At 50.6% G+C, this 115343-nt stretch carries 92 protein-coding genes, 2 tRNA genes and 7 pseudogenes (1 of these 101 running past the window's edge); 48 read left to right on the top strand and 53 right to left on the bottom strand.

The window, feature by feature from the left end:
• The 3 genes in view from O1V65_RS03120 to O1V65_RS03130 are tightly spaced (at most 16 nt apart) and all read left to right on the top strand, a layout consistent with a single transcriptional unit that may run on beyond the window.
• Nucleotides 1-543, top strand: partial view of a glycosyltransferase gene (locus O1V65_RS03120; RefSeq protein WP_026110628.1) — the 3' portion only. Its footprint begins 405 nt before the window's first position; 543 of the gene's 948 nt are visible here — the last part of the coding sequence; the start codon falls outside the window, past its left edge; its stop codon occupies nucleotides 541-543.
• Nucleotides 540-941, top strand: a complete 402-nt coding sequence (locus O1V65_RS03125; RefSeq protein WP_017492579.1) for a GtrA family protein — start codon at nucleotides 540-542, stop codon at nucleotides 939-941. Before O1V65_RS03120 ends, O1V65_RS03125 begins: the two co-directional genes overlap by 4 nt.
• 16 nt (nucleotides 942-957) lie before the next feature.
• A complete protein-coding gene (locus O1V65_RS03130; protein WP_084912278.1) occupies nucleotides 958-2364 on the top strand; it encodes a DUF2142 domain-containing protein in 1407 nt (468 codons plus the stop codon).
• 92 nt (nucleotides 2365-2456) lie between these two features.
• On the opposite strand, the gene O1V65_RS03135 is transcribed toward O1V65_RS03130, so the two are convergent.
• The 5 genes from O1V65_RS03135 to yncE all read right to left on the bottom strand — a co-directional run bounded on the left by O1V65_RS03135 (nucleotide 2457) and on the right by yncE (nucleotide 8760).
• Nucleotides 2457-3527, bottom strand: coding sequence for an ABC transporter ATP-binding protein (locus O1V65_RS03135; protein WP_017492581.1), 1071 nt, complete (start codon nucleotides 3525-3527; stop codon nucleotides 2457-2459).
• On the bottom strand, nucleotides 3520-5289 hold the full coding sequence (locus O1V65_RS03140; protein ID WP_017492582.1) for an ABC transporter permease: 1770 nt from the start codon (nucleotides 5287-5289) through the stop codon (nucleotides 3520-3522). Before O1V65_RS03140 ends, O1V65_RS03135 begins: the two co-directional genes overlap by 8 nt.
• An 87-nt stretch (nucleotides 5290-5376) precedes the next feature.
• Nucleotides 5377-6465, bottom strand: coding sequence for an ABC transporter substrate-binding protein (locus O1V65_RS03145; RefSeq protein ID WP_017492583.1), 1089 nt, complete (start codon nucleotides 6463-6465; stop codon nucleotides 5377-5379).
• A 128-nt stretch (nucleotides 6466-6593) separates the two neighbouring features.
• Entirely contained in the window at nucleotides 6594-7481 is an 888-nt protein-coding gene (yghX, locus tag O1V65_RS03150; RefSeq protein ID WP_227977963.1) for a YghX family hydrolase, read from the bottom strand.
• A 217-nt stretch (nucleotides 7482-7698) separates the two neighbouring features.
• Nucleotides 7699-8760 carry a 7-bladed beta-propeller protein YncE gene (yncE, locus tag O1V65_RS03155; protein WP_026110629.1) on the bottom strand — a complete coding sequence of 354 codons (1062 nt, stop codon included), beginning with the start codon at nucleotides 8758-8760 and terminating at the stop codon, nucleotides 7699-7701.
• Nucleotides 8761-9165: 405 nt separating this feature from the next.
• On the opposite strand from yncE, the gene O1V65_RS03160 reads away from it, so the two are divergent.
• From O1V65_RS03160 to O1V65_RS03185, 6 genes are all read left to right on the top strand, one after another.
• Nucleotides 9166-10008, top strand: a complete 843-nt coding sequence (locus O1V65_RS03160) for a MetQ/NlpA family ABC transporter substrate-binding protein (RefSeq protein WP_017492586.1) — start codon at nucleotides 9166-9168, stop codon at nucleotides 10006-10008.
• Between the two features lie 12 nt (nucleotides 10009-10020).
• Nucleotides 10021-11175, top strand: coding sequence for a methionine ABC transporter ATP-binding protein (locus tag O1V65_RS03165; RefSeq protein WP_084912277.1), 1155 nt, complete (start codon nucleotides 10021-10023; stop codon nucleotides 11173-11175).
• The gene (locus O1V65_RS03170; RefSeq protein ID WP_084912276.1) at nucleotides 11156-11812 is read left to right on the top strand and encodes a methionine ABC transporter permease; all 657 of its coding nucleotides are present in this window, start codon (nucleotides 11156-11158) and stop codon (nucleotides 11810-11812) included. Before O1V65_RS03165 ends, O1V65_RS03170 begins: the two co-directional genes overlap by 20 nt.
• Before the next feature lie 109 nt (nucleotides 11813-11921).
• Nucleotides 11922-14234: a molybdopterin-dependent oxidoreductase gene (locus O1V65_RS03175; RefSeq protein WP_227977964.1), complete on the top strand. Its 2313-nt coding sequence runs from the start codon at nucleotides 11922-11924 to the stop codon at nucleotides 14232-14234.
• A 12-nt stretch (nucleotides 14235-14246) separates the two neighbouring features.
• Nucleotides 14247-14993, top strand: coding sequence for a 4'-phosphopantetheinyl transferase family protein (locus tag O1V65_RS03180; RefSeq protein WP_017492590.1), 747 nt, complete (start codon nucleotides 14247-14249; stop codon nucleotides 14991-14993).
• Between the two features lie 275 nt (nucleotides 14994-15268).
• On the top strand, nucleotides 15269-16048 hold the full coding sequence (locus tag O1V65_RS03185; RefSeq protein WP_017492591.1) for a LuxR family transcriptional regulator: 780 nt from the start codon (nucleotides 15269-15271) through the stop codon (nucleotides 16046-16048).
• Between the two features lie 5 nt (nucleotides 16049-16053).
• Here the strand turns inward: O1V65_RS03185 and O1V65_RS03190 are convergent, their stop codons facing one another.
• The 15 genes from O1V65_RS03190 to O1V65_RS03260 all read right to left on the bottom strand — a co-directional run bounded on the left by O1V65_RS03190 (nucleotide 16054) and on the right by O1V65_RS03260 (nucleotide 33895).
• Nucleotides 16054-16404 carry a DUF4260 domain-containing protein gene (locus O1V65_RS03190; RefSeq protein WP_017492592.1) on the bottom strand — a complete coding sequence of 117 codons (351 nt, stop codon included), beginning with the start codon at nucleotides 16402-16404 and terminating at the stop codon, nucleotides 16054-16056.
• A gap of 14 nt (nucleotides 16405-16418) precedes the next feature.
• A complete protein-coding gene (locus O1V65_RS03195; RefSeq protein WP_269130153.1) occupies nucleotides 16419-17192 on the bottom strand; it encodes a thioesterase II family protein in 774 nt (257 codons plus the stop codon).
• Complete coding sequence (locus tag O1V65_RS03200) at nucleotides 17192-18346, bottom strand: alpha/beta fold hydrolase (RefSeq protein WP_269130154.1); 1155 nt, start codon at nucleotides 18344-18346, stop codon at nucleotides 17192-17194. The genes O1V65_RS03195 and O1V65_RS03200 overlap by 1 nt, the downstream gene beginning before the upstream one ends.
• Nucleotides 18347-18348: 2 nt before the next feature.
• Nucleotides 18349-19563: an FAD-dependent monooxygenase gene (locus tag O1V65_RS03205; RefSeq protein ID WP_017492595.1), complete on the bottom strand. Its 1215-nt coding sequence runs from the start codon at nucleotides 19561-19563 to the stop codon at nucleotides 18349-18351.
• Between the two features lie 22 nt (nucleotides 19564-19585).
• Nucleotides 19586-20374 (bottom strand): 2-oxo acid dehydrogenase subunit E2, encoded by a 789-nt coding sequence (locus O1V65_RS03210; protein WP_017492596.1) that lies wholly within the window; start codon nucleotides 20372-20374, stop codon nucleotides 19586-19588.
• Entirely contained in the window at nucleotides 20371-20604 is a 234-nt protein-coding gene (locus O1V65_RS03215) for an acyl carrier protein (protein ID WP_017492597.1), read from the bottom strand. The genes O1V65_RS03210 and O1V65_RS03215 overlap by 4 nt, the downstream gene beginning before the upstream one ends.
• On the bottom strand, nucleotides 20601-22478 hold the full coding sequence (locus tag O1V65_RS03220; RefSeq protein ID WP_165429334.1) for an HAD-IIIC family phosphatase: 1878 nt from the start codon (nucleotides 22476-22478) through the stop codon (nucleotides 20601-20603). Before O1V65_RS03220 ends, O1V65_RS03215 begins: the two co-directional genes overlap by 4 nt.
• Nucleotides 22475-23491 carry a 3-oxoacyl-[acyl-carrier-protein] synthase III C-terminal domain-containing protein gene (locus O1V65_RS03225; RefSeq protein WP_017492599.1) on the bottom strand — a complete coding sequence of 339 codons (1017 nt, stop codon included), beginning with the start codon at nucleotides 23489-23491 and terminating at the stop codon, nucleotides 22475-22477. The genes O1V65_RS03220 and O1V65_RS03225 overlap by 4 nt, the downstream gene beginning before the upstream one ends.
• Entirely contained in the window at nucleotides 23488-26178 is a 2691-nt protein-coding gene (locus O1V65_RS03230) for a type I polyketide synthase (protein WP_269130155.1), read from the bottom strand. Before O1V65_RS03230 ends, O1V65_RS03225 begins: the two co-directional genes overlap by 4 nt.
• Before the next feature lie 20 nt (nucleotides 26179-26198).
• A complete protein-coding gene (locus O1V65_RS03235) occupies nucleotides 26199-26462 on the bottom strand; it encodes an acyl carrier protein (RefSeq protein ID WP_017492601.1) in 264 nt (87 codons plus the stop codon).
• Nucleotides 26463-26506: 44 nt separating this feature from the next.
• On the bottom strand, nucleotides 26507-28168 hold the full coding sequence (locus tag O1V65_RS03240) for an acyl-CoA dehydrogenase family protein (protein ID WP_017492602.1): 1662 nt from the start codon (nucleotides 28166-28168) through the stop codon (nucleotides 26507-26509).
• Between the two features lie 12 nt (nucleotides 28169-28180).
• Nucleotides 28181-29884, bottom strand: coding sequence for an acyl-CoA dehydrogenase family protein (locus O1V65_RS03245; RefSeq protein WP_165429337.1), 1704 nt, complete (start codon nucleotides 29882-29884; stop codon nucleotides 28181-28183).
• Nucleotides 29885-29950: 66 nt separating this feature from the next.
• Nucleotides 29951-31678 (bottom strand): fatty acyl-AMP ligase, encoded by a 1728-nt coding sequence (locus O1V65_RS03250; protein ID WP_269130156.1) that lies wholly within the window; start codon nucleotides 31676-31678, stop codon nucleotides 29951-29953.
• 415 nt (nucleotides 31679-32093) lie between these two features.
• Complete coding sequence (locus O1V65_RS03255; protein ID WP_017494447.1) at nucleotides 32094-33005, bottom strand: ribokinase; 912 nt, start codon at nucleotides 33003-33005, stop codon at nucleotides 32094-32096.
• A 20-nt stretch (nucleotides 33006-33025) separates the two neighbouring features.
• Entirely contained in the window at nucleotides 33026-33895 is an 870-nt protein-coding gene (locus O1V65_RS03260; RefSeq protein ID WP_269130157.1) for an SIS domain-containing protein, read from the bottom strand.
• Nucleotides 33896-34194: 299 nt separating this feature from the next.
• Between O1V65_RS03260 and O1V65_RS03265 the strand changes: the two genes are divergently transcribed.
• From O1V65_RS03265 to O1V65_RS03275, 3 genes are all read left to right on the top strand, one after another.
• A complete protein-coding gene (locus O1V65_RS03265) occupies nucleotides 34195-35151 on the top strand; it encodes a sugar phosphate isomerase/epimerase family protein (RefSeq protein ID WP_017493951.1) in 957 nt (318 codons plus the stop codon).
• Between the two features lie 105 nt (nucleotides 35152-35256).
• The gene (locus O1V65_RS03270; protein WP_084912269.1) at nucleotides 35257-36492 is read left to right on the top strand and encodes an MFS transporter; all 1236 of its coding nucleotides are present in this window, start codon (nucleotides 35257-35259) and stop codon (nucleotides 36490-36492) included.
• A 522-nt stretch (nucleotides 36493-37014) separates the two neighbouring features.
• A complete protein-coding gene (locus O1V65_RS03275; RefSeq protein ID WP_038328371.1) occupies nucleotides 37015-38157 on the top strand; it encodes a lactonase family protein in 1143 nt (380 codons plus the stop codon).
• Nucleotides 38158-38236: 79 nt separating this feature from the next.
• Here the strand turns inward: O1V65_RS03275 and O1V65_RS03280 are convergent.
• Nucleotides 38237-38312, bottom strand: a tRNA-Asn gene (locus O1V65_RS03280).
• Between the two features lie 156 nt (nucleotides 38313-38468).
• On the bottom strand, nucleotides 38469-39548 hold the full coding sequence (locus O1V65_RS03285; protein WP_017493955.1) for an Ldh family oxidoreductase: 1080 nt from the start codon (nucleotides 39546-39548) through the stop codon (nucleotides 38469-38471).
• A gap of 108 nt (nucleotides 39549-39656) precedes the next feature.
• On the opposite strand from O1V65_RS03285, the gene O1V65_RS03290 reads away from it, so the two are divergent.
• A complete protein-coding gene (locus tag O1V65_RS03290; RefSeq protein ID WP_165429341.1) occupies nucleotides 39657-40550 on the top strand; it encodes a LysR family transcriptional regulator in 894 nt (297 codons plus the stop codon).
• A 10-nt stretch (nucleotides 40551-40560) separates the two neighbouring features.
• On the opposite strand, the gene O1V65_RS03295 is transcribed toward O1V65_RS03290, so the two are convergent.
• A complete protein-coding gene (locus O1V65_RS03295; protein ID WP_269130158.1) occupies nucleotides 40561-41577 on the bottom strand; it encodes an amidohydrolase family protein in 1017 nt (338 codons plus the stop codon).
• Between the two features lie 459 nt (nucleotides 41578-42036).
• On the opposite strand from O1V65_RS03295, the gene O1V65_RS03300 reads away from it, so the two are divergent.
• A complete protein-coding gene (locus tag O1V65_RS03300) occupies nucleotides 42037-43443 on the top strand; it encodes an MFS transporter (RefSeq protein ID WP_227953531.1) in 1407 nt (468 codons plus the stop codon).
• Between the two features lie 252 nt (nucleotides 43444-43695).
• The gene (locus O1V65_RS03305; protein ID WP_227953532.1) at nucleotides 43696-44235 is read left to right on the top strand and encodes a DUF2058 domain-containing protein; all 540 of its coding nucleotides are present in this window, start codon (nucleotides 43696-43698) and stop codon (nucleotides 44233-44235) included.
• 213 nt (nucleotides 44236-44448) lie between these two features.
• On the opposite strand, the gene O1V65_RS03310 is transcribed toward O1V65_RS03305, so the two are convergent.
• A tRNA-Asn gene (locus tag O1V65_RS03310) sits at nucleotides 44449-44524 on the bottom strand.
• Between the two features lie 215 nt (nucleotides 44525-44739).
• A complete protein-coding gene (locus O1V65_RS03315; RefSeq protein WP_269130159.1) occupies nucleotides 44740-45981 on the bottom strand; it encodes an alpha/beta hydrolase-fold protein in 1242 nt (413 codons plus the stop codon).
• 747 nt (nucleotides 45982-46728) lie between these two features.
• Here O1V65_RS03315 and O1V65_RS03320 point away from each other — a divergent pair.
• Entirely contained in the window at nucleotides 46729-47844 is a 1116-nt protein-coding gene (locus tag O1V65_RS03320) for a glycosyltransferase (protein WP_269130160.1), read from the top strand.
• A gap of 59 nt (nucleotides 47845-47903) precedes the next feature.
• A complete protein-coding gene (gene iroC / locus O1V65_RS03325; RefSeq protein WP_269130161.1) occupies nucleotides 47904-51602 on the top strand; it encodes a salmochelin/enterobactin export ABC transporter IroC in 3699 nt (1232 codons plus the stop codon).
• A 58-nt stretch (nucleotides 51603-51660) separates the two neighbouring features.
• On the opposite strand, the gene O1V65_RS03330 is transcribed toward iroC, so the two are convergent.
• The 4 genes from O1V65_RS03330 to O1V65_RS03345 all read right to left on the bottom strand — a co-directional run bounded on the left by O1V65_RS03330 (nucleotide 51661) and on the right by O1V65_RS03345 (nucleotide 57055).
• On the bottom strand, nucleotides 51661-52605 hold the full coding sequence (locus tag O1V65_RS03330; RefSeq protein WP_084913285.1) for an alpha/beta hydrolase: 945 nt from the start codon (nucleotides 52603-52605) through the stop codon (nucleotides 51661-51663).
• 151 nt (nucleotides 52606-52756) lie between these two features.
• Nucleotides 52757-54985, bottom strand: a complete 2229-nt coding sequence (locus O1V65_RS03335) for a TonB-dependent siderophore receptor (protein ID WP_269130162.1) — start codon at nucleotides 54983-54985, stop codon at nucleotides 52757-52759.
• A gap of 343 nt (nucleotides 54986-55328) precedes the next feature.
• Nucleotides 55329-56078, bottom strand: coding sequence for a class I SAM-dependent methyltransferase (locus tag O1V65_RS03340; RefSeq protein WP_269130163.1), 750 nt, complete (start codon nucleotides 56076-56078; stop codon nucleotides 55329-55331).
• 92 nt (nucleotides 56079-56170) lie between these two features.
• Nucleotides 56171-57055, bottom strand: a complete 885-nt coding sequence (locus tag O1V65_RS03345; RefSeq protein ID WP_017493946.1) for a LysR family transcriptional regulator — start codon at nucleotides 57053-57055, stop codon at nucleotides 56171-56173.
• 231 nt (nucleotides 57056-57286) lie between these two features.
• Between O1V65_RS03345 and O1V65_RS03350 the strand changes: the two genes are divergently transcribed.
• A complete protein-coding gene (locus tag O1V65_RS03350; RefSeq protein ID WP_165429345.1) occupies nucleotides 57287-58483 on the top strand; it encodes an MFS transporter in 1197 nt (398 codons plus the stop codon).
• Nucleotides 58484-58658: 175 nt separating this feature from the next.
• The gene (locus O1V65_RS03355) at nucleotides 58659-59129 is read left to right on the top strand and encodes a universal stress protein (RefSeq protein WP_017493944.1); all 471 of its coding nucleotides are present in this window, start codon (nucleotides 58659-58661) and stop codon (nucleotides 59127-59129) included.
• Between the two features lie 94 nt (nucleotides 59130-59223).
• Here O1V65_RS03355 and O1V65_RS03360 read toward each other — a convergent pair whose 3' ends face one another.
• Nucleotides 59224-59994 (bottom strand): siderophore-interacting protein, encoded by a 771-nt coding sequence (locus O1V65_RS03360; RefSeq protein ID WP_269130164.1) that lies wholly within the window; start codon nucleotides 59992-59994, stop codon nucleotides 59224-59226.
• Between the two features lie 251 nt (nucleotides 59995-60245).
• Here O1V65_RS03360 and O1V65_RS03365 point away from each other — a divergent pair, with 251 nt between their 5' ends.
• From O1V65_RS03365 to O1V65_RS03375, 3 genes and pseudogenes are all read left to right on the top strand, one after another.
• Complete coding sequence (locus O1V65_RS03365; RefSeq protein ID WP_165429348.1) at nucleotides 60246-60638, top strand: cell envelope integrity TolA C-terminal domain-containing protein; 393 nt, start codon at nucleotides 60246-60248, stop codon at nucleotides 60636-60638.
• A gap of 116 nt (nucleotides 60639-60754) precedes the next feature.
• Nucleotides 60755-60886 (top strand): annotated as a pseudogene (locus O1V65_RS23120) (DUF6434 domain-containing protein); the annotation flags it as partial.
• 444 nt (nucleotides 60887-61330) lie between these two features.
• A complete protein-coding gene (locus tag O1V65_RS03375; RefSeq protein WP_084913291.1) occupies nucleotides 61331-61519 on the top strand; it encodes a hypothetical protein in 189 nt (62 codons plus the stop codon).
• Nucleotides 61520-61873: 354 nt separating this feature from the next.
• On the opposite strand, the gene O1V65_RS03380 is transcribed toward O1V65_RS03375, so the two are convergent.
• Together O1V65_RS03380 and O1V65_RS03385 are read right to left on the bottom strand one after the other, a co-directional pair.
• Nucleotides 61874-63976, bottom strand: a complete 2103-nt coding sequence (locus O1V65_RS03380) for a peptidase domain-containing ABC transporter (RefSeq protein WP_269130165.1) — start codon at nucleotides 63974-63976, stop codon at nucleotides 61874-61876.
• Nucleotides 63973-65100 carry an HlyD family secretion protein gene (locus tag O1V65_RS03385; RefSeq protein WP_337251913.1) on the bottom strand — a complete coding sequence of 376 codons (1128 nt, stop codon included), beginning with the start codon at nucleotides 65098-65100 and terminating at the stop codon, nucleotides 63973-63975. The genes O1V65_RS03380 and O1V65_RS03385 overlap by 4 nt, the downstream gene beginning before the upstream one ends.
• A 1361-nt stretch (nucleotides 65101-66461) precedes the next feature.
• Between O1V65_RS03385 and O1V65_RS03390 the strand changes: the two genes are divergently transcribed.
• Nucleotides 66462-66632 (top strand): hypothetical protein, encoded by a 171-nt coding sequence (locus O1V65_RS03390; protein WP_017494463.1) that lies wholly within the window; start codon nucleotides 66462-66464, stop codon nucleotides 66630-66632.
• Nucleotides 66633-67028: 396 nt separating this feature from the next.
• On the opposite strand, the gene O1V65_RS03395 is transcribed toward O1V65_RS03390, so the two are convergent.
• Both O1V65_RS03395 and O1V65_RS03400 read right to left on the bottom strand, forming a co-directional pair.
• The gene (locus O1V65_RS03395; protein WP_269130505.1) at nucleotides 67029-67766 is read right to left on the bottom strand and encodes a GyrI-like domain-containing protein; all 738 of its coding nucleotides are present in this window, start codon (nucleotides 67764-67766) and stop codon (nucleotides 67029-67031) included.
• A gap of 166 nt (nucleotides 67767-67932) precedes the next feature.
• The gene (locus tag O1V65_RS03400; RefSeq protein ID WP_165429351.1) at nucleotides 67933-68622 is read right to left on the bottom strand and encodes a helix-turn-helix domain-containing protein; all 690 of its coding nucleotides are present in this window, start codon (nucleotides 68620-68622) and stop codon (nucleotides 67933-67935) included.
• 363 nt (nucleotides 68623-68985) lie between these two features.
• Between O1V65_RS03400 and O1V65_RS03405 the strand changes: the two genes are divergently transcribed.
• The 3 genes from O1V65_RS03405 (at nucleotide 68986) to O1V65_RS03415 (ending at nucleotide 72787) form a co-directional block, all read left to right on the top strand.
• Entirely contained in the window at nucleotides 68986-69903 is a 918-nt protein-coding gene (locus O1V65_RS03405; protein WP_227959268.1) for an efflux RND transporter periplasmic adaptor subunit, read from the top strand.
• 23 nt (nucleotides 69904-69926) lie between these two features.
• The gene (locus tag O1V65_RS03410) at nucleotides 69927-71927 is read left to right on the top strand and encodes an FUSC family protein (RefSeq protein ID WP_165429352.1); all 2001 of its coding nucleotides are present in this window, start codon (nucleotides 69927-69929) and stop codon (nucleotides 71925-71927) included.
• A 104-nt stretch (nucleotides 71928-72031) separates the two neighbouring features.
• A complete protein-coding gene (locus tag O1V65_RS03415) occupies nucleotides 72032-72787 on the top strand; it encodes an IclR family transcriptional regulator (RefSeq protein ID WP_165429353.1) in 756 nt (251 codons plus the stop codon).
• Between the two features lie 345 nt (nucleotides 72788-73132).
• Here the strand turns inward: O1V65_RS03415 and O1V65_RS03420 are convergent, their stop codons facing one another.
• Together O1V65_RS03420 and O1V65_RS03425 are read right to left on the bottom strand one after the other, a co-directional pair.
• Nucleotides 73133-73726, bottom strand: coding sequence for a DUF4142 domain-containing protein (locus O1V65_RS03420; RefSeq protein WP_017493330.1), 594 nt, complete (start codon nucleotides 73724-73726; stop codon nucleotides 73133-73135).
• A gap of 310 nt (nucleotides 73727-74036) precedes the next feature.
• The gene (locus tag O1V65_RS03425; RefSeq protein WP_017493331.1) at nucleotides 74037-74285 is read right to left on the bottom strand and encodes a glycine zipper domain-containing protein; all 249 of its coding nucleotides are present in this window, start codon (nucleotides 74283-74285) and stop codon (nucleotides 74037-74039) included.
• Between the two features lie 231 nt (nucleotides 74286-74516).
• On the opposite strand from O1V65_RS03425, the pseudogene O1V65_RS03430 reads away from it, so the two are divergent.
• Nucleotides 74517-74621: pseudogene (locus O1V65_RS03430) on the top strand (short-chain dehydrogenase/reductase); the annotation flags it as partial.
• Nucleotides 74622-74680: 59 nt separating this feature from the next.
• Here O1V65_RS03430 and O1V65_RS03435 read toward each other — a convergent pair.
• Nucleotides 74681-75074: pseudogene (locus O1V65_RS03435) on the bottom strand (DDE-type integrase/transposase/recombinase); the annotation flags it as partial.
• Nucleotides 75075-75136: 62 nt separating this feature from the next.
• Complete coding sequence (locus O1V65_RS03440; RefSeq protein WP_165429355.1) at nucleotides 75137-76684, bottom strand: lytic polysaccharide monooxygenase; 1548 nt, start codon at nucleotides 76682-76684, stop codon at nucleotides 75137-75139.
• 272 nt (nucleotides 76685-76956) lie between these two features.
• Here O1V65_RS03440 and O1V65_RS03445 point away from each other — a divergent pair.
• From O1V65_RS03445 to O1V65_RS03455, 3 genes and pseudogenes are all read left to right on the top strand, one after another.
• A pseudogene (locus O1V65_RS03445) lies at nucleotides 76957-77220 on the top strand (DDE-type integrase/transposase/recombinase); the annotation flags it as partial.
• 605 nt (nucleotides 77221-77825) lie between these two features.
• Entirely contained in the window at nucleotides 77826-78038 is a 213-nt protein-coding gene (locus O1V65_RS03450; protein WP_051040091.1) for a hypothetical protein, read from the top strand.
• Nucleotides 78004-78551 (top strand): annotated as a pseudogene (locus tag O1V65_RS03455) (transposase); the annotation flags it as partial. The gene O1V65_RS03450 and the pseudogene O1V65_RS03455, both read left to right, overlap by 35 nt.
• A 52-nt stretch (nucleotides 78552-78603) precedes the next feature.
• Here the strand turns inward: O1V65_RS03455 and O1V65_RS03460 are convergent.
• Complete coding sequence (locus O1V65_RS03460; RefSeq protein ID WP_269130167.1) at nucleotides 78604-79497, bottom strand: LysR family transcriptional regulator; 894 nt, start codon at nucleotides 79495-79497, stop codon at nucleotides 78604-78606.
• A 147-nt stretch (nucleotides 79498-79644) separates the two neighbouring features.
• On the opposite strand from O1V65_RS03460, the gene O1V65_RS03465 reads away from it, so the two are divergent.
• Nucleotides 79645-80667 (top strand): aldo/keto reductase, encoded by a 1023-nt coding sequence (locus tag O1V65_RS03465; protein WP_165429357.1) that lies wholly within the window; start codon nucleotides 79645-79647, stop codon nucleotides 80665-80667.
• Between the two features lie 279 nt (nucleotides 80668-80946).
• On the opposite strand, the gene O1V65_RS03470 is transcribed toward O1V65_RS03465, so the two are convergent.
• Nucleotides 80947-81897, bottom strand: a complete 951-nt coding sequence (locus O1V65_RS03470; protein ID WP_165429358.1) for a bifunctional helix-turn-helix transcriptional regulator/GNAT family N-acetyltransferase — start codon at nucleotides 81895-81897, stop codon at nucleotides 80947-80949.
• 194 nt (nucleotides 81898-82091) lie between these two features.
• Complete coding sequence (locus O1V65_RS03475; protein WP_017493342.1) at nucleotides 82092-83057, bottom strand: GlxA family transcriptional regulator; 966 nt, start codon at nucleotides 83055-83057, stop codon at nucleotides 82092-82094.
• Nucleotides 83058-83255: 198 nt separating this feature from the next.
• Between O1V65_RS03475 and O1V65_RS03480 the strand changes: the two genes are divergently transcribed.
• The 4 genes from O1V65_RS03480 to O1V65_RS03495 all read left to right on the top strand — a co-directional run bounded on the left by O1V65_RS03480 (nucleotide 83256) and on the right by O1V65_RS03495 (nucleotide 86744).
• Nucleotides 83256-83933 (top strand): alpha/beta fold hydrolase, encoded by a 678-nt coding sequence (locus O1V65_RS03480; protein ID WP_017493343.1) that lies wholly within the window; start codon nucleotides 83256-83258, stop codon nucleotides 83931-83933.
• Between the two features lie 67 nt (nucleotides 83934-84000).
• Nucleotides 84001-84762 carry an MBL fold metallo-hydrolase gene (locus O1V65_RS03485; RefSeq protein ID WP_017493344.1) on the top strand — a complete coding sequence of 254 codons (762 nt, stop codon included), beginning with the start codon at nucleotides 84001-84003 and terminating at the stop codon, nucleotides 84760-84762.
• A gap of 486 nt (nucleotides 84763-85248) precedes the next feature.
• Nucleotides 85249-85554: a cupin domain-containing protein gene (locus O1V65_RS03490; RefSeq protein WP_026110730.1), complete on the top strand. Its 306-nt coding sequence runs from the start codon at nucleotides 85249-85251 to the stop codon at nucleotides 85552-85554.
• 314 nt (nucleotides 85555-85868) lie between these two features.
• Nucleotides 85869-86744 (top strand): bacteriophage abortive infection AbiH family protein, encoded by an 876-nt coding sequence (locus tag O1V65_RS03495; protein ID WP_269130168.1) that lies wholly within the window; start codon nucleotides 85869-85871, stop codon nucleotides 86742-86744.
• 179 nt (nucleotides 86745-86923) lie between these two features.
• Here the strand turns inward: O1V65_RS03495 and O1V65_RS03500 are convergent, their stop codons facing one another.
• Nucleotides 86924-87844 (bottom strand): LysR substrate-binding domain-containing protein, encoded by a 921-nt coding sequence (locus O1V65_RS03500; protein ID WP_269130169.1) that lies wholly within the window; start codon nucleotides 87842-87844, stop codon nucleotides 86924-86926.
• 101 nt (nucleotides 87845-87945) lie between these two features.
• On the opposite strand from O1V65_RS03500, the gene O1V65_RS03505 reads away from it, so the two are divergent.
• Together O1V65_RS03505 and O1V65_RS03510 are read left to right on the top strand one after the other, a co-directional pair.
• Nucleotides 87946-88854 (top strand): SDR family NAD(P)-dependent oxidoreductase, encoded by a 909-nt coding sequence (locus tag O1V65_RS03505; RefSeq protein ID WP_269130170.1) that lies wholly within the window; start codon nucleotides 87946-87948, stop codon nucleotides 88852-88854.
• On the top strand, nucleotides 88851-89699 hold the full coding sequence (locus tag O1V65_RS03510; protein WP_269130171.1) for an SMP-30/gluconolactonase/LRE family protein: 849 nt from the start codon (nucleotides 88851-88853) through the stop codon (nucleotides 89697-89699). Before O1V65_RS03505 ends, O1V65_RS03510 begins: the two co-directional genes overlap by 4 nt.
• Before the next feature lie 490 nt (nucleotides 89700-90189).
• On the opposite strand, the gene O1V65_RS03515 is transcribed toward O1V65_RS03510, so the two are convergent.
• The 3 genes from O1V65_RS03515 to O1V65_RS03525 all read right to left on the bottom strand — a co-directional run bounded on the left by O1V65_RS03515 (nucleotide 90190) and on the right by O1V65_RS03525 (nucleotide 93725).
• The gene (locus O1V65_RS03515; protein ID WP_017494481.1) at nucleotides 90190-90465 is read right to left on the bottom strand and encodes a hypothetical protein; all 276 of its coding nucleotides are present in this window, start codon (nucleotides 90463-90465) and stop codon (nucleotides 90190-90192) included.
• On the bottom strand, nucleotides 90462-92471 hold the full coding sequence (locus O1V65_RS03520) for an S-type pyocin domain-containing protein (protein WP_240905268.1): 2010 nt from the start codon (nucleotides 92469-92471) through the stop codon (nucleotides 90462-90464). The genes O1V65_RS03515 and O1V65_RS03520 overlap by 4 nt, the downstream gene beginning before the upstream one ends.
• A gap of 120 nt (nucleotides 92472-92591) precedes the next feature.
• Entirely contained in the window at nucleotides 92592-93725 is a 1134-nt protein-coding gene (locus O1V65_RS03525) for a tail fiber domain-containing protein (protein WP_017490095.1), read from the bottom strand.
• A 775-nt stretch (nucleotides 93726-94500) separates the two neighbouring features.
• Between O1V65_RS03525 and O1V65_RS03530 the strand changes: the two genes are divergently transcribed.
• From O1V65_RS03530 to O1V65_RS03545, 4 genes and pseudogenes are all read left to right on the top strand, one after another.
• Nucleotides 94501-95364: an arginase family protein gene (locus O1V65_RS03530; protein ID WP_017490096.1), complete on the top strand. Its 864-nt coding sequence runs from the start codon at nucleotides 94501-94503 to the stop codon at nucleotides 95362-95364.
• Between the two features lie 86 nt (nucleotides 95365-95450).
• Nucleotides 95451-96023 carry a TetR/AcrR family transcriptional regulator gene (locus tag O1V65_RS03535; protein ID WP_017490097.1) on the top strand — a complete coding sequence of 191 codons (573 nt, stop codon included), beginning with the start codon at nucleotides 95451-95453 and terminating at the stop codon, nucleotides 96021-96023.
• 175 nt (nucleotides 96024-96198) lie between these two features.
• Nucleotides 96199-97202: pseudogene (locus O1V65_RS03540) on the top strand (IS110 family RNA-guided transposase).
• Nucleotides 97203-97446: 244 nt separating this feature from the next.
• A pseudogene (locus tag O1V65_RS03545) lies at nucleotides 97447-98147 on the top strand (IS6 family transposase).
• Nucleotides 98148-98394: 247 nt separating this feature from the next.
• Here O1V65_RS03545 and O1V65_RS03550 read toward each other — a convergent pair.
• Nucleotides 98395-98754 carry a hypothetical protein gene (locus O1V65_RS03550; protein ID WP_165429365.1) on the bottom strand — a complete coding sequence of 120 codons (360 nt, stop codon included), beginning with the start codon at nucleotides 98752-98754 and terminating at the stop codon, nucleotides 98395-98397.
• 169 nt (nucleotides 98755-98923) lie between these two features.
• The gene (locus tag O1V65_RS03555) at nucleotides 98924-99712 is read right to left on the bottom strand and encodes a MipA/OmpV family protein (protein ID WP_017490101.1); all 789 of its coding nucleotides are present in this window, start codon (nucleotides 99710-99712) and stop codon (nucleotides 98924-98926) included.
• A 127-nt stretch (nucleotides 99713-99839) separates the two neighbouring features.
• Here O1V65_RS03555 and O1V65_RS03560 point away from each other — a divergent pair, with 127 nt between their 5' ends.
• From O1V65_RS03560 to O1V65_RS03580, 5 genes are all read left to right on the top strand, one after another.
• On the top strand, nucleotides 99840-100541 hold the full coding sequence (locus O1V65_RS03560; RefSeq protein WP_017490102.1) for a response regulator: 702 nt from the start codon (nucleotides 99840-99842) through the stop codon (nucleotides 100539-100541).
• Entirely contained in the window at nucleotides 100538-101710 is a 1173-nt protein-coding gene (locus O1V65_RS03565; protein ID WP_026110286.1) for a sensor histidine kinase, read from the top strand. Before O1V65_RS03560 ends, O1V65_RS03565 begins: the two co-directional genes overlap by 4 nt.
• Nucleotides 101711-101809: 99 nt before the next feature.
• Entirely contained in the window at nucleotides 101810-102952 is a 1143-nt protein-coding gene (locus O1V65_RS03570; protein ID WP_165429367.1) for an efflux RND transporter periplasmic adaptor subunit, read from the top strand.
• Nucleotides 102949-106023 carry an efflux RND transporter permease subunit gene (locus O1V65_RS03575; protein WP_269130172.1) on the top strand — a complete coding sequence of 1025 codons (3075 nt, stop codon included), beginning with the start codon at nucleotides 102949-102951 and terminating at the stop codon, nucleotides 106021-106023. The genes O1V65_RS03570 and O1V65_RS03575 overlap by 4 nt, the downstream gene beginning before the upstream one ends.
• Nucleotides 106024-106389: 366 nt before the next feature.
• On the top strand, nucleotides 106390-106881 hold the full coding sequence (locus O1V65_RS03580; RefSeq protein ID WP_084913049.1) for a hypothetical protein: 492 nt from the start codon (nucleotides 106390-106392) through the stop codon (nucleotides 106879-106881).
• A 184-nt stretch (nucleotides 106882-107065) separates the two neighbouring features.
• On the opposite strand, the gene O1V65_RS03585 is transcribed toward O1V65_RS03580, so the two are convergent.
• The 5 genes from O1V65_RS03585 to pdxR all read right to left on the bottom strand — a co-directional run bounded on the left by O1V65_RS03585 (nucleotide 107066) and on the right by pdxR (nucleotide 112026).
• Nucleotides 107066-107701, bottom strand: a complete 636-nt coding sequence (locus O1V65_RS03585) for a DUF421 domain-containing protein (protein WP_017490107.1) — start codon at nucleotides 107699-107701, stop codon at nucleotides 107066-107068.
• 11 nt (nucleotides 107702-107712) lie between these two features.
• A complete protein-coding gene (locus tag O1V65_RS03590; protein WP_017490108.1) occupies nucleotides 107713-108156 on the bottom strand; it encodes a DUF3290 domain-containing protein in 444 nt (147 codons plus the stop codon).
• 242 nt (nucleotides 108157-108398) lie between these two features.
• Nucleotides 108399-109397: a trans-3-hydroxy-L-proline dehydratase gene (lhpH, locus tag O1V65_RS03595; protein WP_017490109.1), complete on the bottom strand. Its 999-nt coding sequence runs from the start codon at nucleotides 109395-109397 to the stop codon at nucleotides 108399-108401.
• 173 nt (nucleotides 109398-109570) lie between these two features.
• The gene (locus O1V65_RS03600) at nucleotides 109571-110269 is read right to left on the bottom strand and encodes an RluA family pseudouridine synthase (protein WP_017490110.1); all 699 of its coding nucleotides are present in this window, start codon (nucleotides 110267-110269) and stop codon (nucleotides 109571-109573) included.
• Nucleotides 110270-110511: 242 nt separating this feature from the next.
• On the bottom strand, nucleotides 110512-112026 hold the full coding sequence (pdxR, locus tag O1V65_RS03605; protein WP_026110287.1) for a MocR-like pyridoxine biosynthesis transcription factor PdxR: 1515 nt from the start codon (nucleotides 112024-112026) through the stop codon (nucleotides 110512-110514).
• A gap of 109 nt (nucleotides 112027-112135) precedes the next feature.
• Here pdxR and gabT point away from each other — a divergent pair, with 109 nt between their 5' ends.
• A complete protein-coding gene (gabT, locus tag O1V65_RS03610) occupies nucleotides 112136-113398 on the top strand; it encodes a 4-aminobutyrate--2-oxoglutarate transaminase (protein ID WP_165429371.1) in 1263 nt (420 codons plus the stop codon).
• A gap of 95 nt (nucleotides 113399-113493) precedes the next feature.
• A complete protein-coding gene (gabP, locus tag O1V65_RS03615; protein WP_026110288.1) occupies nucleotides 113494-114894 on the top strand; it encodes a GABA permease in 1401 nt (466 codons plus the stop codon).
• 183 nt (nucleotides 114895-115077) lie between these two features.
• On the opposite strand, the gene O1V65_RS23095 is transcribed toward gabP, so the two are convergent.
• Nucleotides 115078-115263: a hypothetical protein gene (locus tag O1V65_RS23095; RefSeq protein WP_337251915.1), complete on the bottom strand. Its 186-nt coding sequence runs from the start codon at nucleotides 115261-115263 to the stop codon at nucleotides 115078-115080.
• Nucleotides 115264-115343: the final 80 nt, after the last annotated feature.

Consider the following 115343-nt stretch of genomic DNA (forward strand, 5'->3'; position numbering starts at 1 on the left):
AAGGTTCTGACACAGAGCGTCACTAAAATCTTCGGCGGTAAATTTACCGACATGCTCTCCGGCTATCGCGCCTTTACCCGCCGTTACGCCAAATCCTTCCCGGCGCTTTCACAGGGCTTTGAAACCGAAACTGAACTTACCGTACATGCCCTTGAACTGCGCATGCCCTACGGTGAGGTGTCTACCGCCTACGGCGAGCGCCCTGAAGGTTCCGAGAGTAAGCTTTCGACCTATCGCGACGGTTTTAGAATACTTGGCACCATCGTCAGGCTGTTTATGCGCGAGAAGCCGCTTATCTTCTTCGGACTGATTGCAGCCTGCTTCTTTGTGGTTTCTATTCTGCTTTCTCTTCCCGTTTTCTACGTCTACATGCAGACAGGACTGGTACCAAGACTGCCTACCGCCTTGCTTTCTGCCATGCTGATGCTGGCCTCTTTCCTGTCGTTAGCCTGCGGCTTAATCCTTGATAACGTCACCATCGGAAGACAAGAGAGCAAGCGTCTGTTCTATTTATCCACCACTAATACCCATGAACCGCGATGAAAAGCACGATTTTAGAAATCTTTAAATTCGGGGTGATCGGCGGTATCGGGTTTCTCGTCGACGCCGGCGTGCTCTATTTGTTGAAGGACTCACTCGGTCTTTATTTTGCGCGGGTGATTTCTTTCATCTGTGCAGTGATTGCTACGTGGTTACTGAATAGAAGCATTACCTTCGCGAAATCAAAGGTCACCCACAGGAGAAGCAAAGAGTTTGCTCTCTATTTTCTGGTGATGCTGGTGGGGGGCTGTATCAATATTGGCTGTTATGTGCTGATGGTGAACTCGAGCATTCTTGTGCGCGAGTATCCTATTCTGGGCGTCGCTGTAGGAAGTTTGGCCGGGATGATTACCAACTTCACTTTTTCGAAAAAACTGATTTATAAGAAACAGCACTCTTAAGGTAAAGGATTGATAAATGAAGAGAGAAAGTAAGCTACTTATTTTTCCACTCGCGCTGCTGATTATATATTCATCATTTTTTTTGGTATTTAACAAAAAGCCGCCGCTGACCTCACCGGATGAGGTAAATCACTTCTCGCGCAGCGCCGCGCTGGCAAATGGATATTTCACTTTAGTCGGACAGCCTAATTCGGGCGGCGAGATAGATAATGCCATCATCGAGGCTGGTGCGGCTGAGAAAGCCATCGAAAACTCGTTTAATCCGCAAGACTTTTCAAACTACGTCAATAAGCTTCAGGATCTGACCTTTACGGGCAGCAACGCGTTTTATGCAATGCCTAACGTTGCCTATTATTTCCCCGCGGTTTATACGCCGCAGGCGGTGACGATAGCAATTGCAGAAAAGGCCGGACTGACGTTTTATCAGACCTATTTCTTTGCCTCGACGGTGACCTTTACGGTTTCGTTGTTGATTATACTGTTGGCCTGGAGAATCTACCCAATACCGCCTTTGGCATTGGCAACGCTTATTTTGCCGATGTCGCTGTATCAACTTTTCTCGCCGACGATAGACGGACTTAGCATTAGCTTCGCTATCCTGGCGATGTCGATTTTCATGAATCTGGTGAAAAATCCTGTCTCGGAAAAATACAACTCGCTCGTGACGTTAATGAGCATTTTTATATTCTTCCTGGCGGGATCGCGCGCTAACCTGCTGCCATTTGTGCTGTTGCCGCTCTGGCTTTTCGGCCTCAACAAACGAAAAATCAATCTGGTCTGGTTTGTGGTTACCACGGTTGCGGTGTTGGGCTGGACGGTGTTTGCCTTAAAGACCACGCACAATACGGTGGTCACGCTGCATCCCGGCGTCGAGGCCACGGACGTTATCAAGTACTACATTTCTCATCCGCTGGAAGTGATTAAGGTATTAGTCCATACGCTGACCGATGCGAAGCTGGTCGCCACCTATTTCATCACCTTTATTGGTTTACTGGGGGTGCTGGACTCGACCATCAGAATTGAATTCACGGTTATTTTCGCCGTTTTCATTATTTTCATGATTCTGAAAACCTTCGTGAAGGACAGAGTGGTCAGCGAGAAATGGACGGCGTGGTTTATTATCCTGATCACCATCGCCGCCGTGTTCCTAATTTTCCTCGCACTGCTGGCACAGTGGTCACCGTTCCCGGCGGTTGAAGTTGCAGGCGTGCAGGGGCGTTACTTCCTTATCCCACTGGCGATGCTGGCCTACGCATTCAAATTTAACTATTCGAACCCTAAGGCCTATTTCTGGCCATTGGCGATTGCCTTTGTTCTTTCCGTTGCGGCGATTTATGTCTCAATGGCGGACAGATACGCGAGCAATATCACCGAGAGCAGCCGGATTATTTATCATTCGCAAAACCGCTATTTCCTTTGGTAAGGCGGGGGGGATAAACAGCTCGCGGTAAAAGCTGAGTTGATGTGACGGTTAATAAAAGGCATGAGACCCTTCCGGGCTCATGCCTTTATCATTTAGGCTTTGGGGAATATCCAGACATCGTTAGCCGGCAGGGTCAGGCGACAAAGCGCGGCTTCTCGGGTATCCGAACCATAGGCTCGAATGACAAAATCGTCGGCCTGGGTACGGAACAGATATTCCCAACGATCGCCAAGATACATGCTGGTCAGGAGAGCGAGCTCGAGCTGATTATCCTGCTGCTGGTCGGTTATTCGCACTCGCTCGACGCGGATAACCGCGGTTCCTTCCGCTCCCGCCTGGAGGCTCTGCGCCGCTTTACCCCATAATGTCCAGTCTTTGCCTTCAATCCTGGCCATGCCGTCGCGGATCTCGGTGACTTTACCGTGCAGCCGATTATTGCTGCCCATAAACTCGGCGGTAAACAGGGTAGCGGGGGAGCCATACATCTCCTGAGGCGTGCCCTCTTGCTCTATCTTGCCGTTGTTGAGCAGCAAAATGCGGTCGGAGATGGCCATCGCCTCATTCTGATCGTGCGTCACCATCAGCGCCGACAGGCCGAGTTTAATAATCAGTTCGCGCAGAAATACCCTGGCCTCCTCGCGTAGTTTGGCATCGAGATTCGACAGCGGTTCATCGAGCAGAATAACCGGCGGGTTATAGACCAGCGCGCGACCAATCGCTACCCGCTGTTGCTGCCCACCGGAAAGCTGATGCGGATGCCGATTGCCAAGATGACCGAGCCCAAGCTGGTCAAGCACCGCCTGCACCCGCTGTTTACACTCCGCCGACGCCGTATTGCGCAGTTTCAGCGGATAAGCAACATTCTCGAACACCGTCTTGTGCGGCCACAGCGCGTAGGACTGAAATACCAGACCGAGATTGCGCTCCTCGGCCGGGATTTCGCTACGCGGCGTCCCGGCATAAACGGTATTCTGGCCAATGACTATTTTCCCCTGAGTCGGCTTTTCAAGTCCGGCGACGGCCCGCAGCAGCGTTGTTTTTCCGCTGCCGGAAGGGCCCAACAGGGAGACCACCTCACCGCGACGCAGCGTCATTGACACGCCTTTCAACACCGGATTGTCGCCATAGGTTAAATGCAGATCTTCGACCGTCAGTTCAATCATGTAATTTAACTCCAAATCGCAGGGCAATCCCCAAACCGAGCACCACCAGCAGAATATTGATAAAAGACAGCGCGGCAACAATATCGATTGCCCCCGCCGCCCACAGCGATACCAGCATCGAACCGATAGTCTCGGTACCCGGCGAAAGCAGGTAAACACCGGTGGAATATTCGCGTTCGAAAATCAGGAACATCAGTAGCCAGGAACCGATCAACCCATAGCGTGAAAGGGGGATAGTCACGTGGCGGGTTATCTGTCCGCGCGTCGCGCCCGTGCTGCGTGCGGCCTCTTCCAGCTCCGGCGCAACCTGTAGCAGGGTGGAGGAGATTAACCGCAGTCCGTAGGCCATCCATACCACCGTGTAGGCTAACCACACGCTGAAGATGGTGCTGCGCAGTTGCCGCAGCCAGACAATGAAATGCTCGCGCAACCCATCGGCGAACGGCAAAACCGACAGCCAGCCGTCTTTAAGCGACCTGTCCAGCCACATCGGCAGGAACAGGAAGACCCACAGAAACGCTAACCCCGCCAGCAGCCCCGGCACCGCCCGTGGGACTAGCACGCTGTAGTCAAGAAAGCGGGTCGCCCCGTCCGGTTTACGGTGCATCGCAATTCCGATAAACAGATAACACACCACCGCCAGCGCGCCGCCGATAACGCCGATGGCCATCGAGTTGACAATCGCCCGCAGCAGGTTGGGCTGCTGCCAGATAGTGCGGAAGGTGTTGAGTGACATCTCGTCCCAAATCGACACGCCGACGCCCCAGTTGGAAATAAACGCGCGCAGCACCACGCCGACCAAAGGAACGCCGATGGTGATAGTGAGCCAGAAAACGACCACCGCGCCTGCGACCCAGCGCCATTTTCCCAGCGGCAGGGCGCGTGCCTGCGAGGCTTTGCCTTTCATGGTCACAAAGCGGTTAGCGGTGCGCATCAGGCGGCGTTGCAGCATCACCAGGGGAATCGTGATGCCAATAAGCACCACCGCGACGGCGGCCATCAGATGATACGAAGGCGTGCCCAGCTTATTGGTGAGCTGATACAGGTAGGTTGCCAGCACCAGATTACCCTCGGGGTCTCCCAGGACCAGCATCAGCCCAAAGACCTCCAGCCCGAGGAAAAATAGCAGCACGCAGGCGTAGAGAATTGACGGACGTACCATCGGCAGGCTTACAGCAGTCATGACCTGGAGCGGGGAAGCACCGGCGATCCGCGCTGCCTCCTCGACGTCAGACCCGACGCTGCGCAGCGCCGAGGAAATATAGAGGTAGGCGTGAGGAACGTGGGTGAGTCCGGCAATCACCACGATGCTCGACATCGCATAGATATTCCACGGTACGAAGCCAAACAGCGACTCGGCCCACAGCGAGAAGAATCCGACCGGGCCTGCCGCTACCACATACCCGAATCCCAGCACCATCGGTGAAACAAAGATAGGCACCAGAATCAGCGGCTCGATAAATCGTCGGCCCGGTAGGTCGGTTCTGACCATCAAAAACGCCAGGATCCCGCCGAGCGGGATGGCGATAACCACCAGGCCGAAGGCCAGAATAAATCCGCTTTTCAGCGCCTTGTAAAAATCGGGATCGGTAAAAATAAATTCGAACGATTCCAGGCTGAAGACTTTGGAGGGGGAGAAGAACGGTGCCGAGAGGAAACTCTGAATCACGATAAACGACAGCGGCACATAGATAACCAACGCGGTTATGACCACGACGACGCTGCGGGGCAGGCTCTGCCACTTCCGAAGATAACTACGCATGCAGGAGTCCCTATCATTTTTATAAGTCAGCGAGTTAAGGCTCTCTCCTGCTTGAGAAGAAAGCCTGGGTCATCGGTGTAAACGCCCTTATTTTGCCGCGGCTTCACGCCACTGTTTGATGTAGTCCAGACGTTTTTTCTGTTGCAGATATTCGAGCAGCGATTCATCGACGGGGATGGGTTTCAGGGCATTGCCCAGCATTTTGGTCATGCCATCGATGTCGTTTTTACCGTCGATATCGTGGCGAATGGACGGGATATCGGCCTGATTTGCCAAAATGTTCTGACCTTTCTCGGACAGCACGTAGTCGAGCCACAGTTTCGCCGCGTTGGCGTTGGCCGTGTCTTTGGTGATGAAACTCACCCTTGAGAGCACCAGGGTATAGTCTTTGGGATAGGCGATGCCGAGCGTAGGATCCGTTTTGGCGCGTGCTTCGGCGTAAGAGCCGAGGATGTTAAAGCCAATCAGGTTTTCACCCGATGAGACCCTTTCCATCATAGTGCCGGTAGAGGACTGGACCGTCAGACCGCCTTTGGCAATGTCCGCCAGGCGTTTGAAATAGTCAGCGTCGGCCTTGAAGTCCTGCACCGAAAGCATAAAGCCCAGCCCCGATTTTTCGATGTCATAGGTGGTGACTTTCTTCTTGAATTTGTCGGGCTGGCCTGCAATCAGCTTCGCCAATGCAGCATGGGAATCGGGTACATCACCCGCTGGGATCAGCCGCTTGTTATAGATAAACACCACCGGTTCGTAGGTGGTGCCGTAGGCCTTATTCTTCCAGACCGCCCACTTTGGAAGCTGGCTTTGTTCCGGCGAAGCATATTCTGCAGCGTAGTCGGTGGCCAGCTTCAGCGCGGTGTCCATTGAGGAGCTCCACACCACGTCTCCGCTGGTGCCGCCCGCAGCCTGCTCGCTGATGTAGCGGTTATAGAGTTCGGTGCTGTTCATGTCGTTGTATTCGACTTTTACCCCCGGATAGGCGGCCTCAAAGCCTTGTATCAACGGCCCGGCCGCTTTGGTATCGGTGGTCGAATAGACCACCACTTTTCCCTCTTTCTTTGCTCCCTCTACCGTTTTCTGATAATCCGCAGGATAACCCTGCGGCAGGTCGGCCAAGGCCTGAGTTGAAACGATAACTAACAGCGCCACCAGAGATATTTTGAATTTAATTAACATAAGTTTTAACCCTTGGTTACATATCGGAAACATAAAGTTAAACTTATAGGGGATGTGCAGTAGGGCGCAACGATGTTGATTCTTTATCTTCTCGTTTTGTGAGGCTGGGCGATTTTCGTCTGTTTCAATCAGACCAGATATTGCCTGAACCATTTAATCGTGCGGTCCCAGGCCAGATCGGCGGCGGTTTTGTCGTAGCGCGGCGTTGAATCATTGTGGAAACCGTGGTTCGCACCTTTATAAACGTAGCCTTTATAGGTTTTTCCCGCCGCCTTTAGCGCGGCCTCGTAGGCAGGCCATCCGTCGGTGATGCCTTTATCCCGTTCGGCGTAGTGCAGCAATAAAGGCGCATTGATGCGCGGAACGTCTTCGGCTTTGGGCTGCCGACCGTAGAAAGGCACTGCCGCGGCAAGCTCAGGAAAGGCCACTGCGGCCGCGTTCGCGACGCCGCCACCATAGCAAAAACCGGTAATACCGACTTTGCCGTTAGTCTGCTGGTGGTGCATCATAAAATCGACCGCGGCAAAGAAGTCGTTCATCAGCTTGGTGGGATCCACTGTCTGCTGAAGTTCTTTGCCTTTCTCGTCATTGCCCGGATAACCCCCAACCGACGTCAGCCCATCGGGGGCCAGCGCAATAAATCCGGCCTTCGCTACGCGCCGCGCCACGTCTTCAATGTAGGGATTCAATCCGCGGTTTTCATGCACCACCACCACGGCGGGTGTCTTACCGGTCGCCCCGGCGGGTTTAACCTGATAGGCCCGCACCTCGCCATTGCCCTGCGGCGATGAGTAGTGGATGTATTCCGGCACAATTGCCGGATCGGTGAATTCGACCTGCTGCGCCAGCGCATAGTCAGGGCTCATGGCGCTGAGCAACGTCATACCGGCCATGCCACCCATAGTGTATTTGGCCGCCATTGACAGAAATTCGCGTTTAGTGATTTTACCGTGGGCGTAGTAGTCATAGAGTTCAAGCAGTTCAGGGGGGAAATCTTTGGCGGTCAGACGTGTCATGGCAACTCCCGATGTTAAGAGGCAAGGATTAGCGCGCTGCTAAAAATATAGCCGCTGTATCAAAATTAGCCTCAGGCCGGTCGGGGAAGACTTAGTTCACTTTGCCTGCGGGGTGCGGTTGCCGGAAGAGAGTCAATGAGTAGAGGGGGTAAAAGAGCGGGGAGTAACAAGACCCTCGTCATTGGCGCTGACTTGCCGGTGACGAGGGACGTCGGACTTACTTGAAGGTGATACGCACCACTTCGTCAGGCGAGGTGGCTTCTTGCTGACGGGTAGACTGCTGTTTCACGCTGACGTAAAGCGTCTGACCGTCGGCTGATACGGCCAGGCTCTGCGGATGCGTTGGGACATCCAGCGTTTCAAGCACTTTATAGCTGTCGGCATCGATGATGCTGACCTTACCAGCGTCACGGTGGGTCACATAAACTTCATTACGCGCCGGGTTAAACAGCACGGCCAGCGAGGCTGGAACGGCAATCTTTTGCAGCACTTTGCCGTTCTCGGTGTCCAATACCAGCAGGCTGGCCTCTTTGGAATCAGTCACAAAGGCGCGATGCCTGGCGGTATCCAGGCTGATATTCAGGTAGAAATGCTCACCCGGATTATCGATTTTAACGCGCGACAGGATCTTGTCTGTTTTAGTATCGATGGTCAGGAATTCGTTATCACCGTTGGTGATGTAAAGGCGAGAGGCCTTGGCATCAATCGCCAGACCGGTCGCCATCTTACCCACGCCTTCAATGGTGTGGCGCAGCGTCAGGTTTGCGCCATCTACCACCCAAATCACACTCTCTTTGCCCAGACCGGCGACGTAAAGCGTATTGGTGGCTTCATCCACGGCCAGCTCGCGTGGCGCTAAGGGACGCTCTTTCTCGGTGCGCGGGCGGCTGTCCAACACCCGCTCTTTCAGCACTTTATTGGTTTTAGCGTCTACCGAGGTAATCGCGCTGCTGGTGGTATTGCCCAGGAATACGGTATCGGTCTTATTGTTAAAAGCCACGCCAAACGGCTTGAGATTAGTCATGATTGACTGGCTCACGGCAAGGCTGGTTGGGTCCAGACGATAAAGCACGCCGTTCTTTTCCTGACGTCCCTGTGAAGAGGCAACAAACAGCGCTTTCTGATCTGCGCTGTAAGCCAGCTCGTACACGCCTTTGCCGACCGCTTTTCTCTCCATCGACACGTGGGTGTCGGCGAACAGAGAAGAAGAGAACAGTACTGAGGTCAGCAGCAGCGCTGAGGTCATTGCAGATTTCGCCGGTGTAAAACGAGATGACATCATTTTCTCCATAAATTAATCATTGTCCCTTTCCTGCCGCGAGCCTCGCAGTGGGCGCATCGCGCTGTCCTGGTTATCTTTTAAAGAAAGAGAGGGAGGTTTTTTCGCGGGTAATAATTATCATTATCTGCTGCAAATGAAAAGCATTATCATTAATTTGTGGCGATATGTTACGGAGTTTGCCGCCTGATGCGGAGAATTTAACACTCCGATTTTTCAGGTTTTTTAACGATTTCTGGCCATCTTCTTTACTGCATTTAAAGGGCCGCAGCTGCGCTATTCTTTATATGCAAAAAGGATATAGATATCTAATTAAATAAATTATAAAGCTATATGCCCGTGAGTATACTTCCCCCATTCCGGCACAAAAAACCAACCGGATCCTCTCATTTATAAGGGTAGCTCATGCGCAAATTGCTCAATAAAACCAAAACTAACGTTAATGGCGCTTTCCTGCTGGCCGCCGTAGCCGCGACCATGTTGACCGGTGGTGTTCTGGCACCTCTTTCGGTAGCGCACGCGGCGGATAAGTCTTCCATTAAGGTCGGCATTATGAGCGGCGAAGATGAAGACGTATGGCGTGAAGTCGTCAAGCAGGCAGCGGCCAAGGGGCTGACAGTTAAAACTGTCGTATTTAACGACTACAACCAGCCCAACGAAGCATTGCAGGAAGGAGAGGTGGATGCCAATGCCTTCCAGCATCAGCCTTTCCTGAACAACCAAATCAAAGTGAATCACTACGATATCGTGCGCGTGGGTGACACGGCGGTATGGCCGATTGGCCTCTATTCAAAGAAAGTGAAATTAGTGAAGGACTTTAAAGACGGCGCGGTGATAGGGGTGCCAAATGACCCTTCTAACGAGGCGCGTGCGCTGGTGCTGCTACAGGAGCAGGGGCTGCTTAAGCTCAAGCCGGGCGCAGGGATTGCCGCGACCACCGCCGACATTGTCGCCAATCCGAAGCATCTTAAAATCAAGGAGCTGGACTCCGGCGTTATTGGTCGTTCTGTGCCAGACCTCGACGCTGCCGTCGTCAACACCGACTGGGCGCTGAAAAGTGGGTTGACTCCCGAGGACCGCATCGCGCAGGAACCGATTAAAAATAACCCTTACACCAACTTTATTGCCGTAAAGAAAGAGAACGTCAACGCAACGTGGGTCAAGACGTTGGTGAGTTCTTATCAAAACGAACCGGTGAAAACGGTGTTTAACGAGGTTTATAAAGGGACAGGCGTAACAACCTGGTAAGGAATTGAAAGTATGACAGCAATCTCTGAGACCGAGGCACATTTTACCGCCAATACGCCGGACGGGAAACACGCCAAAGCGTCGGCGGTGAGTACTTCCTCGCAGACGGCACGCAACCCTTTCGCCGAAGATGTTGAAGACGTGGTGCGTCTGCATCGCGTTAATCGCCGATTCGGCAATACGCAGGCACTCAAGGATGTGTCATTAACCGTTAAACGTGGGGAGATCCTCGGGATCATCGGTCGCAGCGGGGCGGGCAAGTCGACCCTGATCCGCTGTCTTAACGGACTGGAGCAGCCCGACGACGGTACGATCGAAATCGAAGGCCATGCGATAACCGGCCTGAGTGAGAAACAGCTGCAATCGGTGCGAAGCCGCGTGGGCATGGTGTTTCAGCACTTTAATCTGCTGTCGGCCAAGACCGTCGAGCAAAACGTGGCGCTGCCGCTGAAGATTGCGGGTTACGACAAGGCCAAACGCCGTGAACGTGTGGCGGAACTGTTGGCGTTGGTGGGGCTGGAGGATAAAGCCAGGCAGTATCCGGCCGGACTTTCTGGTGGGCAAAAGCAGCGTGTGGGGATTGCCCGCGCGCTGGCCGCCAATCCGGCCCTCCTGCTTTGCGATGAGGCGACCTCTGCGCTGGATCCAGAAACCACGCGTTCGATTCTTGCGCTGCTGCAATCGTTGAATCAGAAACTCGGTATCACCGTGCTGCTGATTACCCACGAGATGGAGGTTATCAAGAAGGTTGCGCATCGGGTGGCGGTAATCAACGCCGGGGAGATAATCGAGCAGGGGCCGGTGTGGCAGGTGTTTGCGCATCCCAAGACTGCGCTAACGCGTACCTTGCTCAGCGGACTGCTGCCGCAGCTGCCCGAGGCGCTCAGCGAACGCTTGACGCAGACGCGGCAGGGCGAGGCGATTTACAGCGTGCACTATGCAGGACAGGACCGACAGGGCGAAATTCTTACCCTGATGTCCTCCGAGCTGGCGGGGCAGTTCCGCCTGATTCAGGGCGGCGTCGAGCACATTCAGCATTACGCCGTCGTCCGTTTCTTCTTCTCGGTACCGGTTGCCAATACCGACGCCGAACAGACAATTTTACACTGGCTGCAGCAGCACCAGGCACAAGTGGAGCTCGTTGGCTATGTCACCCGTGATGCTTGATTTACTGATCAACGCGATTGAAGACACGCTGTTGATGACCGCCATTTCTGGCCTTATCTCTCTGGTCGCCGGTCTGCCGCTGGGCCTGATTCTGGTGATGACCAGCCCCGGCGGCATCGCCGAGAATCGCTGGGTCAACCGTTCGCTGGGCCTGGTGATTAACGGTTTTCGTTCACTGCCGTTTATCATCCTGCTGGTGGCGCTTATTCCCGTGACCCGTTTTCTGATTGGCACCTCGCTCGGCGTATGGGCTGCGATGGTGCCGCTCTCGGTCACCGCAACGCCGTATTTTGCCCGCGTGGCAGAGGTTTCGCTACGTGACGTCGATCGCGGGCTGATCGATGCAGTGCGCGCGATGGGCGCCAGCAAGCTGCGCATCGTCTGGGACGTGCTGATTCCCGAGGCGCTGCCGGGCATTCTCTCCGGTTTCGTGGTTACGCTGGTGGCGCTGATTGGTGCGTCGGCGATGGCCGGGGCTATTGGTGCCGGTGGTCTGGGCGACCTCGCCATTCGCTATGGGTATCAACGGTTTGAAACCACCGTCATGGTTGAGGTGATTGTGGTGCTCATCGTGATGGTCTGCGGTATTCAGTGGCTCGGTGACCGTATTGTCGCTAAGGTTGATAAACGCCACTAGAGCCTGAGCGTTGCTTGCGTCAATCATTTGTGCCGCAGTCGGAATACTTAATTAATCCCGCCGACTGCGGTAAACTCCCCCTTTACGCCACACTTCAGAATCGATATCTATGACAACCGAACACAATCTCGCCGTTATGCACTGGGGCACCTATCGCGTCACGACCTCTGAAGGCACGCTGACGGCGATTGAACCGGTTGAATGGGACCGCAATCCCTCGGCCATTGGTCAATCGCTGGTCGATGCGGTGCACGGGCCAAGCCGTATTCGCCGTCCGGCGGTGCGCCTAGGTTACCTGAAGCAGGGGCGCGATTCTCGCCACGGGCGCGGCAAAGAGCCTTTTGTCGACGTCAGCTGGGAGACTGCGTTAGCGCTAGTGGCCGACGAGCTGAGCCGGGTAAAAAATACCTACGGCAACGGGGCGTTTTACGCCGGATCCTACGGCTGGTCAAGCGCAGGGCGTTTTCATCATGCCCAGAGTCAGCTGCATCGCTTTTTCAACCAGTTGGGCGGCTATACCGGCAGCACCAACACCTACAGTCTGGCGGCCGCAGAGCGCCTTTTGCCGCACATTATCGGCGACCTCGACGTATTGCAGAAACAGCACACCCACTGGTCTTCGCTGGCGGAGCACTGCGAGATGTTTGTGGCGTTCGGTGGTCTGCCGCTGCGCAATGCACAGGTCAACGGCGGCGGAGCGAACGATCACTCCCTGAAGCACTGGCTCGGACAGATGCAGCAAAACGGCACCCATTTTATCAACGTCAGTCCGGTCAAAAATGACCTTTCCGGCGTCACCAACGCCGAGTGGCTGTCGTTGAAACCCGGCACTGATACGGCACTGTTGTTGGCGTTGACCCACGTCTTGATTGAAGAATCTCTGTATAACGCCGAGTTTGTCGCCAGCCACACGGTGGGCTTCGCACAGTATAAAGCCTATCTGCTGGGCGAAAAGGACGGGCAGGCCAAATCACCAGAATGGGCGGCACCGCTTACCGGAATTGCCGCAGAGAAAATCCGCAGTCTGGCGCGACAGATGGTGGCCAAACGCACGATGATTAATATCGCCTGGTCGTTGCAGCGCGCGCGTCAGGGCGAACAGACGTTCTGGGCTACGGTGGCGCTGGCCGCGCTCATCGGCCAAATAGGGACCCTTGGCGGCGGACTGGGCTTTGCTTATGCCAGTACTAATCTGGCCGGTGCCGATCGTCGTACCTTCTCGGGCCCGCGTTTCCCGGCGGGGCAGAATGCGGTGAGCGACAAGATACCGGTTGCGCGCCTCTCCGACATGTTGCTCAATCCTGGGGGCAACTACCAGTTCGACGGCAAAGACTGTCAATATCCCGATATTCGCGTGGTGTATTGGGCGGGTGGTAACGCCTTCCACCATCATCAGGACCTGAATCGACTGGTCGAGGCCTGGCGTCAGCCTGACACGGTGGTGGTGCACGAGCAGTACTGGACTGCGCAGGCCAAGTTCGCCGATATCGTCTTCCCGGCGACCACCTCTCTCGAACGCAGCGATATTGGCAGCTCGAGCAATGACGGATTTATGATTGCGATGCGCCAGCATATTCCTGCGCAGGGTGAAGCACGGGACGACTACGCGATTTTTCACGCGCTGGCCGAGCGTCTGGGCTTTGGCGAAAGCTTTAGCGAAGGGCGTGACGCCGAGGCGTGGATCCGCTTTATGTATGAAAGTTCGATCCCACGGGCACAGGCCGACGGCATTGAGTTACCGCCGTTCGACGAGTTTTGGCAGCGCGGGAAACTGGAATATGCGCGTCCTGACGCGCCGCAAATCTTCCTCAAAGCGTTTCGCGAAAACCCGCAGGCGTCGCCGCTGGAAACGCCGTCCGGTAAAATCGAACTGTTCTCCCAGACGGTGGCAGATTTTGGCTATGAAGAGTGTCCGGGACATCCGTTCTGGTATGAGCCGGACGCGCAGGCGCAGCGTGAAATGGCCGCCCGCTGGCCGCTGCATTTGTTGTCCAGCCAGCCGAGAACGCGTCTGCATAGCCAGTACGATCAGGGCAGCGAGAGTCGCCGTACCAAGGTTCAGGGGCGTGAACCGCTGTGGCTGCATCCTGAAGATGCCGCCGCGCGGGGCGTGACAGAGGGCAGCGTGGTGAAGGTATTCAACTCGCGCGGAGCCATCTTGGCCGGGGTACATCTGAGCGAAGACATTCGGCCCGGCGTGGTGCAGATGTCGACCGGCGCCTGGTACGACCCGCAGGACTCGAGCCAGCCAAACTCGCTCGACAAGCACGGGAATCCGAACGTACTTACCGAAGACATTGGCAGCTCGCGCCTGGGGCAGGGATGCAGTGCGCAGAGCTGCTGGGTTGAGATAGCGCCTTGGCAGGGGCCGCTGCCCGACGTGACGGCCTTCGAACCGCCGCCGTTTGTCCGCGCAGACTAAGAGACCGCTGAGATGATGACGCCGCAAAAGCACGCCACGCTTGATGATTTTATCGTTGAGACGGAATACGGCGTTATCGGTGATGATGCGGACGTGCGCTATCTCAAGGTGAGCTTCTGCACCGAGGCTTATCGCGAAGAGGATTTTGCCAGATACGCCATCAACAAGCCTGACAGCCTGACGCGCGCAGTGCCAAAACGTAAAGCGGAATACCTGGCGGGCCGTTACTGCTGCGCTGCGCTGTTGCGGGGGTTCTCGGTCTCCTCAGAGGTGACAACCCATCAAGACCGCTCACCTTGCTGGCCTCAGGGGATGCGTGGCACAATATCTCACGGCACGGTGTCGGACGGATACAGTCAGGCGATGGCTATCGTGACCTCTCGCCCACAGCTGTGTCTCGGGGCAGATATCGAGGTGCTTAACCGGGAGGTTTTACGCGAAATCTGTGAAACCTTTACCCAGCCTGCCGAGCGAGAGTATCTGCAAACGCTGGCGATAGATCTGGACTTTAGCCTGTTGCTGGCATTCTCGGCAAAAGAAAGTTTATTTAAGGCCTTATATCCTCAGGTAAAGACTTTCTTTGGATTTGAATATGCTTCTGTCGATTCAATTAATACGCTAAATAAAACCTTTGTCTTAAGATTTAACAGGGATTTAAATGAGGTATTTACAGCCGGTGTTAAAATAAAGGGAAGCTATGCGTTTGACGGTAAAATTATTATTACGATTGTGGTTATAGATTCGCTTTCGCCTTTCTAGGTTAAATCTTACTCGGCACCTTTTACCAGGCGCTAGCGCATTATTCATGGTAACATTATGTATTATTTTTTTACTTCTCTCATATAAGAAATTGGACCATAGTATTTGTTCCTTTACGACTCCCTTGCACAAATTCCCTTCAAAGAATGGGCTTCCCATTCAAATTGAAAGCAGAAAAAGTCTTTTATTATCAATTAGGTAATAAAATTCCCACGGTGACAAGAATTATAAAACCATAACAAAACGTTAGCCTCGATGTCAAAACAGGAGAGGAAATGGATAGCAATTTACTGTTTCAGGCACTGGATAATACTCTACAGAAAATTCAGCGTGCCGATAGCAAAGAAATGCTGCAAGCCATCTGCGGCAATTTTTTTAAACAGGCCGGGATCGACTATTTTATGTTCGCTCTCTGTCACTCAAGCTCTCTGGCTGACCCTGATATTCTGATCATCGAAAACCTGCCGGCAGACTGGTGCGATTTCTATTTTCGACGCGGGTTTCAGCGCATCGATCCGATAACCGCTTACTGTTTCTCTAACACGGTGCCTATCCACTGGCATAAGCTTATCCAGTTGCCTGAATACCGCGATTCGCAGTTTCAGGTCATGATGCATAACGCGAAAAGTTTTGGATTAACGTCGGGTCTGAGTATTCCACTGCGTACCGTCACCGGTGGGTCGGGAATGTTGAGTCTGATTAGCCGCCAGACGGCCGACAAGAGTGAAAACAGCTTCAATATCCTCACGCCTTACGCCATGCTGTTAACCAGCCATTTGCTCGAAAGCGTCAACCGCAATAACTGGATGAACAAAGAACAGTCGCTGGACAAGGTGAAACTGACGGGGCGGGAATATGACTGCCTGTTCTGGGCCTGTGAAGGAAAGACCTCATGGGAAATATCGAAGATATTATGTATCAGCGAAAGAACGGTGATGTTTCACCTTAATAATGCGACCGAGAAATTTGGCGCAAAAAATCGCCAGCACGCGGTTGCCAAGGGTATCCTCGGCAATATCATCCGGCCGAAAATTTATCCGGATGATACGCCGTAACGCATTTATTCAGAGAGAAGATGGGTCTTCTTGAAGCCCTGTGGACTCTTGAGGCCATAGCCCAGCGCGCGGTCAAAACCGATATGCACAATCCAGATTAACGCTAGCATTAACACCTGTGGGTAGAGGGGATAGAATGCTAACAATATAATCGGCAACACATAGTTATGCGTCAGATTATATAAAAATGCACCGGCGCGATTGTTAAATAAATAGCCCACCATTGCCAGGTCAGGCACCAGAATGAAATAACAGAAATAGAGCCAGCTGAAGTGAAAGTGCCAATACAACGTCAGGCCCGAGAGCAGTAAGAGCAGATTTTCACAGCGTACAATGACCAGATGCTGTAATTGCATGATAATTCCTCTTTTTATCGCGATAGCGGTAATTGTTCCAATACGGAACCTAGCTTTTTAAGAAAATCACTGGCATGAGTGCGAATAAAAAAATGTCCGCCTTCATGCAGTGATGTAGAAAATTGCCCCGTCGTACTGTTTTTCCACGGCCGCTGAGCTGAAATATCCACCAGCGGATCGGTGTCATTGGCAAATAAATGCACCGGGCAGGGCAGCGTTATCTCAGGCCTTACGGGGGCATGCGATTCGCACAGCGATAAATCGGCCCGCACTATTTCCAGCATCCAGCTCACCCAGGCTTTATTCGCCAGCAGCTCTGCGTCCACCCCCCCAAACGAGCTGATAAACTTCAGCAGCGTGGTGTCGTCCATCTCGCGGTTGGCGTTAAACGGATAGGCAAACTGCGGCGCACGCTGGCCACTGACCAGTAGCGCACGCGGTGCAAACCCACGCTGACTCGCCCGCAACGCCAAATCGTGTGCGAACCAGGCACCCATGCTGTGACCATAAATCGCAAAATTTACCTCAGGCAGCTGCGGTAACAAAGCCTCGGCGACCTTCTCCGCCAAGGTCCGAAAGTCGGTTTCCTTCGGCCGCCTGTGCTGTCCCTCGCGTCCTGGAAATACCAGCGGGCAGACGTTTATCCACGCTGGCAGCGCCAGCCGCCAGCGGGTGAAAATCGCACTGCTTCCCCCAGCGTAGGGGAAACAGAGCAGATTCAAGCGGCCGTCGTGCGCCAACGTATGCGCCAGCCAGTTATCCTGTTCGAGCGTTGCGGCATCGTTCATCAGTCGCTCCCGACTTTCCCGTTCAGCACCGGAGCAATAACCTCTGCTTTCTTCGGCGGAGCGATATTTCGGCGACGGCTCAGCAACGCTTTGGCTTTCCATAATGTTCTGAATATCAGCGCCTGCTTCTTACGCGACGGGAAGCTTGCCATGATGGACGCCAGCACCCACGGGGCGACCAGATGCATGTTATTGGGTGAGCCGTGCACGTCTGCCAGGCAATACACCCGTGCGTCCGCCGCAATCTTCTTCAGTGACTGAATTTCCGATGACGGGATGATTTCGTCATACTCGCTTTGCAAATAATGCACCGGGATAGCCAGCTTCGGCGCGTCGTTAAGGGTAATCTGCCAGTCGGGCATCTGGATGAACAGCGATTCCCGCGTCAAACCTGTTAGATGCGACAGGGTGCGACGGGTCGCCAGCGGTACCGCCGTCGAGTTGTATTGACGGAAGAAGCTGGCAACCGGTGCGCCGACCGTAGTAATGCCGCGAATGCGGCTGTCCTTTGCCGCGGCGAGCAGGGCAAGGTGACCGCTAAAGCTCAGCGCCATCAAATGACACTGCTGGGTATCGGCACGGCCCTGCACCGCGTCCAGAATCTGCGAGAAAAGCGTCCAGGTTTCCGGCGTATAGCGCAGAGTGTTTTCACCGACGCCCGGCATCTCGGTCACCACGACGCACAGCTTGAGCCGCTTAGCCATCAGCAGAAAGCGCGCCCACTGTTCCTTGATAGAGATTATGCCGCCGCACACCACCACCACCGGCCAGTTTTTGTCCAATCCGGTGGCGTAGGCTTTAAAGGCTCCTTCGGCGAGTACCAGCGTCTCAAACTTGACCTTGGCCTGCGCCATCGATTTCTCGAAGTTTTCGATGCAGGCGTCGTGCGCCGTTTGCTGCATCTCGTTTTCGACAAACGGAAAACGTGCCAGGTTGTAAAGCTTGGCGGCATCAGACCAGTTTTGCAGCTGTTCCATCTGGAGCGCGACCCTGCACCATTCTGCGGTCCAGCTGCCCGCTTCGCTGCCTTCGGCGTGGGTTATCCGCTTAAGGATCTCCTTGACGCCGCCGGGTTTGAGCTGCTGAGCCTCACAGTGCAGCAGGACAAAATTTTTCAGTTCTTCGAGATATTCTGCTTCTTCTTGTCGATGCATGCTTAGCCTCCTTCCTGAAAGAGTTGCAGCTGGAGCTGTCTGCGGTAGGCGATACGGTTATTAATCTTGCGCTGTATGAAAGTGAATTGGTTAAGGGCGCAATAATTGACGCGCCTTAAAAACTGCTGCATTGGCGTATGTGCGCCGAGGAGTTTTTCCTGACGCTGCTGCAAATTGACCACGAAATCGACGTCGGCCTGGCGCTTGGCCTGAAACGCCTTGAACAGCGAGATATCGACACTGTTTTTCTCCAGCCCACTGACCAGCATCGGGGCCAGCGTGATGGCATCCTGAATCGCCAAATTAACGCCCTGACCGAGCAGCGGCGTCACGGTGTGCGCCGCATCGCCTATCAGCAACAGGCCTTCACGTCCCCACTGCGGCGCGGTAGTGGTAAAAATATCCAGCAGGTGAATGTCGTTCCAGTTGCGGACATGCTCGCGCACGTGCTTGCCAAAGCCCGCGTCGATGCCATCAACCAACTGATAAAATGACTCGATTCCCTCACGACGCAGCGCCATAAACCCGCCTTTAGGGATATTGACACCGGCGCGGTAGTAGTCGGGGAAAGTGGGCAGCAGGATCAGGTGGTTAGCGCCATCTATCATAATGCGAGCGGTATTCTCGGGCGCATCGGCGGGCAGTGGCACCTTGAACCACAGTACGTCACGCGCCGCCTGATGCTTCTTCCATTCAATCTTGCCGAGGTCGCGAATCTTGCTGTAGCGACCATCGGCACCGACCACAACGCGTGCCCGCAGGACGCGAGGTTCCTTCTCGTCGTGCAAACGATAGCTCACGCCGCTGACGGTGTTATCCGACCACAGCAGCTCGTCGCAGGTCGCGCCGCGAATAATTTTACAGTTGGCGTAGGTTTCCAGACGCTTAAGCAGCGCGCTCAGTAGCACCGGCTGCGGAATATCCATCACGTACTTGTGGCGGTAGGGAACCTTGGTGTAGTTAATGGTGAGCAGCGACTTTCCGCGCTCGGTCAGCATCATCCGGTGCGTCTCGAGACAGCCGTGCTCAAGCAGGTCATCTAGAATGCCCAGCTCTTTGAAAATACTTACGGTATCCGGCTGCATGGATTCACCGCGAAACGAACGTTTGTAGCTCAGTGAACTCTCAAGCAGAGTGATATCCACTCCCGCTCTGGCCAGTTGTAAAGCCAGTACTAATCCTGCAGGCCCTGCGCCAACAATACAGATATCAGTCATCACTCATTCCTCTTTGGGAAACTTAGGCAGCGGGCAGTTGCGCCACGTTTTCATTGTTGTCGAAGGCGAACTTTTCCAGCTTGTTTTTGATTTTTGACAGGATCTCGGCGGAAACTGCGCCGTCGAGAATGCGGTGGTCAAACACCAGTGTCAGCGTAGTAGCATGGGCCACCGTCAGTTGGCTGTTCTTGACCCACGCACGTTCGGTGATATCGCCCACGCCCAGCGTCAGCGTCGATCCCGGCAGCGGGACAAAGCGCGTGACGGCGCGGCCGCCGAGCGAGGTCACCGTAAACGAACCCTGCACGCGGCTTTTTACCTCCGGGCGGCGCATGGCCAACCGAAACAGCAGCCTGCCGAGCAGAAGTGGCGCTTTCTGGATCTTACGGATTGGCGCGAAGACTTCGGCGCTGGCAATTTCCTGCGTCTTGAAGTAGTCGATACGCGCCTGAATGGCGGTAAGCGACAGCTGGTCGGCGCCCTCAACCACGGCAGAGGCAACGACGCGCTGTTCGTCAACGGTTTTATCCAACGTAAACTTGGCGTTCACCTCACCGAGCGTCACCAAGCGCGGAAACAGCTGGCCGATGAGCATGCTGTTCGCCGCCGGGTACTCCGCCACCACCTGCGCCATCGCCTGAATAAAGTAGGCGAGATAGCTGTAACGCTTGCCGCTCTGCTGGCGATGCCGCACCACTTCCGTCATCTCGACGTCGGTGTCGATAGACACGGGACGATAGGCATGCGACTGCTCCAGAAACAGCAGCGTATGCTGGCGCTGTTTCGGAAAAGGCTGCTGAGTATGGCTCATGCTGCGCTCCTGCGGGTCAGGTCAAACAGCTGGCGCAGCGTGTTGGCCTGCAGATAATCCGCCACCGGCAGACGCACATTCAGCTCCTTCTCCAGGCGGCTCATCAGGCGGACGGCGTTGATAGAATCCCAGTTCTCCAGATTGACGAGCGGCACATCCAGCTCCTCTTCGGTTGCATCGGTCGCCATGTAGCCGTTAATGAAAGACAAAAATTCAGAGGGCGTATTCATAAAGGTGTCTCCTGATATGAGGCAATCAATTCAATGTGGTTAGGGACAACGGCAGGAGCCTCGAGCGCATGGCAGTATTCACTGAACTGCGCGTTGCCCTCGCTGAGCGTGAAGCCGTGCCGGGTATAAAAATCGGCAACCTGCTGGTTTTTCTGCGTCGGAAGATAGCGTGCACGGATCTCCTCGCAGCCCTGACGCTGCGCCCAGCTCAGGAAATGGTTGAGCGCGGCGGTTTCCAACTGTCGTGAGAACACGCGGCAGCTGAGCAAGAAGTTGTCTATCCACAGGCTGTTGTGCTCGCGGTGATAGAACAGGCAGCCGATGACGCCGTATTCGCCGAAACGATCGCTGCTTTGCAAAGCGATGATGCCGTGCTGCGGCTGGGCCAGATAAGCCTGAACCTCGCTTTCGCTCATGCGACGGGTGGTCATGTTGAACTGATTGGTGCGCAGGCTCAGTTGGGCGACGCGAGCCAGCTCTTGTCCCTGCGGCGTGAAGAGCCGCAGTTTGAGCTGTAACTCTGCGAGAAACGCCTCAAGCGAGGTGGACGCATTGCGCAGCGATTTGCGTTTGGCCTCGGTCTGATACAGCTTGCTGCGCTGGTAGTCTTCCGGATTCAGTTCCAGCTGGCAGAAGTGGTTGCCTTTGACCAGCGCGGCGGCGTATTCGGCAGGGTCACTGCCGGGATCGACCACGCTAATCTGCGGATGCTGATTCCTGACCTCTTCGCGTTCGAACGCGCTGTCATCGACGAACACCAAACTGTCGCTGCCGATATTGAGCAGCTCGCTGATGGTTTGCAGGGCATCGCTTTTTGGCTGCCAGTTGGCGACGATGGCCGAGAAATCATCTATTTTCAGCACCATATCTTCACGTTGTTGCAGAAGGTTGATGACGTTTTCGCGTTCGTTTTTACTGCTGATTGCCAGCAGGACGCCCTGTGCTGAGAGGCGTTTGATCACCTGCTGGAAGCTCACGAACGCCTCGCCGGTGGCGCTGTTGCTGAGCTGGATACCCTCGATACCGTCATCGCCCAGAATGCCTCCCCACAGGGTGTTGTCGAGATCCAGCACCAGGCATTTCTTCGCCATGCCGCGGCTGGCAAACACCATGGCCGCGACTTCACCGGCGAGGGCGTCCAGCAGTTCGTTGCTCATCAGCGTGCGGGCATAGAATCCTAGGCGGTCATCGCGCAGCGGGAAGTCGGCGCTCAGCAGGCTTTGAGTATCGATGACGAAAACGTGGCGATAGGTTTCCGCCAGCGCCAGCAGGTCGGCGTTAAACTGGGCCCACCAACGGCTGATGCGCGCGCGTCCGCGATAGTCCAGGCACTGCTGTAGCGTCTTGCCGCTGAGCGGCAGCGTATTGAAGACCAGTAGGCCGCTGGCCTGCTGGTGGTACTGTTCGGCAAACTGTGTCAGCTGGTGGAGCTTGTTGCGCAGCCCTTGTTCAATATCCTCTGGACGCCAGTTCGGGCCTAGTTCGTCCAGCACCGAGTGTCCGTCGAGCAGGCAAAGCGTCAGCTCGGGCGACGAACGATAGAGGCTGCTGTCGGCGTTGAGCAACTCATAGTGATACTGGTTGTAGTCCGACAGGTAAAATTCAGGCAGCATGCCGCGCGCCAGCAGACGACTGCGCAGAGTATCGGCGATCGTCTGGTAGGAGAAATTACTGACGACGGCGAGACGGAAGGTGCTGCCACCCTGCTCGCGATAGGCCTCTGCCGCTAGCGTGCGCAGGTTAACCCCGGCGTGTAATCGGTCATCGGCGCTGCTAATGGCCCCGAGATGGCGCTGGAGTGAGGGCAGCGCGTCGGTCGGAAATCCCGCCTTGCGCAGGGCGGTTATCGCGCTTAAAGGGGTTTGTGTCATCATTTCACTCCGTGATGCTGTAGCGCCAGACCGCCGCTCAGCCAGCGTGAAGACTCGACCGTCAGAGCAATCGCGCGCTGACCCGGCTGAAAGGTCTCCAGCAGGTGGCTGAGCTGGAACAGCAACAGGGCGTTACCGTTGTTGCCGGTTTGCGCCACGCAGTTGATGGTTTTTTCCGTCGGCAAGCGCAGGGCGTCGATGAGCCGTGTGGTCATGCGGCCCGACAGCTGCGGCACCAGGAACCAGTCAATTTCGTCCGGCGTGGCCTCAAGCGCTGACAGCATGCGCCCCAGCTGCTCTTCGGCGATGAGCGGCACGTGAGTTTCAATGTTCTTGTAATCTTCGCGCAGCATCTCCTGCTCGATGATGCGGCTGCCTTGCCAGTTGACGATTTGCCCGGCGGGCAGGGTAGATTCGGTCATCCGATACTGCAAATGGGTGATGGCGAGCGGGCTTTCGTCGGCGTTGGCGGTCAGCACCACCGCCCCGGCACCGTCACCGAACAGCGCGAAGTTAATGATTTCCGAAGCCAGCGAATCGCTGTAATCCTTCAGGGGATCGATGAACTTGTTGCAGATGTCTGCGCCGATCACCAACCCGTAGCGATAACGACCGACGGACAGCAGATCGTTGGCCAGGTTGAGCGCCTGCATAGCTCCACAGCAGCCAGACTGCAGCTGATAGGTCGGAATATTGAACATTTCAAGGTCATGCGCGACCTCGTTGACCGTGGCCGGCATCAGCTTGTCCGGCGTTGCCGTCGCCAGAATAATGAAATCGATTTTGCTTTTATCGATCTGCGCGTTGTCGATGGCGGCAATCGCCGCCTGACGGGCGATATCCATCAGCGAATAGTGCTGAACGCCGCTGTTCAGGTCGGTGGCGAAATAGCGCGATTGGTTGCCCAGATAGAGTGAAATCCACTCTTCATTGAGGGCAAAGCGCTGCGCCAGCGCTGCATTACTGACCGGTTTACCGGGCGTGCAGAGTCCGAGGCCCTTGATATACATGGTCATACTTTCTCCTCAGCAACGGCTTTGCCGTTTTCCATCAACGTGGTGACGCGATTGATTAAGTCATCGACGGTGACGATGGTCAGAGTGTCGGTAAACGCCAGTTTCTGTTTCTCTGGCAGGTCTTTATTCAGGATGTCGATCAGTTCGATGACGATGATGGAGTCCAGCCCAAGGTCTTCACTCAGACGCAGATTGCCCTTGATGGCCTGTTGCTCACAGGCGAGGATCCTCGCCAGCGTCGTCACCACAAACTCACCCCCAGCGTGGTCTTGCTGGCGTAGGGCAACGCTTTCGGGCGTTGAAGCGGGTGCGCGAGTCACGCTGGCCTGGGTGACCGGCTCCAGCCAGAAGCTGGAAGGCTGGAAGGCGTAGGCCGGTAGCCTGCTGCGGCACTGGCCTCGCTTGCCCCGATTCAGGTTGAGCAGGACGCCGTGGTCGTAAAGCTGAGCCACCGCCTGCAAATGCTGGCGCAGCGCGTCTTTCGCGGTGTCACTTTCACTTACCCACTGAATCTCGCCGCGTTCCGCCGGAGCTGCGACGGTGGAAAGCACCAGACGACTGCCGCAGGCCTGTAGCGCAGCCTGACGTCCTTCAGCGCCTGCGTGGCCTTCGTCGAACAGTTGCAGCCATTCGTTAAGCGGCGGCAGCAGCGAAACCGATTGACCCTGGTAGCAGGAGATAAACGGCGTGTGCGGCTCTTGCTCTGGAATGCGGTGAAAATACTGCTGATACTTTTCAAACGGCGCGGTGGATTCCAGCTGGAAGTCATCGCAGGTCAGCACTTGCTGCAAATGCAGTATTTCGGCGTGCTGTGCGACCAGATAGACCGCATCTTCCAACGTGAGGAGCCCAGACAGGCAGGCCGCGACGTATTCGCTGACGCCTTCGCCAATCACGCTTACCGGTGCAATACCTTCGCTGGCCCACAGTTGGGACAACGCGTAGTTCCACGAGAACACCGCGGGGAGCCAATAGCTTTGCTGACCCGGAGAGAGCGGCGCATCGTTGGCGAACATTTGCGAGATAACCGAATGCCCCAGCAGCGGATAAAACAGGCTGTCGCAGCGCTCGATGGCTTGTCGAAACGACGGCGCATGATTAAACAACGACGGGCAGAAGGAGAGCGCTGCCGAAGACGGACTCGCGAGATACAGCGCCGTTAAGGCGTGCGGTTTTTTCGACGTATTCGGGCTGAGCGAGAACTGGCGCAGCTGTTTTTGCAGTTCGTCGGCGGTTGATGCCACCCAAGCCTTTTTCGCCCGTAACAGGCTTTTCACCTCACGCGACTCGGTCGCCAGCGCGGCAAGGTCACAGTCTGGATGCGTATCGAGATAGCTCGACAAGGCGCGTGCCTGATCCGCCAGCGTATCGGCAGTCGGCGCAGACAGGGTAAAAAGCTGCGGCTGGCGAGGCTCGGAACGCGGCTGAACGCGGGCGTCGGCGCGCTGCAGGACCAGGTGACCATTGGTGCCGCCAAGCCCGAAGCTGCTCAGACCGACCAGCGTGCGGCTGTCTTGCTCAAGCGTGAAGCCGAGCGGCGGCAGCTTGAGCGCTATGTTTTTCTCAAGAATGGCGTTCGGCGTGTCGGCATAGAGGCTGGCCGGAACATAGCCATGATGCAGCATCAGGGCGAGCTTGATGACGCCCGCGATACCCGCTGCCGCCTCGGTGTGGCCAATCAGACCTTTCACCGAGCCGATGTGGCAAGGACGCTGGCGCTCTGGGACATTAAGCACGTTGTTCAGTGCCTGAAGCTCAATTCTGTCGCCCAGCTCTGTGCCGGTGCCGTGGCACTCGACGTAATCGATCTCTGCCGGGGAAATCCCCCATTGCTCATAGGTCTGCGACAGCAGCGCCTGCTGTGCAAAACGGTTCGGTGCCGACAGGCCGTTGCTTTGCCCGTTATGATTGACCGTGCAGCCCGCCAGCGTGGCGTAGGTGCCCGTGTCTTGCGCCACGCGCTGCAACAGCACCACGCCGACGCCTTCGCCGCGCACAATGCCGTCGCTGTAGCGGCTGAACGGGTGACATTCGCCTTTAACCGAGGCAATACCGGCGCGCTGATAAAACTTTTGCAGCATCGGTGTCGCAATCACGTTAACGCCTGCCACCAGCGCATACTCACAGTCGCCGTTGCGCAGGCTTTGTACGGCATAGTGCATCGCTAAAATCGAAGACGAGCAGGCGCTGTCCAGACTCAGGCTTGGCCCTTTAAAATCATAATGATACGACACGCGGTTGGCGATAATCGCCAGACCGTTGCCGGTAATCATATGGCTGTTGATGTTGTCGTCATCGGCAATCGAGCGCGCCGCCCAGTCGTTGGCCATCGCGCCGACGAAAACGCCGGTTTTACTGCCGCGCAGCGACTGTGGCGCGATCCCCGCATCCTCAATGGCGTGCCAGACGTTTTGCAACAACAGGCGCTGCTGCGGGTCCATCAGTTGGGCTTCGCGATTGGAAATTCCAAAAAATTCGGCGTCGAAATGATCCACGCCTCGGATAAATCCTCCCGCCAGCTGGCGGCGGCAATAGTCGGCAGGCTGGGCGTTGACCGAGCTACGGCGGGTCGAAATTTTGTTGTTTTTAACCACCTGCCAGTAAGCGTCCAGGTTCTCTGCACCGGGAAATTGACAGGCCATCCCGGTGATGGCGATTTTGTCGGCGTTCATTCCAGACTCTTTCATTCCAGCTTCTCCTCTCGGCATTAACGTGACGCGGCAGTAACCTCGGATTCGAGGAACTCCGCCATCTGCGCAATCGTCGGGTAGTCCCAGGCAATCGTGGGTTCGATTTCGATGTTCAGCCACTCTTCCAGCTCTGCGCACAGGCTTAAGGCGTGAATTGAATCGACGCCGTAATTTGCCAGCGGTAACTGGATGTCGATGTTCTCTTTAGGCTGGTGCGTCTGGGCCGAAAGGCGGTCTAAGATAAAGTCGGTGATACGCACTTGGGTCATTTTGTCTGACATGATCAATCCTGTTTAAAAGTTAAGAATTTGGAGTCGTACGGCGGTTAGCCGCCACGTGCTTCACTGCGCGATTGCAGGTAAGCAAGGATGTTGCCCTCAACCTTTGGGTCGGGATAAAAAGGACAGTGACGTAATTGTGAAAACACAAAATCCAGGCAGGTGACAAGGTAGTTAACGTCACCGGCAAACGGGCTCGTGGAGTCGAGACACCAGCGGCCCACGGTTGCCAGCGCGGACTGGATCCAGGCATAGCGCTGAACAGTCTCGAAGGCCTGATACTCGTCGGCGGCGAAGGTGGTTTCGCTCAACTGCACGCAGTGACTGTGCAGCATGCCGAGACGCTGAAGCAGCAGATCGCCGTCCGGCTGGCTGATGCTCTGCGAACGCATGAGCGCGCCTACGTGCTCCGGCCAGTAGTGAATGCTGTGCAACAGCAGGTCTTTGCCCGACGAAGTCAGCTTGAGTGCGCCCGTCGTGAAGGCGTGCTTGACCTGTGGGGAAAACAGCAGGATCAGGCTCTGCTGGAGATCTTCACGCGGCGTGTTGAAGCGTTTGAAGATCAGCGGCAACTGGGGAATAAGCGACGCCTGACAGGTAAAGCTGCTGGCATGCCCAAGACTGACCACCGGATAATCGCGCATAATTTTTTCAAACAGCGCCGCCTCGCCTTCGCGCAGGTAGTAGCGCGAGCCCAGCACCAGCGCGAGCTTTTTCAGCACCGTGCGCATGCGCAGCGGCACCTGCGCCTTGCACAGCGAACCCAGCACGCTCATCTCCGCCGGAACCGTATGCAGCCCGCGTGCGGCCACGTAACTGAGGTTGTCGCACAGCGCATAGTCGAGCCAGGCGAGCGTCAGTTCTGCACGAACGTTCGGGATGGTCAGCAGATTGTTGCCATACAGCGTGCGTTGGCTGGCATAACGCGCCGTGATAGCCAGCGCACTGTCGATAGTGCCAAGACTAATGCCGGGCAGCAGCGCGCGGGTAATCTGGAAGGCCGTGAGTGCATAGCTAAAGGCAAACCCCTCTTTGCCGAGCAGGCAGGCGTCGGGAATAAAGCACGCCTCAAATTCGATTCCGCTAATCTGGCAGCCGCGAACACCCTGAGTCGCAAAACGCGGCAGCTTATGATGCTGTTCACTGGCCAGCAGCTGGGTATCAACCAGAAACAGCGAGTGCGTGCGCATTCCCTGCTCGGGGCTGGTTCGCGCCTGCAACACCACGGCACCGGCACGGCCAATATTGTTGATAACCTGCTTGCGGCCCTGAAGCAGGTATCCGCCCGGCACGGGCTGCGCCGTCAACTCGTTTGCAGCAAAGTCATTGCCGTGTTCGAGCTCGTGATAGGCGATAGAAATTTTCTTTCCGGCCGCCAGCAGGGCGTTGCACTGGGCTTTTTGCTCGGACGAACCTGCAACCCAGACGTTAGTCGCGGCCATAAAGGTGGTCAGGATATAGCCCAACCCAAGCCCCAGGTCTCGTTCACACAGCGTGCGCAGCAGCCTCATCAGCTCCGGCATGGCAACGGCGGGTTGCCCACTTTCGTCGGTGGCCAGCAGTGAAGGAATGCCGATAGCGTCTAGTCCGGCTTCGGCCGCCTGATTAAGCTCTGCCGCCTCGTCGAGCGCCAGAATAAAGGCCGGACGCAGGCTAGGGGAGCGTGCCTGCAAATCACGGAGTTGATGCATTGCTTCAGTGATATTCATCCTGTAAGCCCTCTAGCCTGCCAACGGCAATGGAAAGAAAGAGATCAGCTGATGCTGCTCGATGCTGGTCTGTACTTGCTGCATCAGCGGCTCGGCATACTCGGCAGGCGTCCCTACTAGCCTGGCCAGGCAGGCACAGAGCGCCTTGCCGTCTTTCCAATGCGCGGCCAGATGCCGATGGGAGCTGATGAATGCCTGAATACAGCAGGCACCGGCAAAGATCCGGGTATAGTTTTCCGCCATCGCAAAGCTCTGCGCGCTGATTTGCTTGCTCGGCGTCTGAGACAGGAAGAAATCGTCAAGCAGTGCAAGCTGAATCAACAGTTCGCTCACCTGCGCGCTCAGTTTTTGCTGCACGGTCGCTGAGAGGCCTTCGACGTCGGTCAGCTGTCTTTGTACGTCAAACAGACCCTGCACAATGAAGTCATGACCTTTGCCGGAGAGTTTCAACTGCTCGGGCTTGAGCGCCTCCAGCGGGGCGTCAATGCTGAACAGCACATCGAGCAGAGCGGGCATTTCCTGCTGTGAGATAGGGCGACGACGCTGGCGGGCCAGCACCGGCAGCTGCACCACCAAAGCTTGCAGGTTGACGACCGTATTGCCGTCAAACAGGCTCACCAGACGACAGTCGCGCTGGAGTTTACTGAAGTGGCCGAATTCGCCGTCGTCTTCCAGATAGGCACGTGCACCGAGAACATCGACCAGCCCGTCAACCATGGTCTCGATGCTGGCAGGTACATAGGCCTTGGCGGCCGCCGAGATGGTGCTCATTTGCTGCGGCAAGACGTTGATGGCGCGGCTGCTGAACAGGCCGACCAGGTCGGCAATCAGCAGATCGGCGGCCGAATCACTGAGGCGGCGGCGAATATTGGCCAGCTGCGACAGCGAGGAATGATAAACGCGGCGCTGTTCGGCATAGCGATAGGCGAGGCGCAGCGCGCTTTCACCGGCACCGCATGAGAGGGCGGTGCACAGCGTGCGGCTGATTTGGAATCCGCAGAGCATGATTTCCAGACCCTGACCGATTTGGCCTACCAGCGAAGAGGCGGGGAGCGGGGCATTGTGAAAACGCACACCGCTGATGTCTGCGCCTTTGATGCCGTGAGTCAGCAGCTTGGGCTCATAGCTCAGCGCATTCTCCGGCAGGCACGCCTTTTCGACCATAAACAGGCTAAAATCGCGGGCGTTATTTTTGGCCGAAGTACGGGCAAAAACCGTCAGTGACGCAGAGCGACGCGCGTTGTTAATCAGGTATTTCTCACCGTTGAGCAGATAACCGTCTTCGGTCTCGCTGCACAGCGTGTCGGTGGCAGAGATGTCGCTGCCGTGAGGGTGTTCGGTCAACGCCAGCGACACCTGATCCTGACGCAGGATGGACTCGGCCAGTCGTGCACGCTGGGTATCCGAACCGCCCACCCAGACGCAAATTGCACCCAGCATGGTTTTACCGTGGCCGATGGCGGCCGTTAAATCTCGGCGTGAGGTCAGACGTATTAAATTAAAAAGTTCATCGTAGCCTTTTAAATTACCGCCGAACGCTTCAGGCACATAATATTCACTCAGGCCCCAGGCGTTTAGTTCGCGAATAAACTCTTCAGGAAATGTCGAGTTAATATCGTATTGCCTGGCTCGTTTAAAAGAGAATGTATTTTTCTCATCAGCGGGATCGCCGAAGAACCGCTCATAGTCGAGCGTTAAATCATAGAGAGATTTCATAATTATCCTTACTGCAAATAATAAAGTTATTTAGCTGGCGTTAATACTTACGCGACTTATCTGGCTTTATTCTTTGCTTGCGACAGGCAATTCATCGAATCCAAATACTGAAGGTAATTCGCCCTTGAGCCACATTTCTTTTGTACGTCGGCGTTGCACTTTGCCGCTGGTGGTGCGTGGCAGCGTGCCGCGGGCAATCAGCGTAATGACCGCAACCGGAACCTCGAAATAACGGCCGATTTCAAAGCGCAGTCGGGTGATGAGCTGCGTCAGCTGCTCCGGCTCCAGTCCGTGGCGTTTATCGATTTCCTGCACCACCACCACACGTTCGCCTCTTTCGCTTTCCAGCCCGAACGCCGCCGAGAGACCGCTGGCAAACAGCGGCTCAGACTCTTTGATGCGCTGCTCGATGTCCTGCGGATAGATATTGCGGCCATTGACGATCACCAGATCTTTCTGACGACCGGTGATGTAAAGCTCATTTTGCTGCTGGAATCCCATATCTCCGGTGCGCAGGTAGTGCTTGCCGTTGGAAGGAGACAGCTCGGCGTGGAAAATCTCCCGCGTCTGCTCGGGTTTACCCCAGTATCCCTGGGCGACACTCTCGCCGTGGATCCACACTTCACCCACTTCGCCGTCGGCGAGTCGTTGGTGAGAGACCGGGTCAACGATGACGACTTCGAGGTCGTAGGCCTGGCCCGAACTGACCAGTGTGACCGCTGAGCTGGAGTCAGGCGTCTGGAAGATAATCTTGTTGGCCGCCAACGCTTCGCGGTCAACGGTCAGGGTTTCATGTGCGACGTGCGGGGTGCCACCGGTAACAAACAGAGTGGTTTCCGCCATGCCGTAGCAGGGATAAAACAGGTTACGGCTAAAGCCAAAGCGGGCAAAACGTTCCGAGAAGGCGTCAATGGTCTGCGACTTAATCGGTTCTGAACCGTTGAAACAGGCGTGCCAGTGCGACAGATCAATCCCTTCCAGCTTCTGGTCATTGGCCTTTTCAATACTGTGCTCAAAGCAGAAATTCGGACCGCCTGAGGTGTTAATCTTGTAGTCGCTGATCGCTTTCAGCCAGTTCATCGGGTGTTTGACGAAGGCCACCGGTGACATCAAGACCAGCGTGGAGCCGAGATACAGCGACTGAAGAATTAACCCGATCAGGCCCATGTCGTGGTAGAACGGCAGCCAACCGCCCATGACAGTGTTGTTGTCATGCTGATATTTATGCTTGATTAACAAACTGTTGTGAATCAAATTGCCGTGGCTGACCATCACCCCTTTAGGGTTACCCGTCGAGCCGGAGGTATATTGCAGGAAGGCCAAATCCTCAGGCTGCACGTCAGCAGAGGTCCATGGGCGGTTGCCGACCAGCACGTCTGAAGGCAGGCACGGCGTGGCGGCATACGGGGTTTCGGCCAGCCATTCCAGGACTTCGCCATGCAGTTTTTCAGTGGTCAAAATTAAATTAACCGCGGCGTCCTGCATAATATGTTCGATGCGGTGAAAATGCGGCGACTTTTTGGCATATAAAGACATCGGTACGGCAATAATACCGCAAAATTCACAGGCCATAAAAGCGACAATAAATTCAACGCCGGTACGATAAAGTAATAAAGCGCGATCGCCTTTATTAAAGTTTTGCTGTAAATATCCCGCCAGTGTCAAAATTTTTTGGTTAATTTCACTGTAGGTCAGGCGCTCAGCTTCTTCACCTTTGTCATTAAGCATAATAACGGCGTGTTTCTTTGCATAATGCTCGGCATTGTAATTAAGATAATCAACAATTGTTTTCATTCTTCTCAATCCCATAAGAAATATTAAAATTATTTACCGTTGAAAGTGTGACGCAGGCTGGCTGTGGGGTCATGGTCGTTGAGTATAATGATGCGCAATTGCATGAAAAAGCACGTTGCTCGTTCACCCTGTCATATTCGACAGGTTATGAAGAGATTAAGAGTTGTAGTCTGTACGCATTCAATAAATAGCTGGTATGTTTGAGGGTTACCGCAGGGTTGCCCTCTGCGTTTTGGCGCTGGGGTCGAGGCGTGTAGGACGAAGTTTAGCTGTTGATGGGCGTCTGGAATCAAAGTTTTGAAAGAAAAAGCATTCCATGCAAAGTGAAGGGGTAATGGTCATCGGGTCTGTAACGCGTTGAGCGCCGGATGCGGTGCACCGGCGCTCAAGCTGTGACGGGGGGTAGAGCGTCGTTTTACGAATAGGCGTGGCAGGGTTGAACGTTATTCAGCGTCGGGAAGGAGCCCTGGCCGCCGTAATTCTGTACCGAAAATGCGCTCACTTCGGAGGCAAAGCGAATTGAGTCCGCCAGCGGCAGCTGTTTGATGATGCCGTAAGACAGCGCGCCAATGTATGAGTCTCCCGCGCCGGTGGTATCGACCACCGTGTCACATTTCACCGCCGCGAAGTGGCCGTTTTCATCATCTGATACCACCACCGAACCTTTCTCACCCAGGGTGACAATCACCGCTTTTCTTACCTGCGTGCGCAGTACTCTTGCTGCTTTAAGGGCGTCTTCAGGGTGAGCAACCGGGTAACCGAGCATGAAGGCCGCCTCGGTTTCATTCACCACCAAATAATCGACCTTGCTCAGCGTTGCCCGGTCGATATCGCGCGCTGGAGCGTTGTTCAGAAGAACAGGGCAATGGAATTGACGCGCCTTTTCGATGGCCAGCGTGACGACCTCGGGGGCGATTTCAGACTGTAGGATAACCAACGGTGAATCCGCGAAGAAGCTGTCCTTAATATCACCGACCTCAAGCGCGTAGTTAGCGCCTTTGATAATTGTGCTGCAGTAGTCGCCGCTTTTGAGTATTTGTACCAGCCCAAGGCCTGAGGCGCCAAACTGTTTGATGTCCGAGCAGGCGACGTCATTATCCTTGAGCGATTTGATGAGCTCCTCGCCAAACAGGTCATCACCCACGCAGCCGACCATTTTTACCCTCAGACCAAGGCGCGCGCACTGGACGGCCTGATTACCGCCTTTTCCGCCCGGCATTTGCAGCAGGCCTTCGCCGGTAAAGGTTTCGCCGACCAAAGGGAGTCTTTCCTGTTTCACCAGAATGTCGAAGTTCAAACTCCCGATTACCAGAACGTCAGTTTTCATCAAATTTCCCCAATCAAAGGTTAAACGCGCTTCGCCAATACCGAATCACGTGTTTTATGTAAGTTGGTCTGGCTCTTTTGTCCGCGCTCATTGGCGAGGATAGTGAAGAGGGCATCCAGAATGTTCAGGTGCACGATGCGGGTTGAGGCGTTTTCACCGGTGATCGGATTATTTTTAACCGATGAGACAATCGCGTGATCGGACACCACCGTGACCGGACTGTTTAAATAGTTGGTAATCGATACCGTGCTCGCGCCGTTGGCTCGTGCGGTTTTCAGCATGTGGAATACGTCAGAGGTTTTCCCCGAATGCGAAATACCGATAGCGATGTCACCGGGCTGCATTAATGAAGCCGACATTTGCTGCATATGCGAGTCGTAATAAACGTTCGAGAAAATACCAATCTTGAGCAGCTTGTGGTGAAAGTCATAACAAAGGGCACTCGACCCGCCGCAGCCCACCAGAACCAGCTTCTTTTTCTCGTCAAAGTTGATTAACAGCTGCGCAACCTGATTGAAGACCGTGGAATTAATCAGGGTCAGCGATTCCTGTAACGCCAGAATGGAGTTCATCACCGTACGTTCCAATACCTCCTGATGACTTTCAGGATCGTAGAATTCCTGCTGGAGTTGCTCATCCTCAAGATAATTTATTTGGCTAATGGAATTTTTCAGTTCATGAAAACCATGACAGCCCAGTTTCTTGGAAACTTTAGTAATACTCGCAACGCTAACTTTAAGAAAATTAGAGACGTCATTAATACGCATTGAGGAAATAACGTCAGGATTATTCTCTATAAATTGAGCAATAGATCTTTCTTTTTTACCTAATGTTGGGGCAAGCGTCTTAGCGTAAAGTAATATCTCTCTACCTTTTAATGTCTGTTGCATTGTAATTATTATCCTGTAGTGCTCAGCGCGTCTTTAACTGTTTGTATTTTACTCGGAGAGCGGCGCAGTAAGATAAGCAATAAGTTATCATGTTTATTGAGAGTAAAAGTGTTACCTAAATCACGCTTATGGTGTTTAAGGTGCGTTTTTTTACTCAATCATTTTACTAAGAGTGAAATTTTTACTGCTTAAAAACACTCGAAAAAAAACTTTAAGTGTTCAACGTTTTTCTATTTTGCGTTGAGGCTTCGTTGCTTTATAAGTAGCGGCGTTGTTTAAAATGCTTAAGGAGTTTTATTATGAAGTTCTCTTCACGAATTAATTCATTCAAATCCCGACCAGAACTATTTTTCGATAAAGATAAAATTGATACCGTTGATTTGATAACCCGTATGGCGTCGGTAAAAGGGCTGACTCACGTCGAACTGAATTACCCGGAACATTTCCAGCTTAATACCCTGGGTGAAATCAAAGATGCAATTGCCTCCTCTCCTCTGGCGTTAGGCGGGATTGCTCTGCGTTATCAGAAGCATTTCAACGAAGGCGAGTTCAGCAACCCAGACCCCAAAATTCGTGAAAAAGCCATCGAAATCACCATGGAAGCCGTTAACGTCTGCCGTGAGCTCGGCGGTAACACCGTGACCCTGTGGTTTGCCAACGACGGCTTTGATTATCCATTCCAGCTTGATTATGAACGTGCTTACAAAGACACCGTGGATGCTATCAAACAGGTGGTGTCTGCCAATCCGGATATTACGTTCAGCTTTGAATACAAACCTTACGAGCCACGCACCTTCTCCTTGATCGGTGACGTTTGCGCCACATTGATGTTAATTGATGATGTCGGTGAGGATAACCTGGGTATTACCCTCGATTTCTGCCACATGATTATGAAAAAAGAGAATCCGGCTTATTCTCTGTTCCTGTCGGCACAGCGTAATCGTCTGGTGGGGTTCCATTTAAATGATGGCTACGGTCATTTTGACGATGGATTAATGTTAGGTACCGTTCACCTGCTTCAGACGCTCGAATATATCTATTACGCGAAAAAGTATAAGTTTGACGGTCTGGTCTATTTCGATACTTTCCCAAGCCGCGAAGACCCGGTCAGAGAATGTGAGCAGAATATCAAAATGTACAATGCATTGGCTGATTATATTGATTCGGTATCTCTGGAAGAGATAGATGCGATTATTAAATCCCAGGACGCGATTAAAATTCAAAGCCTGCTGCTGTCACTCATCACAAGAAACTAAGTTATAAATCTCAGTTTATAACAATAATAACGAGTGAATTAGCAGATAATCCATATTTTTCATGTTCTCTTGTGAGGCATTACTGACGTAATGTCTGGAGGCCATATGTTAGATAGAATAGGTTTACCCTCAAATCTACTGTGGGGCTATATCGGCCTCACGCTTTTTATGGTGGGTGATGGATTAGAACAGGCGTGGATCTCTCTTTACCTGGTAGGGAGAGGTTTGCAGGTTTCTGATGCGTCATTCCTTCTGACCTTTTACGGTATCACGGTCACGCTGGCGGCGTGGCTTTCGGGCGTGCTGGTGCAGACGCTGGGGCCAAGAAAGGTGATGCTCTACGGGCTGCTGGCCTTTGTGGTGGGCAGTATCGGCTTCATCGGACTGGGCATGCCGACGCTGAACATGGAAGTGATGATCCCGTTCTATGCGATACGTGGATTGGGTTATCCGCTGTTTGCGTATTCGTTTCTGATCTGGATTAACTACAGTTCGCCGCTCGAGAAACGCGCCACCGCCGTCGGCTGGTTCTGGTTTACTTTCTCGCTCGGTCTGAGTGTGATGGGGCCGTATTTCTCCTCGCTGGCGCTGCCGGTGATGGGGCAGATAAACGTGCTGTGGATGGGCTGCGGGTTCGTGATTATCGGCTCGGTATTGGCCATCTATGTTAATAAAGACAAGGTGCCTGCCGATGAGATTCATCCGTTCTCTATGGCCGAGCTGCTGACCTGTATCACTATCCTTAAGCGCCCACGTATCGCCACCGGGCTGGTGGTTAAATCGATCAACGGTATTGCGCAGTACGGCCTGGCGGTGTTCCTGCCTATCTACCTGGCGAAGTTTGGTTACAGCCAGACCGAATGGCTGCACATGTGGTCGGCGGTGTTCGTGGTGGCCATTTTCGCCAACCTGTTCTTCGGTTTCTTTGGCGACAAGTTCGGCTGGCGCAACACCATCATGTGGATTGGCGGCGTCTGCTACGCGATTGTGCTGATGCTGGTTTGGCTCACGCCGCAGTACGCGGGACACAACGTCTATCTGATGACCTTTGTGCTTTGCCTGTGCGGTGTCACGATGGCGGGCTATGTGCCACTGTCCGCGCTGTTCCCTCTGCTGGCACCCGATAATAAAGGGGCAGCGATGTCGGTGCTAAATCTCGGCGCAGGTCTGGGCGCCTTCCTGGCACCTGCTATTGCTGGCCTGTTCTATGCTCCGCTCGGCGCGGGCGGCGTGCTGGCAATCTATGCCGGGCTCTATATTCTGAGCGCCATCCTTACCCCGTTCCTCAAAACCCCAGACGAGATAGAAGGGCAGGTGGTTCTGAAAGGTAAAACGGTTTAACCCAAAGCCATCATAAAAACCCTCAACGCCGGAGCAAGTTATGCTGCTCCGGCGTTTTTTTTCGCTCTTAGCTATCAGTGCCGCCAACCCGGCTTTGCTCGGCAACGCGCATTGTTAGCTACAATACTCTTCAAGGAGGAGCCGAGTCAGTTTGCCAGAGATGATTATTTCGAGCATTTGACGCGCCCGAAAAGCCCGTTGATTCATATCGCATACGCTAATGTGACCTTGTACAAAGTGTACGCAGAACGTTGCGAAGCGGGCGGCGTACCCTTTGTTGATTTCGCTGTTGATGCTGATTTCAATCATTGCAAAGGCCGAGCTCTGTGGGTCGATGTTAGCAGATTAAAAATTTCACGTTATAAACGTTATATAGAGGTCAACAAGAAGGAGTAAATGTTATATAACATTCGCCGTCATCATTAATTTAATGAGGTTTTCATGTCCCTAATAAAATCTAAACGTACCCTACTGGTTCATGCCTTAAAAATTGCCTTAATTCCCTTATTTTTCGGTGCCAATATGTCTTATGCAGATGAAAGCGCTCCATTAGCACCCGCGGCAAAAAATTTGCCGGCTCAAACATTACTGGTGGGATCGTGGACCGGCCAAACCACCGGTGAAGGCGTTCAGAAAGCTATTTATCCCAGTCAGGGGATTTATCGTCTGCGCCTAAACTCGGACGGCACTCTGCTGCCTCTGGACGTATTAAAGTTATCCAGCCCGTCGTGGATTGTCTTTAGCCATGACCATAAGTTTGCCTATACCACCAATGAAAACGAAACGGGTTCCGTGACGGCATTGAAAGTGGATAAAGACGGCAAGCTGCACATTATCAATGAAGTCGATAGCCAAGGCGCGCACCCAACGCATGCCACCATTACCACTGACGGAAAATATTTACTCGCCGCGAACTACTCGGTGAATCCGGGGCATGCAGGGGTGACGATTTTCCCTATCGAAAGCAATGGCGCCTTAGGTAAGGCGGTCCAGCACGTACCCTTTATCGAAGGATCTCACGCGGTTGCTGACCGACAGGCGAGCGGTCACGCACACTCTGTGAACATCAGCCCTGATGGAAAAATGTTATTCGTTGCTGACCTCGGCGCAGATACCGTGCATGCCTTCAGCTACCACGCCGGTAATAAAGAACCTTTTAGCGCCGAGCCTAAACTGGACCTGCACTTCAAACCGGGCGAAGGCCCACGCCACATGACCTTCTCCGCCGACGGCAAATTCGCCTACGTCAGCACCGAGATGTCGGCTCAGGTCCACGTTTACCGTATTGAGCAGGATAAACTGACCGAGATTCAGGTGATTAATCTCACCGATAGTCAGGACCCGAATAATAAGGGGGGAGCGGGTATTCTGTTCAGCCCTGACCACAAGTTCCTGTATGTTGGGAACCGCCGTCGCGACAACGTGATTGTGGTTTATAAAGCCGATGCGACGACCGGTAAGCTGACCCTGAGCAATCGTTTCTCAGCGGGGGGGATTGAACCGCGTGCTTTCGCATTCGACAAAACGGGGCAATATTTGCTGGTTGCCAACGTATTCTCAAACAACATCGTTGAACTGCATCGCGATGCCGAGACTGGCGCATTAACACCCACCGGCGTTACCGTTCAAATCGGCACACCAACGGATATTAAATTCCTGCCCTAAAATCTCTAAACCCCGCCGTGGCGGGGTTTATTACAGCAAAAAGCCCGCTTAAGTTTCCTTAAGCGGGCTTCTCTAAATATGGCTCCTCTGACTGGACTTGAACCAGTGACATACGGATTAACAGTCCGCCGTTCTACCGACTGAACTACAGAGGAATCGTGTGAACGAGGCGAATAATAGTGACTCCCGCTCGGCATGTCAAAGGGTTAAAGCAAAATACGCGCCGCTTGCTGATATTATGCTCAAATTATTGATAATTCGAGCAATTAGAACGACTTTTAATCCATCACGCGTTGAGACTAAGAAAGCGGCTATCGCGGCGCGGCGCTCAAAGGCCGTGCCTCGGCGGCAAGCATCAGTTCATCGTGCAGCATGACAGTATCCTGCGTAGAAACGGCAATGCCCTCTCGTTTGGCCTTTTCAGCGCGTTGCGCCTCAGTTTCACCGGGCATCACGATGTTATCGAAGCCCTCTGCGCGCGGCGAAGCTTTGGCACGATCGACCAGCGAATCGGCACGTGCGAAATAGTCGGAAAGCGTCACGGCAATGTCGGGGCGGAAGGTGATAAACGCGTGGCCGACGTTCTGCGGGTGCTCAAAATCGCTGTTCTGATTTCGAACCTCGCCACCAAATGCGCTCCCGGACATCACCCCTGCAATCAGTTCCATCATCAGCCCAAGCCCGGAGCCTTTCGGACCGCCCATCGGTAACACCACGCCGTTGAGGGCTGCATCTGGACTGGTGGTGGACTGTCCCTGAGCATCAAGCGCCCAGTCGGCGGGAATAGACTCACCGCGCCGCGCGGCCTGACGAATCTTGCCAAACGCCACTACCGACGTCGCCATGTCGAGCATGACGGGCGTGTGCTGTGACGGTGCCGCGAAGGCGAAAGGGCTGGTGCCGAGAAAGGCGGAACGTCCACCCCAGACCGGCATCAGCGGCGGGGCGTTGGTCAGCACCAGTGCTGCAAGTCCGGCGTCGATGGCCTGTTGCAGATAGGTGGCCGCCATGCCGAAATGATTACTCTGCGAGGCCAGCACGAGACTGATACCGTGCTCCCGACCGCGCCTGATGGCTTCGTCCATCGCCTTTCTGGCGACCAGATAACCCATGCCGTTGTCACCCTCGACGTGCGCCGTAGCGCCGGATCCCGCGCTAATTTTAAACGTCGGTTTGGCATTGACCACCCCGAGCCGCAAACGTTGGGTATAAACCGGAATGCGGCCAATGCCGTGCGACTGCACGCCGCGCGCCTCGGCTTCGACCAGACAGCCCGCAACGTAATGCGCATCATCGGCGGGCAGATACCCGGAGAAGATGCGGGTTACGGTATCCCACAACGCCTGAAACGAAAATACCTCGGGATTGGAATCCCTGGAATATGTCTGCATGGCGCATCTCCTTTGGATAGGCATTAGCGGCCATTCTGCTCACTTTGTGGTCTTGAAGTCTATGTGCTAATTTTCCCTCATTGATGAATTTCAGGAATAGATCAGACTATGGATTTTCGCGATCTGAAGTATTTCGAAACCGTGGCGGAGCTGGGGCACCTCGGTCATGCGGCTGAAAAGCTTTGCCGCACCCAGTCTGCGCTGTCGAAAAGTATCAAGCGGTTGGAGGATGAGCTTGAAACGGCGCTGTTTGAACGGGTCGGAAGGGGAATTGTGCTGACGCCGAGCGGAGCGCTGCTGCTGGAGCGGGCGCGGATTTTACGGCGCGGCGTCGAGGAGTCGAAGCGCCAGCTCAAGGACTTTGCGCGGGGAATTCGTGGGCATGTGCGGCTGGGCGTTTCGACCACCATGGCCGAGCTGCTGCTGCCCGCCGTGACCGAGGAGTTTTTGCGCAGTGCGCCTGATGTGACAATGGAGTTGACGCTGGGGATGAACGACCGGCTGCGTGACCTGTTGCAGGCGGGGCATATCGACCTGATGCTGGGGCCGCTGGACTCGGTGGACGGGGTTTTTGCCACCCATCCCATCGTCGATGACCAGGTGGTGGTGGTCGCAGGCCCCGCACACCCGATATTTTCACAACCTGGCAAGGTGTCGTCGCTGGCCGGGCAGCGATGGGTGCTGCCGTCGGCCAAGGTTTCGACGCGTCGCTGGCTTGACCAACTGCTCAACGAGAGCGGTTTGCCGTCCGCTCAGGTGCAGATTGAAACCAATTCAATTCTGCTGGTTCCGCAGTTGATCACCCGCAATGACTTACTCAGCCTGCTTTCGCGCCGCAATCTGGGGCCGGGACGGCCGGGGCATCCGCTGCGTGAGGTGCCGATTCCCGCCGCCGTGATGCGACGCACTTTCGGGGTGTTGTACCGCGATGAAGCCTATCTGACGCCGCCGGTGCTTTGCCTGCTGAACATTCTGCGCAACGGTTCGTGGCTCGGCGGCTGACGTGGGCCGGTTATTCGAGTCGATACACCTTGCTCACCGTGCCGCGAAACAGCGCTTCGCGTTCGCTCTCGCTGGCGGTGGCCGTGAGTCGCTTGAAGGCATTCCAGCCGTTGCTAAACGGATAAGATCCCTTGTCCACTGGGAAGTTGCTTTCAAACATGCAGCGGCCTGCGCCAAAGGCCTCGAGACAGGTCATCATCCAGGGGGCCCATGCCTCGGCAAGCTGCTCTGAGGTCGGTGGACGTTCGCCTTTCTCAAAATCAAACCCGTTGATTCTCATCCCTAATCCGCCCAGTTTGACATACACGTTCGGTAATTCAGCGAGCTGGCGCATAGACGCTGACCATGCGGCGAATACCGCCTGCGGATGCTGTGCATAGCTGGCTATCCGCACTACGCCGCCACAGTGATTGACGATGAACGGCGTATCGGGGAAACGCTTCGCCAAATCAAACAGTTCCGGCAGCTGCGGGAAGAACAGCCAGGCATCGCAAGAGAGCCCAAGCGGGGCAAGTTGAGCGACGCCTTCCCGGTAGGCGTTGTCCAGCAACAGCCCCTGCGGTGCGGCAGACAGCGGATTAACCAGCGAACGGTCCGCGTCCCAAGTCACGAGATGCCTGACCCCGGCCAATCGGCCTTGCCCGGCCGCTATCTCGGCTTCGAGTACCTCACGCACCGCGGCACCGAGACGTAAGTCGGCATAGCCAATCATGCGCTTCGCCACCTGCGGCCTGTGAGCCTGCTGATGCGCGGTCACTTCGGCGACATATTCAATCTCGCCAACGGGGCGCAGTGACGCTTCGCCAGACTCGCGATAACGGGTCAAGGCCTGCATGTAAACCGAGGCTTGAATATTATGACCCGACTGCGCATCTTGCAGATATTCATCAAGTAGATAAGTCCAACCCGGACGGTCATAAAAATGGTGATGTGCATCGATAATAGGCCTGTCAGGTTCAAGCGCTATTTCAGTGCCTGAAGCGAGCCATTCATTTCGTATCGGAAGGTAATTATTTATCTGAGTCATACTTAATCTCTCCTATTCGTAACGTGGTCATAAAATAGATTTTTTTGGTTTGATTCATCGTTTTGGAATGCCTGGAATTACTTTTTCTCGAATGCTCATGAAAGGGTTTGTGAGAGCTAAATATAGGTAATAATTAAAGCGTCGGTAGGCTTTGTCGTGTAGATAATGTTTTTTATGGCTCGCCGCTTCAGAGTTGAGTTATAAATTTCATGATTTTTTTCTTTAAAAAACATTATTTTAGTTGATTGTTTTGAAGGGGTTTTGAGGCCTGTTTTTTCTGTTTTGATAAAAATATATTGTGAGCTGCTTCTCAGGATATAACAGATTCTTTCCCGCGTCATTGACAGTTAAGCTGAATAAATCAACATTAAAAAAGAACGGAATTATTTATCACTGAACGGAATTAATAATTAATTTCAACATTTCACTCTGGCCTTTTAGCGCCTGAGGGGAAGGGTTTTGGCTATTTTACGCAAAGATACCGAGGTATTTATGTCCGTGACGATACAACCTGAAGAATCCATAAAAAATGAAATAAAACCACTGAATGAAATAAGACCGCTCAGCGAGGAAGAGCAGAAACTGTGCATGAAAGCCGCCTGGCGATTGATCCCTTTATTGGGCGTTGCCTACTTTTTTAATTATCTCGATCGCACCAGCGTCGGTTATGCCGCGCTGCAAATGAGTGCTCAGCTTGGGCTGGGTCCCGCACAGTTTGGTCTCGGCGCGGGGATCATGTTTTTTGGCTATTGCCTGTGTGAGGTTCCGAGCAACCTTGCCATGTATCGTTTCGGGGCTCGCCTCTGGCTGTCACGCATCATGATAACCTGGGGATGTGTCGCCGCAATGATGGTCTTTGTCGTCGGCCCATGGAGTTTTTATAGCATTCGCCTGCTGCTGGGTATTGCGGAGGCAGGATTCTTTCCCGGCGTGATTTATTTCCTCAGTATCTGGTTTCCCGTGCAGTTCCGTACGAGGGTTCTCGCTTGGTTTACCGTCGCGACGCCTATTTCTTTCCTGGTTGGCGGACCGCTCTCAACCAGTCTGTTGCAGCTGCACGGCTTTCTCGGCATGGACGGCTGGCAGTGGATGTTTCTCATCGAAGGCGTACCTGCCTGCCTGCTTGGCTTTGTGGCACTGAGGCGGTTAGCTGACAGGCCAGAGCAGGCTAACTGGCTGACAGAAAAAGAAAAAGTCACCTTCTCCCGGATGATGCAAATAGGGGGGGAAGGGCCGTCGCAAAGCCAACATTTCCGTTCGGTCTTGAAAGACGTCCGCGTGTGGTTGCTCAGCGGCATTACCTTCAGTTACACCTTGGGCACCTACGGGATAGGCATCTGGTTACCGCAGATGCTCAAGGCCGAAGGCATTGAAACAACCACCATCGGCTGGCTCGCGGCAATCCCCTATTTCTTTTCGACGCTGGGACTGATTTTCTGGGCGCGAGCGGTCGACAAATCGGGGCGTGGCGTTATGCATCTGATAGCGGCACTGCTGCTTGCCGCACTGGCACTGATGCTGTCGCTGTATCTCGACAGCCTGGTGCCCGCGCTGATTGGCGTCACCTTTGCGCTGGTCGGAACCCTCTCGGCCAAAACGATTTTCTTCACCTTGCCCGGCAAATTTTTGCGCGGTCAGGCGGCGGCGGGCGGTATAGCGTTAATCAATGCGCTGGGGGCGTTCGGCGGATTTGTCGGTCCCTTTTTAATGGGCGTCGCCAAAGAAATGACCCATTCTTTTACCGCAGGAATGATGCTGATGGGCTGCATCATCATGTTTGCCGCATTTCTTGCCGTCATCCTGCTGATTATCATGCGCCCTGTTAACCTCGAAGAAACGCAGGGCGGGGTGAGTCTTGGGAAGTAAGTTTTTCCTAAAAGCAAAAAGCCCGCTTAGGTTTCCTTAAGCGGGCTTCTCGAAATAGGGCTATTCTGACTTTCGCACTAAATTACGCATAAATTTTTTAATTTTTCATTATTAAATGATAATAATTCGCGAGAGGAGACTGTAAGAGATGAGGAGATTGCTCCGCAACCGCCCTGGTTTGACGCAAACTGGAACAGCTGCAAAAATTACAGGTATAATCCCCCGCATTATTCAACTGGTTTAGAAACAAAAATGACAAAACTCACTTTACAAGAGCAGATGCTGAAAGCTGGATTAGTGACAAGTACAAAAATGGCCAAAGTCCAAAGAACGGCTAAAAAATCACGGGCCCAGGCGCGTGAGGCAAGAGAGGCCGTGGAAGAAAATAAAAAAGCCCAGCTTGAGCGTGATAAAGAGTTGAGTGAACAACAAAAACAGGCTGCATTAACCAGAGAATATAAAGCTCAGGTGAAGCAGCTCATTGAAATGAACAAAATCGATATCGCAAAAGGCGTTATTGATTTTAACTTCACAGACAATAATTTAATTAAAAAAATAGCCGTGGATAAGCTAACTCAGGCGCAGCTGATCAGTGGTCGTCTCGCGATTGCTCGTTTGGTTGTTGATAACAGTGGCGAGAGTCAATACGCGATTATCCCCGCGATTGTAGCCGACAAAATTGCACAGCGAGATGCTAACAGTATTGTATTAAACAGTGCGCTGAGTCAGGAAGAGCAGGATGAAGAAGATCCCTACGCCGACTTTAAAGTGCCCGATGATTTGATGTGGTAATCACACTTTCACCGTTCAGAACGGACTGTCACAGCGGGCTTTAATCCACTCTTCGTCAATAGGATGGCCTTTATCCGCTGCATCGCTTAATCCTTCCAGGGCTGGTTTTGAAAGAGGATATTCCAGCTCGTCGAGAAAAAGGGGGATGAGGTGGGAGGAGAAGATGAAAGCAAAAAGCCCGCTTAAGTTTCCTTAAGCGGGCTTCTCTAAATATGGCTCCTCTGACTGGACTTGAACCAGTGACATACGGATTAACAGTCCGCCGTTCTACCGACTGAACTACAGAGGAATCGTTTGAACGAGGCGAATAATAGTGACTCCCGGCAGCCAAGTCAAAGGGTTAGTTAAAAAAGCGTTTTATCTGCTGATTTGCTAGTCAAATCATTGATAACCTGATCAAATATGTTTGAAAAATCACCTCGCTATCCCTGATAAGCGACCTGCACAGCGCGAAGTTGATGCCTGGATCGCTGGCAAACCGCGCGCTCTGACTCTTTAAAGAAATTATAATGCAGACAATCCGTCGATGAGCGCCCCGCGCCACCATGCAAAATCATGGCCGCCGGTATAGACCGAAAGATGGCTGTCAATGCCTGCTGCCCGTAAGCGCTTGTGCAGTTGCTCGAGATGAGGAACGGTGGAACCCTCTAACGATCCGACACAGAGTCGAACGTGCACCCCTTTTGGCGGCGCGGACAGCAGGTGTTCACTCACCCATGATGCATCATTCTCACTAAAACTGAGGTCACGCTTGCTTCTCTGCGGCATCCACCACATGGAAGGTGAGTGGCTGAGGACAGTACCGAAAATGTCAGGTGCGTGGGTCGCGGCCATAAGCGCGGTGACGCCGCCCAGACTCTGGCCACAAAGTACCGTTTTTGAACGACCGGCCCAGACTCTGTCGGGGTAATCGGCCATTATCTGCGGCACCAGGCGTTCGGCAATGTCGAGCACCAGCTCGCTCTGGCCGCCGAGGATTGCGGTGCGATCGGACTCATCGAGGTTATCGATGCCGAGCACGGCCATCGGCCCGATGCGGCCGTTGTTGATGGCAACGTCAATCGCCCCGAGTACGCCGACGTGATCAAACCATTTTTCTGCATCGAGCAACACCAGCAGTCCCAGCGGCTCTGTTCCTGCAACGTCGGGGACATAGAGGCGAACGCGGCGCTTATGACCGGCAACGGCAGGATAGGAAGTCACTAGCAGGCCGCGAGGAGTGAGCGGTGCACCCGCCCATTCGGGCTGTTCGGGGGCTTTATCCAGAGCAAGGATTGATTCCTCTGCGACGCCGCGCACGTTAATCCCGCAGGCCTTATTAAACGGATCGGGTTGGCCCACAAACGGCGTAAAGCGTCCGCCAAGCCTGGCGACAACCTCGGGTGAGGTCCCCAGCGGGATTTCAGTGAAGGTGTATGTGCCGCGGTAGGTCGCCGGTAATCGCAGCGTTAAGGTCCAGATATCACTAGAAGGGATGTGCGTCATCAGCCCCATGGGAACATTTATTTTGTCGGTTACCCGGTTCAGGAAAACATAAACGCCCAGCAGCGATTTAGATGAACGCCATAAAAAGGTGACTTCGCGTTCATCGCGCTTACCCGACACTTCGGTGACCAGCGGGACGCCGACTGACTCCACGTCATGCCAAAATTGCGTAATATCCAGCGATGTCTGTGTTACCAGCTGTTTGATGAGCCGTGCTGCCGCAGCGGTATCATGAGGCGAAAAAAGCGGGATATTACTCATTTTAATCATCCATGAAATAGTTAAGGTTATTTATACCGTTAATAAAAACTGTCCGTTGCGTTATTAGATAACGTTCTGAGGTGGATGTCACGACAAAATGTAATAATATACCTTTGAGCCTTAATAGACGGATTAAAATAAAGGATAAACCGCTTTATTACCCAGCATGAATAAAGGGGTAATCGTATCCTTTACCCCGAGTGAGTAAGTGGTTAATGAATTTAAATACCCTGCGGTAATAAAAGGCTAATGAAGAAAACATTAAATAATAAATATTAATATACGTTTTACATAAGGTGTAATCCTATGCTAGCGTTATAAGCAGAGTCCAAAGCCAAGGGCTCTAATTAAATAGCTTATACCTGCGATGTCTCTGTGCTATTGCCCCATCAATAAGCGCCGAGGCAGTGATGTTGGGCTATTCTATGACGTAGCTAGATCTGTTGCGGCCTTCTATGCTGCGCGCTGAAACGATAATCTTTGCCTTAGGATTTAAATACATTACTACTTTATTAGTAGACGGGAATAACTAAACATTATTCGATAGGGTTTTCGCACGGTAAAAAGAAATAGCTTACGTTGTTCACGGCGTTTGGGTCGTCGAAGAATGGCTCTATTAAAATTCAACGGGGACTCAGCGTCTATTTGCTGAATAGTAGCCTGGCGGGAAAATACGGCAGCCTCCACAGGGGTGAGACTGCGTGATATTTCCTATTTAAGTACGCCAGGCAGGAGAGGGATTTTCTCATGCGTATTCTTTTTGTTGGTCCACCTTTATACGGTTTGTTATATCCAGTACTTTCGCTGGCTCAGGGTTTTCGCGTTAATGGACATGAAGTTCTTATCGCAAGTTCGGGGAAATTTGCCCAGAAGGCGGCCGAGGCGGGTCTGGTGGCGTTCGATGCCGCGCCCGGATTCGATTCTGAGGCCGATTATCGGCGTCGTGAAGACCTGCGCAAGCAGAGCAACGCCGGCACCAAAATGGGAAACTTTTCTTTCTTTAGTGAAGAAATGGCCGATCGGCTGATTGAATTCGCGGGCCAGTGGAAACCCGACTTAATTATCTATCCGCCGCTTGGCGTCGTCGGGCCTTTGATTGGCGCCAAATATAATATCCCCGTAGTTATGCAAAGCGTCGGTTTCGCTCACACTCCCTGGCATATCAAAGGCGTAACGCGTTCGCTTTCCGATGCCTACGCCCGTCACGGCGTTGAGGCACCGCCGCGTGACCTGGCGTGGATAGACGTGACGCCACCCAGTATGAGCATTCTCCAGAATGACGGTGAGCCCGTTATCTCCATGCAGTATGTGCCCTACAACGGGGGGGCAGTGTGGGAGAAATGGTGGGACAGGACGCCGGGCCGCAAACGTCTGTTGGTGAGTCTCGGCACCGTCAAACCGATGGTCGATGGCCTGGACTTGATTTCATGGGTTATGGACTCGGCCCACGAGGTCGACGCTGAAATCATTCTGCACCTGTCGGCAAATGCGCGCGCCGATTTGCGAGAACTGCCGCCCAACGTACGCCTTGTTGACTGGATCCCGATGGGCGTATTCCTCAACGGCGCCGATGGATTTATCCATCACGGCGGCGCGGGAAATACCTTGACGGCCCTGCACGCCGGGATCCCGCAGATCGTATTTGGCGAAGGGGCAGACCGTCCCGTGAATGCCAAAACCGTCGTGGACCGAGGCTGCGGGATTATCCCCGGCGAGAACGGCTTGAGCAGTGACCTCATTAACACCTTCCTCAGTGATATCAGGCTTCGCAGTGCATCAGCACAGGTCGCCGCAGAAATGGCGGCGCAGGCCACGCCGTCAGAGGTGGCTGAACGTCTTGTTGCACAACTGAAAGCCGGCTGATTGCAGCCATCCCATGACTCAGGTCATGGGTTTTTTTATTGCAGATTACAGGAGGGTTGATGCCCACTACTCATTCTTCAACACCCGCGAGCTCATGGACAGTCCGACTTGCTGGTGTGTGCTGGGAACGCAAGAAACTCAGTATCATCGTCGTGCTGGCGTCTGTCAGCACGATTCTTCTGGCCGCGTTAGCGCCCTTGCTAACCCGACAGGCGGTGAACGACGCCCTGGCGGGCAACTCGGCGCAGTTGCCGTGGCTCGCGGGAGGACTGCTCTTCATCGCGCTGTTTGATTTTGTCGGCAACTACGTGCGCCGTGGCTACGCGGGGGAGCTCTCTCTGTGGGTCCAGCATACGCTGCGGGGCAGGGTGTTCGACAGCATCCAGAAACTCGATGGTGCAGGGCAGGACGCGCTGCGCACCGGGCAGGTGATTTCACGAACCAACAGCGACCTGCAGCAGGTGCATATGCTGTTACAGATGTGCCCGGTTCCGCTGGCCGTGCTGACCTATTACGTCGCGGGTCTCGCGGTGATGCTCTGGATGTCACCGTCGATGACGCTTATCGTGGTGCTCGTGCTGGCCGGTCTGGCCACTACCGCGCTGCGTGTTCGTCGACGCGTGTTTGCCCAGACGGGCATGGCGTCGGACAAACTCGCCAACCTGACAGAGCACATGCGTGAAGTCCTGGCGCAAATCTCTATCGTGAAATCCTGCGTAGCGGAGCTGCGTGAGATGCGATGGCTTGACAAACAGTCGCGGCACATGGTGCGCGTGCGCATTGGTGCGGCCATTGCTCAGGCGATACCGGGGGCGACCATGCTGGCGCTGCCGGTGCTGGGACAGATAGTGCTGCTGTGCGTTGGCGGCTGGTCGGTGATGGCTGGACGCATCGACCTCGGCACCTTCGTGGCCTTTGCCAGCTTCCTCGCTATGCTCACCGGCCCAACTCGCGTGCTGGCCTCGTTCCTGGTTATCGGACAGCGCACCCAGGCCTCTGCAGAGCGTGTTTTCGCTCTGATTGACACCGAATCGCAGATGCAGGACGGTACGCAGGCTGTAGAAGGTAAGGTCGTCGGGTTGACGCTGGATGATGTCGGATTCAGCTACGCCAAAGGCGCTAACGTGCTCAGCAACGTGTCATTTTCTATCGAGACGGGAGAGACGGTTGCGGTCGTCGGGGCGTCGGGTTCGGGCAAGTCGACCTTGTCGATGCTGCTCGCACGCTTCTATGATCCGACCTGTGGAACGCTGTGGCTCAATACTTCTCAGGGAAAGCAGAACATTGCCAGTCTTCGACTCGAGGAGCTTCGCCGTGCCGTAGGCGTGGTATTCGAAGATACCTTCCTGTTTGCCGGAACCGTGTCTGAAAATATTGCCTATGGTCACCCTGAGGCGACGGAGGAGAACATTCGTCGTGCGGCCGATGCCGCCGGTGCAACGGGCTTTATTTCCGCGTTGCCCAAGGGTTTCAAAACCCGTCTCGCTGAGCGTGCTTCCAACCTCTCAGGTGGACAACGCCAGCGCATCGGGCTCGCCCGTGCACTGCTGACCGCACCTGGTCTGTTAATTCTGGATGACACCACCTCGGCGGTGGACGCCGGTACCGAGTCCGAGATTAACGCCGCCCTCGGACGCTATGCCGATGAGGATCACATGCTGCTGGTCATCGCACGTCGACGTTCGACCTTGCAGTTAGCCAGTAAGATTGTGGTGCTGGATGAAGGGCGCGTTGCCGATGTCGGCACCCAGGCTGAACTAGAGGCGCGTTGTCCGGCATTCCGCGCCCTGATGTCCGGCGCAGGTGATTTCCTCGAGAAGCCGCTCTCTTCTCATGCACAGCTGTGGCCGGAGCCTGATTCTTCGTCGGTTGATGAGGACAACATCCTCGCGGCTGCCGGGGCCGGGGAAGGGTTCCGCGAGCGCATGAGTCGCGTGCCAGAACGGGCGGTACAGATGGCGCAGGACGGTCAGGGCCGACGCGTTGCCTCACTGTTATCTCCCGTCTCCTGGATGTTCATTGTCGCAGCGTTGCTGACCGCCGTGGACTCGGCGGCGAGCGTAGGCGTACTGGTGCTGCTACAACGGGGCATCGACATGGGCGTCGCGGCAGGCAATCTGACCATTATCGGCACCTGTGCCGCGTTTGCCTTGGCGTTAGTCGCCGTCAGCGGGTGCTGCTACTCATTGCAAACCGTGGTTTCGTCGCGCGCGGCGGAGACCGTACAGCATACGGTTCGTCTGCGCAGCTTTGGGCACTTGTTGCGTCTGGGCATGCCTTACCACGAGCAGCACGCCGATACCCGACTGACCCGCATGACCGTCGACGTTGATGCGTTGGCGCGATTCCTGCAAAACGGCCTCGCCGGTGCGGCAACCAGTTTGATCACCATGCTGGCGATTGCGATTGCCATGTTCTGGCTCGATCCGGTTCTGGCCTGTGTGGCTCTGAGCGCCGTTCCGGTGGTTATCTTGGCGACGCTGGTCTATCGCCGTTTGAGCTCACCGGCCTATGCACAGGCGCGTGTCGAGATTGGTAAAGTCAACAGCAGCCTACAGGAGAAAGTCTCGGGACTGCGCGTAGTGCAGTCTCACGGGCAACAGGGGGCAGAGGCGGCACGTTTACGTTCGCTGTCTGACCGTTTCCGTGCCACCCGCGTGCGTGCGCAAAAATACCTTGCCGTCTACTTCCCGTTCCTGACCTTTTGTACCGAAGCGGCTTACGCGGCCGTGCTGCTGGTCGGGGCATCGCGCGTTGCCGAAGGGGAGATGACGGCCGGTGTGATGGCGGCCTTCTTCCTGTTGCTGGGGCAATTTTATGGGCCGGTACAGCAGCTGTCGGGCATTGTCGATTCTTACCAACAGGCTTCGGCGAGCGCCAGACAGATTGACGCTCTGCTGGCGACGGAAGGGGCTGAAGAGGTGCGACCCTCTGACCCGTCTGCCATCGTTCCTTTAAAAGGTGCACTGACGCTGGAAGACGTGACCTTCCTTTACCCCGGCAGCCGTGAACCCGCGCTGGATAAGCTTAGCCTGTCGATACCGCAAGGCGCGCTGGTTGCCGTTGTGGGACGCAGTGGGGCAGGGAAGTCTACGCTGGTTAAGCTGATAGCCGGGCTTTACACACCGACCGACGGCAAGATTCGCATCGGGGGACGTACCATAGAAGAAAACCTGCTGGCTGATTATCGTGCTCAGGTTGGGTTGGTCGAGCAGGATGTTGCGTTGTTTAGCGGCGATATCGCGGAAAATATCCGCTATCCGCGGCCATCAAGCAGCGACGCAGAGGTTGAGCGCGCGGCAAGGCAGGCCGGGCTTTTCGACACGGTGCGAAGCTTGCCGCGAGGGTTCCGCACACCGGTCAACAACGGTGGGGCCGATCTCTCGGCAGGACAGCGTCAGCTCGTTGCTCTGGCGCGAGCACAGCTTGCCAACGCGCACGTTCTGCTGCTCGACGAGGCGACGGCGCGTCTGGACAACGCCTCAGAGGAGACACTCATGACCTCACTCGCCGAGGGGGCGCATACCGAGGGCCGAACGGCGCTGGTGGTGGCGCACCGACTCACCACAGCCCGTCGCTGCGATGCGATAGCCGTGATGGAAACGGGGCGTGTTGCCGAATACGGTACGCACGAGGCGCTGTTGGCGAAAGGTGGACTGTATGCGCGACTGTGGCGTGATAGCGCAGGGAGTGAGCCTTCCCTGGTGATGGATTCTGAAGAAGTCGATGTTGATAATGAAGCAGAGGTGATGTCGTAACGACGACGGAAGCTTGATACCCGACATTGCCGGCATGGCAATGTCGGGTTAACGATGATTACGGGCAGGTCGACTTGAGGTTGCTCTGTTGCTCCGCTGCGATATTTAACAGCGCACGCGGCAGAGAGGCGTTAAACATCTGACCGTGGCTGAGCAGGGGATCTGACCAGTAGGACACCGGCAGGCCTTGGTTATGCAGCGCTGCTAGCGTGTTGCGAAGCTTGAGCAGAACTTCCGGTGCGGTTTCAGATTTGATATTTTTGCCCGGCGTGTCGTCCCCTTCATACAGAGACAGCGACTTATTACAGAAATCCGCTTTCTTAATCTCCCCGAGCCTGTCGACCAGGACGGCATAATCCCGGTTCAAAGACGGGCTGGTGGAATAATAGCGGCTGAACAGTGACGAGGAAGACAGGTAAGTATCGAGAACAAACACCCCACCGTAGGAATGCCCCCAGAGACCTCTTTTAGCCGGGTCTATTTTCAGACCTTTTTCAACGCCCGGTACAATGGTTTTTTCCAGCAAGTGACGAAAGACTTGTGCGCCGCCATTCTCACGGCCGTGCAGGTCCTGATGATGGCTCTCTCGCACCGGCGGCGTGTAATCATAGGCTCTGGCATTCACCTCAAAAGGCAGGGGAGTCTGATAGCCGACGGCCACGATTATCGGTGGCGTGCCCGCTGAAAGCTGTTTAAGAACAGGCTCCGAAAGTTTGTCCATCGCCGCATTACCGTCGAGCAGATAAAGCACCGGATAACCGGAAGGCGGCGCGCTTTTATCGGGTACGCCGGTCCACACCTTGTAATGTCTTCTGCCGTCGGCAGAATCGAAGGTGCTGACTGAAAAATGATAATAAGCTGACCCTTTGTCGGCGATATTCGGCCCCAGAGGCGTCATGTCGGGTCGAGCGTAGCCGTTGACGGTATAGAAGAGGGTCAAAAAGAATGCGATGAGAAGCGGTGCGATACGTGGATATTTCCTGCTGGATAACAGATTGCTCATTTATAATTTCTCAATATATTCACCGCGATAACGAGGTGTAGATTCTGTGCGACCTTAATAACAATAAGGCAGTGACGGGTTTGCCTGAAGGGAAAATCAGGAAAGCCCGCCTTGCTGTTGGCAAGGCGGGCCTTTGGGGACTGACGAGGTATTAGAAGTGCATGCCCAGCTCCATATAGAAGGTGCGGCCCGACTCATTGTAGGTTCGCGCCCCTGCGCCATAGGCGTAGGTCGGGGAGGTGCCGGAAGTCAGGGCGTTGCCCTCGCGGAAGTGGCGCTCATCCAGAATATTGTCTATCCCAGCGGTGACGTCGATGTCCTTGTTGATGCTGTAAAGCGCGCTCATGCCAAATACGGCGTAAGGGGCCACCTGCCAGGTTTCCGTGCCGGTAGTGTCGCCGCCCTGAGAGTTATATTTCTGCGGTTTTTGTCTGCCATACCATGTCATTGTTCCTTCCAGCGCCAGATCGCTGGTGGCCTGCCAGTCGAGGGTCGAGTTAAGGGTAAATTTCGGGATAATCGTCAGGTAATCGCCGGTGGTATCGTTCTTATTGTCAATGATGTAAGTGAAGTTGTTGTTCATGGTGACGGTTTCGCTGAGGGGGAAGTTAAACGTTCCCTCTAGCCCCTGCACGATAGATTTAGGCACGTTTTCCCACTTGTAGACGTCAGACGTTCCGTTGCCGTATTCCGGTGAGTAGCCCGCTTCAATCTTGTTGTGATAGTCGTTACGGTACCAGGTCAGACCCGCCTGAACGCCGTCGTGGTGGTACTCAATGCCTATCTCTTTATTGACGCTGGTCTCGGCTTTCAAATCCTTGTTGCCCTGCAAATAGCAGCTTACAGAACTGGCATAACAGCCGTTGCCGCTGCTGTATAGCAGGTAGTTAGGGTTGGTCTGATAGAGGTTTGGCGCTTTCCATGCGCGGGCAATCCCCATCTTCAGGGTGAAATTATCACCCAGCTCCTGCGAAAGATTCAGTGAAGGGCTGACGTTGCTGCCGGTGTAAGTCTGGTGGTTAAAACGTATTCCCGGAGTCAAACGGGTCGAGTCGGTCAGGTCGATATTGTCCTCGGTGTAAATGCCGTAGATATCCGCCGAGCTGTAGTTGCTGCGACCGGTACTTGAGACACCGTTTACCGTGGAGGTGGTGGTCACCGTATTAGAGGTTGGGTCGGCCATGGTCTGATGGTTCATTTCCGCGCCGAAGGTCAGGGTCTGGGGGACCGCAAGGTCGAACGGGAGATTTACCTCCGAATGCAGATTGGTATCGTTCAACGTGATGGTCGAGAAGCCCGGATTAGTGGTGCTAAAGAGCCCCTCAAGGCCGCCTGACAGGCCTTCATTCAGACGAGTATTACGCGTTTTTTCAAACTGGATGTAGTTATTGGTGGTGATGCCGTTGTCCCAGGCCCCGGTGTATTTCAGCGACAGCGACTGGCGATAGATAATGTTGGTTTCTTTACCATAGTTGGCTCTTACCAGCGCACTGCTGTTGGTGTTCTGCGTGTCCCCGGCGTACAAATTTCCCTGACGACTGAACCCGGCAGACAGTTCCAGCGCCTGCATCGGGGCGAAATCCCAGCGTAATACGCCATTGATATTCTTGTTAATGACCCCTTCGCGACCGGCCGGAACCTGGCCCGCATATTTACCGGTACGTTCTGCGGCGTGCCCGGCGTTGATGTTTTGCCCATCGGCCTGAGTCTTGCTCCAGTTGCCGTAGAGGCGCAGGCTCAGATGGTCTGCCAGCGCACCGCTCAGACTGGCGTTATAGCGTTTGGTGGCGCCTTCCTCTTTGTGTTCCGGCACGTTGTAATAGGTATTGAAGTTGCCGTGCCACGCAGGTTGCGCCTGTTTGGTGATGATATTCACCACGCCGCCCATCGCACCATTGCCGTACAGCGCGGCTGCCGGACCGCGAATGACCTCGATGCGGTCGATCATTTCAGGCGGCACCCAGTTACTGTCGCCACGGGTATCACGGTCGCCGCGCCAGCCATAGCGCACCGAGTTTTTGCTGCTCACCGGCATACCGTCCACCAGAATTAAGGTATTCTCCGGCCCCATACCGCGAATATCTATCTGACGGTTGTTACCGCGTTGACCACTGCTGGAGTTGCCGGTGAGATTCACTCCCGGCATGGTACGAATGATTTCTGAAACGTCGCGCTGGATAGGGTGCTTTTTTATCGCTTCGCTGTCGATGATTGACACGCCCGGCGCTTGCAGCGTTTGCTCTCGGGCGGTAACCACTATGGTATCTTCATGATTGTTTTTCTCTTCGTCTTTGACTCCGTCCGCTTGCGCCAAAGGTACGACCAGACTTCCCGCGATGAGCGAACTCAACAACGAATATTTATAGGTATCTTTCCTCATGATATGAAACACCTGCCCTGTGTTAAAAAAACGTAAATAAGAAACTAAACTATAATGAGAATGATTATTGATTACAATTAGGAATTTTCTTGCACCCAGACTGTGGGGCAAATAACAGGGATTCCTGGGGGTAAATATTCTTTTTCCGAAGGGAGGGATACGCCAATAATTCCGCTTAATTGCCGGGGGTACTTATTAGTGGATTAATTATTTAGAAATAGGGGTAATTATGGATCTTTTGGAGAACAACAGGCAGATCCTCAAAGAGTCATTAGGACGAATGTTATTACGCGAACCGGCCGCCTATAAAGGGCGGCCGTACTCTAAAAGCGGGTTTTTGGGTTTATCGGCGTGCTTCGATTAAGTGCCGGGTAGAATGTGCAATAAAAGGAATACCGTCACGCATCTGTTGATCCATCTTTAATAATTTTTGACGATATTTTTCTACTGAAAAATCGGGAACCCACCATACACATTTTCTCAGTATCCAGATTATTGCGCCAATATCGAAAAATTCCATTCGACCCTGCGCTAAGCGCAAATCCACAATTTCTAATCCTGCCGCCTCTGCCTCTTTAGCCTCTTTTTCAGGATTACGCAGCGTTCTCTCGTAGGGTAAAGGGCCTAAAAAGTACTCAATGAGTTCAAAGGCAGAGGCTGCGCCCACATGTTGCGCAAAATAGCGGCCTCCTGGCTGAAGAACACGGTGAATTTCCGACCAGTTCGGCGCGACGGGGTGGCGAGAGGTTATTAACTCAAAGGAAGCATCAGCAAAAGGAAGTGTGTTGATGCCCGCTGAGTCGATGATTTGCACCCCACGCGCGGACAAAAGCTCACGGGCCTTCTTTATATTTGGCGGCCACGCTTCCGTGGCAAACATTTTTGAGGGGAATACTGGAGCCTCGTTTAGCACCTCACCGCCACCGGTATCGAGGTCTAAGGCAGAGTTTACGCTGCTCAGGCGTTGACCCAGTAACTTAGCGTATCCCCACAGTGGTCTTTCTTCCGTCGCTCTTCCTGCCAGCCAGCCAAACCCCCAACCCTCTACGTCAGCCTCTTGGGCTTCTTTTACAAGGTCATCAAACGGTTTCATTTATTTGCCATATAAAAGTGAATGTTGCTTCAAATTGTTACACAGGTCGTAATCAATCGCCATGCTCAGGCGTCTCCCACACCTGGTCCGCTTCATAATCGCAGTGCATCCACCACCAATGAGAATGCGGGAGACTGCTGTTTACGGCTTGGATAATAAAGGTAGTAACCAGGAAATGGCCTGCACCAGGGTTCAAGCACGCGGACCAGACGACCCTCTTCAATCAGGGTTCCAAACTCCTCTTCGGGTAAAAAAGCAATGCCGAGTCCGGCAAGCGCCGCATCTATCACGTGGGAGGATGTGTTGAAAATGAGCTGTCCGTTGACGCGTACGTTAAAACTCCCTTCATCCCGTTCAAAATCCCAGGCATACAACCCGCCAGAGCTAATCAAACGCTGGTTTATACAAGGCTGCTGCGTCAATTCATAAGGGGTTTTGGGAACAGGATAGCGTAAAAAATAGTCTGGAGAGGCGACCGCAGCCATACGCAGCTTGGGACCAATGGGTATCGCTATCATGTCCTTATCGATAGTGTCACCCAGTCGAACGCCCGCATCAAAACGGTCTGCAACGATGTCGCGGAAACCATGGTTCGCGTCGAACTCGATATTTATATCCGGGTACTCTCGCAGCAACGGGGCCAGCTTTGGCAACAGGATAGTGTGCAAAACGTCTGGCCCGCAGGTGATGCGCACCGTCCCTGCGGGCTTATCGCGCAGTTCGGTCAGCATATCCAGTTCGGCTTCAATTTCATCAATACGATCACCTATAGCCAGCAACAATCTTTCTCCTGCTGATGTCGGCGATACGCTTCGCGTAGTACGCGTTAGCAGGCGAATTTGCATCCGTTCTTCAAGTGCGGAAATCGCCTGGCTGAGAGCCGGTTGAGTGACCCCTAACTTTGCAGCGGCACGGGTAAAACTGCTTTCACGAGCGACCGTGACAAAATAGAGCAGGTCATTGAGGTTACGTTTCATCAGGCAGGTTCCACTACATTAATAAGCATTGGTTATAAACCTATTAAGTATTCATTAGCTAGTAATAATGCAGCCGACGGGTAAAATTCCTGACAACAGTTTATTAGGCTCTGGCCTATAAACGCGGTTGCTGTTTGCATCTTTCATCCATTTTTTGACGCTATTCCTGTGAATAGCGTTCGGCCTCGGCTTGCCTAAAAACAGCGGGGTATTATTCGGAGTCAGAAATCTATGCCCAGTTTGGCGAATCACACACCACTTCTCAGAGAGCAGGCTTACTGGGGCGGCGTATTCGCCATGACGCTGTGCGTCTTTGCGCTCGTTGCTTCAGAATTTATGCCTGTCAGCTTACTGACGCCTATCTCTAAAGAATTAGGCGTCAGTGGGGGACTGGTTGGGCAGGGGATTGCGATTTCTGGCCTGTTTGCGGTAATGACCAGTCTCTCCATTTCAACATTAGCTGGCGCGCTCAATCGAAAAATACTGCTGTTGGGGATGACGGTGCTGATGGCCTTTTCCGGTGCCGTTATCGCGTTAGCACCCAGTTATCTTATTTACATGGCTGGCCGGGCTTTAATTGGTATTGCGATTGGTGGGTTCTGGTCGCTGTCTGCCGCCACGGCCATTCGCCTGGTTCCACCGCAGCGAGTTCCTCGTGCACTGGCTATTTTTAACGGGGGTAATGCGTTGGCCACCGTGATAGCGGCACCGCTTGGCAGTTACCTGGGTTCTGTCATCGGCTGGCGAGGGGCATTCTTTTGCCTCGTTCCGGTCGCGGTAATGGCCTTTATCTGGCAGTGGCTGAGCCTGCCGCCCATGAGAACGGATAAAAATGATAAACCTACCGGCACTGTTTTCCGTCTTTTTTCTAATCCGCTGGTGGCCGTTGGCCTTACGGCCTGCGGATTGTTCTTTATGGGGCAGTTTTCGTTGTTTACCTATTTGCGCCCGTTCCTTGAGACGGTAACGCAGGTGGATATCACTACGCTGTCGCTCATTTTGCTGACTCTCGGCGTCGCTGGCTTCGTGGGAACCCTGGCGATCGGTGTATTTTTGAAATCTGCCTTTTACCCCACGCTGATTGTCATCCCCTTTCTTATGGCTGCAATAGCCGGAGCGCTTATCGCCTTTGGCCACAGTCTTTGGATAGTTGCACCGCTACTCGCCTTATGGGGGGTGATCGCCACTGCTGCTCCTACAGGTTGGTGGACTTGGATCGCTAAAACGGTGCCTGAAGATGCAGAAGCGGGGGGCGGTCTGATGGTTGCCATCGTGCAACTGTCAATCGCCCTGGGCTCCACCCTCGGGGGATTAACCTTCGACCATATCGGCTATCAAGGCACTTTCACCCTCAGCGCCATTTTATTAGTTATTGCAGCTGCTCTGGCATTATTAACGTCACGTAGAGATATTCATCAAACCCACTGAGGATTAATCACACGCTGTTAGGGCTGTGCTTAAGCTCGTTTGCTGCAATAGAGACCGATAAGTATGAGTACCCAGCAGTGCGCCTGACGCACTTAATAGCTGCGTGTGAAGGCATTTATTTACCGAGAAAGGTAATAGAAAATGAAATCTTTATCTTTCACTAGTAGGAAACGTAATGTTCACCCATATTCTTGTGGCGCTTGACGGCTCTCCCCAGTCTCAGGCTGTCATTGCATTAGCCCATAAAATCAGTGCAGAGAAGCTGATTAAAATCGATATTTTATGCGTGGTAGACGGGGCGTTTTTAATCGTTGATAAAAACATAAATGACGAGGCCGGCGACGGGCTGGTTTATCCGCCTGCAAATCAAGAGTACCAGCAAGCTCAAAAAATGGTGAATCAGGCAATAGCCAAGCTCAAGACAGAAAATCGACAAGTCAGCGGGGCGATTATCGGCGGAGAACCGACGGAGGTGATTATTAAAGAAGCGAGTCGGTTAAATGTGGATCTCATTGTGATGGGACACCGGCATTTATCCTCTCTTAAACGCTGGGTAGAGCACTCGATTGCCAAAGAAGTTATCGACCTGGCGGACTGTCCCGTGCTGGTTGAAAATCAGGAAAATGAAAGCAGTCCTCAAGCGTAGAGAGCGATAACTGCAAAGATAAATATCGAAAACTATTTTTCTTTGCAGTCAATATTGCTGTGAGCAACGTCGCTGTTATCCCTTGAATAATAGCCTATGGGGTATCATTAAAGCCTTTAACGCCTTTTTTCCAATATCCTCTGGAAAAAATAGCCGTGGGTTTAAATATTTCCGCCTCTATTAGCCGTTGCTTTAAATAACGAGCATCATCCGCTTCTGTAGCTATCCATGCCTGCCCTTCACTGGCTGGAAGTACTTGTTCATCGATGGCCTGTTGAACAAGCATACGCATAGCACTTTCACCCTTTAGTGAACTAATAGCCGAATACTGAGCAATCAAATTTGAATGTGTCAGTTGGGTAATTCCGACCGAACTTTCGACACCGACAAACAATATGACTGGCAAGTTTGAAGGCAAACTCGTCAGGATAGACTTCATTGCCGGTATTCCGGCTTCATCGACGATCAGCAGCAGCCATTTGCTTTTAGGATTCAGAGCGAACCCCCCTGGGCCAGGTCCGGCAAATCCCACAACATCGCCTATTTGCGCATTTTTAGCCCACCTTACGGCCGGTCCGCTGCCGTGTAAAACCATATCAAAGTCGATTGTGCCTGCGAATTTATCCAGGCCGCTGAGCGTATAGGCACGAGCCGCATAATTCAGACCATCAGGGAAAAGAACTTTTATCCAGGCAGCGGGAAGCTGCGTGCGCGAATTCAATAAGAAAGAGTCAACATCGTCACCACACAAGGTAATACGCTTTACATTAGTGGCAATATGATGCAAACCGCATACGCGGCTCGTTCTTATACGTCGAGATTCACTCTCGTTATTTATATTGACCGACTCGTCGGGTTTAATCATCACCTATTTCCTTATAACGGATAGTTATGTGACACGATTATAAAGACTCAACTCCATTTGATAATTGACATTGAATTATCTGAGCAGTGCGCTTCATGCACCGACCTGCTTCACAGCGATTAACCCACAACAACGTTGGGTCCGCATTTTTCTCACAGTCGCCCTAAACCGCGTTAGCCGTTGTTTGCCATTAGAATACCTGTATCTATCATGATATATTCAGGTATTCTAATGGATTAGGAGCGTTTGAAATGGCAAGAAAAATCTTTATGCTGGCAGTTGTGGTTACCCTGGCAACGGGGTGCACGGCTTTGCATCCTACCGGCTGCCATAAAACCTCGGCATTGGGTATTTGCGGTTCTGGTGACTTTGAAGATCAGGATGAATGGGGCGCCCAGGCGCGTGCAATTGTGGCGGCAGTAAATGCCAAAGTTGTCGATCCACAAAGCTGGAAGGGCAAGAAATGCAGGTTACATATAGAATTTGCTAAGGATGGCACGGCTTCCAACATTTCTACCCGTGACGGAAATGAAGCATATTGCGAAGCGGTAAAATCAGCAGCCCAGAAAGCCAAATTCCCACCCTTTACCAATGAAGAAGTATATGAAGATTTTCAAATCTCTGGCTTTAATATGCACGGTTAGTGTCCTAATTTCTAATCAACCTCTTAATCACAGGAGTCAGTAAATTGAAAATTGATTGGCATAGCTCATTACTAACCCGTACCACTATCGTTGAAAAATACTAAAAAAATACCCCAAACGTTCGTCGTTTCATGATTGAACATTGTGGAGAATATTTTCGATTCGATCGGAAGTTTATGATGTGGATACGTAATGATGAGCCAAAAACTTTGGGTGATGTTATAAATGAGTGGAAGCGTAGACATTGATTTTAATAAGCCAGCTCCGCTTTTTGCTCAAAGCCGGTCAATTAATCTATCAGTGACTCGGTAACAAAAATAGGTTGAATTATTTAGTGAGAAATCGACAAGATTTATCACTATAAATTCTTCTATCGACGCGTTGAATTGTCTGTAATAATTAAATTTTTTGGTATAAAACTTAATTATTACAAATATAAAAAACATTCCCCACACCAAAAGAACAATTTTCTGATAAAGGGTATATTCATCAACGCCTGGCGTCAGTGCATAGATAATCCTACTGCATTCGTAATTTAAGATTAAAAAAATAATTGTTAAGTTAAATGAACTACAATTTTAGAGTTGAAAGTAAATGACGCCTCGCTTGCAAGCGTTATTTAAGCAACAGCCTAGACGGTTACGTCGCGCCTTAATCGCGCATCTGAAATAATAAGTTTCGAGGATTGCAACATGAAAGAACTTATTTTGTTAGTGAATGATAAAGAGCTGGATTCTGTGGCTGGTGGCAGTTTAATTGGTGATGTAAATTTATTAGAGAATGATATAGAGCAGGGTTATGGAGCGTTTAATGTGGGTGTTGCCCAACCTGTGCTTAATGATACATTTAAAGAGGCAAACTTTGTGCTGAGTGTTATCTAGTTGGCTGCTTCCGCTGTGAGTATTACTGCAATCTAATAGAAGGGAAGTACAGTACGTACAGTTGCATCACATCGGAGTAGTGGTTATATCGCTACATATTATTCCAACCCTAAGCTGGGTCAAAACCCGCTACCCATTGGATATTTTGCCACCCGCCAATGTTATTCCTCTACAGTCAGTTGGCGGGCTGGTTAATAATGACTCCGGCCGATCAAATCTGTAATTTACTCGACCCATCTGCGTTGATCATTATATTGCAAAACTCAACCCCAGAGCCTTAAAATGCCCATGCAGGTATTTCACTGCACAACGGTATTAATTGTTGGCGATATAGCCTGTGAAATAGTGATGAAATTATCCCTCTAATACAAAAACGCGATCGGCTGAGGCTACCGTGGAAGGGCGGTGAGCAATAATAATGCGGGTTATATTAAGAGCGGCAATTGAGGCATTGATGCGCGCCTCATTTTCGATGTCCAAATGGCTGGTTGCCTCATCTAAAAATAGAATGCTTGGGCGGCGGTAAAGCGCCCGCGCAATTAATAAGCGCTGTTTCTGCCCACCTGATAAACTTCCGCCCAGCTCGCTTATCAGGGTTTCATAGCCCATGGGCATCATCAGAATATCCTGGTGAATATTACAACGTTGAGCGCAGTCAATAATATGCTCTGGCTCGCGCTGTTCTTCAAATCCTGCGATATTCTCGGCGATGGACCCGGCAAACAGCGTATCATCCTGCAACACGCAGGCAATACAGGCGCGATAATTGTTAACGCCCACCTTGCTGATGTCCATACCGTTTAAGCGTACTTCGCCCGAGGTGGGCTGCAGCAACCCGCAGAGCAGCTTCATCAGCGTAGTTTTTCCCTTACCGGATGGACCGGTTATCGCTACACTTTCTCCAGCGGCAATAACAAGGTTAAGATTTTTAATCAATGGGGCTGAAAGCGCGTCATATTGAAACGACACATTTTGAACCTCCAGCGCGGCGGGTTCAGAGGTATGCAGCAGCGGGCGTTCAGGCATGCAGTACTCAACGTCGTTAAGCGCAATGTCGGCGATACGCTCAGAGTGCAACGACAGCATCCGCAGTTGCAGTGCCATATTGAGCAAATTAGCCGCGCGCTCAGAGAACTGGCCTCGGTAAGTGTTAAACGCCACAAACATGCCCAGCGTCATGTGGCCGTCGATCAACTGTGAAGCGCCCAGCCACAAAAGTACAATCTGGTCGAGAGTGGCAATCAGCGCATTGCCGCCGCTGTACAACATATCGAAACGCGTTTTGCGCAGGTTGGCGTTGGCGATATCGATATTCATATTAAGCCATCGCTGGGCGCGATTTGGCGAGAGACCTAGCGCTTTCAACGTGCCCATGCCGTAAAGCGACTCCATAAAGTGCGAGCTGGCCCGAGCCGTTTTCACCAGCTGCTCCTCTGAAATTTGCCGGTAGCGCGGATAGGTGACCATGCGAAACAGAGTATAAAGGGTAGTAAAGCCTAAAATTACCCACACCAGCCAGCCGCCATACAGCGCCATCATAATAATTAACCCAAGCGACATAATGCCGTCCATCAGGCTGTTAACGATATTGGTGGTTAGCGTTGTACGCAGAGTGTCGAGGGAGATGAAACGTGATTGAATATCTCCGAGTTTACGCTTCTCAAAATAGGATAGTGGTAGCGCCAGCAAGTGATCAAATAGCCTCGTTTTCCACTGCACGTCGATGAGTGTGCTCATCACCAGCTGGCTCCAGGACTTGAGCATGCTGACGCCGGTGCGAAACAGTACAAAAAAAAGCAGTCCGAGGCAGATCAGGGTCAGCAGATTAACGTCCTGCGCGGGAATGACGTGGTCCATCACCAGTTGCATACCCACCGGCAGCAACAGGTTAACCGATTCGATCATTAGCGAGAAACATAACAATTTCAGCAGCGTGGACCCAAGGCCGTCGATGTTGGACATCATGCGTCGTAGATTAAGTTGGTTAAGACTTTTTTTCTGCACGAATTCTGCATCAGGCCAAAGCTCGAGGGCCACGCCGGTAAAGTGCGTTGACACCTCATGTATGCCCAGTACACGTCTTCCAAAAGCCGGATCATGCACGATAACTCGCCCACGATGCACGGCAATCAACACCACAAAGTGATTCATGTCCCAGTGTAAAATGCAGGGTGTTTTCAGTGCACCGAGTTCATCGATGTCGAGCTGTAGCGCGCGTGATTTTAGATGCAGCTGGCTGGTTATCGACATCAGTGTTTTCAGCGTTACGCCGCGGGTTGATACATCAAACTGCTGACGCAGGGTCAGCAGGTCGGTCTGCAACCGATGAAATCCGCAGACCATTGCAACGCAGGCCAAACCGCATTCAGCGGCTTCGGTCTGAATAATTTGCGGCACTTTACGGCCAAAACCAAAATGTAACTTCTGAACTAACTCATTCAACTGTTGTTTATTCATTGACTGTTCCCGCCGGAAACCGGCCCCGTAATGCTATTTTTCAGGCTGTAATAGGGTGAAAGCATCCACTGATAAAGCGGACGTTTTTCGAGAAACAGCGATAGCTGCGCCTGCATGCCGCTGGCAATCACCAAGGGTTGGCCGTGCCAGCTCAGTGCGGCCGGATCCAGCGCAATAATTGCCTTAAAATAGCTGCCGGTTACCGCGCCGTTACTGCCTCTTGGGGCGCTGAGATAGTCCTTCATCTCTTGTGCGGTGCTGGGGGCGTCGGCTAATGAGAAAATTTTTGCTGGAAACTGGCCATACTTTTCGGCGGGAAATGCGGCATAGCTTACATTCAAGCTTTCTCCAAGGGTCACGAACGGGCGACTCTCGTCGGGTAGCCAGGCCACCAGGTAAAATACGGGGTGACTGCCCGGTATCAGCTGCACCAGGCTGTCCCCGGAATTGACCATCTGACCCAGCGTGACGCTAAGTGACGAAATAATGCCTGGTGAAGGGGCCGTTATCAGCAGCATATTTTTGACATCAGCCCCTGCCAACTCGCGATCCAGGCCTTGCTGCTGATAGAGCGACTGCGAAATTTGATTATCAAATTCTGCGGCTTTAGTGACCTTGGCGCTTTGCAGGCCGCTGATTTGCAGAGATTGTTGGATAATCTGCGCGGTAAGGTTCTGATAGGCACTCTGCTGCTGGTAATAGAGATAGCGCTGATTATTCAGCTGATCGGTGGTTATCAGCCCTTTGCGCAGCGAGGTGTTGTATGAGTCCAGACTTTTTCCCATGGCGTTCAGCCCATCTTTAGACGAGGCAACCATTTGATTAAGGCCAATCTGCGCCTGTTGATACTGTTCTAACTGTTGCTGCAGATTACTGAGCGTTTCGCGTTTGTTGTTTTGCTGCTGGGTAATAATATCGTTAAGCTGCTGGCGCTGTTTATAAATAGCCGCCAGCGTTGAGGTGCTGGCATTGCCCTGCTGAGTAATACGGCTGAGGTCGATTTGATAAAGCGGCATACCGGCAGTCACTCTTTGCCCATTTTCAACAAACAGCTTTGAAATAACGCCTTGTTCGGGAGAAAAGAGATTAATAGTATGTGGCTGGGTGATGATTTCGGCATTCACACTAATGCGTCTTGTATAATTAGCGAAGATTAGAAAGCACAATAGGATAATAATAAACGCCATCGTTGATAATAAAGTTAGCCACAGCGGCCAGCCCTTAATTAATAATGCCTTACCCAGCCATTGAGCTTGCTGATGTTCGCTAACTTCCCGGCGAAACAGTGACGGCATGATGTGGCTCTATCTTCAAGGTTAATATTGGGTTATACAGTCATGAAATTGTTAGTTTCATGATTGTGGGTTTGTAAACTATTATTTAATTATTTTGAATGATATATGTAACTTTCCCCACATCACTAACGACTTGCTGTAGGTTTTCTGGCGGATTTACCACGAAACTCTCAATGGCAATATATTATTTTGTAATTAAACCATTAATTTAACCACCTGACACCATTTCAATATCACAGGATTCTAGAATTTTCATTGTAACCTCTGAAGTGGATGATAAATGCATTTTCACCCTAACGGTAATAACCCCTCAATAAATGGTTGGGGAAATCACCCTCAGTTCATAAACAAGTTTAGATTCCCTTAAGAAAAACAAAATAATAACAATATATCTTTAACTTACTATTAATTTAATGTTAAACTTATGAAAATCAACCAGTTACGCATATTTTTGTGAAATTTAATATATATAAGCAATGCCAATGCTTACTTATACTGTTATTTAACGCTATTGCGTCAAAAGGTGGTTGCAAAATTTTTTATATTCAATTTCTGTAGCGTATTATGCTGTCAATGGGTTCGGTTTTCGGTTTTATAAGGTTAATGATTTGTTGCCTAATATTGAGTTATGCTAAGATTGTCGACTTTTCTGACAAATTTCTGCCAGATTAATTTCAGCACTGCTTTTGACCTCGGCTATTAAATTTCCCAAGGTGGCCAGGTGATCGTCTGTCTACAAAAGCGCGCGATAGAATAATCTCGACTGGCAGATTTCCAGCTTTCTCCGTGAATATTTCACGTAGATGAAAAGGAGTTAAACCCTCCTCTTGAAGACAGTGAAATTCATATAGTTATCTTATGCGTGTAATGGTTGTTTTTTCATGATAACTGACTTGTTTTTTTCTTTTTATCAGTGTAAATAACTTATTTTTTTGAGTTAATCTGGGTTATTTGACTAAATCATGATTTGGTTGTCTGGTGTAAAATGATTATAATCAACGTCTAACCTTGCTATATGGCATTACCCGTTTAAAGACACGGACATGGACATGATTTAGTGGATTGCACTACAGTCATTGGAGTGTTGTGAATGAGTAATACATTGTTTGTCATTATCATTTAAGCAACACCTCGGGCGGGTACTTCGCGCGTTGAACGCGTATACGAATGAATGATTTTAGAGGTGCAATATGAAAGAGCTTATTTTGGCAGCGAACGACGAAGAGCTGAATTCCGTGGCTGGCGGCGCCAATTCCTTAGGCGAATTGGTCCATACAGTAGAAGAGAATCTAGTAACGCTGACCGCACCTGTCGACGCGGGTGTTGATGCTGCGGAATATATAATTGCAACTAATTTATGAGCTTTATAAGGGTAATCGTTTTCGGTATGTGATGTTGAGTCCATTTCCTGTTGTGGAGCCGTTGTAGATCTAACATGCTGGCTCCCAGCTTAAGAGTTCATAAAATATAATATAAGGGAGGTACAACACGTGCAGTTGGAGCGTATCGGAGTAGCGATGACATCACTACGCATTATTTCAACCGTATACCGGGTCAAAACTCGCTTCCCGTTGTATACTTTGCCATCCGCCACTGCTGTTCCTCTGAGGTTACAGTCAGTTGGCGGATTGGTTCATAAGCCAGAGAAGTTTTGTTGTAAAGTTCGATAATACGCAGGGAGAGATAGCCATACTCCGCGCTCCCTTAAATAAGGTCTCCAGTCAGTCAAATCCAGAGGTGTTAATTTATATTATCACTCAAAGTATAGGGATAAAGTATTGGCAATTAATATCGTGATTCTTGACGCTGGACATTAACGGCTTATAGATTTCTATATCCTCTCCTTTTCGGCGTATCATTTTGTTTTTAGGAAGATAAACCGAATAAATATTGTAAAGAAAATCCTGCATCCCATCCATAGCGCCATCGTAGTGAAACTTCACATACTTACCTTTTTCAATAGTAATTAACTCATCATTGTTAACAGGGTTATTCGCATCCGATGGTGCGGTGGCTGCCGTATACTGAAAAGCATATTCCTGCCTTGAACTTCTTGATGAAATATACTCCACCAAACCAATCAGTTTCGTGGGCTTATCACGTAAATTGATAAAGTGGTCATCCCAGATCTTCATTCTGGAGTTGAAATCGAAGTATTCATTTTCCCCAACCTTGCTAGGGATCTCTTTTCTCTTACCGACCAGTTGCATGGGTTCGAGCGTCACGATATCAGCTTCCAGGGATAATTCTTTCTTATATTTTATTGGCGCAAAGAATTTCTTTGTATCTAATGTTTCAGACTTTCTGAAAGCCCTGGGCGTCACACCAAACTGTTTTTTAAAAGCCCGACTAAAATGTGGCTGGGAGTCAAATCCATATTCTAGTGCTATATCATAAATATCTCTTTTAGTGATTTTTAGAATGGTTGCAGACTCGGAAAGTCTGCGTCCTCGAGTGTATTCACCTAAAGTCATACCGGTATGCTCTTTAAAGATTCGCTGTAGGTGCTACTTTGAATATCCTGCTTTACTGGCAACATAATCGACAGAAAGGGGATGATGTAGATTCTTTTCAATCCAATCCAAAAGGCTTTTAATGACACTTTCTTGCATTTTCTGATTCATTGTTTCATTCCATCATCATTGATTTGTTTTTAACGGCCTATCTCATTTTTTCAAAGCTTTTTTTGATATTAGAAATCAGTCCAAAAATAGTCATTGAGTATTTTTTTTCTTTGCATTGTTTAATCACAGACACGGTTCCTCTATAAGGGTTTATTTTCCCCTTTTCTATATAAGTGGAGTCAGCATCACTTTTCATAAAGTTGGGTAGATTTAACCCTTTATTTCTATCGCACGTCACCTCCTGGCTCTTAAGATAAGCATGAATCTCATTTAAAAGAGTCTCATCGAGACCCGTATCAAGATTAAACGCAAACGGGTCTCGGGATGATACAGACAACACCGGGATCATTCCTTTTTCATTTATACTGCATATTATCAATGAGTTATCTTCATAGTATGGATTCTCAAGATAGCGTTTAAAAGCAGTCAGTCCTTTACTGTCATTTTCTGAAAGCAGATTGATTGTTCTGTTCTTACAGCTAACCGCCCCCTTCGTCTGGAGGGCTAAGCCTAATCCCGGCAATGAGGTGACAACGCTCTCTTCCTTTAAAGCATTTGTTAAACGCTGCACCGTAGAGCGCGGTAGCGATACCTGTTTAGCGATCTGACCCAGCGTTAACGGGTAAGCCGTTTCTTCCAACAGGTGGATTATTTGCATGGCACGACTTATTGATTGCACAGACATCCCTGCACTGTCGTCAGTAAGCGAACTCTCGTTCATAGGCATAAATTTTAACCAACCCCTCTGCTTAATTAGCACTAAATGTGATCTTAACACTCAATATTTGTATCACAATGCGGTCAACATTATCACTTTATGGTTGATTAATTCTTTTGCAATTGATGTTAGAGTTAGCAAAGTGATGATTTAAATAGGTTTATTGGAGGCTGTAGTGCATGAGCTAGTTTTTGTTGACCTACTATGGAGCCCGTTTACGCGCATGGTTCTCATCGCCATAGTAGCCTCATTGATATTGAACAAGGTTATTGCCAGATGGCTTCCTGCTTATCTGAAGAAGGTTGAGCCTCTTGCCGGGCTTAGTGTTTTTGTATTAGTTATCTTGCTTCAAATGACAATGGTATTTGGTAAATGAAAAAAACAATTAATATTCTTATAACGTTAGTTCTTGTTATTTTTATTCTTTGCGCCGCAGTGTTTATATGGAATAAGTACATGTACACCCCCTGGACACGTGATGCCAGAGTTCGCGCCGATGTTGTTAATATCGCACCCGATGTATCAGGTTGGCTGACAGAACTTAATGCCCATAACACTTCACAGGTAAGCAAGGGCCAGGTCTTGTTTACCGTTGATAAGGCACGCTATCAGGTTGCCTACGATCAGGCTGTTGCACAGGAGGCTCAGGCAAAAGTTGCCTGGCAACGTGCTCAAAATATTTCAGACCGCAGGGCTCATTTGCAAACTGCGGTAAGTAAAGAAGACATCGATAATTCCCGTCTGGACGCTGCGTCTGCGTTGGCAACTTATCAAGAAACCCAGGCAGAAACGCAGTCTGCGTTAATCGATCTTCAGCGTACTACTTATCTGTCTCCGGCCGACGGTACGATCACTAACCTTGATGTTTCTAATGGCGATTATGTCAATAAGGGTGTGACCAAACTGGCTTTAACCGTTAAAGGAAGTTACTACCTGACTGGTTATTTCGAAGAAACCAAGCTGCCGGGGATTCATATTGGTGACAGCGTTGATATTTGGATGATGGCCGGTACGCGTCATCTTACCGGACACGTTACGTCAATCGATGCCGGTATTTCCAACAGCAACATTACTGCGGGAAATCAGATGTTACCGGATGTTGAAGCAGGGTACAGCTGGATTCGTTTAGCTCAGCGTATCCCAGTAAATATTAAAATTGATAATATCCCAGCCGATATGAATATTTCTTCTGGCATGTCCGCGAGTGTGCGTGTTGTGGATGCAGACAATAAAGCCAGGACGTCCGGCATGCATTCAGTTTTGGCTGATATTGGTGCAGTTCTTGATTAAAATAAGTTTTTCCGGAGTATAAAATGGGACCAGCATCGGACTCTTTCCTGTTAACCAACAAATTTGCCGTGCGCACCGGGATAAAACTCAGTATCTCGGTATGGGGTGGTTTGGTTATCGGGTTATTAATGAATTTTGAACACCCAGTGTGGGTGATGATTACCGGGATAATTTCATTCTTTGGTCTTGATCACGCACAGGTTTTAAAAAAATGCCTGGCACAAACCTTTGCGACCATTGTCGGTGGCCTCATTGGTGTGGTGATTATGTCATTCACCATGCAAAGCCCATTTCTGACGGTGATGACGGTATCAATCCTGCTATTTATTGGTTCAGGGTTGGGTTATAACACTCGCGATATGAATTTAACGTTCTGTTGCGCTTTCACCTGCCTGACTATTTGTCTCATGGTGATTGTACCGGTGCTTGTAGGTCCCACTCCTGAGACCTTGATGACGATATTTATCGACCGCGTCGGAACGGTAACTTTTGGGATCTTCTGGGTCGCGTTTGTGAGTATTTGCTTTTGGCCGATGTATTCAGCCGATATGCTTAAAGGCAGCACCAAACAGCTGATCGACACGCTGACCGAAGAAATTAATCCAGGAAAAGATCATCAACAGTCATTACTAAAAATTAGCAGCCTAGTGGCTCAAATCGAGGATACGGCTAAAAACAGTGATTTTGAGAGCCATAACTCACGTAATGCTGCCAGAATCGCCCGAAAAATTAATGAGCTGGTATTTTCTATCTTTGGTGAAAGCGTATTTTTGCTTGAAAATAGAAATAATATTTCAGATTCGATTAAAGCCTGCTTTGAAGACTATCTGGCTTTACTAAAGCACAAACATCATGCATTTCATGCTATTAACGAAGAGCACGATGATTTGGTGCGTCAGGGCAATGAGCTTAAAGCTCGGGTAGCCAATCTCGATAGCGAAATTCTTACCCCGCTAGATTTTATCTTTGTCGACAAGCTACGCTCTTGTATCGATAATTTTATTGCAATGAAAGAGTTACAGAACAACTTATTTCATGACAGAAGATTTTATAATAACACCATAAAAATTACTAAAACTTTTGATATCAAAAATTTTATCCGCAATGGAGCACGCACCTCCGGCTATTTTATATTGGCTTATGCATTTTGGTATGTAACCTCCTGGAGCTACAGCTTCCTTATCGTCGCCGTCCCTATCGTTTTCAGCGTGATGTTCAGTAGGCTTCCCCACGCGGAAATCTTGTTAGGCAAAGTCATTAAGGGCATGCTGTTCTCTATTCCCGTTGGCGTTATTGTGTATATCATCACGGCTAATGCTCCTTCAGCCATTGAGCTTTATATACTCATTGCCGGCATACCGCTATTTTTTGGCTTAATGGGGCTTTCCAGCCTTTCGTCTTTTGCATTATCGGTGGGCTTTAATATAGGCTATCTAGTTACCATTTTACCGGAAAATAATTATGACTATACTTTGGATGTATCCTTCGCTATTGTTCGTACGCTTGCGATAGCGATTGGTGTCATTATTTTACAGCAACTTTTTGTTTTAATTCCAAGAGATACTTTGCTTGGCTCATTTGGTTCTGGTAAAAAACTTTTCAGCAACGAATTGAATGATGCTCTCGATATCGATAAAAACGGACGTAGCGAAGCCATTGAAAAAATTAATGCGAGAATTGTTGATAAGCTGACTACCGCCTCAATGCAGGAGGTCGATGAGACCCGAAAGGATGTGATATTAGAGGGAAATAGAGCACTTGAAGTGAATAGGGCGATCAGAGCATTGAGCCGCCACGCAAAGCTGGCAGATCTACCTAACTCATTTTTTAAAAATATTAATGAATGGAAAAAGGATATTTTAGCACGTAAGCAGTTTGAGGATGACGATTCTAAAAAGTTGCATGCTATAGTCAAAGAGAACGCACTTTCTTCAGGGTTGAGTATGATGGATAATAAAATGTTTTTCATTGAGAATGTGATTCCAGAATACGACAGATTAATTCGCAATAGTATAAAACAATAATATTCACTCTCATCATTGATGTACTTGGGACGTAATATTTACGTCCCTTTTTTTTTGATTTATGATGTCGTTCTTTTATTAGTATTTAGGGCAAGTGAACAGTCATGTCTGATGAGAACAAAGAGAGTGGGATAAAGGTGTTACACAAGGCTGTTGACGTCCTTCGTCAGTTAAGTAACTCACCATCCGGTATGTCGCTGAGTGAGCTTTCCCAGAGTGTTAATTTTCCGCGTTCAACCGTACAGCGAATTGTTGCTACGCTTGAATCTGAGCTCCTCGTAGAACAATTGAGTAAAGGGGGCGGCTACCGACTCGGGCAAGGACTTGGGCTTCTTTTACAAAACACCCAGTCCGATCTCATCGCCATGACCAGACCTTTCCTGCGTAATTTATCATTAGAAGTGAAGGAGTCTGTTTCACTGGCAACGCTATATGGTGACAAGCTGCATGTTGCTGATTGTATTATTTATGAGCGCGATTTGCGGGTTTCTTTTCCTATCGGTCTCGAAGCTCCATGCTATGGCACAGCCGCCGGTCAGGCTTTACTGTCAACACTTCCCGATGAGTTGATCGAAAAATATATACCCGATGAGATAATGGTTGCGCGCGGTTCACAGCTCACCCGTGACTCTCTTATCCAAAAAATCAAAAAAATTAGAGAGACAGGTATCGGTATTGACGAGCAGGACCATATTGAAGGGGTTTGCACTTTTTCAGTCGTGCTGCAAACTACTTTTGGAAAGTTTTCAATTACTATACTTGCACCGGCAGTAAGAGCTAATTATGAAAAAGAGTTCTACGTGGAGCGCTTAAATAAAATTAGAGAAGATCTCATGCACCGTCTTAATTTTTTTTCATAGATTTGAAATATATTAACCTGCTCCAGGGATGACATCCAATATTCATTCAGCGATGTTTAATCCTTGGCTCTGACGCCATCGTCATGTCAGGAACACAGTCTATTGCTCGTTTTTGACTGATAACAGCCTATCGAACGGCTGTTTCGGGTCAATTCAAGTCGTCAACCGGTACAGTGAGTGTCAGCTTGCGACTGGACATGGGCGAGCATCTGACGGCAGACTTACAGTAAAGGTCGTTCCCTTCTTCAGCACGGTCCACAATGACAGTCTCACCGTGACTTTCTGCAACCCTTTGAACAAAGGGGAGTCCAGGTCGCAGGACCGTATGCCCACCGAACGACCTATTTACTTACCTGCTGACATACCTGTTTGCATCGATATTTGCTGAGCGGACTTTAGGTGCTGCATAACAACCGGCAGATGCGCGTCGGCCAGTGCCTTCACATCCGGATCCTTGATCTTCTTGGTGTCATTTTGCAGCGTCGACAGCACCATCTTATGGTCCTTGGTGCCGGCATTTTCCATATACATCTTGTCAAATGCGCCACCGCTCTGTTTTTCCAGCTTGGCGGCCATGGCCTTATGCTTGGCGTCCGGCTTAGTCGGCAGTGCCAGGCCCTTTTGCTGGGCGACAGCCTGTACTTTGGTCAAGGCTGCGCTGTGATCTTCGACCATCTGCTGAGCGAATGCTTTGACGTCGCTGCTTTGTGCCTTTTTCAGCGCTATCTTGGCGGCGGCGATTTCATTGATATTGGCCTGCGCCATGTCCTTCAACGCTTTTTCGTCGCCTGAGCTAAGCTTGGTGCTCGAGTCGGTCTGGCTGACGGCGCCATTCTGCGCGACGTTCGTCGGCGTCTGGGCTTGCACACCGGCAGAGCAGAACATCGCTGCCAGTGCCGAGAGGGTGATCAGCCCTTTCAAGATTTTATTTTTTTGCATTTTGTTCTCCTGATGGTCATGGGTAAGGTGGGTGTTAGGTCATTAACCCTTGGCAGCCTCGTATTTAAATGACCACCGCAATGGTAAGTATAGTGGATCAACGATTTGAGACAGTAGTTTAAGTATGGTCCTCAAAGGAGGACGGCGGGGATGATGGAAGCAAAGAAGTGGAAATTGCACAGTGCGGAGCGGTGTGGCAAAAGAGAACGTGACTCATACCGCGTTGAATCCTTACATCCATATTTACGTTAGGTTCTTTCCATAATTTAAAGGGGGCTAGCGCCCCCAATTTTATTTACGTCCAATTAAGCTATTTACGCCCAATCAGGAGGCCTAGTAATAAACCTACACCTGCGGAAATAGAAATAGCGACGAAAGGGTTGCCCTCTACGCGATCTCTAACGACGTTGGCTGCATCTTGGGCAGCCTGGCTGCTCTGAGAGACGACTTTCTGTGCAGCCCCTTTTACCTGATGAACATAATCATCAGTGAACTCGCCGTATTTTTCTTCAGCTTTTCCTGCGACTTCGTTAGCCTTGTCTTCTATTTTTCCAAACATAGCGTTTCCTTTTACATTATTGTTAACCAGGAATGTTGGCCCATGCTGGGCTCTATATGAAGAGCAAGAGGCATGCCAAAATTTAAAGGCATTAAATTACAAAGTCTTATGTTTTTTTTCAAAAAAGAGAGGCAGACATGTTGTGGCGTAAATAGTCAAAAGTTAGTCTTTCTGACCATTATCAATATTACGTTGTGATATTTAATATCAGGCTTATTGAACGCTTATTCTTCCTCGAACAGCCAATCACCAGTAACTTACGCCGACGATGTAGCGAATACCATTCTGACGGTGGCTAACGATAAAAATGCCCCGCTGTACAGTGCCGCGGGTTAGGATGCTATTCATTTTCTAAAAGAGGCGCAGCTTCGTTCTCCTTTTACTGACTGATCCCCGGGCTCACCGTGGTGACAACTAGCCTTGCGAAAGAAACGCAGGGCGGCTGTGGCATCCGTTAAGCTGTCGCAGGAAGTCAATGGTCTGGCCCTTGTGCTGTCAACGGCCCGGTAGAGGTATTTGCATTGGTCTTTGATTTTTATGTCGGTCTCTTCCATTCGCCATCGACGCCCGTACGGGACGTTTATACCGGCGAAACGCCTTGTCCAGTAAGGGCACAAGGCGGATAATCCAGCGCTGCAGCGTGACTTGGTCAACAATAACCCTACGTTCTGCCACCCTCTCGTCGAGGTTGCGCAGGCTCAGGGTATAGGCCAGGTACCCGCCAACACACAGGGTAATGATATCGACGGGATAATGCAGTCGTTTGAAGACGTTTCGAGTCAGAGGCATCATCAGGCAACATCACAAAAAACAGCATGCTACCTGACGCCACCTTAATACGACACAACCACTTACTTACATTGGTTGCTGGTTGCTTTCTCGGTTCGCCATGCGCCCCACGAACCGCCTTTACCCGGCTCTTCCTGGCCTGCATTCACGTACCACTGGTTTTGCCATACCTGGCCATTATGAGACACTTTGGTGCATTTTGTCGGGTAGGCAATCCTAGCGTTGTAAGCAGCTGCATCGCCAGGATTACCAGGCTGCTCGCCGCCAGGCTGCTCGTCGCCAGGTTGCTCGTCGCCAGGCTTCTCGCTGGATTGTTCTGCTTTCAGAATTTTGGTTACTTCACCCTTATTCTTTTGCGGATCGGTCACGGTCAATTTAACGCTTACGTTAAAGTCGCTATCGGCCGGTTTATGTAGACGTATACGTGTTTCTGCGCCACTGGTATTTGCAAGTTCAACCTTATCGGCGTTACGTGTGACTTCCCAAGTATACTTTAATTGATTATTGGAGGTATCAGGGTCGGTGGTTTTTAACGCATCCAGCTCAAGCCATTCAGAATCTGTAATAGTGTTGCTGCTGGCAGTGATTACGGGAACTGGAGAAGCGCCAGTGCCTGGCTGAGTCTGCTCCTCAAGGGTTATAACATAGGAGTAATTTGTATTTTTCCCTTTAGCATAAACATTATAATGATCGTCCGAATATTCAATCGATACCTCATCACCTTTTAAGGTGTCACCAATTTTCACTGGGAAGTTTTTGGTATCATTTACCGCATCGCCAAGGTCCGGCAGCCAATAATATGAACTCAGGTTTTCAGTGAGCGTATAGCTTACTTTACCCGCATCCGCACCGGCTTTGAACAAACGGAAGGTAACTGTGTCGCCAGCCTTCAGATTTTTGGTCGCAGTGACGCCATCGCCAATGACTCCCCAGGAATCAACGACTTCTCCACCACCTTGACCTAACCCGGTGAGTGTCACATCGCTGCAAGAAGTAAAGTTTTCACCTGTGCCATGCTGTCTGGAAACCGGCCACATCGTCACGATAGTGTAATCACCATCAGTAATGTTACTAGGTAAATCTACCGTTTCAGAATAAATACCGAAACCACCAATTTGGCCATTTGGCCCTTTAACACCATCAAAACGGGCAAGCTCCTGCAAATCTTCCCAGCCAATGGTATCGGCATTATTTGTACCTGGTTTGGTGATGTAGTAGCCAATATGATCAGTACCGTGGTGCGCGGTGAAACGATAATCGAGGGTTATCTTGCCATTTTTAACGGTAATAGCTTTATGTTTCCATTGGTTAGCCGGTAACCCAAGATTTGGGTAACGGCTGTCGGCAGCACAAATTTTGCCTTTTTTTAGCGTTTCTTTATAATTCAGACCACCGCCGACAATCTCCTGTGGTGTGGTAACGGCTCCACTGAACTGGCCAACGGCTTTACAGCCTGGAGAACCTGCGCCTGCCTGACCTGCTCGACAAAAAAATCCGCGAGCTGGGGGATTTTCTAAATAACCATGAGCGGAAGCCATGTTTGCATGCAGAAAACCACCGACAGACAGCGTAGTAAGTAAAGCCAGAGATTTTAACTTAAATGTTTTCATAAGCAGTCCTTTACTAAAATTTATAAGGTTGAATGGCAAAAGCGTGTTTGTTTAAGTGCTCACGAGAAACATCCGTTAAAAATGGATAATTTTCCTTCATTGGCCCTTATTTAGCTCCTTTAAACACAGTAAAAGATATTACTAAATTTAATTTCCTTTGTAGTTAAGGCTATTCTTCATTTATTTAAGAAATATCTTTAATTACAGTGGAATTATTTACTGAACAATTAAAACAGCGCCCAGCTTAGAATGTCTGGGACTGTTGCGGACGGCACCGTTGGATTATCCGCCTTGTGCCCTTGCTGAATAAGGCGTTTCGCCGGTATAAACCTCCCGTACGGGCGTCGATGGCGACTGGACGAGACCGACATCAAAATCAAAGGCCAGTGTAAATATCTGTACCGGGCCGTTGACAGCACAAGGGCCAGACCATTGACTTCCTACTGACAGCTAAACAGGATGCGACAGCCGCCCTGTGTTTCTTTCGCAAGGCTATTGGTCACCACGGTGAGCCCGGGGGAGCGACTGTCAATAAATTACGTCAAGACAGGGATGATTGATCAGTGTATTTTTCGCTTTCACTGCACACAGAGAAAATAAATACTTACTTTCAAGATTATTGTCCGCGGTGTTTATTAATGGAAGTGCGAGTGTGTCAATATCAGGCATGCCGTTCCGAATGTTGGTAAATAATAAATAAATTTCATCCTTATTAATGGTCAGCGTTGACGAATAAATAGTAATGCCAATTCATGCCTAAAAAATTCCAATTTTATTACTCTATTCGAATTGAAAACTCATTTAATGAATAAATCCAGCTTAAACAGAAATCTATACCTGGATTAGTATCAACGTGCGCTGTTCGTACAAAGCACCCCCTTTGTACTTATACAGGCACCTCTTTGCCATCTATAGTCATTCACACCCTGAGAGTGACACTTTTGAGTGATTCAGGGTATGCACTTACTGGTTACAAATATTGTGCCAGAATCATGTGATTTGATGATTGCCGCTTTACTTTCGAGCCAGTAAGTGCCCCACGTTTGCTAACGAATACTCAGGGCATGCAGAAAAACTGCTGGCTATGTTTCTTTCGAAGAACGTGGGATGCATACCCATCCCTGATAAAAAGGAGTTGGCCATGACCACGATAGATCAGTTTGCTGCCCATGTTGGTCTGGACTGGGTGGATAAAAAGCACGATGTCTGTGTTCAGTTTAAAAACGGCGAGCGCATATTCCATGTGGTTGAACACACTCCGGAAGCGCTTGTTATCGGGCTCAACGAATTGCACCAAAAGGTGAAAGGCAGGATCGCTACCATTGACTGCAGACCCGAGTGTTATAGAGACTAATGCTTTGATGGCAACAGCACTGCCGACACAAATTAAAGTCGTGAGTGAAATCATCAAAACCTATGACGAACGCATTGAAACGCTGTTTGACACATTGCCAGATGCTGAACTGTTCAAATTACTGCCGGGCATGGGCCCAGGAATGCTTGCAGCACTGGGTGATAATCGCAACCGCTTCAAGAGCGCCGAAGAAATTCAAAACTACGCTGGAATTACGCCAGTAACCGAACGAAGTGGTCAAAAATCATGGGTTCACTGGCGTTGGCAATGTGCGAAGTTCGTCCGACAAACATTGGTGGAATGGGCTAAGAAGACGGTAAATTCCTCATACTGAACCAAACTGTATTATCAGAGCCTCTGAGAAAAAGGAAAATCTCATCAATCGTCATCTGGGCTCTGGCATTCAAATGGATAGGGATCATTTACCGCTGCTGGAAGACCAAAATCCGTTACGACGAAGCGAAATATTTGCTGGCACTCGAAGCGCGAAAATCGCCCTTGTTGATGTCGTAAAAAGCTTGTCGAATGTCTCAGGGCGTGAAGCGCAAGCGGGTATCTTTGTTGGTCATGTCCGATAACGCAGGGCTTCAACCAGCAGTTTCATGGCTCGGGAAGTTTCTCGTCTGCTTGGATAGTAAAGGTAATAGCCCGGAAAAGTAGGACACCATTCGGCAATCAGCTCCTGTAGCCTTCCATCTGCAATGTGTTGAGCCACTGAATCTCTTGGGACAAAAGCCAATCCTACGCCATCCAGCGCGGCATTAATGACCTGATAGAGGCTGTTTAAGATAAGCTGGCCATCAACGCGTACGCGAACCTCTTGCTTACCTTTCTTAAACTCCCACGCATACAGCCCGCCATAGGTGGGAAGACGAAAGCTGATGCAGTTATGATGCTCAAGATCCCATGGCGTTTTCGGCGGAGTATGACTTGCCAGATAGTCAGGAGAACCGATGACCGCAAAGCGGTGGTCCTGACCAACCCGCACGGCAATCATACCGCTGGCCACCTCATCACCAAGACGGATACCCATATCGTAGCTTTCAGCGGCAATATCTGTCATGCCGTAATCGACGGAGACTTCAACTCTGATGTCTGGCCATTCCTTGAGAAATCTAGCAAGCCTGGGCCACAGCAGTGTATCAGCAGCATGTTCACTCGCGGTGATGCGCAGTGTACCGCTCGGTTTATCCCTCATCTCCGCAATGGCTGCCATTTCAGCCTGTACTTCTGCAAGCCGGGGGGAGGCGGTTTCAAGCAGCCGGGTGCACGCATCTGTTGTCGAAACGCTGCGGGTGGTACGCGTCAGCAGGCGAACACCTAATCTTGATTCAAGCGTGCGCACGGTCTGGCTCAGGGCTGACTGACTGACACCCAGTTTAGCCGCAGCGCGCGTAAAGCTGTGCTCCTGTGCGACGGTAATGAAGGCAATAATACCGGTAAAGTCATCACTGGCCATTTATAAGTCCTGCTTCTAATTTAATCCTGATTTTACACTCTAATATTATCAGTAAATACCTTTTAGACTTTCAAAACTAAACACCTCCGCAGTCAGAACCGTTCTGCGCTTTTAAAACACACGATTTAACCAAGAGGTTCATAGTTAATGAAATATCGCAAATTAGGCAACACCGGAATGGCAGTGTCTTCACTGGCGCTGGGTACCATGTATTTTGGTGCAGAAACTTCAGAAAAGGACGCCTTCAGTATCCTTGATGCCTTTGTCGATGCGGGCGGTAATTTTATCGATACGGCAGACGTTTACGTTGGCAGCGTTTCAGAACAAATTGTAGGCCGCTGGCTAAAAGCCCGGCAGGGAGGTGCCGCAGGGAATATTGTACTGGCCAGTAAAGGCCGGTTCCCGACAGGTAAAGACATCAATGATGCTGGTTTGTCCCGACGTCACCTTAACCGTGCGCTGAATGCTTCTCTCGAACGTCTCGGCGTTGAGACTATCGATCTGTATCAGGTTCACGCATGGGACCCCCATACGCCGGTGGAAGAAACCCTGTTATTCCTGGATGACGCAGTTCGTACAGGCAAGATTAACTATGTGGGGCTTTCGAACTTCACCGGTTGGCAGGTTCAGCTGATGGTATCTACAGCCAAAGCAATGGGGCTTCATCTGCCGGTCACTCTTCAACTGCAGTACAGTCTGCTTTCTCGCGAATGTGAATGGGAAATGGTTCCGAGCTCATTACATAATGGCCTGGGACTTCTGCCATGGTCACCGCTGGCAGGTGGATTCTTGACAGGGAAATATACCCGCGAGGGTAAGCCGTCCTCGGACAGCCGGGCAGGCTCTGACAACCCTCTCTACCAGCAGGTTTCGGCTGAGTATGCCGCCTCAGCACGTAACTGGGATACTATCGACACCGTCGTGAAAATTGCAAAAGAGATCAATGCCACGCCAGCACAGGTTTCTCTGAGCTGGCTTGCTGATAGACCGGGGGTAACCGCTCCCATCTTTGGTGCCCGCACGCTTGAGCAGTTGAGAGATGGGCTGGGCGCGGCAGAGCTTACGCTGGATGGCGGGGCAACTGAAGCCCTAAATGAGGTCAGTGCCCCTGTTCCGGGTGGGTATCCTTACGGCGCATTTGGACGTGGTCAGCGGTCCCGTCAGCTGTAATTTACAAGACACTCAATTAAGGCTGGTTAATCAACACCGGCCTGCTTCATCCGCTTTTTGCAGGCATAAAGCACTTTATAACTTCCGTGAAGATGCAAGGAAGATCACGAAGTGAAAATTAGAGGTTACAAACTTCCGCTATTCGCTCATAGCGGACCTCCAGCTCAGTTAGCTTGTCCGCTTTGTGCCAGGAGCGGACATCACTAATCAGGGACATAAAGACTAAACAATGTAAGTACTAAAAACTTTCTGCCCATCAAGGGGAAGTCGTTAGCGATTCTAAGATGATTTGCGAGTGAACTGCTGCTCAGTAATAGTACTGCCCCATTGATCGCCTTCCCATTCTTTCGCTAACTCAAATCCGAATGATTCGTACAATCGTCTTGCCGCGGTCAGTTTATTGAATGTCCATAATTGCACCGAAGAGAAGCTCTGCTCATCACAAAAACTCATCGCTTCTCCAATGAGTTTTCTACCCAGTCCGCTGCCACGACAACCATCGTCAAGGATGAACCAGCGCAGATGTGCCTCATTATTTCCCAAGTCCTCACCGTCTATTGCAACTGAGCCGACTATGCGTTCATTCACCATTGCCAGCCAAATCTGATTGCATGGCTTATCCAGGCGAGCTGAAAAATCTGCAAGGCCTGCGGCAACCTTAGCTTCAAAAAAATGGCCGAAATTATGCTCTCTGGCGTAATAGCCTCCATGCATTTCAGTAATACGGCCAATCATACCCGCATGATAACCCGTCACTATTTTGAAGTTGATTTGCAATTTCCCTTCGGTGTTTTCCCGACTGGATTTCAGTGCGCTGGAATATGAAGAAAGACTCTGTGATACAGTCTCTTGCGTAAAGGGATCAAGCTTATCCAAAGCTGCTGCGACCCGCTGCTCAGCGTAAGCATTGATACTCCGTACCGTCTTTTTGCCCTTCCCAGTGAGGCTTAAAAGCTTCGCCCTCGCGTCATCAGCGGACGTGTTTTCTTCAAGTTCTCCGGCTTCAACGAGCTTAGCGACCATGCGGCTGACGCTGGATTTCTCAAGCTCTAAAATCTGCACCAGTTGAGCGGCTGTTACTGACCCATGCGTTTCAACTTCAAGTAATGCGTGAACGGCAGAGGGAGGATAATCTGTTGCAGCCAGACTTTGGTTCATGAAGCCTAACTCTCGCACCATTAAACGTGATGCAGCACGGATGTTTTTTATGTTCTGACGCTCTGTAATCATTATGATTGCCCTGTGACAATGGTTGTATTATACAACCATTGTCACAGGGTGCTTGTCAATCTCTTACTTAATGTCCGCTCCTCGCTCACAGCGGAAGTCCAGCCTTCTCGGCTTCACGCCAGAAGCGAACCTTACTCAGGTTAAGCATTACTGGCCTGTAAGCGTTGTGTAAAAGATGACCAAGTAATGGCCATTTACGCGCGTCTGAAACTTCCCCGATATTGCAGGGGCGTGACGCTGATCCGCCGCTGAAAAGCACTACGCATCTGATCAGGACCGGAAAAGCCACAGTCAAAAGCGATGGTCTTAAGGGGCAGTTCTGTAGATTCAAGCAAGTTGCGAGCCTGATCCAGGCGTATTCCTTCCACGAATTCATGCGGTGTGATGCCCAGTTCAGTGACGAAGAGACGCGCAATGCTGCGTGGGCTGACGCCTCCAATATCTGCCAGCCGCTCAACCGGAAAGGCTTCGCCCACATGCTCCATAACATAGGTTTGTACCTTTCCCAGCGGAGTATCAGGGGCGCGATCTGCGATTAGCAGCGGGCTGAACTGGGATTGGCCACCCTGGCGTTGTGCCACCACGACCAGTATTTTGGCACAGGCAAGCGATATGGCCGGTCCATGATCTTCTCTAACTAAAGCGAGGCTAAGGTCAATGCCGGCTGTCACGCCAGCGGAGGTCACCAGACGACCGTCGCGCGCATGGATCCGATCTTGCTCGACCCGCGCTGAGGGGAACTGACTGGCAAGCTGCTCGGAACAAAGCCAGTGGGTGGTAACAGTACGCTCATTGAGAAGTCCGGCATGGCCGAGAACAAAAGCGCCGGTGCAAATCGAGCCATATCGTTGGGCCGCAACGCCCCACGTCCGTAGCCACGCTGACATAGCAGCGTCGGGTAGGGTGGTTGGAAGGTGCGGGCCACCGGCCACCAGAACGGTGTCAAAAGATCGCTCGGCCTGCTCGAAGGTAAGATCAGCGACCATCCACATTCCGTTGGAGCTGCGTATGCGCTGTGTAGTTGCCGCCACCAGGACACAGTGGTAATGGTCCTCTTCGGGCAAGAAGTCATTAGCCGTTGTGAACACATCTAGCGGACCGGCAACGTCTAACGCCTGAACGCCTTCGAAAATGACCAGTGCAACCTCTCTCTTTGCCATCAGGACCCTTACTTTTGTCAAAAATGATCCGAAATTCCGGCCACTAAGCCACTAAAACGGACTTTGGCAGTTTATCACAGACACTTGGCAGCTTTCAGCTTAGCAAGGCGATTGCCGCAAGATTCAGTTGCCGCGATGATGAGCGGGTCGACTAGAAGGTCTTCTTCGAATACCGGCCGACACCTTAGGAGAAGTATCATGAGCACAACTAACATCATCCTCGTTCACGGCGCCTGGGCAGATGGCTCCAGCTGGGCCAAAATCATCCCGCTGCTGAGCGACAAAGGTATGACTGTCGCTGCCGTCCAACTTCCGCTGACCAGTTTCGACGCCGATGTCGCGGCGGTTAGCCGTGCAATCGCGATGGCGCAGGGAGATGTCGTTCTGGTAGGACACAGCTATGCTGGTGCGGTGATCGGACAAGCGGGCAACGATCCCAAGGTAACACGGCTTGTTTACATCAACGCATTTGCACCGGACGCGGAAGAGTCGGCAGGATCGCTCTTCGCCCAGTTTGAAGCAGCTCCGCTTAACGACGAAATCAGGCCAGACGCAGAGGGCTTTCTGTCGCTAACACCCAAAGGTATCGCCACCCTGTTTGCACAGGATCTCGATCCCATCGAGCAGACAATACTGCACGCAACGCAAGGCCCTATCAATGGCGCTGCACTCGGCGGCACCTTGACACAGGCCGCATGGCGTAGTCGTCCTACTTTCTATCTAATTGGTGACAACGATATGGCAATCTTGCCCGTAGAGCAGGAACGCATGGCCACGCGTATGAATGCCACGATCAAACGTGTCGCTTCCAGCCATGTTCCGATGTTGTCGCATCCGCTCGTCGTTGCTGACTTTATCGTTCTGGCCGCTGACTGACATCGAGGCTGCCGTAACGCGCACCACGGCAGCATATCTTCGGCGCTTGTCTATCCAGGGATAATCCATGTTTCAGACCCAGATCATTACCCTTCCGATTTTACCCTTCGGTATGGTCAACGCCCATCTTATCCGCAGCGAAGCAGGCTGCATACTCATCGACACGGGCATTCCCGGATCAGAGCTCAAGATCGGCAAGGTGCTCGCCCAATATGGCCTGACGTTTCGCGACATCAAACTGATTGTCGTCACGCACGCCCATACCGACCACGCTGGCAGCGCCGTACGGTTGCGCGAATTATCGGGTGCGCCCATTCTTGCGCATCAGGACGACGCAGATTTTTATAGCCGCAAAGAGCCGATGACCTATTGCACGACGAGCTGGGTCGGTAAACTGTTTCTTAAGACGCCAGTTCCGCATGAACAGTATGAAGGTTTTCTCCCTGACATCATGATGAACAACGGCAATGCGTTCAATCTTCTCGATTTTGGCGTAGAGGGTACCGCGCGACACACCGGGGGCCATACACCGGGCTCAATCGCGGTAGAGCTCTCCTCGCAGGATATGATGGTGGGAGACCTGATCGCCTCAGGCATTCTGATCGGTGGCGTGATCCTGAAGGGGCGCGCAATCCGGCCGCCGTTCGAAGATGATCCCGCCACTGTGTCGCGTGAACTAATTCGCATGGTGGAAAAGGGCGGACAGCGTTTCCACATGGGGCACGGCGGACCTCTGGACGCGCGTCAGGTGCTGCGTCATGCCAAGGCTTTAGCAAAACTGGGAGGCAACCCATGCGCTTCAGTCAAATGCGGACACCAACATGATTAGTCAGATTCGGTGTCAATCCTGGACAGAATGAACGCGCTTTTAAGTTCTATAACAAACCAGAATTTCATCGTAAAGGGCGGCGATGAAAATTATTGCCATACTTTAGTTGAAGCGTCCAAACACGCAGTATTTCCGTCATTTAAGAACTAGCATGTCTTCGATGAAATGGGGTCATCGCGTTAGAATATGCACGAGTAGCATTGAGCAAGCCTTAATGAGCCCTGTTAAAGCGCATACGCCTTTTTTAGCTGACGGCACTCGGCGCGGTCGTTTGCTAAGTGCCAGAAGCGGACGCGTTTACTCCATCGACCCTGCGATAATTATCGTTCTGGCTAGGTCATAATGAATATTCTGGCACTTCAGAATTAGTAGCGTACTGAGAAAAGATATAGCCTTTTTTCGACTTGCTTTTCCTTATTTGTTATGTGGCAAAATGGAATTTATATGGCATAAATGCACTAAATGAATATCAAAGGGAATGACCTTATGTCGCTTTATGACCTTAGGACCGAAGCAAATGCATTAACTGAGGCCTGGCACTCTCAAGTATTAGGCCGAATTGGGGAAGCAAATCTCAAAATTTTACGAATGGATGCACGCTCAGTAACTGAAGAGGTACATGAGTATGACGAGGGGTTACTGGTCATTGATGGACGTCTGGAACTGAGTGTTAAAGGTAAAAAAATCTCTGTAAGGTCTGGCGAGCTTTATGTAGCCAAAGCGGGCGTTCCTCATACTGTGGAAATCGGCAGCTTTGGCACACTGGTTATCATTGATCTACCAGAAACATAAATTGTCTCTTACCCTCAGAAACGTATAGTCTGAATCATTGGCAATGTTTCTTCCAGCGGATAGCCTGACTGTCCGCTGTGTGCCAACAGTAGACGTGGCTACTGACCTGCTCCCCGTTGATTAATACACCGCTATTTTTTTCATTACAAGTTGATAGGGATGAGATAGGAATAATACTTATGTTGATAACATCAACCGTTTTACATTGTGGGCTCTATTGATATAAAGTAAGGTATTACCAATGCTAGCGACTCATATAAACACTAAGTTAAGCATGCTGGGAGCAACAACCAAAAATCTTAAAGGAGAAAGGTTTGAAATTATACATAATAGGTAATGGTTTCGATTTATTTCATGATATGAAAACAGGTTATAATGATTTCAAAAAATATGTAATGAGAGAAGACCGTGATGTATACAATGCTGTAGATGAATTTGCTCCTGCCGGAGACGAATGGAATGAACTAGAGTCATCTCTAGGTGATATAGATTTCTACAACATAATTGAAAGGTGTGAGGTGTATTTAACGTCTTACGGAGCAGAGGATTTTAAAGCCAGCGATCATCATAATTATGAATCTGAAATAGAAAGAATAACAAAGAACCTGACAACTGACTTACTGGAACAGTTTTGTAACTGGGTTAACAAGATTGAAGCTCCTAAAGATGGACAATACAAAAAATTTAAAAGTTTTGATAATGAAGCGATCTTTCTTACCTTCAATTATACAAGCACTTTAGAACGACTTTACTCAATAAAAGAATCTAACATCAAACATATACATGGATCAATTGATGATGGTAGTGAAATCATTTTAGGTCATGGTTGGGAGCGTAACAATACTGTTAACCCTGCCCCAGGGGTTGACCAAGATACACGGGAGAGCGGAGGTTATGATATATTAGATGAAATGTTTAATTCGAACTTTAAAAACTGCTCAAAAATAATAAATGAAGAGAGTGTTTTTTTTGATTCATTAAACTCAGTAACTGAGATAATAGTAATCGGACATTCTCTTTCTGATGTTGACTCTAAGTATTTCAAAGAAATATTGAAACACGCTCCCCAAAGTACAATCTGGCGATGCGCGCTACGTGACACCAATCAGGATCAAGAAAAAACAGATTTACTTGTTAACTTAGGGGTCTGTAGAGAGAACATTAAAAATTTGCTAATAAGTTCTCTATAAGAGCCATGATATGAATTTCGGGATACATATCGAGGAAAACTTTGATTCAAAGGCTTGAATGTCAGCTCCTCGCTCATAGCCGACATTTTCCAACTTAGTGGGCTGGTGAGTGTCAGAAACAGACAGTCCTTCACTACTACCACCGTCAAAAGATTAACACTCCGACGGCTGGAAAATTTTCATAGTGAATGTGATAAACCTTGCTCCTTATCTGCGGCAGAAAGAACGAAGGCATATGCTGATGGAGATAAGTGGTGATAGCCGATGACGAGATCGAATTCAATTTCAGCACCTGATAAGGGATGATAACTAATCCGGTCACCTCGAAAGCCACTCATACTTTGAGGAACGACAGATACACCTCCTCCCACAGACACCAATGACAAGACTGCATGCATTCCATGTGCTTCCTGAGTAATCATCGGCACAAAGCCAGCTTTAGCACAAAGGCGGATAACCTGCAGATGAAAGCTCCGCCCCTCAGGCATTGGCCACAAAATAAAGGATTCACCTGCAAGATCGGCAAGCGTAAGGTCTGACCGCTTACTGAAAGGATGATCTTTTGGGATAGCGATACACAGACGATCACTGTCGAAATTGACCTGTTCGATGTCATCAGCTTTTTCAAGAGGGGGGATCAGTACACCGATGTCTAACGTCCCGTCGCGCAGAGCAGCAATCTGTGCAGCGGTTGTTGCTTCTCGCAATTCAAGTCGTACCTTAGGATGACTTGCCCTGAATTCACGAATAATATCGGGCAACCGGCCATAAAGTGCGCTTCCTACATAACCCAGGCGTAAAAGACCAGTTCGTCCTTCGGCCACATCGACCGTAGAAACAATGGTTTTTTCAGCCTGTCGGAGGGTTTTGCGTGCCTCACTGACAAACTTTTCTCCCGCAGGCGTCAGGCCAAGTACGCGATTACCACGCTCGATAAGAGTGACTCCGAGATCTTCCTCCAGTTTCTGTATGGCACTGGTTAGCGGAGGCTGCGACATATTAAGGCGTTCAGCGGCCCGGTGAAAATGTAACTCCTCCGCGACAGCAATGAATTGCTCCATTCTTCGTAAAGTGATCCGTGCCCGACTCTCTGTCGTCATATCCCGCCATCCCTCTTGTTATTGAGTCAATCTTCTCACGATACAATTAAAGTATTAAGAAGCCATATAAATAGTATTTTATATATCAAAGGTATCACTCTATGTTGTTTTCTCAATCAATTAGTGAAAACGGCGAGGGTGACATGGTGGATTTTAAAGGTCGGGTAGTGCTTATCACCGGTGCGGGTCGCGGATTGGGATTCGCGTATGCCCGGTGTATGGGTCAGCTTGGCGCAATGGTTTTGATTCAGGATATCGGTGCCAATTCTGACGGGGAGGGCGTCGATCCTCATATTGCGGAACTGGCGGCAGAGACACTTCGATTGGAAGGGCTGAATGTACACGCGATCCCGGGGGAGCTGGCCTCACGCGAGAGCTGTCACAATTTGTGCAGAGACGCCCTTCAAGTCGCGGGGCGGCTGGATGCCTTAATCCATAATGCGGGTTGGGTGGCTTACGAGAAAATCGAGTCGATAGAGGAAAGTTCTTTTGACCATATGATGGCCATTGCTGCCAAGGCTCCTCTCTGGTTGGCACAGGCGGCCTGGCCTGCAATGAAAGCTGCTGGCTATGGCCGCATCATTATGACGACCTCTTGCCGGGCGCTCTATTTGCAGTATGTTCATAACGGTCTTGCCTCCTACGCGGCAGCGAAGATGGCCGTGATAGGGCTCACGAATGTCCTTGCCAGTGAAGGCAAAAAAGATGGAATTATCGTCAATGCAATTTCTCCCGTTGCCCAGACACGTATGTGGGGGATAGAGGGGGAACCTGCCGAACTCCATCCTTCGCAAGTGGCACCGGGAGTGGCCTATCTTGCCTCAGCAGAATGCACTGATGGGGGATGGATACTTCGTGCCGCGAACGGGCAGTTCCATGCAACCAAAATGAGGGAGGCCGCAAATGTGGACTATCCGCGAAATCTTCGTGCTGTTAAGGCATCAACTGCTCAGGAGGTTGCGGAGAACTGGCAATCGATCGCTATTCCTGATGTGGAATCGCGACAATGAATGGCATTTCGATGGTATTTCCAGGTAAGGCTGTACTGGGAGAGTCACCCATCTGGAGCTGGTCAAGAGCCAGGCTCTTATGGGTTGATACCCTTGGAGCTTCTCTCAATTATTTTGATCCCGAAACGGGCCGGAATGTGGAACATGCCATGCCCGGGCCGCTGGGCTTTGTCGTGGAGAAAAATACGGGTGAGTTAATCATTGGCATAGGCTGTCATGTTGAGCTAATTGACAGAACCGGTAAGAGAAGAAGGATCGCCACTGCGCCACACGTAAAGGAGGGTTTCCGACTCAACGATGCGAGCCTGGACTCCTCAGGCCGCCTGTGGGTTGGGCTGATAGATGAAGAATTGAAAGACGGTTCAGGTTATTTGTATCGTCTCGATCCAGACGGTGAGTGGCATACCGTCGATTCTGGTTTCACGCTTATCAATGGAATCAGCTGGAGTCCCGACTGCAAAACACTCTACGTCACTGATTCCCGGCGTGGCGTAATTTACGGTTATGATAACGATCCTTGCTCAGGCGAAGTCAGTCATCGAAGGGAAGTGGTCAGCATTAATCCCAAAAAAGGTAAGCCTGACGGACTGATCGTTGATCAGGACGGGTTTCTCCTGAGTGTACTCTTTGATGGCGCTGCCATTGCGCGGATATCCCCGGAAGGAGAAATCGAGCGTTGGCTTAATCTCCCCGTGCAGCGACCGACGAGCTGTGCCTTTGCAGATGATGATCGTTATCTGTATGTCACCACCGCGCGACTTGGGTTATCGGAAACGCTTTTAGAGAAGATGCCGTATTCAGGGGCTTTGATGAGGATCGACTATAAGCGTGCACTGGAAGTTTGAGCGTTTTTGCAGACCGCTTTGTGCCATAAGCAGACGTTGCTTATATTTGTCTGTGTTAATCAATGGGGAGCAGGTCAGTTGTTCAATGTATAAGCTTCGCGGATAACAGTCTGAATACTGCCGCCCACAGGGCAACCTAAGGGACAATTGACGCTTATTGCCCCTGATACGACCTGCGGAGAAGTTTCATTTTGTACTTTTTTGATCTGTGTCGTACAGGAAAAAAGGAATAAAAGAGGTAAAAGCGACAACGACCGAAAGTGGCTGGATATAAGCATGTTAACTCCATTTAATATCTAAAATCCTTCAAATAGATACGTAGTTAACCCCAAATAGTCGAGTATTGATACGCTTATATGCTTTGTTGAATAGATCGAAACCCTTGTAGGAATTAGGTTCGGTTTCCCTTTTTAACTGCCAAAGAAAACGTCCAACTAACCCTTGTTTGCTGGACGTTCATTTAAACGCACTTATCAGAAAGCGCTAGTGATTATGCGATACCGTATTTTTTCTCAGTTACGAATTTAGGTTCTTTCCAATTTGGGCCCTTAATGTAGTGTAAGGGACTCTCACCACCCTTGATTATTCCTTTATCAGTCATCTTTATTACCGTAGATAAAAGCTCTCCCTCTGAAATGACATCAAATCGGTAACGTGTATAAAAGCGGTCCAAGTTAGGATAACCAATTCCATTGGGTGAGCGAACGAAAAATGCGACAGCATCCTCAACGGACTCTTTTTGCACTAAAGATTTAAAATCAATCATTTATACTCCCTCCATTCTTGCTCATCAGCCGCTTTTAGTGCATCAGGGGTATATAGCTGCGTTATGTCATCTTTCAATTTATAATCTTCCAAAGTTGCAGTATGGGTACTATTCCAGATTGCCGAAGCAATTGAAGGATTATTTGGCACAGCACCATCCGAGAGCCCCAGAGTCCGGTAACGCTCTAGTTCTCTTATCTCATGGGTATAAAAGCGCTTGTCCGTGTCGGTTACTGGTATCTCTCCCGCTAAGATTTTCTCCAGGCGGTCTATCATCACATTATTACCATCTGAAGGGCCGAAACGTCTAGTATGCAACTTAACCTTATCTAAGCCAGCTCGGTCAATTTTTGCCGTTGTCCAGTCCAGATTTAAAATGGGCCCTCCAGCTTTTTCCGTATCATATGCGCGGCCACTATATTGTCCCTTAGCATTTGTCTCCCCATAAGGATTACTTACCATGACATAGACGGGCTCGACGCCGGTCCCCGTAGCATCCGGCTGCCAATAGATAAAGTCCTGTAATCCTCCACCTTCATATATCGGCAGGGTTGTCGTGACGATACTGTCCGCCTGCCTGAACGTGTTCCCCGTGTGTACGGGTGTGACAGGTGCTGGCGCGGTATTGCCTGTATTTGGCGGAGCAGCGGGCCCAAAAGGTACTGGGTTAATCAGAACCGTTCTGGAGGGTATCCCCGCAACTGCAGGTACCGTTATACGGTCTAATCCGGTAACCGCATCACGGACGCCACTCAGTATTTGGACCTCAGCAGGCACACTGCCACCGGTCTTAAACAACTTTACTGCAAGGCCCCCCTCCTCATAAACCAGTGACCCACGTACCGGCAAGTTTACCGTCTTCATTCCCGGTGCAAGGTTGACCATACCGGCCGTCATCAGACCCGCTTGTACCCCAAAAATAGCCGGGACATCACGACCAGGCACTTTATCGCTGCCACTTCCAGCTTCAGTAGGCCAAAGTCCGCCCACTATTGCCGTTATTACAGCGCCCGCGGGCGTAACTCCCGCAATTCGGCCTAAAGACACAGCACCGCGCCACACCGCCCCGGCAATATAACCAGCCAGTTCACTGGTTGTGGTCAAGACGCCCTGACCTGCGATACCAAACTGCATCATTCCTGAAGCACGGTTCAAAGCAAGGGTTCCCGCGGAGGATAATGCTGCAGTAGCCGCGCCCGCTTTTTCTTGCGTCCAGTCAGATGTGGGTTCTATGCCCGCGTTTTTCATTGCCTGTGCAAGGGCTTCTGCACGTGCCCGAGCTTCAGCTTTCACTCGGGCTTCGGCTTCAGCGCGAGCCTGAGCTTCTGCGGCCTCTCTCTTATCCCGCTCAGCTTTTTCCCTCGCCTCAGCCGCCGCTTTCTCCCTGGCTTCGGCCTCCGCGTTGGCTCTGGCTTCTGCTTGCGTCGCGGCTTCTGCCCGCTGTTTTACGCCCTCCCTGTAAGCCTCTGTCAATCTTGGCACTTCACTGTCATAGGTGACAACACGGGTTTGCGTCGTGCCATTTTTACCGTTTCCCCCGCTAATCACCTTCTTTTTTAACTGCGTCATCACCTTGTCATTGTCCAGCCAATAGCCTGCAGGAATAGTGCCTTGCTGGACAGAGACAAACACTCCCAACGAAGATTTCTCTATGGCGTCGTTACCGATGTTATTGTTACCGCCAGCACTGGTGCTTGCCTGGGGACGAGCATGGCCGGTTTCCATATCGCCGAATGAAACAACGGATACGCTCGTTATCAACCCGCCTAAACCCAATGCTTTCGCCTGGTCTGAATTTAAACCGGTCAGACTAATACGCAATGTGCCGGTTTCGGTGAGACCTGTAATCTGCACTCTGGCTGCAGGATTTAAGTTGAGTGCGCCGCTGAGCAAGTTATTCCATTTTTGAAGGAAAGCTTTATCGTTCAAAATGTCAGATACCTGCTGATCTACCGTACTATTTCCCGTGGTAGCACCGCCTTCGTCATCGCCAGAGTTTCCTTTCATGCCGCCACCAGGCGCTGGTAGGCCACCTCTCTCCTTGCTCCAATTTGTCCCATCGCCGGGACCGCCACCATAATCAAATCCGCTCATTGTTTTCTCCCATTATTTTTCTTGTTTTCATGGTTATTCCTTTCCACTCGCAGTGGTGGTTTCCAGCAAGGCCAGGCGAACTTCCAGAGCTTCACGGGATTTTTTCTCTTCACGGAGGGCCTCAACAAGCAGGGCAACCACACCGTTGATGTTAATCCCCCGAGCATCTTCCAACGCAGTTCCATCATTTAAACGCAGGCTGGTCTGTATCACGGATTCCGGGAGGACCTGTTCTACTTCTTGCGCGATCACGCCCGCTTCCTGCACGCCCTGCTTCAGATACGTATAACCATGGAGGGAATCCAGTTTCTCAAGGGGATTCTCGATTTTCTGGATGTTGGTTTTCATCCGGATATCGGAGCTGGTATGCCAGGCACCATTGGTGAAGGCATCGCCGTTATTGCGAAACTCAAACCAGCCCTGTGCCCCGCCATTGGCAACGTGAAAAGCCAGGAAGTGATGACTTCCAATGCGCTCGTAGTGATATATGTCGGCAAATAAATCGCCAATACCCTGCACACGATAACCGTTGGTGGTGCGGTCTTTGTTGTTATTGGTAAGGTAGTCACCGCGCGCGATGAACCAACCGTCGGTGTTCACCTTGGCGTACTGCCCCGCCTCCAGCTCACGATTTTTCCTGACGCGGATTTCGTTCCATTCTCCCTGCCAGTCACGGTAGGAAACGAAACCGTAATCCTCTTTGCCAGCCACCACGCGCGACCCCATCAACATCGTCGTTTTCACAGTACCGCTGGTAAAATCGGAAGTCACCGCGGGTGATACGTATGTCTGCCCGGCAATCAATGGCGTGGGGCCCGTTGTGCTTGCCGAGATCCCCGCGTCGTTAGACGTGATTAACCCTCCGGCTACATCTAATCCGTTTCGTATTGAAACGCGACCGGTGTTCAGATTGAAGGACAAGGGGCGAAGCGTATTTGGATTACCATCACGAGCCTGACCATTTTCTGTTGTCAGCATCGAGAAATCATTGCCATCGTTACGCAGTAGCACGCCGCGATTGCCATAAGCGAGTCTGAATGCATTTTGCGACATCGATACCAGTTCGGCATCGCTGATGACACGTTTTCTAAGTTGCGTCAGGGATTTAAGTTCGGTTATGTCGTCATTGACGCCGTTCTGTACCTGTGAATTTTGCTTATCTGCCATGATAATTCCTTGAGTTAAAATGAAAAAATCCATTAGTCCGTGATTACCGAGCAAGCAGAGCACGCCACTTGGTCTGATGATCTCAGGCAAAATACTGTATATAAATACAGTAATTTTTATGTTAAGTTAGCGTAAGCAATTCGTCAATACTGTAAATAGGATTTAATTTCCCAATATGTGAATCAGTGTTTTGTCGAAAAAAACGCATATTTTTGCAGTGGTCAGTCAAATGATTTCGCACAATCAGAAATTGCGTCTCGATATGAAAGGGCTTTAGTGAACGGAGGTTTTGTCGATAGAAAAGTCACGATTCGTCGGCGTGGAAATCGTCTTTTATCTGTTGTTGGATGAGCTGGGTAAATTAATGCAGTAGGGGCCCGGTTGGATATGACTGTGAATCTCAATGTTCTGGATGCTTATCGTATTACCCTGAAATAGATGGCTCTCCGTTCAATATGAAATAGAGGTTCTACGCCGTAAATTCGGCGGTTCCAAGTGGACCCTTCAGGCGAAAAAAATTCTGCGTCAGCATTTATTTATAATTTCCTCTTTTTGCTCATTACAGCCCCTGTTGTTGCCTTGGGCTGCTTCGTGCCATAAGCGGACTTTGGTTGAAACCAGTCTGCAAAAATGATTTTTTCCCTTTTGGTTAACTTAATGTGCCGTGCCGCTTGCAGAAAAACAATGAGTGCGCAAAAATGAATGAACGTTCATTCAATTTGTGGGTTGTGATTCACTCAAATCAGTCCGTTGTTAAAACAAGCAAAGGTAAATTATGACTAGTAAAACGCTGAGACTTTTATTTCCACAATGGCAGGGTGGTAATAATCCCCCCTATCATCTTGGGTCGCTTCTTCTCTCGTATCTTTCCCCCGAATCGGATGGCCCCGTTGAGTCAGTCCCTGTCGATGAGCCCACAGCGGAGCCACTGGATAAAGTGGATGGCATTACAGCTAAGCCTCAAATAGTCAGGCAGCTGAGCGATGCAGCCGCTCTGATTAAGAAACGTGATCCCGATTCAATTGTCGTTTTTGGTGGCGATTGCCTGGTGTCACTGGCTCCTTTTGCCCATCTCCTTAATAAATACGGTGATAAACTGGGTGTGCTCTGGATTGACTCTCATCCTGACGTACAGACTGCAAGACAATATCCGAACGCCCATGCCCACGTTCTTGGAGCGCTAATTGGAACCGGTGATAAGGATTTAGTTGCTCATGTATCAACCAGACTTAACCCTTCAAAAATAATGATTGCAGGTATCCACGATCCACTGCCTTATGAAGCTGAATACCTTGCCAGTCATGGCATTGAGACGATAGGTCCTGAAAAGGTTAAAAACGACGCGAAAGACGTCACTGAATGGATCAAGAGAGAAAATATTGAACATCTGGCAATACACATAGATCTGGACGTTCTCGATCCGTCACTGTTCCGTTCGGTTCTTTTCGCCATGCCCGGAAGAGGAGAACATGACTTTGGTGATGTCGCAGAAGGTAAACTATCCATTGACGATGTTCTAAATCTGATAGCTCAGGCAACCTCAAAAGCGAAACCTGTCGGCCTTACACTTGCTGAACATTTACCCTGGGATATGCTGAATCTGAAGAATATGCTCAGTGCGTTACCGCTTATGAAGTAATATCTGATTCTGGGGTCAGAGTTCAACGCTGGCTCCAGAAAAAAACGCTTTTACGCCGGTGCCCTGGATTAAAAATAGTAGTCAACATGTTAAAGAAAACCGAAACCTACCATAAGCTGATTACCGCTGCCGCAGCCTGCTTTGCAGAAAAAGGCTTTAGTGCAACAAGCGTACGTGAAATTTCTACCCGGGCAGGGATTAGCCAGGGAGCGATGTACACGTACTTCAAAAGCAAGGATGACCTTATCAAGGCAATCGTTCTTGAAGAGCAAAATTCTGCTTTGACCGCTCATAGTGCTCCGTCTGACGGCACTTATTACGAGCGCCTTTGCGAGCAGGTTACTTCGTGCATAAGCGATGTAGGTTATCCGGTGACCCATCAGCTGTGGGTTGAAATCATGGCGGAGTCTGCGCGGAACCCTGAATTGCAGAAAACGTATATCTCCAGTGATACCATCATGCGGCAAAGCATTGCGGGAATTATCGCGGACGGTATTGCGGCGGGAGAGTTTCGCAGGGATATTCATCTTGAGGAAGTCACGATAATCCTTTTTGCCTTTATTGACGGTTTAATTGCGCGCAAGGCTATTAACGCATCCTTCTCTTTCAGTCGCGATTTGCCTACGTTTTTTGAGCTAATGTCAAAATTATTGAAATAATGCTACACCCGTTCAGTCAAAATGATAGCGCTTGAATCACAAATGTCCGCTTTTCGCTCAAAGCTTCCGGTCATGGCTGCTTAAAAAACAGGCTTAACGTAGGATATTTAATGAGATGGTCACTCCCTCCTTCCCGGTACTATGCTGAGGATAGGCTTTCATTCGGAGAACTATCATGGAAAACATTGCGCTCATTGGTATCGATCTGGGTAAAAACTCTTTCCATATTCATTGCCAAGATCGTCGCGGCAAGGCTGTTTACCGTAAAAAATTTACCCGGCCAAAGTTAATCGAATTTTTGGCGACATGCCCCGCTACAATCATCGCAATGGAAGCCTGTGGCGGCTCTCACTTTATGGCACGCAAGTTGGAAAAGTTGGGGCATTTTCCAAAGCTGATATCACCACAATTTGTCCGTCCATTCGTTAAAAGTTACAAAAACGACTTTGTCGACGCCGAAGCTATTTGTGAAGCTGCATCGCGTCCGTCTATGCGTTTTGTACAACCTAGAACGGAATCTCAGCAGGCAATGCGGGCTCTGCATCGTGTCCGTGAATCCTTGGTTCAGGATAAGGTAAAAACAACCAATCAGATGCATGCTTTCTGCTGGAATTTGGCATTAGCGTTCCACGAGGAGCTGCCGTTATTAGCCGACTGAGTACCATTCTTGAAGACAATAGTTTGCCTCTTTACCTCAGCCAGTTATTGCTGAAATTACAACAGCATTATCAATATCTTGTTGAGCAGATTAAAGATTTGGAATCCCAGTTGAAACGAAAGTTGGACGAAGATGAGATTGGACAGCGCTTGCTGAGCATTCCCTGCGTCGGAACACTGACAGCGAGTACTATTTCAACTGAGATTGGCGACGGGAAGCAGTACGCCTGCAGTCGTGACTTTGCGGCGGCAACAGGGCTAGTGCCTCGACAGTACAGCACGGGAGGTCGGACGACATTGCTGGGAATTAGTAAGCGAGGTAACAAAAAGATCCGAACTTTGTTAGTTCAATGTGCCAGGGTATTCATACAAAAACTGGAACACCAGTCTGGCAAATTGGCCGATTGGGTTAGGGATTTACTGTGTAGGAAAAGCAACTTTGTCGTCACTTGTGCTCTGGCAAACAAGCTGGCCAGAATAGCCGGGGCCCTAACGGCACGACAGCAAACTTATGTAGCATAACGGCAGAAATACACCGGTTTAAAGAATCACTGATCTGGTTTTGCGAATACTGATATTGATGATACTAACGGCCCACCGGTCTGTTGAGGAACCTGTAAAACGGAAAGGCTCATTGAAGCCGTATATTTTCTGGAGGTTCATCAGGCGCGGAACTCATCGAGGCGCGGGAATAAAATCCCATTCAGACGCCGGATAGATTCAAGCAAGCCAATTTATCGTCAAAATCGGTGTTGCAAAAACGGGAGTGACCATAGATTCGTTTTCCAAGTGGACCCCTGTTATCCTGTGGGCCGTCCGCTGGTACTGCAAATATGGCATCAGTTATCGTGAGCCGCAGGAGATGCTCGCTGAGCGAGGGGGAAATGTCGATCACACCATGATTTATCGCTGGGTTCAGCCTTATGCACCTGAGATGGAAAAGCGGCTGCGCGGGTACTGGCGTTAGCCTTCCGGTTTTGGCTCATGGCATCTCGATGAAACCTACGTGAAGGTCAACGGACGCTGGGCTTATTTGTACCGCGCGGTCGACAGCAGGGCTGCACCATTGAATTTTACCTGTCTTCACGTCGTAACATCAAAGCCGCATATCGCTTTATGGGTAAACTTCTGAACAATACGAAGCGCTGGCAAATTCCACGGTTGATCAACACGGATAAAACCCCGGCGTATGGGCGGGCGCTGGCATTGCTGAAGCGGGAAGGTAAATGTCCGCAGCATGTGCAGCACCGGCAGATAAAGTACCGGAATAATATAATCGAGTGCGATCGTGGCAAACTGAAATGGCTAATCAACGCCACGCTGGGCTTCAAGTCAATGAAGACGGCTTACGCCACAATCAAAGGGATTGAAGTGATGTGAGCGCTAAGGAAAGGTCAGGCAGAATCATTTTATTTTGGGTATCCCCTTGGCGAGATGCGTCTGGTGAGCAGAATCTTTGAAAGATAAGACCTTTTAATAATACGAAAGGCTAATTCATCAATAACTTTGCAACAGTGCCCAAAACATCACCTTAACGTACAATAATTTTCGATATCCAAACTGCCCCCTAAATGGCCAGCTTCGAGGCGGAACTCGGGGCTGAAATAACGTCTGTTATTTCTGGTCATAATGTCACCTGTTTTGTCTATGAGGTGATGACATCACCTCTGTTCAGGTGGCCAAATTCACTATGCCACTACAATTATTATAAATTCTATTTGTTAATTAAAGAGAATGACTCTACGTTTTCATTTTGAGCGCTGAGTTTTGCTAAGTCTATTGTTTCAAAAACTATATCTGCCAATCCTAGCAAATCTTCTGAAGAGTTTTTTGAAATAACATCATTGTTATTTAAGTTATAATCAGATGATAAAGTATAGGAGCCTCTTAACGGATCATGCGTAATAACATGCAACGTTGCTCCAAGTGTTTGCAGAGCTTCCACGGCAAAAGATAATATCTCCGTTGGAGAGTCTTCATTTTGTAAAATGATAACACGCTTGGTGTTATCAACTTTTGATAGTAAAAAAATATTTTTCAGTTTTGCACTTAAAATTTTGTTATCTAAGCTCATTTATTAACTCTTTGGTGTTGGGTTTAACAATTAATGCAAAAAATTCAGGGTGTGATGACAGTTAATTTATTTTTTAAGTTAAACCCTACCCTTAGACGGCAGAGCTTACCAATATTATAAATTTCCAGAGTCAATAAATAGTCAAGGTTTAATCAAGATTGTGTCAAGACTAAAAGTTATAGATAAATGCAATTGTCGATGAGACCTGGTTGGGTTTGAACACAATCGGGCTGTCTTTTGCGTGTTTATCCAGACGAGTGTATTCGATGCTTGCTGCAGTGCTCCAGTGCGGGGTGAATTGATGGCTCCAGGTAAGAGTACTATCCACACCATAGAATCCACTGTTTGCCTGATATTGAGCATATCCAGAGTGAAAGCTTTGATCGCGACTCACGCCATAAAAGGTATTCATATATCGGCTATCGCCAAATAATGCAGCACCTTGGAAAGCAACAGTATTTGTTTCATTTTGTATGGGGAGAAGAGTTATTGACGTTTGGTATTTCACACCCTGTCCATCGCTGAGAGGCAAGATGGTTTTTCCCTCCAATGAAAGCCAGGGTGTAACGGCCCAACCCACAGCCACGACGGTATTGACTGTCGCATTGATATTTCCCATCCCCTTCAATCTATCTGAACCATCTCGCCAGTTGGAATTGCTGTCAGAACGGCCAAGGCTATATCCAAGGGTATGTTCTAGATATAACCCGCTGTCACTTTGCAGGTCATATCCCACTCCCTTTTGCGAATCAAAGAAAAAAGCACCATCGCGTGCCTGAACAACAGGAGCAAATTGCCAATGTTTATTTTCAGAACCGCTGTAGCGAGGGGAATTTTGCATCGCCAGGCCAAGATTTAAGCTCTGCTGACTAGCAGCGTTGGTGTCCGCTAATGTGTTTGTTACGTTTCCTGCAAATAAAAAACAGGTAATGTGAAGGAGTAGTTTTCTGGTTATCATTATAAAACCTCGTCACTCATGACTCGCAAATCAAAGCGGATTACGGCCGCGTATGAAACTCAGAGTATGAAGAGGCAGTATCAATGTACTGTCAGGGAATTATCGAGAAACAGTCAAGGTAGTAAATATGCAAAATAAGCGGATCCTGATTATCGAAGATGATGTTGATGCGGCCAATGTTCTGGAAGCATATTTAATACGAGAAATGTACGAAGTAACCGTTGTCGGGGATGGTCTCTCGGGGCTTGATATGGCACTGCGCTGGAAACCCGATCTTATTTTACTGGATGTGATGCTGCCGGGGATGAGTGGGACGGAAGTATTGGCGTCAGTGCGCCGTAAAAATAATACCCCGGTTATCATGGTAACTGCCATGGGAGATCTGCCGGATAAAATTGGTGCGCTTCGTTATGGGGCGGATGATTATGTAGTCAAACCTTATAACCCTGGTGAAGTTGTCGCGCGAGTACAAGCCGTGCTGCGCAGGACTTCGGGCAATGCTCAAGGCCAGGAGCAGGTGGTTTTGCGCTGGCAGAATTTAGAAGTCGATGTCATAGCCTTGACCGCAAGCATTAACGGTGAGCAAGAGAGCAAATCGTATCTCAATTTAACACCCACAGAATTCAGTATCCTGTCTACTTTGATGAGTTCTGCAACACGGGCTTTTTCACGACAGTATCTTTTAGAAAATTGTCTGCCTGAGAGCGAGGCGTTAGAGCGCGTGGTGGATACACACGTTTATAACCTGCGTAAGAAACTGGAGTCAGCAGGCATTAGTCATGTGCTGGTCAATGTGCGCAGTGTCGGTTACCGGTTCAGACAACCATGAACAGCCGACATCAATCTCTATGGCGCTGGATTTGTGTGCGTATCCTGCTGCTTGCCATTGGCTCTGTGTGCCTTATTGCCCTGTGCATGTGGTCTAGATTCGCGCTGGTTGAGCTGTTGCGAGTGCATGAAATGCCTTCTTCAGTCAGTGCAGAGTTTAAAATACTGCTTCTGAATCCTGAAATTAATCCTCAACGTTTTCATCAAATTGTAGATAAATGGTGGGGTATACGTTTTTCGGATCCCTCGATTGCTTCCGCCGACTGGATCACCGTTGGAATTTTGGTCGTTGTGACGATCCCATTTATTGTTTTTTTTGGGCTGCGATCTGCTCTGCCGCTCTCTTTACAATTTAGTCGCTTGGCTTCGTCCGCACGTGAAGTGGCCAGAGGTGACTTTGAAACTCAGGCGGCATTGGTTAAAGGAGCGCCCTCGGAGCTGGTTCAATTCACGGAAGATTTCAATACTATGGTTCAGCAACTTTCGCGCTACGAGCGCGAGCTGCATGCCTCCCATGTCGCGATGGCACATGAATTGCGCTCTCCGCTCACGGCCGCGATGGGGCGACTTCAGGGAATGATCGACGGCGTATTTCAGCCAGAACCCAGGCAGCTGGAAATGGTCATGAAACAGTTAGTCAGTTTAAATCGTCTGATAGATGAACTGCACCTGCTTTCGCTGGCAGATGCCGGGGAGCTCAGCCTTGATATCTTTGAGTGGGATCTCGCCGAGCTGTTGCAGGAGCGGGTGATGTGGATAAAGCCGCAAGCTGAGACCACGGGAATGGTTATTGCTGTTCATGCACCGGCTAAGTGCCGTTTCAAAGGTGATCCATTCCGGTTGGGGCAGGTGTTTACTATCTTGATGGAAAATGCCCTACGCTATGCCTCGGAAGGCGGCACCCTGGATATTTATGTAGAAAGGTTGACCGATGCGTATCAAATTTCGTTTTGTGATAAAGGGAAAGGGGTGTCTGAAGCTTTCATCCCGCTGATGTTTGAACGATTCACCAGAGCTGAAACGTCGCGCGCCCGTCATTTTGGCGGCAGTGGCCTGGGCCTGTCCATAGCCCGAGCAATCTGCGAATCTCATGGGGGCAGAATTATGGCCCAAAATGCAGAAAATGGCGGGCTAAAAGTCGTCATTCAATTTCCCGATAAGGAAAAATAAATAAAAAAGTGTCAGTCTTGACGGTCCCTTGATGAAATATAGGGGGAATCTGGACCAATGCTGGATTGAATAGCGTTATATCAATTCAGGGGCAGGGTCATGACAGACACTTTTGCAGATTTAGCTCGCCAGGCAATTAGCCATATCATTTCATCTTGTAAAATAACTCATTTTTTAATTGGGCTTATTTTGCTGTCTTTTTTAATCGGTCTGAATAGTTGTGGTGAAAAGCAGCAAAAGGTTGCTCTTTCGCCGCGGCCAGTGCGTTTTGTGATTGCACCTCAACCTACATTGTCAATTTTTCACAACCAAACCGGTGAAATTCGTGCCCACGACGAGCTTACGTTGGGATTTCGTCTTGGCGGCAGGCTGCTTACTCGACGTGTTGAGGTGGGCGACGAGGTTAAAAAGGGGGAACTACTCGCCTCCCTTGAAAGTGAAACCGGCGAAAATCAGTTCAACAGTGCTCGCGCCGATCTGCAAAGTGCCATCGTAAGCGAACAGGTGGCGGCAGCCAATCTCAGACGAATGAAAATTTTAATGCCTTCGGGGGCGATTGCACGGGTGCAGCTGGATAATGCGATGGCAGACTGGCAATCCGCTTTATCTCATCGTCAGACAAGTGAAAATGCTCTGAAAAATGCGCGGGAGAACCTGGACTGGACTCGACTCACCGCCCCTGCGCCAGGCGTAATAACCCAGGTTAGCGCCTCGTCCGGGCAAGTCGTTGGCGCAGGGCAGACTGTTGTCAACTTGGCCGAAGCTACGGAGCTCGACGCAGTATTTGACCTTTCGGAGTCTCAGGTTCGGGCTCTGAAAAATGTTCAAAGCCTCAATGTTTCCCTTCTCTCCGATCCCGCCATTACAACCCATGGAATCTTAAGGGATATAAGTCCCCAGGCTGATCCTCAAACACGTACCTGGCGCGTTCGAATTTCGCTGAACAATCCCCCGCGGGCGATGGCTCTTGGCGCAAGTGTACAAGCGTCATTACCAGAAACAGGGCTCGGGGGGATTCGGCTTCCGGCTTCTTCTCTTTCCCAGTCAGGAGGGACACCGGCAGTTTTTATCGTTGATCGCAGAAATCTGCAACTTGAAATGCGTCCGGTAATTATCGGTAGATTTTCTACCCGCGAAGTTTTCATTTCGTCGGGGATCCGGCCCGGTGAAACAGTCGTAACAGCAGGAGTGAGCAAGCTACGTCAAGGGGAGAAAGTGAGCCTTGGGGAGGGCCAAGAATGAACAGTAATAGATCCAAAAGGGCATTTAATCTTTCGGCCTGGGCGCTTAACCATCAGCAAGTGGTCACATTTTTCATGCTGCTATTGTTGGCCGCGGGGAGTTGGGGGTATGAAAATCTTAATCGTAACGAAGACCCGGCGTTTACTATAAAGACTGCTGTAGTTTCGGCTCAGTGGCCTGGAGCCAATGTTCATGACACCGTTAATCTTGTCACCGATGTGCTGGAGAAGAAGTTACAAGAAATTCCTCACCTTGATTATGTCGAAAGCAACACGCGGGCAGGGCAGTCAGTTATATTTGTTTATTTGCGAGAGGACACTCCGCCAGCCTCCGTACCCGATATCTGGTATCAGGTGCGCAAAAAAATGCAGGATATTTCTCCCTCGCTCCCTGCCGGTGTCCTGGCACCTACCGTCAACGATGAGTTTGACGACACTTTCGGCACAATTTATGGGTTTACTGCGGAGGGTTTTACAGAAAGAGAATTGCGCGACAGAGTGGAGGCCATTCAACGCAGTCTGATGTCATTGCCCAATATAGGGAAAATCAGTCTACTGGGTGTGCAAGAAGAACAAATGGTCGTTGCTTTTTCACCGCGCCAGCTTGCGGGAATGGGGATCACCCTGCAACAAATCTCTGATGCCTTGAAGCAACAAAACGCAGTAGTACCCAGCGGCACGCTGCGCGGCGATCGTGAAAACATTACGTTCCATGTGAGCGGGGCGCTGAGTACGCAGCAAAGCCTGAAAGAGATAACGTTGCATGTTGACGGGCGTTACATCCCCTTAACTGATATTGCCTCGATTAGCCGGCAGGTTGCCGAGCCGCCGTCTCCGGCCTTCAGAGTTAACGGGCATCCTGCGATTGGCATGGCAATCTCAATGGCCAAAACGGGCAATATGCTCAGTTTTGGCCGTGAGCTCAACCTGCGAATGAACGCTATTCGACATGCCCTTCCTCACGGTATCGAGATGACTAAGGTTGCCGACCAGTCCGCTGTTGTAAAGCAGGCGGTAAACGGATTCATTAGAGTGTTGGTAGAAGCCGTTATTATCGTTTTGGCTGTCTCTTTTATATCTTTGGGAACTCGGGCCGGGCTCGTCGTTGCCACGGCTATTCCATTGGTACTGGCCATAACGTTTATTGGCATGATGCTAACAGGGATTGGGCTCCAGCGTATTTCACTGGGGGCACTGATTATCGCGCTGGGACTCATGGTTGATGACGCGATGATCACTGTTGAGGCAATGATTTCCAGAATGGAGGCAGGAGATAGCCGCTGGCACGCGGCGACTTACGCCTTTGAGACTACCGCCTTTCCCATGCTGACCGGTACGCTTGTAATGATTGCCGGATTTATTCCAGTGGGTTTTGCTGCATCCAGCGCGGGTGAGTATTGCTTTTCACTGTTTGCCGTAGTTCTGATTTCACTTTTAAGTTCCTGGGCCGTTGCGGTTTTATTTTCGCCCTTAATCGGCACTTGGATCTTATCGCCAAAAATAAAACCACACAGTGGCTCCCCCGGAAGACTGCTTCATTTTTATCAACGAATAGTAGACGCCACTTTGGCTCACCGTGGCCTGACTCTTTTCATTGCCGTTTTTCTGCTCGGGCTATCAGCTTATGGCACCACCTTTATGCAGGGGGAGTTCTTTCCAGCCTCCGACAGGCCAGAACTGCTGGTGAGCCTGACGCTTCCTGCCAATGCATCGCAGGTAGAAACATCCAGGCAAACAAGCAGATTGGAAGATTGGCTGAAGAAGAATCGATACGTTGATCACTTCTCAAGCTATGTCGGTTCTGGGGCTGTAAGATTCTATTTACCCATGGAGGTTTTACTGGATAACGAAAATACATCCCAGCTAGTCGTTGTAGCTAGAAACCTGAAAGACAGAGACAGGCTTCAGCAGCAGTTAAATTCACATCTTGCTCTAGATTTCAGAGATATCACGACGCGAGTGTCGCCGCTTGAACTCGGGCCACCCGTTGGATGGCCGCTTAAATATCGCATCAGTGGACCAGACTACAACGAGGTTCGCCAGCTAGCACAGCATCTTGAGGCTATCGTAGGCAACAGTAACTTGACGCGAGAGGTGAATCTTACTGCCGGAGAACCCGAGCGTGTCGTCACGCTTGAGGTTAATCAAACGGTTGCCCGTGCCGCCGGTGTATCTTCCGAGAGCCTGTCGGAGGTGCTAAATACTGTTTGGTCAGGAAGCGTGGTGACTACCCTGCGTGATAACAATAGGTTAATTGACGTGGTATTAAGATCCAATGACCATGAGAGACTCGATTTGGATACGCTTGCCAATCTAAAGGTAACATCGACCAACGGGGGCAAAGTCCCAATAAGTCAGGTGGCAACGTTGAGATGGGGCGTGAGTGACCCGATTATCTGGCGCAGACAGCGATTGCCTTTCATCACAGTGCAAACCGACTTGGCACCTGGTATGCAAGCCGAGTCGGTTTCAAAGCAACTCTCTCCTATGGTAGACAAACTGCGCCGTTCGCTTCCTGAAGGCTATAACATTGAAGAGGGAGGCACTGTTGCTGAATCAGCCAAAGGGAACAATTCAGTTTACGCAGTGTTGCCAATAACTTTATTCGTCATGCTGGTATTGCTAATGATTCAACTGCAAAGTATTTCCCGCATGCTTGTCGCTTTGCTTATGGCTCCCTTTGCCCTAATTGGCATCGTGCTTGCGATGCTACCCAGCGGAACGCCGATGGGTTTTGTGGCTTTGTTGGGTATCATTGCATTGTCAGGGATGATTATTCGCAATGCCGTTATTCTTATTAGTGAGGTCGACAGTAATTTCCGTGAAGGGATGGCGCAACAAAACGCAATCGTCAGCGCTGCCCTTCACCGTTCGCGGCCGATTCTGTTGACTGCTTCAGCGGCAATTTTAGGGATGATCCCTATCTCGGAGCAGGTTTTTTGGGGGCCAATGGCCTACGCCATCATCGGAGGCTTGTTTGTTGCCACGCTCATTACACTGACTGTGTTGCCTGCATCAATAAGTGTCGTTATGGAAGTTGAGTTGAAATGGAAAAATAAACACGCTGGCTAAAGTATGAAATAGTATTGTGATTCGTTGAATATTATTGCATAAGCTAACGCGGTTAATTTTTTGCAGCCCGTTAAATGCCAAACAAGTCTCCTTCCGGCTGCATAAAGTTGGAAGGGATATCCAGAGTGCCAGACTTAATAATAATGGCACTGTTGCAAAGTTATTGATGAGTTAGCCTTTCGTGTTATTGAAAAGTCTTATCTTTCAATGATTCTGCTCACCAGGCGCATCGCGTCCGTTGACCTTTACGTAGGTTTCATCGAGATGCCATGAGCCAGAAGCGGACTAAGGTAGTACCGTATTTACATAAAGAGTATTGTTTAAAATCAATCGATTTGATGAGTTAACTTCTCAAGGATTAAAATAATGCCACTGCCGGAAAGAATGAGACCAGGCAAAGTCAGTAGTAATAAAATTAATGAACTTTCAAAAAGTGCTGAAATGATACTTTCTAAAATTGATGGAGGTTCTGTTCAAGAAGATCCCATATTAGTAACCATGATGGGCGAATGGAACAACCAGGTTGTATATCCCTATACTTTTTCTGATTTCAGAGATTTTTCCTCCTGGACCCGTGCCAGGGAATTTACCAGGATGGCCTTTAATCTGGAGAGGTTTTACCCAGACTATACCTGGAGCGAATTGATTCAAACAATCAAATTTATATGTGACTCCGAGGGCAAAGAATCCGAACAAAACTTTGCTCTTTCATTACTTGAGAGGAATTTTAACGGTAATCCATCTGATCTTATTTTTTGGCCAGATAGTTGGTTCCAGAATCCTGAGATGTTACATGTTGATCTCAGTGTTGACGAGATTGCTGGGTACTTGATGGCTATACATCAAAATGACGAGTAAGAGCCGACGTCCGCTCCTCGCTCACAGCAGCCCTTGTGCGTTGCCTTGGGCCGCTTTTTGCAAAAAGTGGACGTTGCTATCACCTCAATGTATTAATCATTGGATGCAAATCATACCTAAGGTTAGAAAATGAGTCGTACTAACAATGCCATTAGCAACCTCACATCAACTTTCAATCCGACGGTTATCTTGTATATCCGTACAAATTAATCCGGCCAGACAAATATTCACCTAAATAGACTTCACTAATTTTATTGAAGCCTTGCTCTGCGATTTTAGATTCTAACCACTCTCTGTCTTTATTAATTATCTCAAGCAAGTCATGGTTTGCTAATCCATCCACTATTATCGGATAACGAATGTTCTCATCGCCACTTTGAATAATAGTTAACTGCCCATTTTGCTCAAGCACTACGCGCTTGAGTTGTTCAACTTCATATATACCGTTAGATCTTAATTTAAACATTAAATCATGGGCCGAAACGCCATTCCTTAAACACTCTTTAACATCTACACTGCCGTTGTGCACTAATGTAATCGGTTTCCCATCAATAATATGCTTAAGAAAACGGTTATTTTCCTTTAAAAACTTGAGAATGAAAACCAGCAATGTCCAGATGATTAACACAAGTACAAATTGCAGCACAGTTATCGATTCATTATAGATAACGCCACCGATAATTCCGCCTAATACGTAGTTTTGAACCTGATCCATTGCAGAGGATGGGGCTAAGTTTCCTTTCCCCATCAGATTTATTTGTACAATCAGGCAAAGTATTCCTAGCCCTAATTTTATTATTATCGGTGTATAGATAGGCATGTAGTCCCTCGTTATTTTATAATGGTAATGTCCGGGTTAATTAACCCGATCCTGACTAAGCTGTAAGTGTTTTGATCTGCGCTTAAATTTACGCGATAATAGTTATCATTAATCTTAACAATCACACCATCAGATAATTGCACTGAACTGGAAAGGATAGCATCAACCCCTACATTCTTTTCCCTGGCGAGGAGTTTTACAAAATTAACCATTTGCGATGATTGAGAGTGTATATTTTCACTATTTGCGTAGTCTGAGTATTGAACGCCGGAAATAAACAGCAAAAACAAGAAGGCGATAATCGTTAAGTCTCGATATTTAGTCTGTAGACGATGACGCATATACAGGCTGAATACGACAATTAAAACAAACAGAGTGCTAAAAATAATCGCATACTTGAAGTAATCATTTAAATTAGACTGCGTTTGCAGGTAGTTTATACCATAAAAATTCATGTAGTAATCATCTTGGTTGTTAAGGCTCTATTTTTTATAATTATAGTCAAGTATTGTCAATTATCTTTCTCATTTTCAATCTTTTAACAACCGTACAGAAACTGTTCTCGATTGATGAGTAAAGCCCCACGTGAATAATGTTTACGCCGGTAACTCGTCGCTAATGTATTATTGGTCGGTAAGTCTACTTCGGACAGTACGAGCTCCGGCGTCATTGTAGCGCCAGCTTTCATTGTCCCACACTACTTGACTAAAAATCCGTTTCTAAAAGGGTCGCGTGGGTCGATGAGCCATTTACAGAATCCATATAGATAAGCATTGCCCGATATCTCGGGGATGATTGCCGGAAAATCCCCGACCGTTGTTTCACCGATGACCCTTCCTCGAAAGACAGAACCTATTATTGACTCATTGACCAATATTTCGTCTCGTTGAAGCTCACCCCGTAGAAACAGCTGGGCGACTCTCCCGGCAGTCCCCGTTCCTGTAGGAGAACGGTCTACCTCACGGTCAGCAAAAATACAGCAGTTTGCCTGAGACGATCCGGCATGCCTGGGCTCACCATCAATCACTGTCCCATAGATTACGCCTTCCTCAGCGGAGTCAGGATGTTTAACCAAGAAGTTAGTATTTGCGGCATGGGTGACTTCGGCACCAAATTGCGTGAGAGCGTCAATTGAGGATTCACGTATTGGTAATCCATGCGATTTGCCGCGAGTATAAAAATAGAATACTCCCCCGTAAACGATATCGCCGATGACGTCCCCGAAGGTGGGCGTGCTGACTTTTACGTCGCGATGATAAATAAAAGACGGCGCATTAATAAAACGGACACCATTGGCATGATTGCCATCCCAATTGACGAAAGCCTCTATGACACCGCAGGGCGCATCAATACCAACACGTGTTTCCGGTAAGGTCCGTTCAACCCAACCTAGCTCTACGGCCGCGGTCGCTAATGCGATAATCCCATGACCACAGAGGTCGCTATATCCCTCGTTATGGATAAAGATTATCCCAATGTCCGCACCGGGGGAGACCGCCTGCGTAAGATAGCCCCCGTACATATCTGCATGTCCGCGAGGTTCGAATATTAATGCCTGGCGAATATCATCAGCATATTGGCGAAACCATGTTCTGCGTTCTGCAATGCTGTCACCCTGTGCTTCCGGTAAGCCTGAAATAACGATACGAAAAGGCTCTCCAGCCGTGTGGACTTCAACCGTTTCAAGCGTAAGCATTTTATTGATATAACTCCATGTATTAAAGGAGTTAATTTAGAGGTTGTTTATTATTAACGCAACGTTACTACCGTTCTAAAATTTGGACGATTTGATGTCGGCAGGCGAGTTATTAAACCCTGAGGCAAAGCACAGTAATCCCTTCCCACTCCCCCCCCATTTTAAGCAGAAAGTCAGAACGGGCTGGCTTGATGAGCTTTTATACGCTCGCCGCTGATGGGATGAATAAAATGCAGCTCGCTGGCGTGCAGCATCAGGCGAGGAGTCTGTTCGGTACCGGGCAGCAGGAGACCGCCATACAGGTCACAGCCCAAAATAGGGTGGCCCAGGTGCTGACAGTGGATGCGCAGCTGATGGGTGCGTCCGGTTTCCGGAGTCAGCTGGACCCGCGTCAATGGCAGTAATCTCCCGTCTTCCAGCGCATGATAAAAGCGTTCAACCACCCGATAACCGGAGCGAGCAGGCTTGCCATTTAGGGCGCAAATCGACATCAGCGGAAACAGCGCCGGGTCTTTAGCAATCGCCGCGTCTATGATCCCTTCGTTGTGAGCCAGATGTCCGCAGAGTAATGCGCTGTAGGTTTTGGTCACCGTGCGCTCGCTGAACTGCTGGCAAAGTGCGGCATTGATAGCCTTATTGCGGGCAATCACCATCAGTCCAGACGTCCCGAAGTCGAGGCGGTGGATCAGGGTGCAGCCGGGGAATAGCTCTACCAGCCGATAATGCACTGAATCCAGATTTTGCGGATTTTTCCCCGAGAGGCTGAGCAGCCCTGTGGGCTTATTGATGAGTACTAAGTGATCGTCCTGATAGAGAATCTCAATCTTGTCATGGCAAGGCGGGGCAATAAAAGTATCGATTATCTTGGACATCAGGCTACCGGGATGAAGAGCGGGAGCGGATGATAGCGAATTTTATACTCACTGGCGAGCCGAGCATATGAATACAGAGTCGGCCTGGGGTAGGTAATGTTGTGACCCGTTCTGATATCGGTTGATACTTTCTCTTTATCCTAACGCCTGATCAATTACATCAGGCGTTTTGTATTTAAGCGACAGATGCTGTGGCTTCTCGCTACAGATTGCGATTGATTGCGCATCCCGCCGTTAATCAGTTAACCCTCCGACTTAAGGCTTTCCGCGCGCCCGACAATCCCAAACTGAATCAAACACGCTCTGAGCACGCCGAACGCATCCTGGCACTGCCTTTCATCCACGCAGGCATAACCCAGCAGCAGTCCGCGTCGCTCTTGCAGATGCATATAATATTGCGACAGGGGCCGCACTTTTACGCCACGCTGCAACGCCAGAGCGGCAACCGCCACATCGTCACAGCCGGTAGGGAGATTGATCACCAGGTGCAAACCCGCTTCGTGATTCACCTGAGGCATAAAATCCTTGCCTAAGTAGCGTTCAATCAAGTTGGCCAAAAAGCGCCGTCGCTGGCTGTAGAGTTTACGCATACGGCGAATATGCGCCACGTAATGCCCTTTTAGAATAAATTCCGCCAGCGCACGCTGCACCAGCAGATGCCCACCACGGTAGAGCTCAGCCGCTGCCACACGGAGCGGTTGCGCTAATGCTTTTGGTACCACCAGATAACCGAGGCGCAGTGCCGGATAGAGTGTTTTACTGAAGGTGCCCATGTAAATGACCGGCGCATCAGGCTCAAAACCTTGCAGCGATGGAAAGGGTTGACCGGCAAAGCGAAATTCACTGTCATAGTCATCTTCCACTAGCCAGGTTTTATGTTTGCGCGCCAAATCCAGGAGCTGTTTTCGCCGTTCAAGACTGAGATGTACGCCAAGTGGATATTGATGTGACGGGGTGATAAAAACCATTTTTGGCACAGGGGTTCGCGGCGGCAGGTCAGGGATAATGCCCTGTTCATCCACTGACATGGCCTGAATTTTTAGCCCGTTGATGCGCAATAGGTTACGTGTTCCCCAATAACCCGGTTCTTCGATCCACGCCAGATCCCCCGGATCGCAGAGCACACGGGTCACCAAATCCACGGCCTGATGAATTCCCTCGGTGATAATTATTTGGTCGGCATCGGCCCGTACTGAACGCGAAACGCTGAGATACTCCGCCAACGCCTGACGCAAATACGTGCAGCCCCCATTGCTACTGTAGATAAGCCTGTCTATATCGGGTTCTTTGTTAAGCCGCGCTTGAATTTGGCTAAAAAGTTTATGTGGAAATTGGGTGACATCGGGTGCGCCTGGCACAAAGGCACCCCACTGATACGGCGAGGCGTTTGCATGTCCCAACAAGGACGAGCCGCGCTTGGAGATGGCCGCGCTTTTGGCGACGAGGGGCAGGCTGAGAGCGTCGTTACGCGGACTATTTAAACACCTTTCCGGCAGCGTTTCGGCTACCCAGGTGCCGCTACCGGTTCGCGCCGTGACGTAACCCTGTGACATCAAATTGTCATAGACGTTAAGGACGGTATTGCGAGAAACCGACAGTTCGCGCGCTAAATCCCGCGTAGCCGGTAATCGCGTGGCACGTGGAAATATTCCCTCCACAATCGCAGCCTGCATACACGCCAACAGGCGCTGTTGCAGCGTCCCTTCCGGCAAACACCGCAAACGCTCTAATACATGATCGGCGTACAAACTCCGCAATTGGATCCCCCCTTTTCTATAGAAGTGGCTCTGGCAACAAACCTTGGCACAGGGATAAATAAGCGTGTTTGTCGTGATTTGTAAAGACTCTTATTGCTAAGGAAAAGTTATGGAAGGTAAAAACGGTCAATTGCAACAACGCAAAGATGATGCACTCCCACGCGGCACCGGAAATCTTTGCCAGTGGTATGTCGAGCAGGCAGAGAACGCGACGCTGCGTGACGTTGAGGGCAATACCTGGATTGACTTCGCGGGCGGTATCGCGGTGCTGAACACCGGCCATCGCCACCCGCGCATCGTTAAGGCGATTGTCGATCAGTTAGAAAAATTTACCCATACTGCGTTTCAGGTCACGCCTTATGAGAGCTATGTTGCGTTGGCAGAACGCATTAACAGTGTGGTGCCAATTGCCGGTAAAGCTAAAACCGCCTTCTTCTCGACCGGTGCCGAAGCGGTAGAGAATGCCGTCAAAGTGGCACGCGCAGCAACGCGCCGTCACGGCATTATTACCTTTGGCAACGCCTTCCACGGCCGCACCTTCATGACCATGGCAATGACCGGCAAAGTAGCGCCGTATAAACGCGACTTTGGTCCGATGCCTGCCTCGGTGTGGCATGCACGTTATCCGAACCCGATAACCGGTATCAGCGTTGAAGACGCACTTGCCAGCCTGCACGATATCTTTACCCAGGATATTGCACCACAGGACGTAGCCGCGATTGTGCTGGAGCCGGTGCAGGGCGAGGGTGGCTTCCACATTGCCCCGCCTGAGTTCCTGACTCGCCTGCGTAATCTGGCCGATGAGCACGGTATTCTGCTGATTGCCGACGAAGTGCAAACGGGCTTCGCTCGCACCGGAAAACTCTTTGCGATGGACCATTACGATGTCAAACCTGACCTGATAACCATGGCAAAAAGCCTCGCAGGGGGCATGCCGCTGTCGGCGGTAAGCGGTCGCGCAGAAATAATGGACGCGCCGGGTCCCGGCGGCCTTGGAGGCACTTACGCCGGAAACCCGCTGGCAATTGCGGCGGCGCATGCGGTGCTTGATGTTATTGCCGAAGAGCAGCTTTGTGCACGTTCGGTACGACTCGGGGCTCAGTTGGTCGATTTCCTGAGCAGTGCGCGTGCCAACTGCTCGGCCATCACCGATATCCGCGCGTTGGGCTCGATGGTCGCCGTGGAGTTTTCACAGGCGCAAACGGCTCAGGCGATTCAGCAACAGGCAATGGCGCGTGGTTTATTGCTGTTGACCTGTGGTCCGCAGGGCAACGTGATTCGCTTCCTCTATCCGCTAACCATTCCTGATACGCAGTTCAGCAAGGCGCTGGACATCCTCAGCGGCATATTGAAGCCATATCAGGATTCATAGGCATTCCTCAACTAACCCAGCCCGCACTGCGGTCTGGGCTAATCATCTGCTGCTGCCGGGCTGTACAGAGCACAACCCGAGAGACAATCTGGAGAATAACAATGAGTTCACAGAATGCCGATGTGCTGGCGCAAGGCCTCAAGCCGCGTCATGTACGGATGTTATCTATTGCCGGTGTGATTGGTGCCGGACTGTTTGTCGGCTCTGGCCATGCGATCGCCGAAGCAGGCCCGGCCGTGTTACTGGCTTACATCGCGGCCGGCGCACTGGTGGTATTGATTATGCGTATGTTGGCTGAAATGGCGATTGCCTCACCCGACTCCGGATCCTTCTCCTCCTACGCCGACAAATCACTGGGACGCTGGGCCGGTTTCACTATTGGCTGGCTCTACTGGTGGTTCTGGGTGTTGGTTATTCCGCTAGAGGCCAACGCCGCAGGCACTATCTTGCACGGCTGGTTCCCGCAGGTTGCAATTTGGGAATACACGCTGGCGATCACCACATTCCTGACGGTGACTAACCTGTTTAGCGTGAAGAACTATGGCGAATTTGAGTTTTGGTTTGCACTACTGAAAGTGGTTGCCATTATCGCTTTCCTGATTGCCGGCAGTCTGGCGATATTTGGACTCATGCCGGGCAGCAGTACGCAGGGTATTTCAAATCTTTATGCGACCCACGGCTTTATGCCTAACGGCATCAGTGCGGTACTGGCAGCCATTCTAACGACCATGTTCTCATTTATGGGAACCGAAATTGTTACCATCGCCGCCGCAGAATCGCGTGAGCCGAAAAAGCAGATTACCCAAGCCACCAACTCGGTTATCTGGCGTATCTCGTTGTTCTATCTGCTGTCGATTTTCATTGTGGTTGCGCTGGTCCCCTGGAATACGCCGTCGCTGATGAAAGCCGGTTCATACCAAACAGCGATGGAAATGATGAATGTTCCGTATGCGCGCCAAATCGTCGATGTGGTGGTGCTGGTAGCCGTTTGTAGCTGCCTTAACTCCGCACTTTACACCGCATCACGCATGCTTTATTCGCTGTCACGTCGTCAGGATGCACCCGCTGCTGCTTCTCGCACCACGCGCAGTGGTACCCCGTGGGTTGCCGTTATTGCCTCCACGGCAGCCGCGTTCATTGCGGTGATTTGCAACTATCTGGCACCCGCAGCGGTCTTTGAATTCCTGCTGGCAAGTTCAGGCGCCATTGCTTTACTGGTCTATCTGGTGATTGCCGCCTCACATTTGGTGTTGCGTAAAAAACGCGAGGCGCGCGGTGAAACACTCAGTTACCGCATGTGGCTATTCCCTGGATTAACCTGGGCAACCATGGTGTTCATCGTCGGAATACTCATCTCCATGCTGTTCAACCCACAACACCGTAGTGAAATCATCGCGACCGGCCTGTTAACGCTCGCCGTACTGGTCACCAGTCGTATTGTGCATCACAAACGCTCTATGGGTAAAAACGAGGAAACTTTGGCGCTGCGTTCGTAACGCGGGATATTTCGGGCAAGGATGCCTAAAGTTTTTAGGCGTATTGATGCGATGGTTGGGATAACGCTGAGGAGAACTGCCGAGATTGATTAACAGGTATAGGTAGTGTGAAGCGGAAACTTTGCGAGAGAGAGGGATAACTGAAAATGCATCGGGAAGAGTTTTCACGCTAATTTGTTGAGTCTAAATGAGATAAAGACTCGCGAAGATGCATGAGAACATAAATATGGCTCCTCTGACTGGGATCGCCTTTGCCAGTAACTGGCTATTAAATAGGCTAAACGTGAACTTATTTTCTGTCAAGACCACCATAATGACCACCAAAAATTGTGGGGTACTTAAGTCTGGTTTGAGTGATCCTCGGCATATGGTGATCGTTACTATGCTGTTTTCTGAAAAGTAAGCCCGGCTAAAGCTAGCATCAAAGATGCCTGTCCTAAGTGGAACTG

Source organism: Rouxiella badensis (genome assembly GCF_026967515.2).
GTDB lineage: Bacteria > Pseudomonadota > Gammaproteobacteria > Enterobacterales > Enterobacteriaceae > Rouxiella > Rouxiella badensis.

What these genes read in the sequence shown, in the direction of transcription:
- O1V65_RS03125 (WP_017492579.1), top strand. Translation starts at nt 540, where the DNA reads ATGAAAAGCACGATTTTAGAAATCTTTAAATTCGGGGTGATCGGCGGT.
- O1V65_RS03130 (WP_084912278.1), top strand. Translation starts at nt 958, where the DNA reads ATGAAGAGAGAAAGTAAGCTACTTATTTTTCCACTCGCGCTGCTGATT.
- O1V65_RS03135 (WP_017492581.1), bottom strand. Translation starts at nt 3,527, where the DNA reads ATGATTGAACTGACGGTCGAAGATCTGCATTTAACCTATGGCGACAAT.
- O1V65_RS03140 (WP_017492582.1), bottom strand. Translation starts at nt 5,289, where the DNA reads ATGCGTAGTTATCTTCGGAAGTGGCAGAGCCTGCCCCGCAGCGTCGTC.
- O1V65_RS03145 (WP_017492583.1), bottom strand. Translation starts at nt 6,465, where the DNA reads ATGTTAATTAAATTCAAAATATCTCTGGTGGCGCTGTTAGTTATCGTT.
- yghX (WP_227977963.1), bottom strand. Translation starts at nt 7,481, where the DNA reads ATGACACGTCTGACCGCCAAAGATTTCCCCCCTGAACTGCTTGAACTC.
- yncE (WP_026110629.1), bottom strand. Translation starts at nt 8,760, where the DNA reads ATGTCATCTCGTTTTACACCGGCGAAATCTGCAATGACCTCAGCGCTG.
- O1V65_RS03160 (WP_017492586.1), top strand. Translation starts at nt 9,166, where the DNA reads ATGCGCAAATTGCTCAATAAAACCAAAACTAACGTTAATGGCGCTTTC.
- O1V65_RS03165 (WP_084912277.1), top strand. Translation starts at nt 10,021, where the DNA reads ATGACAGCAATCTCTGAGACCGAGGCACATTTTACCGCCAATACGCCG.
- O1V65_RS03170 (WP_084912276.1), top strand. Translation starts at nt 11,156, where the DNA reads ATGTCACCCGTGATGCTTGATTTACTGATCAACGCGATTGAAGACACG.
- O1V65_RS03175 (WP_227977964.1), top strand. Translation starts at nt 11,922, where the DNA reads ATGACAACCGAACACAATCTCGCCGTTATGCACTGGGGCACCTATCGC.
- O1V65_RS03180 (WP_017492590.1), top strand. Translation starts at nt 14,247, where the DNA reads ATGATGACGCCGCAAAAGCACGCCACGCTTGATGATTTTATCGTTGAG.
- O1V65_RS03185 (WP_017492591.1), top strand. Translation starts at nt 15,269, where the DNA reads ATGGATAGCAATTTACTGTTTCAGGCACTGGATAATACTCTACAGAAA.
- O1V65_RS03190 (WP_017492592.1), bottom strand. Translation starts at nt 16,404, where the DNA reads ATGCAATTACAGCATCTGGTCATTGTACGCTGTGAAAATCTGCTCTTA.
- O1V65_RS03195 (WP_269130153.1), bottom strand. Translation starts at nt 17,192, where the DNA reads ATGAACGATGCCGCAACGCTCGAACAGGATAACTGGCTGGCGCATACG.
- O1V65_RS03200 (WP_269130154.1), bottom strand. Translation starts at nt 18,346, where the DNA reads ATGCATCGACAAGAAGAAGCAGAATATCTCGAAGAACTGAAAAATTTT.
- O1V65_RS03205 (WP_017492595.1), bottom strand. Translation starts at nt 19,563, where the DNA reads ATGACTGATATCTGTATTGTTGGCGCAGGGCCTGCAGGATTAGTACTG.
- O1V65_RS03210 (WP_017492596.1), bottom strand. Translation starts at nt 20,374, where the DNA reads ATGAGCCATACTCAGCAGCCTTTTCCGAAACAGCGCCAGCATACGCTG.
- O1V65_RS03215 (WP_017492597.1), bottom strand. Translation starts at nt 20,604, where the DNA reads ATGAATACGCCCTCTGAATTTTTGTCTTTCATTAACGGCTACATGGCG.
- O1V65_RS03220 (WP_165429334.1), bottom strand. Translation starts at nt 22,478, where the DNA reads ATGATGACACAAACCCCTTTAAGCGCGATAACCGCCCTGCGCAAGGCG.
- O1V65_RS03225 (WP_017492599.1), bottom strand. Translation starts at nt 23,491, where the DNA reads ATGACCATGTATATCAAGGGCCTCGGACTCTGCACGCCCGGTAAACCG.
- O1V65_RS03230 (WP_269130155.1), bottom strand. Translation starts at nt 26,178, where the DNA reads ATGAAAGAGTCTGGAATGAACGCCGACAAAATCGCCATCACCGGGATG.
- O1V65_RS03235 (WP_017492601.1), bottom strand. Translation starts at nt 26,462, where the DNA reads ATGTCAGACAAAATGACCCAAGTGCGTATCACCGACTTTATCTTAGAC.
- O1V65_RS03240 (WP_017492602.1), bottom strand. Translation starts at nt 28,168, where the DNA reads ATGAATATCACTGAAGCAATGCATCAACTCCGTGATTTGCAGGCACGC.
- O1V65_RS03245 (WP_165429337.1), bottom strand. Translation starts at nt 29,884, where the DNA reads ATGAAATCTCTCTATGATTTAACGCTCGACTATGAGCGGTTCTTCGGC.
- O1V65_RS03250 (WP_269130156.1), bottom strand. Translation starts at nt 31,678, where the DNA reads ATGAAAACAATTGTTGATTATCTTAATTACAATGCCGAGCATTATGCA.
- O1V65_RS03255 (WP_017494447.1), bottom strand. Translation starts at nt 33,005, where the DNA reads ATGAAAACTGACGTTCTGGTAATCGGGAGTTTGAACTTCGACATTCTG.
- O1V65_RS03260 (WP_269130157.1), bottom strand. Translation starts at nt 33,895, where the DNA reads ATGCAACAGACATTAAAAGGTAGAGAGATATTACTTTACGCTAAGACG.
- O1V65_RS03265 (WP_017493951.1), top strand. Translation starts at nt 34,195, where the DNA reads ATGAAGTTCTCTTCACGAATTAATTCATTCAAATCCCGACCAGAACTA.
- O1V65_RS03270 (WP_084912269.1), top strand. Translation starts at nt 35,257, where the DNA reads ATGTTAGATAGAATAGGTTTACCCTCAAATCTACTGTGGGGCTATATC.
- O1V65_RS03275 (WP_038328371.1), top strand. Translation starts at nt 37,015, where the DNA reads ATGTCTTATGCAGATGAAAGCGCTCCATTAGCACCCGCGGCAAAAAAT.
- O1V65_RS03285 (WP_017493955.1), bottom strand. Translation starts at nt 39,548, where the DNA reads ATGCAGACATATTCCAGGGATTCCAATCCCGAGGTATTTTCGTTTCAG.
- O1V65_RS03290 (WP_165429341.1), top strand. Translation starts at nt 39,657, where the DNA reads ATGGATTTTCGCGATCTGAAGTATTTCGAAACCGTGGCGGAGCTGGGG.
- O1V65_RS03295 (WP_269130158.1), bottom strand. Translation starts at nt 41,577, where the DNA reads ATGACTCAGATAAATAATTACCTTCCGATACGAAATGAATGGCTCGCT.
- O1V65_RS03305 (WP_227953532.1), top strand. Translation starts at nt 43,696, where the DNA reads ATGACAAAACTCACTTTACAAGAGCAGATGCTGAAAGCTGGATTAGTG.
- O1V65_RS03315 (WP_269130159.1), bottom strand. Translation starts at nt 45,981, where the DNA reads ATGAGTAATATCCCGCTTTTTTCGCCTCATGATACCGCTGCGGCAGCA.
- O1V65_RS03320 (WP_269130160.1), top strand. Translation starts at nt 46,729, where the DNA reads ATGCGTATTCTTTTTGTTGGTCCACCTTTATACGGTTTGTTATATCCA.
- iroC (WP_269130161.1), top strand. Translation starts at nt 47,904, where the DNA reads ATGCCCACTACTCATTCTTCAACACCCGCGAGCTCATGGACAGTCCGA.
- O1V65_RS03330 (WP_084913285.1), bottom strand. Translation starts at nt 52,605, where the DNA reads ATGAGCAATCTGTTATCCAGCAGGAAATATCCACGTATCGCACCGCTT.
- O1V65_RS03335 (WP_269130162.1), bottom strand. Translation starts at nt 54,985, where the DNA reads ATGAGGAAAGATACCTATAAATATTCGTTGTTGAGTTCGCTCATCGCG.
- O1V65_RS03340 (WP_269130163.1), bottom strand. Translation starts at nt 56,078, where the DNA reads ATGAAACCGTTTGATGACCTTGTAAAAGAAGCCCAAGAGGCTGACGTA.
- O1V65_RS03345 (WP_017493946.1), bottom strand. Translation starts at nt 57,055, where the DNA reads ATGAAACGTAACCTCAATGACCTGCTCTATTTTGTCACGGTCGCTCGT.
- O1V65_RS03350 (WP_165429345.1), top strand. Translation starts at nt 57,287, where the DNA reads ATGCCCAGTTTGGCGAATCACACACCACTTCTCAGAGAGCAGGCTTAC.
- O1V65_RS03355 (WP_017493944.1), top strand. Translation starts at nt 58,659, where the DNA reads ATGTTCACCCATATTCTTGTGGCGCTTGACGGCTCTCCCCAGTCTCAG.
- O1V65_RS03360 (WP_269130164.1), bottom strand. Translation starts at nt 59,994, where the DNA reads ATGATTAAACCCGACGAGTCGGTCAATATAAATAACGAGAGTGAATCT.
- O1V65_RS03365 (WP_165429348.1), top strand. Translation starts at nt 60,246, where the DNA reads ATGGCAAGAAAAATCTTTATGCTGGCAGTTGTGGTTACCCTGGCAACG.
- O1V65_RS03375 (WP_084913291.1), top strand. Translation starts at nt 61,331, where the DNA reads ATGAAAGAACTTATTTTGTTAGTGAATGATAAAGAGCTGGATTCTGTG.
- O1V65_RS03380 (WP_269130165.1), bottom strand. Translation starts at nt 63,976, where the DNA reads ATGAATAAACAACAGTTGAATGAGTTAGTTCAGAAGTTACATTTTGGT.
- O1V65_RS03390 (WP_017494463.1), top strand. Translation starts at nt 66,462, where the DNA reads ATGAAAGAGCTTATTTTGGCAGCGAACGACGAAGAGCTGAATTCCGTG.
- O1V65_RS03400 (WP_165429351.1), bottom strand. Translation starts at nt 68,622, where the DNA reads ATGCCTATGAACGAGAGTTCGCTTACTGACGACAGTGCAGGGATGTCT.
- O1V65_RS03405 (WP_227959268.1), top strand. Translation starts at nt 68,986, where the DNA reads ATGAAAAAAACAATTAATATTCTTATAACGTTAGTTCTTGTTATTTTT.
- O1V65_RS03410 (WP_165429352.1), top strand. Translation starts at nt 69,927, where the DNA reads ATGGGACCAGCATCGGACTCTTTCCTGTTAACCAACAAATTTGCCGTG.
- O1V65_RS03415 (WP_165429353.1), top strand. Translation starts at nt 72,032, where the DNA reads ATGTCTGATGAGAACAAAGAGAGTGGGATAAAGGTGTTACACAAGGCT.
- O1V65_RS03420 (WP_017493330.1), bottom strand. Translation starts at nt 73,726, where the DNA reads ATGCAAAAAAATAAAATCTTGAAAGGGCTGATCACCCTCTCGGCACTG.
- O1V65_RS03425 (WP_017493331.1), bottom strand. Translation starts at nt 74,285, where the DNA reads ATGTTTGGAAAAATAGAAGACAAGGCTAACGAAGTCGCAGGAAAAGCT.
- O1V65_RS03440 (WP_165429355.1), bottom strand. Translation starts at nt 76,684, where the DNA reads ATGAAAACATTTAAGTTAAAATCTCTGGCTTTACTTACTACGCTGTCT.
- O1V65_RS03450 (WP_051040091.1), top strand. Translation starts at nt 77,826, where the DNA reads ATGACCACGATAGATCAGTTTGCTGCCCATGTTGGTCTGGACTGGGTG.
- O1V65_RS03460 (WP_269130167.1), bottom strand. Translation starts at nt 79,497, where the DNA reads ATGGCCAGTGATGACTTTACCGGTATTATTGCCTTCATTACCGTCGCA.
- O1V65_RS03465 (WP_165429357.1), top strand. Translation starts at nt 79,645, where the DNA reads ATGAAATATCGCAAATTAGGCAACACCGGAATGGCAGTGTCTTCACTG.
- O1V65_RS03470 (WP_165429358.1), bottom strand. Translation starts at nt 81,897, where the DNA reads ATGATTACAGAGCGTCAGAACATAAAAAACATCCGTGCTGCATCACGT.
- O1V65_RS03475 (WP_017493342.1), bottom strand. Translation starts at nt 83,057, where the DNA reads ATGGCAAAGAGAGAGGTTGCACTGGTCATTTTCGAAGGCGTTCAGGCG.
- O1V65_RS03480 (WP_017493343.1), top strand. Translation starts at nt 83,256, where the DNA reads ATGAGCACAACTAACATCATCCTCGTTCACGGCGCCTGGGCAGATGGC.
- O1V65_RS03485 (WP_017493344.1), top strand. Translation starts at nt 84,001, where the DNA reads ATGTTTCAGACCCAGATCATTACCCTTCCGATTTTACCCTTCGGTATG.
- O1V65_RS03490 (WP_026110730.1), top strand. Translation starts at nt 85,249, where the DNA reads ATGTCGCTTTATGACCTTAGGACCGAAGCAAATGCATTAACTGAGGCC.
- O1V65_RS03500 (WP_269130169.1), bottom strand. Translation starts at nt 87,844, where the DNA reads ATGACGACAGAGAGTCGGGCACGGATCACTTTACGAAGAATGGAGCAA.
- O1V65_RS03505 (WP_269130170.1), top strand. Translation starts at nt 87,946, where the DNA reads ATGTTGTTTTCTCAATCAATTAGTGAAAACGGCGAGGGTGACATGGTG.
- O1V65_RS03510 (WP_269130171.1), top strand. Translation starts at nt 88,851, where the DNA reads ATGAATGGCATTTCGATGGTATTTCCAGGTAAGGCTGTACTGGGAGAG.
- O1V65_RS03515 (WP_017494481.1), bottom strand. Translation starts at nt 90,465, where the DNA reads ATGATTGATTTTAAATCTTTAGTGCAAAAAGAGTCCGTTGAGGATGCT.
- O1V65_RS03520 (WP_240905268.1), bottom strand. Translation starts at nt 92,471, where the DNA reads ATGAAAGGAAACTCTGGCGATGACGAAGGCGGTGCTACCACGGGAAAT.
- O1V65_RS03525 (WP_017490095.1), bottom strand. Translation starts at nt 93,725, where the DNA reads ATGGCAGATAAGCAAAATTCACAGGTACAGAACGGCGTCAATGACGAC.
- O1V65_RS03530 (WP_017490096.1), top strand. Translation starts at nt 94,501, where the DNA reads ATGACTAGTAAAACGCTGAGACTTTTATTTCCACAATGGCAGGGTGGT.
- O1V65_RS03535 (WP_017490097.1), top strand. Translation starts at nt 95,451, where the DNA reads ATGTTAAAGAAAACCGAAACCTACCATAAGCTGATTACCGCTGCCGCA.
- O1V65_RS03550 (WP_165429365.1), bottom strand. Translation starts at nt 98,754, where the DNA reads ATGAGCTTAGATAACAAAATTTTAAGTGCAAAACTGAAAAATATTTTT.
- O1V65_RS03555 (WP_017490101.1), bottom strand. Translation starts at nt 99,712, where the DNA reads ATGATAACCAGAAAACTACTCCTTCACATTACCTGTTTTTTATTTGCA.
- O1V65_RS03560 (WP_017490102.1), top strand. Translation starts at nt 99,840, where the DNA reads ATGCAAAATAAGCGGATCCTGATTATCGAAGATGATGTTGATGCGGCC.
- O1V65_RS03565 (WP_026110286.1), top strand. Translation starts at nt 100,538, where the DNA reads ATGAACAGCCGACATCAATCTCTATGGCGCTGGATTTGTGTGCGTATC.
- O1V65_RS03570 (WP_165429367.1), top strand. Translation starts at nt 101,810, where the DNA reads ATGACAGACACTTTTGCAGATTTAGCTCGCCAGGCAATTAGCCATATC.
- O1V65_RS03575 (WP_269130172.1), top strand. Translation starts at nt 102,949, where the DNA reads ATGAACAGTAATAGATCCAAAAGGGCATTTAATCTTTCGGCCTGGGCG.
- O1V65_RS03580 (WP_084913049.1), top strand. Translation starts at nt 106,390, where the DNA reads ATGCCACTGCCGGAAAGAATGAGACCAGGCAAAGTCAGTAGTAATAAA.
- O1V65_RS03585 (WP_017490107.1), bottom strand. Translation starts at nt 107,701, where the DNA reads ATGCCTATCTATACACCGATAATAATAAAATTAGGGCTAGGAATACTT.
- O1V65_RS03590 (WP_017490108.1), bottom strand. Translation starts at nt 108,156, where the DNA reads ATGAATTTTTATGGTATAAACTACCTGCAAACGCAGTCTAATTTAAAT.
- lhpH (WP_017490109.1), bottom strand. Translation starts at nt 109,397, where the DNA reads ATGCTTACGCTTGAAACGGTTGAAGTCCACACGGCTGGAGAGCCTTTT.
- O1V65_RS03600 (WP_017490110.1), bottom strand. Translation starts at nt 110,269, where the DNA reads ATGTCCAAGATAATCGATACTTTTATTGCCCCGCCTTGCCATGACAAG.
- gabT (WP_165429371.1), top strand. Translation starts at nt 112,136, where the DNA reads ATGGAAGGTAAAAACGGTCAATTGCAACAACGCAAAGATGATGCACTC.